Below are 112,754 nucleotides of genomic sequence, written 5' to 3'. Positions count from 1 at the left end.
CGCGTGGCTCGCCATCCAGCGGCCGCGCGATACAGGTGCGCCGTATTCCTCGACGATGGCCTCGAAAAGCGTGTCCTCTCTCGCGACCACGGCTGCGTGCATGCGCATCAGCATCTCGACGCGCTCGGCTTTCGTGGTGCGCGAGAAGGCCGGAAACGCCCGCCGCGCCGCCGCGATGGCATCGCGTGCGTCGCGCTCGTCGGCAAGGCGCACGCGCCCAATCACCTGCTCGGTCGACGGATTGACAAGCTCGAAGCTTTCGGTGCCGTGCGGCGTGACAAAGGCGCCGTCGATGTAGATCTGGTCGATGTTCTGCATGGTCTGTCCCAAAACGTGGTGTATCGATACGAAAGATAGACCTCCACCATTGAACTGACTAGCCGTACAATCGAGGACGACCTGTTCAAGGATTCGGGACAATGAAGACATCGGGGCTGGCCGAGCTGGAGGCTGTTCTGGCCGTCGCGCGCCATCGCAGCTTCCGCGCCGCGGCAAACGAGTTGAGCGTGTCGAAGTCCGCGCTCAGTCATGCGGTTGGCGCACTCGAGGCGCGCATCGGCGTGCGGCTCTTCAATCGAACGACTCGCAGCGTGTCGCTCTCGGAGGCGGGGGCCCAGTTCGTGAGCACGGTCGCGCCCGCGCTCTCGACCATCCACGCCGCGCTCGATCAGGCCGGCAGTTTCCGCGACACGCCGTCGGGCACTTTACGCATCAACACCTCGGTGGGCGCGGCGCGTCAGGCGATGCCGGTTTTCATCGCGTATCTGCAGCGCTATCCCGAGATGAAGGTCGATATCGTCACCGAGGGGCGCCTGATCGACATCGTGGTCGAAGGGTTCGATGCGGGCATCCGACTGATGGAAACCGTGCCGCAGGACATGATTGCCGTGCCGTTCGGCGACCGGCAACGCTTTGCTGTCGTTGGCAGTCCAACGTATTTCGAGCGGCACAAGCCGCCGCGCACGCCTGCGGATCTCACCGCTCATCAGTGCATCCGCAGCCGCATGCCAAGCGGGTCGATCTACCAGTGGGAGTTCGAACGGCACGGCGAAACGATGCGCATCGACGGCGCGGGTGCGATCACGCTGAACGACGCCAGCCTGATGCTGGCCGCGGCGCGCGCGGGCCTCGGCCTCGCGTATTTGAGCGAATGGGATGTCAGGGGAGATCTGGAGGCGGGCACGCTCGTGCGGGTGCTGGAAGACTGGACGCCGCCGTTCGACGGACTCTGCCTCTACTATCCGGGCCGGCGTCATGTTCCGGCCGGGCTGCGCGCATTGATTGAAATGATCCGCGAATATGCCGACGCGAACAGCGCGCGCGCAGCGGGCAAACGCAAACGCCGCGTGCAACCGGCGCGCGGCACGCGGCGCTGACGCCTGCGCAGCCGTTCGCCCAGTTTGTGGATCGTGCATACTATTTCGCAGCAAGGCCTTCCCGCGGCTCCAGTCAATCAACCGAATCCTCACCATGCCCGTCGTCAAGACGCACTATCTGGATCTGCCGGTCGTCCTCGACGCGGCTCAGCGGCTCGAAATCGCGCATCAGCATTTCGACGTTTGCGCGCTGCCCATCCCGCGGCAACTCGAGGCGTGGTGCGAGCGCATGATTGGCGTGGTCGACCTCCTGACGACGCGTGACGAGCGCGGGCAGCCGTTTCGCGCCTCGATCGACCGCTACGCCGTGGGCGAATTCCTGTTTGCCGACTGCTATACCGATCGCATCACGCAAGACCGTACCATCGCGCGGATTTCCCGGGATAACGCGCGCAGCATCGTCTTTCACATCTTCTTTGACAGCGCGCCTGGCTGCGAGCTGGTGTATCCGGGCAAACGGGCGATGCCGCTCGAAGGCGGCATCTTCGCCATCGATCTCGACCAGCCCGTGCAGTTCAGGCGCAAGCCCTGCCGGCACGTCACAATTTTTCTGCCAGGCGCGCTGCTCAGCGACGTGTTTCCGGACCCCTCGGCGCTGCATGGGCGCTCGCTTTCGCCACGCCTGCCCGCCGTGCGGTATCTCGCGGGCCGCGTCCAGGCGTTCGCCGCCCATATCAAGCTCATGGCGCCCGCGCAGGCCTACCGCGAACTGCGCGAGATCGTGCTGCTGATCGCGGACGCGTTCGGCGAGCAGGCGGGGCTCAAGGGCAGCAAGATTGCGCTTGCGCGGGCCATGGCGTTCGACCAGGCGCGCCGCTACGTGCATGCGCACCTGCACGACGATCATCTTTCTCCCGATCGCGTCGTGGCGTCGCTGGGCCTCTCGCGCCCGACGGTCTATCGTCTCTTCCAGCACGATGGAGGGCTTGGAGCCTATATACGGCATGTGCGCCTGCGCGCCGCCGCGGCCGAACTCGTCGCGTGGCCCGGCGTTTCGGTGCAGGACATCGCCTATGCGCACGGCTTCAGGAGTGCGTCGGATTTCACGCGGGCATTTCGGCGTGCTTATGGTCTCGCGCCACAGGACATGCGGCTTTAAGCACGCCTTATACGGTTCCGGATGACGCCGGCGTTAGCCGGGCCTGGCCGGGTCAGTGTCGAACGAGTTCGAAGACCACGATTTCGTAGCCGGGATCGGCGTGCTGGTTCGCCACTTTTTGCGCTTCCTCATACGAAAGAAACGACGTGGCCTCTTCAATCGCCGGTGCCATGCCAATGTCTCCGTCCTCGGCGGTGCAGAGGAATTGGGCACCGGTCTTCACGACGTAGACGGTCGTCATGTCTGCCTCCATGGTTGGCTGGAGCACTTCCAGTCTAGTCCGTCGCGCGTCAAAGGAAAGCCGGGCGACAGATGCCAGGCCTTTCTGCGTGAACCCCCGTCATTACCCGAATACGACACAGGGCGACAAGGGATTCGCAGCCATTTTCAGTAAAGCATTTGAAAGAAAAATATCCGAGATTCTCGTTGACTCGGTTTGCTAATCATCACTAGAATTCGCCTGTTTTCACGAAAGGGGCATATGCCTTGGACAGTTGCAGTAGTCGATCTTCGAAAAGTTTTTCTGCCTGACCGGCCCGACGCCCGCTTTGATTCTTCCTTAGCCGCCGTCCTGCCAGCAGGCAGACGGTGCGCGCCGCAGTAGATTTCGCAGTTCCTCCCTCGCGCATCTCTTTGATTGACCGCCGTCCGTGACGCGTGCGTGGTTTCGCGCATTCGTCCAGACGATCTGGCGCGTCGAGCTATTGGCTCATCGCGCCGCTCATTCACGCCGTTTTCGCGCACCGAATGTCGCGCGAGCCTGGCGTGCGGTTAAACACGTCCGTCAAACGCTGATCGGACGCTAACGACAAAGGAGCACACGATGCCCGACCCTGAGCCTTGTTCTTGTACGACACGCCACGCGTTCTCGCTGAACGCCATTCGCTTCGCCTGACACCCACGCTGCACACGTTCCTCCCACACGCCCGAGCACCTCGGCCCGTGTGAACTGAAACGAAGGCAGGCCTGGTCGAAGGCACCCCGTTTCAAGCTCCTGGAGGAATTCCCATGCGCTTCGCTCTGCTCGTTTCGCAACTCCCGCACGTCGAAGAAGCTCGCCCGCACTACAACGGCCTGCTCTCGCTCGACGCCCGTCCGCATGCTTCGTCCCGCGTGGTCGCTGCCATCCGGATGGTGCTGCACAAGCTCGCTCACTGACATCGCCTGGCGTTGCCGCTGGCGTGCCCGCCGCACGCCAGCGAGCGGCAACGCTGCGCCAGCTTCTCGAGCTGCACCTTCAAGCATCACCCATAAGGAAAAATTATGTCTGCTACCCCTGCAAACATCGGGTCGCGCCGCACCGCCGTGCTCGATGACGCCCACGTCGGCGATATCCAGGGCGCCTTCGGCACGATCGCCCACCACGACACCGCCCCGCGCAACAACTGGATGGCGCGCCTGCGCACGCTGCTCGCGATCCTCGGTCCCGGCCTCATCGTCATGGTCGGCGATAACGACGCCGGCGCTTTCGGCACGTACACGCAGGCGGGCCAGAACTACGGCACGACGCTGCTCTGGACGCTCGCCCTCCTGATCCCGGTGCTCTATGTGAATCAGGAAATGGTGCTGCGTCTCGGTGCCGTGACCGGCGTTGGCCATGCCCGCCTCATCTTCGAACGCTTCGGCAAGTTCTGGGGCGCCTTCAGCGTCATCGACCTGTTCCTGCTCAATGCGCTCACGATCGTCACCGAGTTCATCGGCATTACATTCGCGCTCGACTTTCTCGGCGTTTCGAAGGTTCTCGGCGTTTGTATCGCCGCAGTCCTGACGATGGCCGCGGTCAGTACCGGCAACTTCCGGCGCTTCGAACGCTTCGCGATCGTCCTGTGCCTGCTGAGCCTGCTGCTGATCCCGGTGCTCGTCTCGATCCACCCGCCGGTCCACGTCATCGCGCGCGACTTCTTCGTGCCGAACTGGCCGAAGGATTCGAAGCTCTCCGATGTGATGCTGCTCGTGATCGGCATCGTCGGCACGACCGTCGCACCGTGGCAGCTGTTCTTCCAGCAGAGCTATGTGATCGACAAGCGCATCACGCCGCGCTTCATGAAGTACGAAAAGGCCGACCTCTGGATTGGCATCGCCTTCGTGATCATTGGCGCCGTGGCAATGATGGCTTTCTGCGCCGCGCTGTTCGCGGGCCGTCCCGAGTTCGGCAACTTCACCGATGCGGGCGGCGTGATCGCGGGTCTGCATAAGTACGTTGGCGAGACGTCGGCGACGATCTTCGCCGTCGCGCTGCTCGATGCATCGATCATCGGCGCCGCTGCCGTTTCGCTCTCGACGGCCTACGCGATTGGCGACGTGTTCAACGTCAAGCACTCGCTGCACCGTAGCGTGCTCGATGCGAAGGGCTTTTATCTCGTGTACTTCGGCATCATCGCGCTGGCTGCCGCCCTCGTGCTGATGCCGGGCAGCCCGCTCGGCCTCCTGACCGAAGCCGTGCAGACGCTCGCTGGCGTGCTGCTGCCGAGCGCAACCGTGTTCCTGCTGCTGCTGTGCAACGACAAGGCTGTGCTGGGTCCGTGGGTGAACTCGAAGAAGCTGAACGTGTTCACGGGTGCCGTCATTGCCGTCCTCGTCGTCCTGTCGATCATCCTGACTGCCGCCACCGTGTGGCCGGATATCAGCGGCGCGACGATCGTCGAGATTCTGGTGGGCGGTTGCGGCGTTGCCGTGGCGGTCTATGCCGCGGTGGAGCTCTCGCGCAAGTCGCGCGGCACGGCGGCCGCCAATGACCTGTCGGCGCTGAACAAGGCCGCCCGCAACGAGCTGCGCAACACGTGGCGCATGCCGCCGCTCGAAGACCTGCCGGCGCCGCAGCACCTGACGCTGTCGACGCGCGTGTGGATGGGCGTGCTGCGCGGCTATCTCGTCGTCGCGGTGGGGCTCGTCATCGTGAAGGTCGTGCAGATGGCCATTCACTAAGGGTAACTGAACGAATCGGGCAGCTCAGGTCTGCCCTTTTTTCACCGAGGCAAGCTCACAGCATTGCCGTCGCTTCGATCTCGATCTTGAAGCCGAAGTGGAGCGGCCCGGTCGGCACGATTGCACGTGCCGGCCGCGCATCGCCCGCCCAGCCCGCGTAGAGCTGATTGAAGCTCGGCCAATGCTCGATATCGGCGAGATAGACGCGAACCTGCACCAGTTGCGCGATGCTGCTGCCCGCACCTTCCAGCGCTGCCTTCAGATTCGCCAGCACTTGACCGGCTTGCACCTCGAACGATGCGTCCGTGAGCTTTCGGCCCTGCGCGTCGATCGGCAACTGGCCCGACACGAATACCAGGCCGTTTGCGATCGCCACATGGCTATAGTGCCCGCCTGGGGTCGCGAGATTCGAGGGATTTTCCAGGCGCGGCAATCGCGTGCCCGATTCATTACCAGCCATGAAAGCGGCTCCATAGGGTAGTTTCGCCATCTGCGGATAGCGCGTGATACTCCGGGAACTGCGCCCCCGTCGCGCAGGCGTGATTGGGCAGGATGCGCAGTTTCATGCCGATCGGAAAGCGTGCCTCGAGACTCTCTGTCTCCCGAGCTTCACCCACGGGCGACAAAATACCGTGCTCCTGGTTGGCGCCGCTCAAAACCCAGTCGGTCAAGAGCGAGCCATCGAGCTTGCACGGCAGACCATATCCACAATCTTGCGTCTGTTTCGAGGTTCCGCGGTCGCGGCTCATTGCCATCCAGCCCGCGTCCACGATCACCCAGTTCTTCTCCGGCTGATGGCCTATGACCGTGGTGAGCACGCTCAAAGCGATGTCATCGGTCGAGCAGATGCCGACATTGTGCATCACGAGATCGAAGAAGACATAGACGCCCGCGCGCACTTCGGACACGCCATCCAGCTTCGCGGCAGATAATGCGGTGGGCGTCGAGCCTGCGCTCACCACATCGCAAGGGTAACCCGCGTCACGCAGCCGTTGCGCCGCGCGCACGCAGCCTGAGCGTTCCTGCTCGGCGAGCGCAGATAGCGCATCAGGCGTATGAAGCTCGTAGCTGGATCCGGCATGGGTCATCACGCCACCGAGCTTGACGCCGCCGTCGTGCAGAATGCGCCCGACCTCGAGCAACGCATCGTGCTCCGGTGCGATCCCTGAACGATGCCCATCCGTGTCCACCTCGATCCAGACTTCGAAGGTCTCGCGCTGCCCGGCGCAAAACTTCGCGACTTCTTCGGCTGCGCGTGCGTTGTCGACGACCAGCTTCAGGTCACAACCGCGTTGCCTGAGCGCCATCGCTCGTGGAAGCTTCGATGGCGCGATACTGACCGCATAAAGAATATCTGTCACACCAGCCGCGAAGAACGCTTCGGCTTCTTTCAGCGTGGATACCGTGATGCCGTTCGCGCCGGCCGCCAATTGCGCGCGCACGACTTCCAGGCATTTGGTCGTTTTCACGTGCGGGCGGAACCTCACGCCGAGTGCGTTCATGCGCGACTGCATGCGCGCAATATTTCGGTTCATGCGCGGGACATCGACCAGCGCCGCCGGGGTATCGAGTTCATCGAGTTTCATGATTTCAGGCCGGCAGGTTGTCGTGCGCCGAGTCGCCAAAACGGCTGCACCAGGGCACCAGCGCGTCCAGCGTGGGCGCTTCGATTTCAGGACGCGGCGCACCTTCCGCCAATGACAGGCCGATCCTGTTGTGCCAATAAGTCTGCAAGCCGACTGCTGCGGTGCCGAACATGTCGTAGCTCGATCCGGCGACGAAAGCGGAGTCCGACGGCGACACACCCAGTCTGTCGAGCGCGAGGCGATAGGGGGCAGGGTCCGGCTTGTATGCGCCGGCTTCTTCGGCGGTGACCACGGCATCCCATTTGACGGGAATGATTTCTGCCGCCTGACGGCCAAGCCGTATCGAGCAGTTGGTCACGATGGCGAGCTTGCAATGCGATTGAAGTTGCTGCAATACCTCGACCGTACCGCTCCACGGGGTCAGTTGAAGCCACTGGGCTTCAAGCGCGAGTGCGGCGGATTCGGGCAGGCCCACGTGGCTCGCGGACTGCCTGACCAGCTGTTCGTAAGCGACATATCGCCCGCACCCGTAGGTCAGACGCAAGTACTCGGCGCGCCACGCACGGCCCGCTTGCTCCGAGCCCGCGGCACGATTCCAGAGTGTCCATGAATCGAGCAGCGCGGTCAGGAGATCGAAGAGGACTGCCTTCGGGTAGGCGCTTGAGACAGGTGGGTGGCTCATGAGCGAGGTCTCCTTGCGGTTCGTTCATGGCATTGAGTATAGAGTTCGCTCAGGCGCCGAAGATTCAGTCAAACAAAATCATTTATTCGTAAAAAATGAATCTTCCGAGAGGCGCGGTTTAGCTTCGCCACGGCGGCTGCGGCCGGAACTGCGCCTGCAGATATTGCATGAATTGCCGGGTGCGAGCGGGCAATCCGGCGCGATTGTGGGTGAGCGCGATCACGTCGGCGTCGTTGGCTTTCCACGCCGGAAGCAGCCGCACGAGACTGCCCTTCGCGATATCGTCCGCGACATCCCATTCCGAGCGGAGAATGACGCCGCGGCCCTCGCATGCCCAGCGGCGAATCACCTCGCCATCGTTGCAGCTCAACTTTGAAGACACCCGGACGCTGCGCGCCGTACGGCCCTTGCGGAACTGCCAAAGCGATGCGTCTTCGTTGTTCTCGCGCAGCACGATACAGGGCAGATGCGCGAGATCGTCGGGGGTTTCCAGGTTCGGAACGCGCTTCAGCAAGGCCGGGGACGCACAGACGAAGCGTGCATTGGGTGCAATCGCATAGCCAATCAAATTCGACGCCGGCAGTTCGCCGATATGGACCACGACGTCATAGCGGTCGGCCGACTCGGTCAAGGGTTGATCGGTGAGCGTGAGCTCGATGTCGACGTCGGGATGGTCATGCTGAAAGCCGGAAACGACGGAAGCCAGATAGCGCCGTCCGAAACCGAGTGGCGCACGCACCCTCACGGTGCCAACGAGCCCGCCCCGGCGTGACTGCAAATCCTCGAACAGCGTGTCGAACTGTTGCACCAGATGGGCGCCACGTTGGCACAGCAGCAGGCCTTCCTCAGTGAATCGCAAGCGGCGGGCCGTGCGGTCGACGAGGCGGGTATCGAGCCGCTTTTCGATCTGCTGCAGTCGCTGCGTGACCGCAGGCGGCGACAGCCCAAGCCTTCTCGCTGCCGCAACGAGGCTGCCTGCTTCTTGTATGGTCAGCAGGAAGCGAATGTCATTGGAATCGTTCATGTCGATATCGTCGGTACTGCACCGGTGTCGTAAGCCTGGATACGCAACGGGTGGGCCGTAGAAAAACGGCCGCCCGGCGTCACGGACACCCCGATTCTCGACGCTCAGTTGGCGCTGTGCAAGGATCTGGTGAGCATGTATCGATCGCCCAGGAGAAACGCGGCGTGATCAACGCAACTGTTCCTCGATCGTCTTCGTCAACGGCGACTCGACATCGCCTGTGTGCTTCGTCTGCACGGGCTCGATCAGCACGACCCAGCATTCGTTTTCAGCAACCGGATTGTGCAGCGTGCCTCGTGGCACCACGTGCATCGAACCCGCTGGTAGCTCGACGACGCGCCCGCCTTCGTATTCGATCCTCAGATGTCCGCGCACGACAAAGAACAGTTCGTCCTCCTGTGCATGGTCGTGCCAGACGAGCTGTCCGCGCACTTTTGCGATCTTCACGTATTGATCGTTGACCTGCGCGACGACTTTCGGCGACCAGTATTCCGCCACGTCGCCGAACGCGGCGTCGAGGTCGAATGATTCGGCAAGTGGATGGGCTGACACGATTACCTCCAGGTCGGGATGATGGAGGCGGCGAGCAGCGCACCCATCACAAGATTGAGGATGCGCCAATGGCGCGGCGTGCGGAAAAGCCGTGCGAGCAGCATGCCAAGCGCACACCACAGTGCGAGCGAGATGCAAGCGGCCAAACCAAACGCGGTGCCGAGCAACAGCGCGAGCCGGTTCGGACTGCTCGCGAGCAAGGCGAAGGATGCCGCGGCGCCCACCGTCATCGCCCAGCTTTTCGGGTTGAGCCACAGGAGCAGGAAACCGCTCACGAGCGTGACGGGGCGCGCGGGCCCGTTGCCGGCGTTCGGCGGACCACTACGCGCAATGCGCCAGGCGAGCCAAAGCAGGTACGCGGAACCGAGGGCCTTGACGGTCGTCTGCAGCACGGGCATGGCAAGCAGCAGCCTGCCGAGCCCCAGCGCCGCAACGGCAGCGAGCGACGCAAGCGCGAGCGCGATGCCGAGCATCAGCGGAATCGAGCGCGCAAAGCCGAAACGCCCGCCTGACGCGGTTGCGAGCATGGTGGCGCCCCCAGGCGTGACGGTCGCGACAGCGACGAACAGAAAAAGTGGCAGAGTCGAGTGCATCGGGACAGGTCCGAATGAGGGTGCCCTTGCACTGTACGGATTGCCTCTGCATCAGAAAAGGCAATAATATTGATGCAATTCATTACGCCGCTTAATGTGTCAATGAGCCGAAATCTCGACCTCGATCTGCTCCGCACCTTTGTTACCGTCGCGGAGAGCGGCAGCGTGACGGTCGCCGCGAATCTGCTGCACATGACGCAAGGTGCCGCGAGTCAGCAGATCAAGCGCCTTGAAGATCGTCTGGACTGCCCACTGTTCGTGCGCAAGGCGCGCAAGCTGGAGCTGTCGCGCCACGGCGAGCAACTGCTCGTCAAGGCGCGGCAGATGCTGCGGCTGAACGACGAAATCTGGGCCGACATGACCGCTCAGTCGCTGCATGGCAGCCTGCGCGTGGGCGTGCCTTACGATCTCGTGACACCGCTCGCGCCCGCGATGAAGGCATTCGCCGATGCGCATCCGCACGTGGAAATATCCCTCGTCTGCGCGACTTCGCCGGAACTTAGCGAAGCGGTGAAGGGCGGACGCGTGGACGTGGCGCTGGTGGAATCCGTCGCGAGCGAAGCCGAAGGCGAAGTGATCCGCATCGAGCCATTGGTGTGGGTGACGGGTCGCGGCAGCGATGCGTGGCGCAAGCGGCCGTTGCCACTGTCGATGGTGGACGAACGCTGCACGTTCCGTCCGGTGGTGCTCGGCGCGCTGGCGGACGAGGACATTGCGTGGCGCACGGTGTTCGAGAGCGGCAACATCGAGGCGACCGCCGCAACGGTGCGCGCGGGCCTCGCGATCACGGCCTGGCTCGTCTCGACGGTGCCGCCCGACCTCGAAACGATCGCGCCGCATGCGGCCGGCTTGCCTGCCTTGCCGCCGTTTGCGATCTGCCTGCGCTTGCCCTCGACGGCGCAGCCGGCGGCGCTGGAATTTGCGCGCTGCATACGCGAATCGATGTCGAACAAGGCAGCGGTCCCACACGCCCGCCTCGTGATCAACGCGTGACGCAGGGGTTTGATGGAGTGCGGTAGCTAGCGTGCGGAACCGGTACGCTCAAAAGCCGCGATGCTTCGCACGCCGGAACGTTTCCGATGGCAACTCGCCGAACTGCTCGCGGTACTCGTTCGAAAAATTGCCAAAGTGCCAGAAGCCCCAGCGCGTCGCCGCTTCGCTCACCGATGAAGCGTCGCGCAATTCGCGGCGCACGTGATCGAGGCGCACCGCGCGGACGTACGCCGATGGATTCACCCCGAGCGTGTCTTCGAATGCATATTGCAGCGTGCGGCGGCTTGCGCGCAAACGCGCGCAAAGCTCGGCAACGGACAGCGGACAATCGGGCGACGCCTCAACGAGCTCGCGCACGGTCCGCACGAGCTGCCAGTGGCGCACGGTGCGCGCGTCGGGCGTGCCCTGCGCTTCGGCGTTGGGCATGCCCTGCAGCACTTCCGCCACCCCGAAGATCGCCGACTTCTCGAATGCCGCCACCACACCGGGGTCGTCGAGCAGCGTGGGCGTTGCCGCCACCGTATCGAGCATCTGTCTGAGCACCGCACGCAACTCATCCAGCCTGCAGGGATCGACGTTCAGCACGCCGGGCCTCGTGCCGATGAACGGCGCCAGTTCATCCAGTTGCGAACGGACCAGGCTGCTCGTGACCGCCTGAGGGTCGATCTCCAGATTGACGATCACGTGCTTGTCGGGCGAAAGAAATTCGAAGCCGCCGTCGCCGGAAAACACGTGCACACCGTCGCGGTGGCTCGTCTGTCCGCACAGCAGCGCATGGCCTTCGAGCTGGAACGGGATGCCGATGGCGAGCTTCGACTGCGCGACATGGCCGCGCTGATACACGGTGCGATTCAGCCGCTCGACCAGCACGTGCACGCCGCCCGCGGCGATCGAGCTGACCGAGCCGTCGAATGCACCTCGCGAAATCTGGCAATAGCTTTGATTCCAGGCATCGAGCAGCATCGCCTGCTCGTCGATGTTTCTGCAGCGGCGGATTTCGACGGCGGCGCGGGTCTGAAAGTTCGGCTGCATGGCGTCCTCCGGTTCAGGTTGCGCGCCCCGAAAGCCGCGTGCCGTGCAGTGTAAGCGAAATAAATTGTGACCGTGATGTGACGCGGTTTCGTCAAAAAAACGCCGGATGGTCCGGTGCGTAATGGATTCGTCAGGGAAGGGCGTTTACGCGATTTTTATATTTTTTGCCGATTTTGGATAGTCGACGCCACCCGCACGCCCTAGCTTAGGCACACCGGAAACGCAAACGAGGTGACGCATGAGCAAATCGGCGGCAGGCAAGCTGGAAGGCAAGATCGCAATCGTTTCAGGTGGCGCGACAGGCGCAGGCGGCGCGGCCTCGCTGCTGTTCGCGCGCGAAGGCGCGCGGGTTGCCGTGGTCGACATCAACACGGACGCGGGCGAAGAGGTGGTCCACCGGATCCGCGCGGCGGGCGGCGAGGCCGAGCTGTTCGCGGCCGATGTCTCCAAGCGTGACGCGGTCGATGCCGCCGTGGCCAGTATCGCCGCGCGCTTCGGCCGGATAGACGTGCTCTTCAATCATGCGGGCAGCATCGTCGTGAAGCCCTTCGTCGAGACCACCGACGACGACTACGACTGGCTGATGAACGTGAACGTCAAGAGCATGTTCATGATGACGCGCGCGGTGCTGCCCCACATGCTCGAAGCGGGCGGCGGCTCGATCGTGTGCACGGCGTCGATCTCGTCGCTCGCGGCGACGCCGCTCGAGGTGCTGTACTGCACGACGAAAGGCGCATGCGCGATGTTCGCGCGCGCGATCGCCGTCGAATACCGCGATCGCGGGATTCGCTGCAACGCGGTGTGCCCGGGATTCATCGATACGCCGCACGGCCGGCGCGAAATCGCCGCGCTCGCGAAGCATGGCTTCGACGCGAGCGAAGCGGCCTTGTCGGTGCAGCAAGGACGCCTGTGCCAGCCCGACGAAGTGGCGAAGGCCGCGCTCTTTCTCGCGAGCGACGACGCCAGCTTCGTGAACGGCGCACATCTGTACGTCGACAACTGCTTCACGGCTGCGTGAGCCCCGTCTCCCGTCGAGCCGTCACGCGATATTTCCGCAATGCCACTACTCTGAAAAAGGATCGTCTCATGGACATCGACTCGGCCGCGCCGTCGCGGGAGCCCATCGACAGCGACGTCAAACTGCTACACAAGATGGGCTATGCGCAGGAACTCTCACGCCGCATGGGAGCGTTTTCAAATTTCGCCGTGTCGTTCTCGCTGATCTGCATCCTGTCGGGCGGCATTACATCGTTCCAATTGGGCCTTTCCGCGGCGGGCGGCGCATCGATCGGCATCGGCTGGCCGCTCGGGTCGCTGTTCGCACTCGTCGTCGCCGCGGCGATGGCGCAGATCGCGTCCTCCTTTCCCACGGCGGGCGGCCTTTATCACTGGAGCTCGATACTCGGCGGCAAGACCTGGGGCTGGCTCACTGCGTGGTTCAATCTGCTCGGTCTCGTGTTCGTCGTCGCGGCGATCAACTACGGCACCTATGATCCGTTCTTCCGCACCCTCATCGCGCCGATGTTCGGCGTGAAGCCCGACTCGCTCGGCTGGTGGGATCAGACCATCTTCCTCGCAGTGATCACGGCGTCGCAGGCGTTCCTCAATCATCGCGGCATCCGCATCACGAGCCGGATCACCGACTTGTCGGGCTATCTGATCTTCGTGGTCACCGTCGTGCTGGTCGTGGCGCTGCTCGTGTACTCGCCGGTCAAAGTCGATCTGTCGCGGCTCTACACCTTTACCAACTTCACCGGCATCGACGGCGGGCAGTGGCCGAAGCAGACCATGGCGATGGCATTCCTGTCCGGCCTCCTGCTCACGGCGTACACGATTACAGGGTTCGATGCGTCGGCGCACACGTCGGAGGAGACCCATCAGGCGGCGCGCAACGTGCCACGCGGCATCATCGGCTCGGTGTTCTGGTCGACGACCTTCGGCTATGTGATGGTCTGCGCGTTCGTGCTCGTGATGCCGGATCTCACCGCCGGGGTGAAGCAGGGCACCGGCTTCTTCGAAGCGATCCTGGCGCCCATTCCCGCGCCGCTGCGCATCGTGATCGAATTGCTGATGTTCTTCATCAACTACGTGTGCGGCCTCGCGGCGGTGACATCGACTTCGCGGATGATGTACGCATTCGCACGCGACGGCGGCCTGCCGGGATCGAAGTGGCTGCGCAAGGTGAACGCCACGCATCGCACACCGGGATTCGCGATCTGGGTCTCGGCGGTGCTCGCGATTGCGATCACGCTCTACGGCGATGCGTTCTCCGTGCTGAGCGCGGGCAGCGCGGTGTTCCTGTTCATTTCGTACGCGATGCCCACTGCGGCCGGTATCTTCGCCGAAGGGCGCAGCTGGACCGAGAAGGGGCCGTTCCAGCTTGGTCTGCTGTCCAAACCGTTCGCGGTGGCGGCCGTGTTCGGCGCACTGGTGCTCGCCTACGTGGGGATTCAGCCGCCGAACCAGAAAGTGGTCTACGTGATCGTGGGCTTGCTCGCCGTGCTGCTGGCGATCTGGTACGGCGCCGGCGTGCGCAAGAGCTTCGGCGGGCCGCCGATCGGCAAGCCAACGGCCGCGCGCGAGCGCGAGCTGGCCGGCATCGAAGGACAGCTCGGCGAGAGCTGAGAAGACGGCGAACCCGGCGCGATACCGGGTTCAAAGTTCAAACAAATGCGTTCAGCGGCAGGTGCAGCATCAGGCGCATCAGCTCTGATTGTCGATCCGTATTCGTCTTACGATAAATAGACTGCAACTGCTTGCGCACGGTTTCATACTGGGTGCCGAGCCGAAAGGCGATTTCCTTGGGCGAAAGCCCTTCACCGAGCAAACGGCATACGCGGATTTCGGCGGGCGTCAGATTGAATGCCGCACTGAGCAATTCGGAGTCGACAGGCAGTGCCGAATCCGGGTGGTAGAACAGCAACAAGACGAGGGGCCGCAAGCCGAACGCACCGCTAACTTTGGGCGGCACGAGCAAGGTGAAGAACGCGTAGAGCGATTCAACGGCGTGGCCATCTCTGCGGCGGGTGGTCATCGCAATCGATCGATATGTCGAGACTTCTTCCGGGGTCTCGACCTCACCGCGCGCAAGCCCCTCCAGCCGCGCGCACTCATCCTGAAACTGCGCCTGGTACTCGGCCGGCAGGCGTAGCTTTCCCTCGGCGATGTTGGCGAGCGACGTAGCGGTGAGCAGGCGCGTTGCGGCTTCGTTGGCCAGAACCACGCTACTGTCGGTCGTCAAAAGCATCACGGGTTGCCTGAGCTTGTTGACGAGCGCATGGCCCACCAGGGCCTTGGTAGAGAACGTGTAGTTCTGGATCTGCATGCGCACAGCGCGAGTCAGGTGCGGAAGGAGCTTGTCGAGAAAGCGGACTTCCGGCACGCCTAAAGGATTTTCTCCAACACCCCGCAGCACCGAAAAAATCACGCAGACGTTCTCGTCGTCCACCAGCTTGCAGCCTGAGACATAGCGCCGGCCAATGGGAATCAAAAAATCCTGGTAGAACGGATCGTGCGAGACGAACTCTTCATTAAACACTTCGTGGCAATGAATCCAGTCTCCCGGTTCCTTTTGCAGCATTAAGGCTAATCGAGGATCGATGCTGCCGTATTTCTGGATATAAGCCAATTCGCCTTCAACGGGGAGATTAAAGCCATCGCTATAGGAAAGCGATCCATGCTTTTTATCGAGGGCGAGCATATGGATGACGTTCGCGTCGATAGCCTCGCCGAGCGCCGTAAAGAGGGCAGGCCAGCCAGACGGTTCCGCAACGGCTTCATAGAGCAAATGAATGACTTCTTCGTAGCGCTCATTCGACAGATCCATCCGAAAACCTCTTCTTGTTCAATGCGGTTTGCTGTCGAAAGGCATCTTCGCACGCCGGGTGCACGAACGGTAGACGTTCAGACCATGCCTCATTTATCAGGTGCGAAAACACCATACTTCAATTGCGGTATTGCCGGTCCATTGCGCTCCGAATAGCCTCTCTCGTGAGGCTGCGGACCGGGGAGACCACCTCGCAAAACGTCCTGCCTCACACGAAGTTAAACAGTCATAAACCTGACATATCGCTAACGAAGAGACTTTTTGGGTTCGCCCAATTCGAAGTCCTGCGGGGGATGCAACGATGAACAATGAAAAGATCAGAGCGCGGCAAATCGACTTTAAGCCCACGTTGATTGCCAGCGCAATTGCGCTGTCGTTTTTGACGGCGTGTGGCGGCGGCAGCAGCAATTCCTCGACGCCGCCGGTCGCGGCGCCCCAGATTCAGGGGACAGTCGCCAGCGGGAATCCGGTAGCGAATGCCGCCATCACGGCTACCGATGTCAACGGCAAAACCGCCACTGCCACCGCCGACGGCAATGGCAATTACACGCTCGTCACGAGCGGACTGACTGCCCCGATTGCCGTGGTTGCCTCCGATCCGAGCGGCCAGGCCAATACGATGATCTCCGTGCTCGCCAGCCTGCCAGCGGCTGGGGCAAGCTCGACCGCCAATGTCACGACGTTGACCACGGCATTGACCGCGCTGCTGACGCCGGATGGCAACCCGATGGATTTTGTGACGGCTGGCGCCGCAACGACATTGAGCAGCGGCGTGACGAAAACGAGCGTGCAGGGCGCGACGACTACGCTCGACACCTATCTGTCGAATCTGCTTGGCGCAGTGGGCTTGCCGGCGAATTACGACCCCATTGGCACCACGTTCACGGCGAACCATACCGGCGCAGATGCGCTGATCGATATCGTGACGATCGTGCCCGAAGGCGCGGCAACCTATCTCGTCTACAAGACGCCGAGTAGCGCCGCTTCGCAGAGCGCTGCGTATCTGACGCTCAATAGCACATCGACGCCGGCTAACACACCGGTCGCGCCGACGGTCAGCGCCAGTGCCATCACCAACCTCAATTCGCTGGAAACGTACCTCGGCACGCTACCTGCCGCGCTGAAATCGTGCGGCGCAGCGGGCGGAACGGGATCGGCATGCAGCAGCGGCTTGATCGATGCCAGCTATGAGGACAACGGCTTCAAGAACATCACCCAGTACGATCCCGATCTGGCTTCGTCGAGTCTCAACCTCAGCGGTTCGGTGCCGTATGTCGTCTCGGCTAACGCTGCGGGAACCAGCGCGCTGATCGGCGTTCCTTATGGCTTGTCCAGCGCGAACGGCAGCTCCGGACAGTACACGCTCTATACGACGGTGCAGCAGACCCCGTCCGGCACGTGGGACATCATCGGCAATCAGCTTCCTTACAATTTGTCAGTGGCGACGCGCACGACGTATCGAGACTTCTACGACTCGTTCGCCAACAGCAACGGCAGCAACGACACGAGCTTCTTCGACGCGGGCGTCACGCTCAATATTGCGTGGAACAGCAGCAGTCCGATCGCTTATGCGCACGTGACCGGGCCCGGCCTGCCGTCGGCCGGACTGTGGCTCGAACCCTCGACCGTCGCGGGCACGAATTACCTGTCTATTGCAAGCAAGCAGCCGTCGTCGCAACCGGGTGGCACGCCCACCACCAGTAGCAACACGAGCGAATACCGATGGGACTGGGCCACGCAATCCGGCGCGACATTCACCCCGCCAATCAAGGGTTTCTGGGCCACCAGCCAACTGGACGTCGCTTCGCTCCCGCCGGCTGCCGTTTATGAATTTACGCTGTACAACGCGAGCGGCAGTGCGATTGGCACGTATAGCGTCACGAATCCGAACCGCTTCGCGGACGCCTCGCTGGCGTTGGATACCTTCAAGCAAGGATCGTGGCCGACCTTGGGCAGTGACGTGGTCACCAACTTCCTCTCGGCTGGCGGCTCGCAGGCTGGCGCGCAAACCTCGGTCAGCGTGGATTTCACGCCGCCCCCCACGGTGGCCGCGAACCTGACTCAACTGACCATGACTGGAGTCAGCGTGCAGACGGAAGATCAGAATGGCTGCGGCTATCAGCAAACCGTGCCGGTCACGCCCGGAGCGACCGCTGTCACGTTGACGGCGTCAGGAACCGGAACTTGCGGCGCAAGCCCGGTTACCAACGCCTTCCTCGCGATCAACAACGCTTCCGATGCAGCGTATCGAATCGTGCAGTTGAGGAGCAAGAATGCTCAGGGGGTCCTGTTTTACCTGAATGCAACTTATCGCAGCTCGGCCACTGCACCGAACGCCTCCTGACGAGCAAGTCGTATCACTGAACGGGCGTCGTGATTGGCGCCCAGTTCAGTGTTGGCACGTGGCATCGTGCTGGCGAACACCTTGCCCGGTGCCCTGACTATCCGGAAACGCTTCAACTGTAACCGGCCAGCGCCGGCGAGCGAATTAACGAGAACGTCGTCAACTGGAGTCACGACATGCTGGCCCGTTCTCTTACTGCCCTTTGCGCCGGCGCTGCTGCGCTGCTCGCCTCACATGCGTACGCCGCCGCGCCGCGTCCGGTCGTCGTCGAATTGTTTACATCGGAGGGCTGTTCCTCGTGCCCGCCGGCCGACCGCTTTCTGTCCGAGCTGAGCGACACGCGCACCGATGTGCTGCCGCTGGCGTTTCACGTCACCTACTGGAACCAGCTCGGCTGGAAAGATCCGTTCTCGTTCGATGCCGCCGATGCGCGTCAGGCTCAGTACGCCCAGCGGTTTCGCGACTTCGCGTATACGCCGGAGATGGTCGTCGACGGCAAAGCCGAAATGGTGGGCTCGAATCGCACTGCGGCCAGCGCCGCCATCGATCATGCGAAGTCCATGGGCGTGACGGCGGCCACGGTGAACGCCACACGCGAAGGCGGCCGCGTTTCGGTGTCGATCGGCCCGGGCAGCGGAAGCGCGCGCGTGCTGCTGGTCGCCTACGACGCGCGTCACGTCACGCCAATCGGGCGCGGCGAGAATGCGGGGCATACGCTTACTGAATCGAACGTCGTCCGCAGCCTGGCAACCATCGGCCAGTGGTCCGGCACAGCGTTAACGTTGCATGCCGACGCTGGCGCCGGCGAGCATCTGGCGGTCCTGCTCGAAGCCGATGATGGCGCCATCGTCGGCGCCGCGCGCGTTGCGGATGCGAGTGCAGGGTCCGCGCACTGAGCGATGGGGTGTTGCACGCGAATGGAATCGACGTAGCGACTGCGACTGCGCATGCGCTTCGCTCAATGAATTGCGATTGCGCACGGCTCATCGGTTCGAATTCAGCGTTGCCTGGAAAAACTGCACGACAGCGGCGTTGAATTGCTCATGGAACGCGGCGCGGTCGAAGTCCGGCAGGCTGTTGCAGATTTCCGGCATCTTGCGGGACAGGCGGGCGTCGCAGGGTGGCAGGAAGTCGTAATGGCCCGCGTGGGCGACGACGTGATACTCAGGCGGCTGGGGCAGGCTGGCACGCACCGCTTCGTCATAATAGGGATCGGGCTGATGACGATCGTCGGCGGCTCGCCAGAGCTGGCTTGGGACGTGCACGCTGCTTAGCCCTGCGCTGCCGAAGGCGAAGCCGAACGCGGGCGCGGCGGCCACCACGGCCTTGATGCGCGGGTCGTGAACCCAGACGCTGTCGGGAACGTTCGCGCCGAAACGCGGATCGACGCCCGCCTGCTTCAGGTCCTTGCACAGGTCATGCTCGGGGTGGGCCTCGCAATACGGGGTGATCTTCGAAAGATCGGGGGTCCCGCCCGCGGCCACGAGTACGGTAAAGCCGCCGTTGGAAAAGCCGAACGCGCCGACGCGGGCCGCATCGATCCGCCCGTGCCCATGCCACTCGTCGAGCATGTAGTCCACCAGCCGGTGAAGCTGGGCAGGGCGGCGCCACAGTTCCAGGACGTGGCTTTGGTCGTCGAATGTGTCGCCGTTGTGACTGACTGCCGCCGCCACAAAGCCCGCGTGCGCCAGGGCGAGCGCCATATCGTAGTGGCCGCCGTACCATCCACCGCCGCCATGCGAGATGACAACCAGCGGCAGGCGATGGCCTGCGATCAGCGCGCCCGGCGCCACCGTCTGACTGAAACTGCCCAAGGCGTGCGGCGTCGCCGCTGCGTTAGTGGGATACCAGATCCCGGCCGTGAGCGGCGGCCCCTCGCCATCGGCCATCTTGACCGCCTCGAAACCGACATCGGCGGCGAGGGCCGGCGTGACAAGCAGGGCAAAAAGCGTGGCGATGATGGCCACCCACCTCACAGTCACCTCCTTGCTTTTTCTTTCTTTGCGTCGCGGGGAATCAATCCGCGTTCACTTTGACCGCCACATCCACCTGATGCGCGCCGCCACCCAGTATCACGCCGCGAAGCAGCGACACGTCGCTATAGTCGCGGCCGATGGCGAGCGTCGCGTGGCCTTGGTCGGCGAGCACGTCGTTGGTCGGATCGAGATCGAACCAGCCGGCAGACGTTTCCGACGGCACATAGAGCGACACCCACGCATGCGAGGCGTCCGCGCCGATCATCGGCAGCGCACCGTCGGGCGGATCGTTGCGCAGATAGCCGCTCACATAGCGTGCGGCGAGCCCGATCGAGCGCAGGCAGCCGATCATCACCTGGGCGAAGTCCTGGCACACGCCGTGGCGCAGTTCGAAGGCGCGCGCGGCAGGCGTGTCGAACGCCGTTGCCGAGGGACGGTAAGCGAAATCGGCGTGGATGCGATGCATCAGGTCGATCGCGCCCGCCAGAACGGGCGTGCCGGGCGCGAAGCTCTCTAGCGCATAGGCGCGCAACTCCGGCAGCAAGGCGATATTCGGCGAGGCGAAGCAAAATTCGGACTCCGCATGAAAGTCGCCGCCCACCGTGTAGCGCAGCATGCGCGTCACGTCTTCCCAGGCCGGCGTTGCGGCGATGTCGAGCGTAGCGTAGCGCGGCGCGAGCAGCACGCTCGTCTCGCTCGTCATCTGCAGGTAGTCGTGCGGCGCGTCGTACGAGAAGTAGAGGACCTCGTTGCCGAAGGCGTCGCAGCGGCTCGTCTGATACGACGGCGCGGGCTCGATGTGTTCGCGGTGTGCGAGCACGCGCTGCCACGGCAGCGCGAGCGGGCGGATCGTCGCGAGATGCTGCGCGGTCTCGACCAGCGTCGAATAGCGATAGGTCGTGCGATGCGTGACCGTGAGGCGCGTGCCGCTCATGACCAGACCTGCGCGGCGAACGGCACGGCGTGGCTGAACCAGCGCGCGCTGATCTCGTTCGAGGTCGCGGCCATGCGTTCGGCGAGGCCGTCGCACAGTGCGGTGAGCGCGGGGTAGCGGCCGTCGTCGCCGGGCTCGCACAGCGTCTCCAGCGTGGGCAGTGCCTCGATGGGCGCGAGTTGCGAGGCGAACGGCTCGCGCTTCGGTCCGCCCGCGGCCTCGGCGATCTCGTCGAGCCGCGCGCGCAGCCGCGCGTAGACGCCATAGAGGCCGCGTGGATTGGTCGGGTCGGTCACGATCAGGTCGAGCAGGGCGGGCACCTCGAGGCGCCCCGGATACAGCGTGCGATAGGTGAGCGTGCTGTCGAACAGCTGCAGCAGCACGTCGAAGCCCGCGGGCGTCGCGAGCGTGCGTTCCTGGGCGGCGATGCGCAGCATCGTGCCCATCGCGGCGACGCGTTCGATATGGCGTCCCGCGAACAGCAGACGCCACGCCTGGTCGCGTGTCATGCGGTCGCCCTGGCAGCCGCTGATGGCGCTCAGTTGCGTGGCGAGCGCGTCGAGCGCGCCCATCAGCGCCATGCGGTCGTATGGCGTGGGGCGCCTGAATTCGATGGCGGCGCCTCGCCGCGGCGGCGTCGGCGCCGGCACGAGTGAAAGCGCCTCCAGCGCGTCGCGGAAGTCGTTGCGCGAGGCCAGCACGGTGCGCCAATGGTCGCTCGAAAGCCGGCCGCGTATTTCGCCGCAGGCGTAGGCCTGGCTCGCGAGGGTCCGGCCGATTCCCGTTGCGCCCGCCTGCTCGTGCAAATTGGCCACGAGGGCGCGCTCGAAGCCGTCGAGGCCGCGCCGCGACTCACCGCCCGTGGATGGCACGAGGCCATGCGCGGCGGCCAGTTCGACGAAGGTGCCGAACAGCTCTTCGGCGTCGCTGCCTTCGAGCGAGCCGAGAATCAGCCGGCACAGCCGCACGCCGTTTTCGGCGCGCTCGCCGTAACGTCCCGCCCAGAACAGGTTTTCCGCGGCGCGGCTCGGCACGCGGCGGCGTTCGCGGCGCAGGTCGCCGGGCTTGATCGGGCTCGGCAGGAGCGTAAAGGTGGAGCCCGGCTGGCTCGACAGCACCCAGGTATCGACGCTGCTGCCGCCCTCCTGCATCGATACGGATTCCTGATGTTCGGCGGCCAGCCGCGTAAAGCCGCCGGGCAGCACGCGCCAGCCGCATTCCTGATCGGCGATGGCGTAGACACGCAGCACGGCGGGCCGCGTGCCCAGCATGCCGGCGCCGTTTTCGTAGCGCGGCGTGTAGCTGTAGCGCAGCGGCTGCTGGATCGTGAAGGCGTCGGGCAGTTGCCCGATCCGTTCGCTCCAGTCGGCGAGCTTCTGCACGCCGGCGGCCAGCCCCGGCGGCGCGGACGCTGCGCGCGCGCCGCCGGGCCAGGTGGGCACGAGCAGGGCCTCGGGAATGTGCGCGAGCGCGTCTTGCCAGGCCGCGTCTTCGCCGCACCACCAGGTGGCGACGCCCGGCAACGCGAGCGGCTCGCCGAGCAGCGCCTGCGCAATGCCGGGCATGAAGCCGTGCAGCGCGGGCGATTCGACGAATCCCGCGCCGGGCACGTTCGAGACCATGACGTTGCCGGCCCGCATGACCTGCAGCAGCCCCGGCACGCCGATGGTCGAGTCGGCGCGCAGTTCGACCGGGTCGCAGAAGGTGTCGTCGAGGCGGCGCAGCACGGCGTGAACGCGCTCGAGCCCGCCCAGCGTTTTCAGGTACAGCATGTCCTCGCGCACCGTGAGGTCCTTGCCTTCGACGAGCGTGAGGCCGAGGTAGCGCGCGAGGAACACGTGCTCGAAATAGGTCTCGCTGAAAGGCCCCGGCGTGAGCAGCACGATATGCGGGGACGCGCCGCTCACGCCGCGCTCGTCCGCGCTCATGATCGCGCGCGCGGCAGCGGCGAGCGTGGCGATGAGCTGCGAGTAGGTGGGGGCGACGCGGTGGACCCGCATGGTGCGAAACGGCTCGGCAAACAGGCTCGAGACGATGAGCCGGTTTTCGAGCAGATAGCCGAGTCCCGAAGGCGCTTCCGTGCGGTGCGACACGACGGTCCACTGGCCTTCGGGCGAGCGCGCGAGGTCGAGGGCGACGATCTGCAGGTACTGGCGGTCAGGCGGCACGAAGCCTTTCACGGGGCGCAGATAGCCGGGATGGCCGAACACCAGCGCGGGCGGCAGCAGGCCGCGGGCGAGCAGCGTCTGCGGCCCGTAGATATCGGCGACGATCTCGTTGAGCAGGCGCGCGCGCTGTGCCACGCCCCGCTCGATCTGCGCCCATTCGCTTTCCCCGATGATGAGCGGCAGCACGTCGAGCGCCCACGGGCGAGGGCCGCCGCGGTCCGCGTAGACGTTGTAGGTGATGTCGTTTTCCCGCACCTGGCGCGCGACCGATGCCGCGGCGGCGTCGAAGCCCGCCACGCCAGGCTCGCCGAGCAGCCCGAAAAACTGCCGCCACGGCTCGCGCAGCTCGCCGTCTGCCGAGCGCAGTTCGTCCCAGTGTCCGGCGCGCACCGGCAGCGTGCGCAGCGGCTCGAGGGCCAGCGCGTCGCTGGCGGCGGAGTCGAACGGCAGGGTCGATTGAGTCGGCAAGATCGTGGGTCGTGACGGCGCGCCACGCTCGCGAGGCGCGCCTTCGGTTAGGGTTGTTGACGGATTATCGGCCGGAATCAGCCGCGGCGCAGATCCAGTGTGAACGGAAATTCGAGGCTGCGCCCGGCGGGCGCCACGTCCACCGGCCCGGGGGTGTGCCCGGTGGTGAAGAAGCGCGCGCGCCGCCGGCTTTCGGCCTCGTAGGCATTGACCGGAAACGTCTGATAATGGCGGCCGCCCGGGTGCGCAACATGATACTGGCATCCGCCGATCGCGCGGCCGCTCCAGGTGTCGACGATATCGATCGTGAGCGGAGCGTGCACGCCGATGGTCGGATGCAGCGCGGACGGCTGCTGCCACGCGCGAAAGCGCACGCCCGCCACGCTCTCGCTCACGCGCCCGGTGGGCTGCAGCGGCAGCGCGAGGCCGTTTACGCTGACGATATGGCGGTTCTCGTTGATGCCGAGCACGCGCACTTCGAGCCGCTCCACCGACGAATCGACATAGCGCACCGTGGTGCCGGCCCCGCCTTCCTCGCCCATCACGTGCCACGGTTCGAGCGCGTGGCGCACCGCGAGCGTGATGCCGCTCGTCTGCAGCTCGCCCACCAGCGGGAAGCGGAACGCGAAGTGCGGGGCGAACCAGGCAAGGTCGAGCGCGAAGCCTGCCGCGGCCGTTTCGGCGAGCACGTCGTCGAAATCCATCTGCACGAAGGTCGAGAGCATGAAGCGGTCGTGCAGCTCGGTGCCCCAGCGCGTGAGGCGCTGCGTGTACGGCGTCTGCCAGAAGCGCGCCACGAGCGCGCGCAGCAGCAGTTGCTGCGCGAGGCTCATGCGCGCGTGCGGCGGCATTTCGAAGCCGCGCAGCTCCAGCAGGCCGAGGCGGCCAGTCGGGCCGTCGGGCGAGTAGAGCTTGTCGATGCAGAACTCGGCGCGGTGCGTGTTGCCGGTCACGTCGATGAGGATGTTGCGCAACGCGCGGTCGATGAGCCAGGGCGGCACGCGCTCGCCGCCGTTGGCGGCCGCGGCGTAGCCATGCAGCAGGTCGACCTGGCGCTGGATTTCCGCAAAGGCGATCTCCAGTTCGTAGACCTGATCGTTGCGCGCTTCGTCCACGCGCGGCGCCTGGCTCGTCGGGCCGATGAACAGGCCCGAAAACAGGTACGAAAGCGACGGATGGTTGTGCCAGTAGGCGAGCAGGCTCGCGAGCAGGTCGGGGCGGCGCAGGAACGGGCTGTCGGCGGGCGTGGCGCCGCCGAGCACGAAGTGATTGCCGCCGCCGGTGCCGGTGTGGCGCCCGTCGAGCATGAACTTCTCGGTGGAGAGCAAGGTTTCGTGCGCGGCCTGGTAGAGGAATTCGGTGCGCTCGACCAGCTCGTCCCAGTTCGACGACGGGTGGATGTTCACCTCGATCACGCCGGGGTCGGGCGTGACCTGGAGCACTTTCAGGCGCGGGTCGCGCGGCGGCGGGTAGCCCTCGATCACCACGGGCAGCGCGAGCTCGGCGGCGGTGGCTTCGACGGCGGCGAGCAGCTCGAGGTAGTCGTCGAGCTCGACGAGAGGCGGCATGAAGACGTGCAACTGGCCCTGCGCGCGGCCATAGGTTGCGGCTTCGGCTTTGGGCCCCGCGGCGCGCGCGGGGTCGCGCGCTTCGACGCACAGCGCTGTGCGGTGGATCCACGCGGCGGATTCTCCGCGTTCGGGGTAGCGGCTGGCGTCGGCCGCGTTGCCGTTTCTGCCGCTTCCCGCGCCTTCGGCGTATCCAGCGAGGCGCGCGCCTTCCCCGTGCTGAGATCGCGCGGCGGCGTCAAAGCCGCTCTCGTACTGCATGCGCAGCGCCGCGGCGCTGCGCAGCGGCACTGGCGCGGCAAACGGGTCGCGCGCGTGCTGCCACGGGTAGTCGCCCTCCGCCACCCAAGGCAGCGAATCGAGCGGTAGCCGATAGCCCATCGGCGAGTCGCCGGGAATCAGGTACATGCGATCGTCGCGGAAGAACCACGGGCCGCTCACCCAGCGCGGGCCCTGCAAGGCGGGCTGGGACGGGGCAGCGCGCGCCGCATCGGGGGCATCGGCGCGCTCGCACGCGAGCGGCAGGACGTAGCCCGTCACGGCGTCGAGACCCGTGTCGAACAGACGGCGCAGCCGCATGCGCTCGAGCTCGTCTTCGAGGCGCGAGTCGAACGGATCGACGTTCACGGGCAGGCGGCGCTCGCGCCACAGGTAATACCAGGTGTCCTCGTAGGCAGGCTGCACATGCTGCGGATCGACCGTGAGCTTGGCAGCGAGGTGCGAGATGAAGCGCTGCGCGTCATCGGCCGTGTGGTGAGCGGGCGAACGCTCGTCGGCGAACAGCGCGGGATCGCGCCAGCACGGCTCGCCGTCGGCACGCCAGTAGAGCGAGAGCGCCCAGCGCGGCAGCTGCTCGCCCGGATACCATTTGCCCTGGCCGATATGCAGAAAGCCCAGCGCGCCATACTGCGCGCGCAGCTTGTCCATCAGCGCGATGGCGTAGCGGCGCTTGGTTGGGCCGAGCGCATCGGTGTTCCATTCGGGCGCGTCGCGGTCGCCCGCCGCCACGAAGGTCGGCTCGCCGCCCATCGTGAGCCGCACGTCCTGGCCGGCGAGCGCGGCGTCCACCTGGACGCCCATCGCGTGCATGTCGGCCCATTGCGCCTCGGTGTAGGGCTTCGTCACGCGCGGCGCTTCCAGCACGCGCGAAATCGACATCGAATGCGAGAACTCGACTTCGCATTCGTCGAGCGCGCCCGAGATCGGCGCGGCGCTGCCGGGCTCCGGCGTGCAGGCCACAGGGATATGGCCTTCGCCCGCGAGCAGCCCCGAGGTCGGGTCGAGCCCGATCCAGCCCGCGCCCGGCAGGTAGACCTCGCACCAGGCATGCAGGTCGGTGAAATCGGCCTCGGCGCCTTGCGGCCCGTCGATCGCCTTGACGTCGGGCGTGAGCTGCAGCAGATAGCCCGAGACGAAGCGCGCGGCAAGGCCGAGCTGGCGCAGCGTCTGCACGAGGAGCCAGCCCGTGTCGCGGCATGAGCCGGAGGCATTTTCCAGCGTTTCCTCGGGCGTCTGCACGCCCGGCTCCATGCGGATCAGGTAGCCAATCTCGCGTTGCAGGCGCTGGTTCAGATCGACGAGGAAATCGATGGTCACGCGCGGTGTGCGGTCGATCGATTCGACGAACGCGGCGAAGCGCGGCGTCGGCTCGCTGCGCGCCAGATACGGCGCGAGCTCGGCGGCCAGTTCGGGCGCGTAGGTGAACGGAAAGCGCTCGGCGCTCGGCTCCAGAAAGAAGTCGAACGGGTTGTAGACCGCCATTTCCGCGACCAGATCGATCGTGACGCTGAACTCGCGCGTGGGCTCGGGAAACGCGAGCCGCGCCTGGTAGTTGGCGAACGGGTCCTGCTGCCAGTTGACGAAATGATCGGCGGGCTCCACGCGCATCGAGTACGAGAGGATGGGCGTGCGGCAGTGCGGCGCCGGGCGCAGGCGCACCACGTGCGGCGCGAGGCGCACGAGCCGGTCATAGCGATACTGCGTGACATGGTTTAACGCGACACGGATGGACACACCCGACTCCTCGATCGACGTGGATGGAACGGCGCGCGGCGCCGCGTGCGTATGATGCGGACGGCGTGAGTGCCGGATGTGACAACTGCGGTGACAAACGTGGTGCAAGCGGCGGTGCCAGCGGCGGCGACAGTGGCGGCGACAGTGGCGGCGACAGTGGCGGCGAAATCGGTTGCGGAATCGGCGGCCCCGCGCGTGCGAGGCATGCGGCGTGCTGCGCGAGGCTGTGCGGCCCGTGTGGCCATCACCGGAATGCGGCAATGAAGACCTTTCACTGCGATCACTGCAATCACCTGGTGTTCTTCGAAAACGAGCGCTGCGAGCGCTGTGAGGCGCGCCTCGGCTACGTGCCGCAGACAGGCGAGATGCACGCGTTCGAGGACGCCGGCGAGGGCCGCTGGCGCAGCCTCAATGCGCAGGGCGCGCTCTATCGCCAGTGCCACAACTACGCGGTCGAAAACGTCTGCAACGGCATGATTCCGGCCGATAGCGCGGATACGCTGTGCCGCGCCTGCCAGTTCACGCGCACGATCCCCGATCTCGCGCGGCCCGAGAACCGCCTTTACTGGTACCGCCTCGAAACGGCCAAGCGGCGCTTGCTCTACACGCTCGGCGCGCTCGGCCTGCCGCTCGTCACGCGCGCCGAAGACCCGGAGCACGGGCTGCAATTCGAGTTCCTCGAAGAGACCGGCGATGGCGAGCGCATCATGACGGGCCACGATCACGGCCTCATCACGATGAACATCGCCGAGGCCGACGATGCGCATCGCGAGCACACGCGTGTCTCGTTGCATGAGCCGTATCGCACCTTGCTGGGGCATTTGCGCCACGAGGTCGGCCATTATTATTTCGACCGCCTCATCGCGCCCGATCCGCCGGGGCGCTGGCTCGAGCCGTTTCGCCGCCGCTTCGGCGACGAGCGCGCCGACTACACGGCGGCGCTCGCCACGCATTACGCCGAAGGCCCCGCGCCCGACTGGGCCGGGCAGCACGTGAGCGCGTATGCGTCGGTGCATCCGTGGGAGGACTGGGCCGAGACATGGGCGCACTACCTGCATATCGTCGACACACTCGACACGGCCACGGCCTGCGGTCTCGCGCTGCTGCCCGACAGTCCCGACGAGCCCACGCTGATCGACCAGACACCGGTGGACGAGGCGAGCTTCGAAAGCCTGATGGCGCGCTGGTTCCCGCTCACCTACGTGCTCAACAGCCTGAACCGCAGCCTCGGCATGCCCGACGGCTATCCGTTCGCGCTGGCTTCGCCTGTCATCGACAAGTTGCGCTTCGTTCATCGCGTGATCTCGGCTTCGTCTTCGCGGCCGTGAAGCGGCCGCCGGCTCAGCGTTCCAGCACCCAGGTGTCCTTGGTGCCGCCGCCCTGCGAGGAATTGACGACGAGCGAGCCCTCGCGCAGCGCGACCCGCGTGAGCCCGCCCGGCACCATGCGCACTTCCTTGCCCGAGAGCACGAACGGGCGCAGGTCGATGTGGCGCGGCGCGACCCCCGCTTCCACCCACGTCGGGCAGGTGGAGAGCGAGAGCGTGGGCTGCGCGATGTACTTGTCCGGGTTCGCGACCAGCGCCGCGCGAAACGCCTCGATCTCGGCGCGCGTGGCAGTGGGGCCGATCAGCATGCCGTAGCCGCCTGCGCCATGCGTTTCCTTCACGACCAGATCGGGCAGATGGTCGAGCACGTATTGCAGATCGTCGGGCTTGCGGCACATCCACGTGGGCACGTTGTTGAGCAGCGGTTCCTCGCCCAGATAGAAGCGCACCATGTCGGGCACATAGGGGTAGATCGACTTGTCGTCGGCCACGCCCGTGCCCACCGCGTTGCACAGCGTGACGTTGCCCTTGCGGTAGACGTTGATGAGGCCCGCCGCGCCGAGCGCCGAGTCGGAACGGAACGCGAGCGGATCGAGAAAGTCGTCGTCCACGCGCCGGTAGATCACGTCTACCCGTTGCGGGCCCTGCGTCGTGCGCATGTAGAGGTAGTCGTTTTCGACGAACAGGTCCTGGCCTTCCACGAGCTCGATGCCCATTTGCTGGGCCAGGAACGCGTGCTCGAAGTAGGCCGAGTTGTACATGCCCGGCGTGAGCAGCACGACCGTCGGGTCGTCGGCGCCGGCGGGCGCCGCGGCGCGCAGCGTGTCGAGCAGCAGGTCGGGGTAGTGGGCGACCGGCGCAATGCGATTGCGCACGAACAGATCGGGAAAGAGCCGCATCATCATCTTGCGGTTTTCCAGCATGTACGAAACGCCGGAGGGCACGCGCAGGTTGTCCTCCAGCACATAGAACTCGCCCTCGCCGGCGCGCACGATGTCGATGCCCGCGATATGCGCATAGATGTCGTGCGCGACGTTCACGCCGTGCATCTCGGGGCGGTACTGCGCGTTGCGCAGGATCTGGTCGGCGGGGACGATACCGCGCTTGACGATCTCCTGCTCGTGATAAATGTCGTGGATGAAGCGGTTGAGCGCGCTGACGCGCTGGCGCAAGCCGCGCTCCAGCGTGTTCCACTCCTGCCGCTGGAAGATGCGCGGGATCACGTCGAAAGGAATCGTGCGCTCGGTGCCCACGCCCATTTCGTCCTTCTCGCCATAGACGGCGAAGGTGATGCCCACGCGCCGGAAGATCGCGTCGGCTTCGGCGCGCTTGTTGAGCATCTGCTGCTCGCTCTGGCCGCGCATCCACGTGAAGAACTCGCGGTAGTGGGCGCGCGGCTCGCCGGCCTGCGCGAACGCCGCGGCTGGCACGCCCCGCACGTCGAATTCCCCGTACTCGAACATCTCGTTGAAGAATGTTTGCGTCATATCCGTTGTTCCGTTCGCTGCTTCCTGGCGCTGTTCTTCGATACTTCGCTATGGGCAAGCTTGCGTGCGTGCGGCAACGGCCGCTACGCCGGTGATCGGGCTGCATCAGGTAACGCAACTTCCATGCCGGTGTTCAGGCCAACGCGCCATTCACGGCCCCGGCCGCGCGCCGCGATGCGCTGCGGCGCTCAGAACTCCATGTCGAGCTCGTCGATGTCGTCGGTTTCCGACTGGGCCGCCGCGATCCATTCGGCGACAAAAGGCTGCTTGAGCACGCGCATGCAATAGTCGCCGATGTCGGGGTCGATTGGCACATCATAGGTGAGCAGACGCGTGACGACGGGCGCATACATCGCGTCGGCCGCGCCGATCTCGCCGAAGAGCCAAGGGCCGCCATACTTCTGCAGACATTCGCGCCAGATGGTCACGATGCGCTCGATGTCGTCCTGCGCGCGCGACCAGACGCGAAAATTCGGAAAGTGGCCGCGCAGGTTCATGGGCAGGGCGGAGCGCAATGCGCTGAAGCCCGAATGCATTTCCCCGCAGACCGAGCGACAGTGCGCGCGCGCCGTGCGTTCCGCGGGCAACAGTTGCGCCTGCGGGCGGATCTCATTGAGGTATTCACAGATTGCAAGCGTGTCCCAGACTACGATACCTTCGTGGCGCAGGCAGGGCACGAGAATCGAAGGCGAGAGCAGCAGCAGCTCGGCGCGCGTGGCCGCGTCGTCGAGCGGCACCGTCACCGTGTCGAATTCGAGTCCGGCGAGTCTGGCGAGCAGCCAGCCGCGCATGGACCACGACGAATAGTTTCGGCTGCTGATCGTCAAGGTCGTATTCGTCTGACTCATGAGGAGCTCCAGAACGGTAAGGACACGGAAGCGTTGCGATGCTCAGGCAGCGATGCGCAGTGCCTCGTGCACCGAACGCGCGCATGGCGGCCGCATGCACCGCTCGCGCCGCGGGCTGCACCGTTTTGCGGCATGCGGGACGGCAGAGGCAACGCTTTGCGCGAAGCGCTCGCGCCATGCTGCCATAACGCGCCGCGATGGGCTGTCGCGAGTGCTCGCGCGCATGTAGCGCCCTGCCTGAAACGTGCAAGCACTGTGCCAGTGGACGGCGCTGGCATACGTATTGCCTGTGACACTTCGCGTTCAAGAGAGTCGGGAGCTGGACCCATGAACCTGCTTGCCTATTCCACCTACCAGGCGCTCGCGGACCTGATGAAGCTCTGGCGTTCCGCCGCGTCTTTCTCGCGCGTGGCGGTCGCGACGTGGCCCGGGCTCGCGGGCGGATTCGACGCGCGCTATCTCGATGCCTGGTGGGAGCAGATCGAGCTGGCCGGGCTCTCGCACGCGCGGCCGCCGTTCGGCATCGACTTCGTGGAGGTGGACGGCGTGCGCACGCTGGTGAGCGAAGACATCGTCAAGCGCACGCCCTTTGCCTCGCTGCTCCACTTTCGCAAGGACCTCGCGACGCCGCAGCCGCGTGTGCTGCTGATCGCGCCCATGTCGGGACACTTCGCGACGCTGCTGCGCGGCACCGTGCGCACCATGCTCGCCGATCACGACGTCTATATCACCGACTGGCACAACCCGCGCGACGTGCCCTTGGCGGCGGGCCGCTTCGGCTTCGAGGAATACGTCGAGCACATCATGTCGTTCATTCGGCGCATTGGCCCCGACGCGCATCTGGTGGCGATTTGCCAGCCGACCGTTGCGGCGCTCGCAGCCGTCTCGCTGATGGCCGCCGACAACGAGCCCGCGCAGCCCGCGAGCATGACGCTGATGGCGGGGCCGATCGATTGCCGGGTGAATCCCACCAAGGTCAACGACCTCGCCAACAGTCAGCCGATCGAATGGTTCGAGCGCAATCTCATCAGCGCGGTGCCGGGCGGATTTCCCGGCGCGCATCGCCGCGTGTATCCGGGCTTCGTGCAGCTCAGTGCGTTCATGTCGATGAACCTCGAACGGCATGTCGCCTCGTTCGCGGAGATGCGCCACGAGCGCTCGAAGGGAGACCCCACCAAAGCCGACGCGCTCAACACGTTCTATCGCGAGTACTTCGCCACGTCCGATCTCACGGCGGAGTTCTATCTGGAAACGGTCCGAACGGTGTTTCAGCAATACGAGCTGCCGCTAGGCAAGCTCAAGGTGGGCGAGCGCATCGTGGAGCCGCACGCGATCCGACACACCGCGCTGCTCACCATCGAAGGCGAGAAGGACGATATCTGCTCGGTTGGCCAGACGGTTGCCGCCCATGACCTGTGCTCGGGGCTGCGCCCTTATATGAAGACGCATCATGTGCAGACGGGCGTGGGCCACTACGGCGTCTTCAATGGCCACCGCTGGGACTCGCAGATTTATCCGCTGGTGCGCTCGACCATTCACGACCATGAGCCGCGCGCGCGGCGCACCGCGGCGCCGGAGGCCGTGCACGGCGATCAGGTGACCCTGCGCGCGCTGCTCGAAGCCGAGGCGCATGCGGCAACGGCGATCAGCCGCGCCGCCGCAACGCAGCCCAAATAGTGCGCGCGTCTGATTTGCGCGGCGCGGCTTCGCTACGCCGCGCCAACCGCGCGCCTGCTTCAGCGCGGCGTCACACCATGGGGCTCGCTTGCCAGGACGTGGGAGCCGGCACGGCGCACGGCGCGTCCACGTCGATCGACTTGAAATCGGCGGGGCTCACGATTTCGAGGTACTCCATGTCAGGCGAGTAGTCGAAAAGATAGTGAGCGATGCCCGGCGCCTGATGCACGCAGTCGCCCGCCTCGACGAGGGTTTCGGTCTCGCCGTACATGAAACGCGCCCAGCCCTTGAGCATGAAGACGATATGGAAATCCGCCTCATGGCGGTGCCAGCCCGTGCCCAACTCCGGCGCAAGATTTGCCCTGACAAGCTGCGCGAGCACCTTGCCGTGCGTGGCCTCGGCGATCCCCAGATCGCGATAGACAAAGAAGTCGCGCAGCCCACCGCCCATGAATGCCGTGTCCTGCGGCTTGACGTGCGAAAAGCCAGTGGTGAGTCCGGTTTGCATGACAGGTCTCCCGAGCGCAAAGGTTGAAGGGGCATCTGGCTTGGCAAGCAGGATGTGTTCCAGGGAGAAATCGCATCGGCTGTCAAATTTTCACTCTTTTAATGAGTTTCAGCGAATGCTGAAACAGGTCAATTCAGTGAAATCGGCTTGACTATTTCATCAGAAATGCTATTTTCAGCGAATGATGAAAATGCCGAATTCAGTGAAAATTGAGCAGCAAGCTGCCGACGCGCTCCGCGGCCTCCTGGAGGAGGTGCCAGCCGTCGAGTCCCTCGAGGTGCAAAACGTTGCACAAGAAGGCGACCGCCCGGTCGACTTGATTGCTCACATTGAACTCTTTGGCCATCGGCACACCTTGGTCGCCGAGGTGAAATCCAGCAGTCAGCCCCGGCATGTGCGGCCGGCGCTGCTGCAGCTGCGAGACTACGTCGAGCGTCAGGCAGAGCCCGTCACGCCTGTGTTCATCGCGCCCTGGCTCTCGGCCGAGGCCCAGTCCTTGTGCCGCGAGTACGACGTTGCTTTCCTCGACCTCGAAGGCAATGCTCGACTGGCGTTTGGCACCCTCTTCATCTCGCGCCAGGTGGCGAGCAAGCCTGCTACGGAGCGGCGTGAGCTCCGCTCGTTGTTCAAGCCCAAGTCCGCACAGGTACTGCGCCGGATGCTGCGGGACCCTGAGCGCGCATGGCGCGTCGTCGATTTGGCCGAGGCAGCGCAGGTCAGCCTTGGCCATGTGAGCAACGTGCGCGCGGCCCTGTTGGACAGGGAATGGGCCACATTGTCCAGCGACGGGGTATTGCTGTCGGATCCCAACGCATTGCTGGATGCCTGGCGCGACGCCTATGAATCCCCGCCCGGAGAACGTCAATCGTTCTACACAACGCTGCATGGCAAGGCGCTCGAGGAGGCCGTGCGCGCATCGGCGCCCGATTCAGCCAGGACCTGGCTGACGGCGCTGGCGTCCTTTTCCGCGGCTCAATGGCTGGCGCCGTATGGCCGCACCGGTACCCAATATTTCTATGCTGACGAGTCCGGTCTCGATCGCCTCTGCGATGCCCTGAAGCTGTCTCCGGCCAGCAAGGGTGAGAACGTAGTCGTGACCCTGCTCGACGATCCGGGCCTGTTCCTCGATTCGGTGGAGCCCGCGCCCGGTGTCGTTTGTACCAGCCCCGTTCAGACTTACCTGGACCTCTCCCATGCCGGAGAGCGAGGACGGGAGGCTGCCGATCATCTCCGGGACGAAAGACTGCAATGGCCAACATGACCCCAGGCGAGGCGCAATACGCCAGCGACTACGACGACCGAACGACTGCCGCGGTCAAGACCGTCCTGATCGAGATCGGACAGATTCTTGGGAGTTTCAAGGGAAAGTTCGCCGTCGTAGGCGGGGCCGTGCCCTGGCTGCTGCTGGGCAATAACGAGGACATGCGTCATGTCGGAACACTGGACGTGGACCTCGGTCTGGACACCGAGGCGCTGGGCGAGGGGGAGTACGCCACCCTGGTTGAGGCACTGCTGGGCCATGGCTATGCGCAGAGCAAAGCGCTCCGGCGTTTCCAGCTCGTACGCCAGGTCAAGACCGATGACGGTGGCGCGCCCATTGATGTGATCATCGATTTCCTGATGCCGAGAGATGCGGAAATCGTCAGGAACATGCCGCCTCTCGTCAGCGAGTTTGCTGTGCAGCGCGCCGATGGCGCCGATCTCGCCGTCCGCTTTTATCAGATGGTTGCGATCAGCGGCCCCATGCCCAATGGCGGGACGAACCGTGTGGAAGTGGCCGTCTGTTCGATCCCGGCCTTGCTGGCCATGAAGGGCCATGCCATCCACGGGCGCTACAAGCAGAAGGACGCCTACGACATTTATTACTGCATCCGGAATTATCCCGGCGGTCCGCAAGCGTTGGCCGAGGCGTGCCGGCCGCTACTCGAGGTCGCCAGTGGCGCCGCTGGCTATGGGCACATCGCGAGCAAATTCGATGCGGTCGAGGGATTTGGTCCGACCTGTGTGCGCCATTTCGTCGAGGATACCCAAGTCCTGGGCGAACGCAGTCCGGAGCAATGGCAACGGGACGCTTTCGGGCAAGTCGACGCGTGGCTGCGCGCGTTGGGGCTCAGGGAGTGAGCGCGACGGGTTGGCCGAGTCCCGCCAACGCCCGTCCGCGTTCACCAGGGCGTGCCAAACGCACCCTCGATCGCCTCACTGAGAGCCAACGTTATCGCGCACTGTCTCGTCTGCCACCGCCGCCGCGGGCAGCCCGCCAAACTGCAGCGCCGCGAGCTGGGCATAAAGCGGCGAACTTTGCAGCAGCTCCGTATGCCGGCCTTGCGCGACAATGCGGCCCTGATCCAGCACCACAATGCGGTCGGCTTGTTGCACGGTCGCAAGGCGATGCGCGATGACGAGGGTAGTGCGGTTCTGCGCGGCATTGTCCAGCGCCGTTTGCACGAGCCGCTCGCTCGCTGCGTCGAGCGCGCTGGTGGCCTCGTCGAGCAGCAGGATGGGCGGGTCCTTGAGAATCGCCCGCGCGATCGCAATGCGCTGACGCTGCCCGCCCGAAAGCCGCACGCCGCGTTCGCCCAGAAACGTGTCGTAGCCTTCCGGCAAGGCCTCGATAAAGCCGGCCGCGGCGGCCATTTCGGCGGCGCGTTGCACCTGCGCGAGGGTGGCGTCGGGCAGGCCGTAGCGGATGTTATCGAGTACGCTGCCCGAGAAGATCACCGACTCCTGCAGCACGACGCCAATCGCCTGGCGCAACGCCGCGAACGAGACATCCCGCGTTGGCACGCCGTTGATCAGGATGCTGCCGGACTGCGGATCGTAAAAGCGCAGCAGCAGCTGAAACAGCGTGGTCTTGCCCGCGCCGGACGGCCCGACCAGCGCGACATGCTCCCCGGGGCGCACATCGAGCGAAAACCCCGAGAGCGTGGCGATGCCGGGCCGCGACGGATACGAGAAGCTGACGTTCTCAAAGCGGATGCCCTCGCCGCGAGCGGGCAGCGGCACGGTGGTCTGCGCTTCGGCCACGGGCGAGCGCGCGGCCAGCAATTGCAATATCCGCTCGGTGGCGCCGGCGGCGCGCTGCAAATCGCCCCATACCTCCGCCACGGCTCCCACGGCGCCCGCCGTGAATACCGCATAGAGAATGAACTGGGACAGTTGGCCCGCCGTCATGTGGCCGGCCAGCACCGCCTGCGCGCCGAGCCAGAGCACGAACACGATGGCGGCGAACACGAACACGATCACCACGGCCGTCAACGCGGCGCGTGCGCGGATTCGCGTGAGCGCGGTCTCGAAGGCCGCTTCCACTGCGCCGCCGAAGCGCCGCGTCTCGAAGGCCTCCTGCGTGTACGACTGCACGGTCGGCATCGCGTTGAGCACTTCGCCGGCGAGCGCGCTGGCGTTCGCAACCTTGTCCTGGCTCGCGCGCGAAAGCCGCCGCACACGCCGCCCGAAGATGACGATCGGGGCGACCACGACAACTAGCGTCGCGATGATGTAGCCGGACAGCACCGGGCTCGTGGTGACCAGCATGGCCACGCCCCCGACCATCAGCAGCGCATTGCGCAAGCCGAGCGACAGGCTCGTGCCGACCACGGTCTGGATCAGCGTCGTGTCGGTGGTGATGCGGGAGAGCACCTCGCCTGTCTGCGTGGTCTCGAAGAACTGCGGGCTCATCTGCATCACGTGGTCATAGACGGCGCGCCGCAGATCGGCCGTCACCCGCTCGCCGAGCCACGAAACCCAATAGAAGCGCAGCGCCGTGGCGCCGGCGAGGATCAGCGAGACGACGAATAGCGCGATGAAATAGCGGTCGATGTGCGTGCGCTCGCCGCTGGCGAAGCCACGGTCGATCAGGTATTTGAACGCTACCGGCAGCGCGAGAGTCGCGCTGGCCGAGGTCACGAGCGCGAGGAAAGCGAGCGCCCAGCGCCCCGCATAGGGGCGCAGGAAGGGGAGGAGGGCGAAGAGCGGGGCGACGCGTGACGGGCTGGCGGCGGCATCGGGCATGGGGTGTTCCGGGCGAATCGAAGAAAGAGGATTATCTCAGTCCGCGCATGGGCGGGGGTGTCAGGCGCTAGAGCAGATTATCGTCCTCCGATGACGCTACGCCATCGCGCGGTCGCTTGCCTTCGAGCCGCGCGGCGGCCTCCAGCAAATGGGCGCCGGCGGGCGTGAGCACCGGGCGGCGCCAGGCACCCGAGCGCGGCTCCAGAGAAATGAGCTGGCAATCCAGCAGGGTATCGAGTTCGAAGCGCGCCATGTCGATCTGATCGGGTGCGCTATGGACCAGCATCAGCGTGGCCAGTTCATGCGGGCTCAGCATGTTCATGTTTCCGGCTCCATGTGAAACGGCGGTTTGCGGTCGGCGGTGGCGTTTCGGGTCATATGCCGCTTCCCCCGCTCTGGCGTGAAGCCGAGGTCGAGCCATTGCGGAACTGCTCGCGCTCCTGCTGCGTCATGGCCTGCCACTGCTGCCAGTGCCTGCGCCGGTGGCAGCCGCCATGCCCGCGGAAACCGCCGAACAGGATGCGGCAGAGCACCAGCAGACCGACCGCACGCGGATAGTCGATTGCATGGGCATTGACAATGAGAGCAGGGAGGATCCAGTTCCATAGCCCCATGACGATCCAGCCCAGTAGCGCGATGCTCAGCAAAATCAGCAGGGCTTTGGCAAAGAATTTGCGGCGAAACATCATTCAGTTCTCCTTCGGTTCAAATTTCCAGGCCGTCGTAAGACGAGCGCAGGCGCTCACGCAAATGCAGCACCGCATATCGCTTGCGCGCCAGCAGCGTGTTGACGCCGACGCCGGTGGCGGCCGCCATTTCCTTGAAGCTGCGCCCATCCAGTTCATGGGCGATAAAGACCTCACGCTGGTTCGCGGGCAGTTCGTCGAGCGCGGCACGCAGCGTGTCGAGTAGCGCCGCGCGAGCGTAAGCGGCCTCGGGTCCGGCATCGGCTGAGGGCAGTGCGAGATCCAGCCGGTATTCGTCGTCCTCCTGCGCGGCGTCGGGCAGTGGCGTTTCCTTCTTCTTGCGGAAGCGGTCGATGATGCGGTTTCTCGCGACACGAAACAGCCACGCGCCAACCTGCTCGATGGGCTCTGGCAGCCGCCACGCCTCGACCAGCTCCTCGAAAACGTCCTGGAGAATGTCGTCGGCTTCGTCTTGATCGATGACCCGGCGGCGGATGAAATTGCGCAGCCTCGGGCGCTCGCGGGCGACGGCGTCGGCGATTTCGCGGTCCTGCTCGGTCAGCGGTTTTGGGGTGTGCGGCGGTTCCATACCGGTGTTGACGATCCGGGAAGGAAAATATTGTGTCGCGCGCACCGCAAAGCGCGCTTATTTCATGGCGGGGCGGAAGGCTTTCGTAAGTATCGTATGCGGCGCCGCAGCGTTGGCACGGACGTTGACGCCGGGACCCGAGCCATGTTTAATGGCTGTCTTACTTACGTATGGCTTGGAGTGCTCCATGACCGTTACGAATCGGCAATCGGGAACGAACGTTCACGAAGTGGCGGACGGGATCTATCGCATCAACACCCCCGTTCAGATTGTGGGCGCGCAGGGCTTCTCGTTTAACCAATACCTCATACTCGACGATCAGCCGCTGCTGTTCCACACGGGGCCGCGCAGGATGTTCCCGCTGGTGCGTGAAGCGGCCGCAAGCGTATTGCCGATCGAGAAGCTACGCTATATCGCCTTTTCTCATGTCGAGGCCGACGAGTGCGGCTCGCTCAACGAATGGCTGGCGGCCGCACCGCAGTCTTCGCCGCTGTGCGGCGCGGTGGCCGCCCTCGTATCGATCGAGGATCTCGCAGACAGGGCGCCCAGGGCACTCGCCGACGGCGAAGCTATTTCGTTAGGATCACGTATCGTTCGCTGGCTCGATACGCCACACCTTCCGCACGCCTGGGAATGCGGAGTCCTTTTTGAAGAGAGCACCGGCACGTTGTTGTGCGGCGATCTCCTTACCCAACCCGGAGCGGACCTGCCGGCGCTGACGGAGTCGGACATTCTGGGCCCCAGCGAGGCATTCCGGCACGCGATGGACTACTACTCCCACACCCGACACGCTGGTCCGCTGCTCGATAAACTGATTGCCACCGCGCCGACCACGCTTGCGTGCATGCACGGCAGCGCATGGCGCGGAGATGGCGCGAAGTTGTTGCGCGAGCTTGCTGGAGCGCTCTCGGGCGCTTAGGCGATTGGCAACGCCCGCCAACGTCGTCAATATGCGAATGTTCGAAGACATTGCGGGCTGGCCAGCATCGCTGATACGTTGCTGGTCATTTTGTTGGCGGGCGCGCAGGCGCTAGAATCTCCCTTTTCGCCGCCCGCCTGGCAGGACCCTCGATGATCAAAAAGGTCGACGCGCCGTTTCAGCAGATCAAAGCCCTCGTTCGCAAGCGCATTCAAACCGGCGACTGGAAGATCGGGGAGCGCATTCCTTCCGAGCTTGATCTCGCCGCCGAGCTTGGCGTCGCACGGATGACCGTGAATCGGGCGCTGCGCGAGTTGACCGACGAAGGCGCGTTGCAACGCATCCTCGGTGTCGGGACCTTCGTTGCCGAGGAAAAGCCGCAATCGAATCTGTTGATGATCGCGCACGTACGGGACGAGATCCACGCGCGCGGGCATCAATATCGCTGCCACGTCATCAGCCAGACGCGCGGGCTCGCGTCGTCCGAGGTCGCGGCTGCGTTTGGCCTGGAGCTCAACGCGCCCGTGTTCCACGTGGTTTGCGTGCATGAGGAGAACGGCCGGCCGATTCAGCTCGAGGAGCGCTATGTGAATCCGACGGCCGCGCCGAATTTCATCGACCAGGACTTCCAGGCCGAGCCCCCGTCCGAGTATCTGTACAACAACGTCTCGCATTACGAGCTCGAGATCGAGCATGTCGTCGACGCGACGATGCCGACTGCCGAGCAGGCGAAACTGCTCGACATGCGCGCCGACGAACCGTGCCTGACGCTCACGCGCCGGACATGGACCAACGGGCTGCCCGTCACGTTCGTGCGCTTCGTGCACCCGGGCAACCGCTATCGGCTCGGCTCGCGCTTCAAGCCCGGCGCAACACGACATCAAATCTGATTCGTAGCGGATTTATCGCCGGCAAGAAAAACGGGCGGCGGCCCATCGGTCCGCCGCCCGCCCGTTGCGCCGCGTTTTCAGAGCGCGTTCACCTGGCCCTCGCTTTCCGACCACAGCACCGGAAACAGCGGATGCTCGAGCGGCACGCCCTCTGGCAACGCTTCGGCGAGGCCGGGGAAATCGGGCGACGTTTTCCAGCGACGCGGCGCATGGCGGATGTCGTCGCCGACGAAGCGGATCGAGAACGCGCGCCGCCGATTGCGTGTGCCGCCCGACGCATGCAGCGTCAGCATGCGGAAGCACACCATGTCGCCCGGCTCCAGCGCCCAATGGCGGATCGGGAATGCATCGCGATTGGCTTCGATGTCCGGAAGATCAGCAAGGCTGCCTTCGGGGAACCACTTCGCCTCTTTGTCCATGAAGGTGCGCGGCATTAGCCACGGGCCGCGATGCGAGCCCGCGACGAATTCGAGCGTCGATTCGAGCGGGACCGGATCGACCGGAATCCACATGCTGACGTTGTCGTCGCCCTCGATGTTGTAGTAAGGCTGGTCCTGATGCCATGGCGTGCGCTGCTGCGTGCCCGGCTCTTTCACGAGAAGGTGGTCGTGATGCAGGCGGACCGTATCGACACCCATCAGCGCGGCCGCGACCGAAGGTGCGGGCGAGCGCGCAATGAACTCGCGATACGCGGCGTTGTGCTCCCAGTTGCAGAAGTCCTCGAAGAACCAGCCCGGATCTTCGGGCCGGCTCGCAACCTTCGAGCGCGCGCTCGGGTGCGCGAGATTGCTGTCGATGCCGGCCTTGAGCGCCTCGATTTCGTCCGCCGAAAAAATGCCCTTGATGCACACGGCACCTTCGGTGCGGAACGCGTGGATGAGCTCGGGCGTGACCGCCTTCTCGACACGTTCACGAATATTCATGGTCATAGTTGCCTTTCCGGTGATTGAATTCATTGCGTTGCGCCGTAAATGTCGAAGTCGAAATATTTCGCCGCAATCTTCTGGTAGGTGCCGTTCGCGCGAATCGCAGCGATTGCGCCGTTCAGGCGATTCTTCAAGTCGGTATCGCCTTTGCGCAGCCCCATTGCGACGCCATGGCCGGTGATGCGCGGATCGGTGACGTCGCCGCCGGCAAATGCGTAGCCCTTGCCGCGCGGGGTGTCCAGGAATGCGTAGCCGGCCTGCGTCTTGTCCTGGAAGGTGGCGTCGAGGCGGCCGTTGACGAGGTCGGCGTAAACCTGATCCTGGTTCTGGTACGTCACGATCGTGACGCCCTTCGGTGCCCATTCGGCCTTCGCGTAGGCTTCCTGGGTCGTGCCCTGGTCGATGCCGATACGCTTGCCGACCAGCGACGCAACGGTCGGCTGCAGCCTGGACCCCACCGGCGCGACGAGCGCACCCGGCGACGAATAGAGCTTGTTCGAGAAGTCGATCTGCTTCAGACGGTCGTCGGTGGCGGTCATGGCCGACATGATCACGTCAAACTTCTTCGCATGCAGCGCGGGAATCATGCCGTCGAAGCCCTGCTCGACCCACACGCATTTCGCGTGAAGCTGTGCGCAGATTGCGTTGCGCAGGTCGATGTCGAAGCCGGCGATCGAACCGTCCGGCTGCTTCGCCTCGAACGGCGGATAGGTGGGGTCGATGCCCCAGCGGATCGTTGAGGTATCCTCAGCAAACGAAACGAGCGGTGCTGCGGCAAGCGAGACTACGAGAAACTTGACGATCCGGTTCATGACTTGTTCCCCTGAATGGGTCGGCGCGACGGGCCAAGGTCCGCGCGGCCGACTGGATGAACTGCGGTAATTGGCGCCGTTGTTGTGCGAGTGGCTTCGCGTTCTCGATGAAGCTGTGACGCAGTCTAGACCACCTAGATTGGCGCGTGCAAGCGAGAACGGTGCGATGAGCTCGAAAGGAGACCCGGAGCGAGCGCTCGGGCGTTAAGAAAGTCGCCATGATCGGCGATAAATGGCTTGAATTATGAGCAATTGTCTTGAAAACGATTCGAGAGGCGAAGGCTTAGGTATTTCCCCTGGCAGGCGCGTGTGGGCCTGGATAAAGGGTTTACACCGATAGGGAGTGCTCTAAATATGTCTATACAACTTGTTGAGCCAGGGAATAGGATCCATACCGCAAAATATGCAGAATTAAGCAGTAGTGCTATCCAGATCGATCGATATTCGATGCGCTGGTCTGGCTCGCGTTTACGGCGGTGCAGGCGGTGTCACGCCGCCATTCTGCGCGTAACATGGGACGTGTTTTCGCAAATTATGGGAGGCGCCATGAAAGCGGTCTGTCCGCTGCACGGGCCAACGACCATCATCGGCACGAATGCGTACGGGTTTCCGGTTTATGCGTGCTGCCGCGACGACGTGCCCAATGTCATGCCCCCGGACGCATGCACGAGAGAGCCAACGCCGCGCGGATCCGAGCCGCCCCGGCCAATCCCGCAGCCCAAGACGCGAAAGGAATGACGCTGACGATCGCCTTGCCGTCTGTTTCCGCCCCTCAATTCATTGGCGAAACCATGATTTTCTGGCGGAATCGAGCGGTCATTTCGTATGGCCGCTCAAGCGCGAGAAATATTCACCATGCATTTTCTCACGCGTATATGTGACCGCCGACAAATCACCGTCACGGCGGCGATCGTTGTTGCGGAAAAAGACAAAGCGCTATTTATGCGCGCGTGCAGCCCGGTATTTCCATAAGGGATAGTGCTCATCGCAACTGCGTCGTATGCTGATGCAAACTAGCTTTTATCCTCCCGTAGAAGCCGTTCGTTATACAACCCAGAAATGTTTGGAGGAGTTATGGCACAGCGCATTGCCTATGTAACTGGTGGAATGGGTGGCATTGGAACCGCAATCTGCCAGCGGCTGCACAGTGACGGCTTTACGGTCGTCGCCGGTTGCGGCCCGAATTCACCACGCCGCGCAAAATGGATCGAGGATCAAAAAGGGCTTGGTTTCAATTTTATCGCTTCTGAGGGTAATGTCGCCGATTGGGAATCTACAGCCAAGGCTTTCGAAAAAGTGACATCGGAGGTCGGCGAAATTGACGTGCTCGTCAACAATGCTGGAATTACGCGAGACGTGGTATTTCGCAAGATGACCCATGAAGAATGGGTTGCCGTGATCGACACCAATCTCACCAGTCTCTTTAACGTGACCAAGCAAGTCATCGACGGCATGGTCAATCGCGGATGGGGGCGCATCATCAACATCTCGTCGGTCAACGGCCAGAAGGGCCAGTTTGGTCAGACGAATTATTCGACAGCCAAAGCCGGTATTCACGGCTTCACGATGGCGCTAGCCCAGGAGGTTGCTACAAAGGGTGTAACGGTCAATACCGTTTCGCCTGGATACATTGGCACAGACATGGTGCGTGCCGTGAAACCCGAAGTGCTGGAGAAAATCGTCGCCAGCATTCCGGTCCGGCGTCTCGGCGAACCGCACGAGATCGCCTCAATCTGCGCATGGCTGGCTTCCGCCGAAGCGGGATTCGCGACCGGCGCTGACTTCTCGCTTAACGGCGGCCTTCACATGAGCTGAGTCGCATTCTTCGTGTGCAGCCGGGCTCGCACCCGGCAAGATCCCTGCCTGGCGGATTACGCCGTGCAGGGATTTTTCATTTTCGGCCAGGCATCGCAATGCGCTCGATATCGACCGCGCGGATCGCGGTTGCGATTCCGGCGATGCGCCAGTTTCAAGGTCTTTCGTTCAAGACCGCGAATACGAGTCCTGACCCGGCGAATGGCCCTGCGTATGGCGCCGATGATGCGGCTTGTGCTTCGGTTTCGATTTGGGCTTCGCTGCCGCATGGGGCGGCGTAGAACTCGCGTGCTCGCGTTGCGGCGTGCTCTGGCCTTCGCCAAAGCCGGACTGGCCTTCGCCGAAGTGATACGTTTGCGAGGTTTGCGCATAACCCGTGGCGGACAGCGACAACGCCATCAGCAACAGGCATTTCGAAAGCTTCATTCGTGCTCCTTTTCCTTGTGTTGAAGGTTCTTGCGATTCAAATTTCCGGCGTGCTCCGCCGCGGCTTTCCTCATTGACCATCGGCTTTGCCCGCGACGATTGCCGACGCCGCCTTCAGGCATTCGATGAAACGCAGCGCGGCCGGCGTCAGCAACGCATTCCGCCGCATCACAATGGCGACCGTCAATGGCGGCAGCGGCTCGACGAGATTCAACGCGATGATCCCGCGCGGCCTGTGCTCGACATCGACGAGCGGACGGGCGAACACGCCGAGCACGTCGGTCTGCGACACGAGCCCGAGCGTTGCGGCAAACGACGGGCAACGGATCACCCGTTTCGGCACATCGATCCCCAACGGAATAAAGATCGAGCGGATCAGATCCTTGCCGTCTTCTCCGTATTGCGGCACGCACCATTGGGCGTCGCCTAGCTCGCGCAGCGAGCGGGCGCTCGCCAGCCGGTGCCGGTCTCTCGCCACGACCACGAACACCGTGCGGAACAACGGGATGCTCGAAAATTCGCCGGTGTCCGGCAACGCGTCCGGCAGCCGGTGCGTGACGATGAAATCGAGCGTGCCATCACGCAGCCGGGCGAGATCGGTTGCGCTCAGCGCGTCGTCGAGGCTCACGGTCGCGCCGGGCAGACTGCGCGTGAAGGCATCGAACGCGCGAGGCAGGATCGTCATCGCAACGGTCGGGCTGACCGCAAGCGACACCGACCCGGTCGTGCCCAGCCGCAATTGCTCGATCTCGTCGCGCGTGCGCTGCATCTCCTCGACGATCAGCCGCGCGCGAATGGCAAAGGCACTGCCGTACTCGGTCAGCGCAATGCCCTTGACGCTGCGCGTGACGAGCGGCGCACCCAGATCGAGCTCGAGCTCGCGCACGATGCTGCTGACCGCCGGCTGCGTGACGCCGAGCGCTCTCGCTGCCCCGCGAATGGTGCGGTGCTCGGCGACAGCGAGAAAGGCGTGGAGTTGCTTGAGTTTCATGAACCGCTGGCGATGCAGGAGGGCGGGATCGTGGGGGGAACGCTGCATGAAAAGCGAAATTTATCATGCGCAAAAAACTTTTGAATTTTCCTTATCGTTCCGGGTAGCTATGCTCGGTGCTTTTCAGGAGCGACCACGATGATCCTCGTTAATCAGCAACGGCTCTGGGATTCGCTGATGGACATGGCCACGATAGGAGCGACCGCGCACGGCGGCAGTTGCCGGCTCGCGTTGACCGATGAGGACGTGCAGGGCCGGCGCCTGTTCATCCGCTGGTGCGAAGAAGCCGGCTGCGAAATCCGCATCGATCCGATCGGCAACGTGTTCGCGCGCCGGCCAGGCACGCAACCGGGCGCGCCGGCCGTGATGTGCGGCAGCCATCTCGACACGCAGCCGCTCGGCGGCCGCTTCGACGGCGTCTACGGCGTGCTCGCCGGCCTCGAGGCCATTCGTGCGATCAATGAGGCCGGCGTCGCCACGCGCCATCCGCTCGAGGTCGTGGCCTGGACCAATGAAGAGGGCTCGCGCTTTACGCCCGGCATGATGGGCTCCGCGGTGTATGCCGGCAAACTCGATCTCGACTACGCCCGCGAGCGGCCGTGCATGCACACGGGCGTGCTGCTCGGGCAGGAGCTCGAGCGCAGCGGCTTTGCCGGCCCCGAGCGCGAGCGGCAGATGCCGAAAGCCTATTTCGAGGCGCATATCGAGCAAGGCCCGGTGCTGGAGCATGCCGGCCTGCCGATCGGTGTCGTGACCGGTGTGCAGGGCATCTACGAACTCGACGTCACGGTGACCGGCTTCGAATCGCATGCGGGCACGACGCCGATGAGCGTGCGCAAGGACGCGATGGGCGCGGCGGCCGCGATGATCGCCGCGATCGTGGAGCACGGCCACGCCTTCGACGCCGATGCGCGCGTGACCGTTGGCCATATCGCGTGCCAGCCGAACTCGCCGAGCACGATACCCGGCAAGGTCCGATTCAGCGTCGACGTGCGCCATCCATCGCAGCCGGCGCTGCAACGGCTCGTTGCTGACATCGAGGCGATCTGTCTGCGGCGCACCGCGCTGCGAGGCGCGAGCGTAGAGGTGCAGACGGTGGCCGAGTACGAGCCGGTGGTGTTCGACGCACAGTGCGTCGCGCGCGTGCGGGAGGCGACGGCCGCCGCCGGCTATCCGTACCTGGAGATGTGCAGCGGCGCGGGCCACGACGCCGTGAACCTCTCGTACGTCGCGCCCGCCGCGATGGTGTTCGTGCCTTGCAAGGCCGGACTCAGCCACAACGAGGCCGAAGACGCCGACCCGGTGCACCTCGCTCAAGGCGCGTCGGTGCTGGCGAATCTGCTGGTCGATTGCGCGCGCTAGCGGTGTGGGCCGTGCAGCGGCTTGCGCGGCATGGGCGCTGCGCTAGCCGGCGGCCGGCCGGCGCCGCAGGCTACCTGGCCTGAGGGCTTGATGCTCAGGACGGGCGCGGCGCTGTCTCGTCGACCGAGCCTATTGTTGCCAGCACGAACTGATAGACGTCCTCGAGCGCGGAGACGATACGCGTGCCCGGCGGCACGCCCTCGAAGGCGTCGGGTGGGCCGATGCAAATCAGCGGCTTTGTAAAGCGCGTCGCCAGCCGGATTTCGTCGAGGGTCCCCTGGTTCCCGGGCAGCGCCACGACCACGTCGCTCGTGAGCACGTTCACGTAATTCCGGTTCAACGCGTCGTCTGGCGCGTCGGCCAGCTTGCGCGGCAGTGGTGTGAGGATCGGCAAGTCGATATACGGATTGGGGTAGCCCTGCAGAGGCACAAAACCGCGCACCGGATGCGCCTCGCTGGGCATGATCCCGATCGATCGCCCCTTGCGGCCGTGCGTAGTCGAGAACGCGCGCGCAGTCGAAAGCATGACGCCAAGCCCCGCGCCCGTCAGCAAATCGAAGCCTTGTTCAGCGATCCATTCGCCGAGCGGCGTCGAAAGCGCTTCCCATTCGACCTTGCCCGAACCCATCACTCCAACGATTGCCACCGAGCTTTCCTCCTCTGATTCACGCTTGCGAGACGCGCTATCGGGCAGCTTGATCGCTGACCGCACCAACGCGCTGCGGCGATTCTCGACGATTCAGCGAGTGATGTCGAACGCCCGGGTGCGCGCAACGAGCGCCGCGGCCAATGGGGCGAAGTGTTGCAACTAACGGTCGAACATCGCAGTTTCATTCGACGTCTGATCGGCGCCGGGACGGCATGCGCGTGGCACCTCGTCTTACAGGAAAAAACCCGTCCTGACGCCTAAACTGATCTATGAGACTAACGCCGCTAATGCGGTGGTTGATCCGGAGCCGGCGGACGCGAGCACGGTGTCGCGCCGGACGATGCGCGAGTGATCGAGGTGAACATCATGACAAGGCGCGGATTGTGCCGGCTGCTGTTCGTACTGGTGGCGCTGTTCATGAGCGTCGCGGCTAGCGCTGGCAGAGGAGGAGGCGGCTGGTATCACGGCGGCGGTGGCGGCTATGGCGGCGGCTGGGGTGGCGTGAGCCACGGCAGCAGTTGGAGCGGTGGCGGCTACGGCGGCGTGAACCACGGCAGCAGCTGGAGCGGCGGCGGGTGGAACGGCGGCTATCACGGCAGCGGCTGGTATCACGGCAGCTATTACCACGGTGGCTACTACCATGGCGGCTACTATCACGGCTGGTATGGCTGCTGCGGGTCCGTGAGCATCGGCTTTTACTTCGGTCCAGGCTTCGTCTACGGCTATCCGTTCTATCCGTATTACTACCCGCCGTACTACGCCAGCATCTACTACCCATACGTGTCAGGCGATCTGCTGCAACCGGCCGAATACGTCGAGCAGGGGCAGGCTCAGGGGCAGACGGGCGTCCCCGATATGGATGACCAGGGCGGCGGCGCGCCGCAACTCGCCTTCTGGTACTACTGCGCGAGTTCGCATGGCTATTACCCGTACGTCCGGTCTTGCTCCAGCGGCTGGCAGAAGGTGCCAGCGCGGCCACCCGACAGTTGAGCGAAGGGTGTGAGTCCGGAAAGCGAGCCGAAGGCTTCACGCAAGAGTGCTCGTAAATCGTTGCGGGGCCGTTCAATCGGCCCCGTCGGCGGCCTGCCGTTGCGTTCTTGTGCAAGAAACCGCTTGACGCGGCGCCGACTACCGCGTACCTTCGTGCACCAAAGTCTCCAAAATGCTCGATTGCTCATCTTTTGCCGCTATCCGCGGCTCTTGTTGACCTCTCCTCTTTTTGATCTTTTAGTCGCCCTTTTCGCAAGGGCGTGCAACTTTATTCGTCTGTTTAAGGAATTACGAGTGGAAACCGGTACTGTCAAGTGGTTCAACGATACCAAGGGCTTTGGCTTCATTACGCCGGACAAGGGTGGCGACGACCTGTTCGCACACTTCTCGGAAGTGCGTGGCACGGGCTTCAAGACGCTTGCTGAAGGCCAGAAGGTCAGCTACGAAACGAAGCGCGGCCCGAAGGGTCTGCAGGCTTCGAACATCACGCCGCAGTAACGCTATCGGATCGCGCCGGCCCGTTGGGGCGGCGCGATTCTCTCGCCTTGCGTGGCGCTCGTTTGCCACGCATGCCAGCGATCTTTTCTTGCTTTCCTGTTCCCGCCGCGCCTGCAGCTTGAAGGTGTGGTGTCTATAGCTCGCCCAGTCTTCGCGCTTGCTGCTCGATATCAGGTTCCCGCCAACCGGCAGCGAATCCGATGTGCTCATCGACAGCGTCGCTCTAGCGCAATCTTCGGGAAGTCTGCAGCCCTGGCGGATCGCCGGGTTTCGACGCCCTGAGCGCCGTTGCTTGCTGGTCCAGGTTCGCACAGATCCTTTTCCGGCGTCTGTATGTAATGCGCCGGTCAACTCTCAACATCACCATACGCGTAAGCGATGCAGTAATCGGCGATGCTCGCCGACGTTTTGCATTTGACGCGACACCACGCTCTCTGGAGGCATCGATTTGGCAAAAGAAGAACTGCTGGAACTCGACGGAGTCGTCGACGAAGTGCTGCCGGACAGCAAATACCGCGTCACGCTCGAAAATGGCGTGATCGTGAATGCGTATGCCTCGGGCCGCATGCGCAAGAATCACATTCGCATTCTTGCCGGTGACCGGGTCACGCTGGAACTGTCGGTCTACGATCTGACGAAAGGGCGCATCAACTTCCGCCACAAAGACGAGCGTGCGCCTACTGGCCAGCCGCGACCGGCTATGCGCCGCCGTTAAGCGCGCCGCGAGCCCACACTCAATCGGTCCCGCGAGGCGGCGTTTTGTGCCGTGCGAGGAACCGGTCGAGTTGGCCCGCAAACGCCTTGCTGTCGCGCGCGCTGAAAGGCGCCGGGCCACCGGTATCAATACCCGCATTGCGCAGTTGATCCATGACGTCGCGCATCGTCAGACGCTCCTGGATATTTTCACGCGTGAACCAGTTGCCACGCGGATCGAGCGCATGCGCGCCCCGCTCCAGTACTGCCGCGGCAAGCGGTATGTCCGCGGTGATCACCAGATCGCCTGACGCGACGAGCTCGACGACGCGGGCATCGGCCGCGTCGAAGCCGGCCGGCACCTGGATCGACTTGATAAAGGGTGACGGCGGCGTGCGCAAATATTGATTGGCCACCAGCGTCACCGTGATTTCGGCACGCTTGGCGGCCCGAAACAAGATGTCCTTGATGACGACAGGACAGGCGTCGGCGTCGACCAGCACTTGCATGAAGGCAATTCCAGCACATTAAAACGCGATCATATACCAAGGTTCGCATTGGTCTTGCTGTGGCCTGGCGTGACGCCATCGAGCGCCACCTCGACGCAAAAGTCATGGATGGCCGTCACCATCTGCTTTAGCCCGGGCTGCTCGAGCGGGTAGTGTCCCGCGTTCTCCAGCATCGTCACCTTGACGGGCACACGCTTGATTCGCCGCAGGAACAATTGGCTCAGATGCAAGGGTGTCCAGCGATCCTGCGCGGGCTGCGTGAGCAAGACAGGACACACATCGAAATCCTCGGGCTCCACGACAGGCCGATAGCCCGTGTAGCTGGCCAGAAAACGCATGGTCACCCACTTTCCCGCCGAGGTCTTGTCCGCCATGCAGGCCTTTAGCGCGGCCGGGTTGTTCACGAGCGTGTGCATCTTGCTCGCCGCCGCCATCGGCATGCGCAGCCCCGCGAGTGGAGTGCGCGCGGTGAGCGCCGCGAGCGGGCCCCCCACGCGGCTCATGAAGCGGTTGTACGCCGTCTCGTCGCGTACCTGCTGGATCCGTTGATCGAGGAACGTCATCCCGACGATGCCCTTGACCTTGCCGTTCTTCGCCGCGACGTGATACGTCTCCATGCCGCCCGCGCTCAGTCCGTAGAGCACGATGGGGCGGTTGTCCCGCGCCAGTTCCGCGTCGATGAGGTCGCTGCCGGCCTGCACCCAGTCGTCGTAGAGGATGGGCTTGCCGCGGCGAACCTGGGTCAGGCCGTATTCCGGCATGTCGATCGCGATGGTTTCGAAGCCTCGGCGGGCAAGCGGCGCGCCGAGGATCGTCGACATCTGCCGGCCGTTCGTCCCCACCCCGTGGAAAAGAATCACCTTCAGCGGCGCACGCGCATTGCGATAGCAATCGAGGTGGACGCGGTGACCGTTCCATGACCACCATTCTTCTTGCGGCACCTGCGCCGGGCTTAACTGAAAGTCGACGGGGAGAAAGCTTTGAATCTGTCTCCAGCTTTCTTGCTGCGCATAGGTCGTCATTCGAAATCTCTCTTTGGTGCAAAGGCGGTGAGCATGGGCGCGCCGGTGGCGTGGTCGTGGGATGAGTGGCGTTGATCGGCGACACCCCAGGCAACGCCCGCGTGTTGCGCCGCAAATTCCGCGAGCGTGCACAACGCGGCTCGCGCCGAGCGCAAATAGAACGCCTGCAACTGGAACACGTGCCATCGCCCTGTGTGGACTTCCAGCGTGCAGCGCACGCCGCATGCGTTCGCGTGCTCGGCCAGCCGCAGCGAATCGGATAGCAGCACTTCCTGATCGCCCACCTGGATCAACATGGGCGGCAGGTCGCGCAGATTGGTGTCGAGCGGTCCGTGCGAGGCGGCGGGTTTTTCCCCGTGATACCAGCGCAGGCCTTGCTCCAGCCAGCCGCGCCGGATCATCGGATCGGCGTTGGCACGCGTCGAGAGCGTGGCGCCGCTTAGCGTCGCGTCGGTGACCGGCGAGATCAGCATGAGCGCGGCCGGCATGCGCTCGCCGCGGCCGCGCAGCGCGATCGCAAGGCTCAACGCGAGCGCGCCGCCCGCCGAATCGCCGGCCACGACGATGCGCTCCGGCGCATGGCCTTGCGCGCGCAACGCCGCATACGCGGCCAGCGCGTCGTCGAGCGCCGCCGGGTGGGGGTGTTCGGGCGCAAGCCGGTAGTCGGGCACCCAGACCTCCATGCCCGATTCGCGGGCTAGCCGCGTCGTCACGCTGCGGTGCGTGCCGGGGCTGCCGAGGCAGAACGCGCCGCCGTGCAGGTAGAGGATCGCGCCGCCGGTGTCGCCGCGTCTGGGCGCGACGACTTCGGTGGGGACGCCGCCCGCCGGCCTGCGATAGCGAATCACGCCGCCCACGCCGGGCATCAGCGGCGACATGAGCCCGACGACGCGCCGCTGCACGCTGGCGCCGAACGGCGGGCCGATCAGCGAGCGGAAGCCGACCCGCAAGAAACTGCGCAGGAAGGCCGCATTGAGTGCTTCCAGTGTGCCGGCGGGCTCGGCGATCGTGACGCCGCCCGCCTGCCCGGCAACGCCCGGCAACACGGTGCTCAGCCGGTAGGCGGCGAGCCCGGAAAAGCGCGTGAGCCAGCGGTAGGTGAGCGTGAAGCCCGGCCAGTTGGTGCTGTTGTGTCCCGACGCATCGACATACCAGCTCTTGCAGCTGCTCCATACCGAGCCCGCGAGGCGCTGCTGGACGCGCTCGTTGAAGCGCCGGTAGCGGCGCGGGTCGACGTCGATCGCGCTCGCGCCGGCGCGCCGCATCGCGCGCACGCAGCGCATGACATGCGCGATCTGGCTTTCGAGCATATAGACGATCGAGTTGTGGCCGAGGTTCGTGTTCGGGCCATAGAGCGTGAAGAAGTTAGGAAAGCCAGGCACCGTGAGGCCGAGCCAGGCCTGCGCGCCGCGCCGCCACGCATCGTTCAGGTCGCGGCCGTTACGGCCCGTGATACGCATCGGCGAGAGAAACTCGGTCGCCGCAAATCCGGTCCCGTAGACGATCGCGTCCACGGCGTGATGCGTGCCGTCCACGGTTTCGATACCGCGCTCGGTCACGCGCCGGACGCCTTGCGTGACGAGTTCGACGTTGTGCTTGCTCAGTGCGGTCAGATAGTCGCTCGACAACAGGATGCGCTTGCAGCCGATCGGGTAGTCGGGCGTGAGCCGCTCGCGCAGCGCCGCGTCGGGCACCTGTTGCGCGAGCAGCTTGCGGAACGGGCGGCCCACCGCGAATTTCATGATTCCGCTCAGGCGCGTGAGCGCGACCGCGCGCGATTCGTAGCGCACATAGATTGCCGCGCGATGGAGTTTCACCGTCCACGGCAATTCGCGGAACAGTGCGCGTTGCCACGGCCGGTACGCGCGGTCGGGGCGCGGCATCAGGTAGGCGGGCGAGCGCTGGAACACCGTGAGCGACCGCACGGTATCGGCGATTGCGGGCACGAACTGGATTGCGGACGCGCCGGTGCCGACTACCGCGACGCGCTTGCCGGCGAGCGGATACTCGTGATCCCAGTGGGCCGAATGGAACGCGCGGCCGCGGAACGTCTCCATGCCGGGCAGCTTCGGCAACGCCGGCCGACTCAACTGGCCCGTGCCGCTGATCAATAACTGCGCGCTCAGCGTCGAGCCGTCCTTCAACGTCACGCGCCATAACGCGTGAGGCTCGTCGTAGCGCGCATGCGCGACTTCCGCCTGAAAGCGCAGATGCGGCGCCAGTCCATACTTGGCCGCGCAACGGCGCAGGTACGCGTAAATCTCCGGCTGCCGTGCGAACGTTCGCGACCACTCGGGATTCGGTTCGAAGGAGAACGAATAAAGATGCGAGGGCACGTCGCACGCGGCGCCGGGATAGCTGTTGTCCCGCCAGACGCCGCCAACGTCATGCGAGCGCTCCAGAATCACGAAGTCTTCGATGCCGGCGCGCTTGAGCGCGATGGCCATGCCGATGCCGGCAAAGCCCGCACCGATGACGATGGCGCTCAGCGGCCTGGCGCTCGCTTCGAGTGCGGTGGATTCAGGCGATTGCATGGCGAGCCTCTACAGTGCGTGCTTGTGGTGCGTAGTTGGCGTGCGGTTCAACGTGCGGTTCCGCTTGTGCATCGTTATGCGGTTGCGCGGCCACGCGGCTGACGCCGCGTATCAGATCGACCGCTTTCTCGGCGATCATGATCGTCGGCGCATTGGTGTTGCCGCCGATCAGCGTCGGCATCACGGAAGCATCGACGATGCGCAGTCCCTGCACGCCGCGCACGCGCAATTGCGGATCGACGACGGCGAGCGCGTCGTGCCCCATCCGGCATGTGCCCACCGGGTGATAGACGGTGTCGGTGCGTTGGCGCAGCACGTCGCGGATCTGGTCGTCGGTGTTCACGTGCGCCGTGAACATGTCGCGCGTGATCCACCGCGCGAGCGCGGGGGCCTGCATCAGGCGGCGCGTGAGCTTGAAGCCGGCGACCATGTCTTCGAGATCGCGCGCATCGGCGAAGAAGGCCGGGTCGATGCGCGGCGCGTCGAGCGGATTGGCGCTGCGCAGCGTGACGGAACCGCGGCTGCGCGGGCGCAGCAGGCACACGTGGCACGACAGCCCATGACCGAGGTGGAAGCGGCGCGCGTGATCGTCCACGAGCGCGACGACGAAATGCAGCTGGATGTCCGGCGCGTCCAACTCGGGACGCGTCTTCAGGAAGCCGCCGCCTTCCGCGAAGTTCGACGTCAGCATGCCGCGCCGTTCGCGGCGAAAGCGCGCCAGTTCGAGCAACATGCGCAATCCGCCGCGCAGTGAGACGCCCATGGTGTCCGTGCTGCGCGCGCGGTAGCCGAAGATGAAGTCGGGATGATCCTGCAAATTGCGGCCGACGCCGGGCAGATCGAGCCGCGCATGGATGCCGAGGCGTTCGAGCTCGCGTGCCGGACCGATGCCCGAGAGCATGAGCAGTTGCGGCGTCTGCAGCGCACCCGCTGCGAGCACGACCTCGCGCCGGACGCGCAGCGTGCGGACCTCGCCGTGCTGCTTCACCTCCACGCCCACCGCGCGTGTGCCGTCGAACACGATGCGCAGCACTTGCGCGTGGGTCTCGACCGTGAGATTGTCGCGCCGGCCAAGATGCGGCAGCAGATACGCGCGCGCGGCGCTCCAGCGTTCGCCGTGCTTCTGCGTGACCTGATAGATGCCGATGCCTTCCTGCTGCGCGCCGTTGAAATCGTCGGTCAGCGGCAGTCCCGCCTGAAGCGCCGCTTCGCGGTAGCGCGCGTGAAACGGATTGCCGGTGCGCAGGTCGCTGACCCACAGCGGACCGTCGCGTCCGTGCCAGGCGTCGTCGAATCGTTCGTTATGCTCACTGAGCCTGAAGTACGGCAGCACGTCGTCCCACGCCCAGCCTTCATTGCCGAGCGCGGCCCAGCCGTCGTAGTCGCTGCGGTGGCCGCGGATGTAGACCATCGCGTTGATCGCCGACGAGCCGCCGAGCGTCTTGCCGCGCGGCTGGTACCCCGTGCGTCCGCCCAGTCCCGCTTGCGGCGCGGTGTCGAACGCCCAGTTGTTGATGCGGGTTGGCATCATCGCCACCGCGCCCGTTGGCGTGTTGACGAGCGTGCCGTCGCCGCGTCCGCCGGCTTCGAGCGCGCAGACGGTGAGGTTCGGGTCTTCGCTCAGGCGTCCCGCGATCACGCAGCCGCCCGAGCCGCCGCCCACGACGATGTAGTCGAAAACTTGGCTCATGGAATCGCCTCAGGAAGTGCGGGGTTCAGGCGATGCGTTGGGGCTCATTGGCATAGGTCTCCTCCGTGCTTTCGATGGAGTCGTTCGAACGACGACTGACTGGCACCGATAGTGCGTGCTGCATGGGAAAACACCAATGCTGCGATGGGACAATTGTTTTAGTATTTGGGCCAAACGGACGGATTGAGGGTTTCTCCGCATGAGCTTCTGGGATTTCACCCGGAGTCCGGCCAGCGCCCGGCTGCTGGTCGATTTCGGCGACGAGCGCGGCCTGGCGCAAGCGAAGCTGCTCGCGGGCACGGGCTTGTCGGCCGCGCAGATCGACGATCCGAACACCGAGGTGACGGCGGCCCAGGAGCTGCGGCTCTACGACAACCTGCTGCGGCTGCTCGGCTATCCGCCCGGACTCGGCCTCGAGCTTGGCGGGCGCTACCACTTCTCGACGTACGGCGTGTGGGGCTACGGCCTGATTGCGAGTGCCACGGGGCGCGATGCGCTCGCGCTGGCCTTGCGCTTCCTGCCGCTCACCCATGCGTTCAGCGTGATCACGTACCGGGAGACCGGCGATTGCTGCATGCTGAATTTCGGCGCGCCGGAGTTGCCGGACGTGCTGAGCCGGTACTGCGTGGAACGCGACATGGCGGCGGCGGCCGTATTGCTGCGCGAGGTTGGGGCAACGGATTTCGCGCTGACGAGCTTCACGCTGCAAGCGAGCAAGCCACGCGAGAGGCCCGAGGCACGGCTCGACGTTCAGCATCTGCTCGGCGTCGAGCCGGTTTACGGGGCGCGCTCGAACTGCCTTACATTCGAGCGCGCGTGGCTAGACTTCAAGCTGCCGCAAGCCAACGCCACCACCGCGGCCATGTGCGAGCAGATGTGCAAGCAGTTGGTGGAGGCACGGCGCGCGCGCGTGGGCACATCGGCCATGATCCGCCATTATCTGAGCGCGGCGTGGGGCGGCGTGCCGCTTTCGCTCGAAGAGATGGCGCGCATGATGAACACGAGCGCCCGCACGCTCAAGCGCAGGCTGCAGGAGGAAGGCACGACGTTCCGCACCTTGCTCGACGAATCGCGCATCGCGATGGCCGAAACGCTATTGGGCGACGCGCAGTTGACGCTCACGGAGATTGCGGACCGGCTCGGCTACAGCGACCTCTCGAGTTTCTCGCAGGCGTTCAAGCGATGGCATGGCGTGGCGCCGCAAATTTATCGCGCAGGCATGACGCAAGGGCGCAATGAGGCCCGGCAGTAGGGTGGCAATGATTTATGCAGGATACCGAATAGATTCATGGAGACGACCCCGATGAAAGACGATCTTGGCAAAATGGCAGTGGACCTCGAACGCCTGCTCAAGCTGCGCAGCCTGCCGTTCGGGATGATGCTGTGCGAACGGCGCGAGGACATGGAGGCGATTCATCGCATTCGCCGCCCGAAGGCGATCCACACGCTCGACCAGATCGTCGGCCAGGCCGCCCGCCTTGGTTTCACGATCGGTGTAACGGCCGAGGATCTGGTCGGATCGCAATGCCGGTCGGTCGTGGGTCTCGGCAACGCCAAGGATGCCGAATGGCGCTCGGGCCAGCAAATGGCGGGCGTCTGGTATGCGACGCTCGAAGATTCCGCCGCCCATCAAGCGGCCATGGACTGCGTGCCCGACGGAAAGTACGAGGCGCTGGTGGTGTCGCCGCTTGCGGCCGGCCGTATCGACCCGACCATCGCGCTGTTCTACGCAACGCCCGGCGCCATGATTTACTTCATCAACGGCTTGCAATGGTCGGGCTACAAGCGGTTCGACTGGAGCGTGGTGGGAGAATCGTCCTGCGCGGATTCCTGGGGCAGGGCGCTGAAGACCGGTCAGCCGAGCCTTTCGATCCCCTGCTTTGCGGAGCGCCGCTATGGTGGCGTGCTCGACGACGAGATGCTGATGGCACTTCCCCCCGCGATGCTGGCACAGGCCATCGCGGGCATGGAGGCGCTGGCGAAGAACGGCCTTCGGTATCCGTTTGCGCAGTATGGGATCCAGCAGGACGTTCGGGCCGGCATGGAAGTGAGCTACGCAAAGAAATAGGATGAGGGCGCATCAGGCCTTGAAGCGCCAGTATGTGCCTAGCTTGACGTTGATGGCCCTCAGCCTTCAATGGCGGGCTCCCGGCCACCGCTCCTGCCAGCAGCGCAAGCCGAACAGCGGGGCGATGCCATACGCATGATCGAGCAGGTCCGATTGAAGGTTTTCGTAGGGCTCCCAGCGCGTTTCATCCAGATACAGAAAGATCTCCAGCGCGAGTACGGCCTGGCGCGACTGCACCTGGCGGATCACGAGCGGCATGTCGCGGCGGACCGCTGGATGGTCGCGCAAATGCGCAGTCAGGTAGAGCCGGTAAAGGCCGAGATTCGTGCGCCGCTGGGTGTCCTCGGGTGCAAATGCCTCGAGCGGCCTGTGGATGTCGTTGCGCAGCCGCACGAGCAGGGCTTCGTCGGGAAAGCGCACGGTGTCGGCATCGAAATGAATCGCGTGCTTGACGCGCCGGCTGCCCGACTCGGTCATGCCGCGCCAGTTCTTCATGCTATTCGTTAGCAGAACGTAGGTAGGGAGCATGACGATCGAGTTGTCGAAGTTCTGCACCTTGATCGTGTTCAGCGCAATGTCGATCACGGTGCCGTCAGCGATGAAGCCAGGCACTTCGATCCAGTCGCCTACCCGCACCATGTCGTAGACGGTGAGCTGAATGCTGGCGACGAAGCCGAGCAGCGAGTCGCGGAAGATGATGATCAGCAGCGCCGTCATCGCACTGAGGCCGGTGAGGAAGTAGGCGGGCGAGCGCTCCATCAGCACGGAGATCACCGCAATCAGCGCGATCACATAGAGCACGATGGTGGCGATCTGCAGGAAGCTCTTGATCGGCCGCTCGCTGGCGGAGGGGAAGTGGCTATAGCGCTCGCCGACGCTGTCGAGGAGCGCGAGCGCGGCGCGCAGGAGCGTGTACACCATGTAGCAGGCCGCGAGCAGGGCCAGCGGATGCCCGAGCGCCGAAATGAGCGGAAACGTGAGGCCGGTCAGCAGCGGCGCGGCCGCATAGACGATGATCGCGGGCACGAGCGGCGCGAGCCGGTGGAACACCCGGTGGCGCTCGGCGGCGCGCAGCCACTTGCGTTGCTCGTGGCGCGCGAGACGGCCGACGATCGACAGCATGATCGCGCGCGTGGCGAAGTAGCAGATCGTGCTCGCCAGCAGTATCGCGAGCAGGAGGGCGGCGACGAGCAGGACCGCAACGAGCGTGCTGTCGGTGTAGACGTGGAAGTGATGCCAGTCCGGCCCGCCTTCGAAACGCAGCGCCTTGTCGAACATCGATCCCTCCAGTGCCGGCCACCCCGGCTCGACGGGCATGTCCGGTCTGGCGATTGGATCGGCTCTGCGCTGCAGCGCGGGCGCGGCGTCAGTAGCCGCCACGAAGCGCGGCGCCGCGGCGGGTGCGCCCGTGGAGGGCGTCCCGTGCGAGCGCAACCGGACCGGTCGGCAAGCGTATCGCACGAACGCTATTGTAGCGGCGTCACCGGTAGTTATAGGCGTCCGTGCTCTTCGCGCATGTCACGTTTGGGCGCGTCTGACGAGGCGCTCGACGAACCAGTCGCATGCGAGCGCGGTGCGCGCCGCGCTGTGGTTGTAGATCGTGTGCTCGCCGTCGGGCCAGACCTCGAGGGTGGCGTCGCCGGAAGTGGCGGCATCGAGGAACGGCTGCTGATCCTCCAGACAAATGAGCGGATCCGCGCCGCCGTGCAGCACGAGCAGCGGGCAGGCGATACGCTCGCGCTCCGGCACGAACCGCAGACGATCGAAATTCGCCGCGATCGCATCGGGGGCGGTGTTGCCGAGCATGGCGGCGGCTTGCTCGACGAACGTGCGGAACGGCAGCAGCGACGGCGCAGCGAGCGCGCCGTTCACGCAGCACGCCGCGATGCGTGGGTCGGCCGCCGCGGTGGAGGCGGCCCATAGCCCGCCAATGCTGTTTCCCCAGATGCCGACCGGGCCCAGCGATGCGTCGTCCGCAACGTAATCGACGAAGCGCCGGTACGCGGCGGTCACGTCGACGTCGACGAAGATCCGCTGTTCGAGCCGGGTCTCGCCCTGGCCTGGACCTTCGGCGAGCAGCGTGGCGATCCCGCGCGCCGCGAACGCGCGCGCGATCGGCCAGTAGGCGAAGCCCCAGCCGCTCTGCCCGCCGAAGACGATGACCGTGCCGCGCACGGTGCTCGCGCCGGGCCGCACGAGCCAGCCTATCAGGTGCGCGCCGGCGAACGGCAAGGCCACGCGCTCGATGCGCTGCTCCGACCAGCCGGCGAGACGCTGCGCCGCCTCGGTCAGGCGCGCGTAGAGCTGGCGCTTGCGCGGGACGTCGTCGTTGAACGCCATCTGGGCGAATAGCAGGTCGGCGATGCCCATGGCCTGCGCATCGGCCGCCGTCTTCAGATGCCCGGCGGCGGCGGCTTGCGCTGCCCGCGCGAACTGCGCGTCGGCCAATGCCTCGGCTGCGGTGTCCCACGCCTCGCCGGCCGACGTGCGGGCGTGCAGCGCCGTTGCGTCCGCGTAGTCCATGCCGCAGTCGAGCAGCCGGGTGAGCGGCATCGCGCGCTGCAGCGCATGTGTGAAAGGCGACAGTTCCGTCGTCATGGAGAGCTCCTCACTCACGAAATGCGTGCGCCGGACGCGCTTTCCGCCGCCTTGCCCGCGACGGCTTCGTCGCGCCAGTGGAGCTTGTCGCGCAGATCGTCGACGAGTGCGCCCAGGTCGCGCTGCCCGGTGACCGAGCCGAACACGAGAAAGTCAGGACGACTGATGTAAGCCTGCATCCCATACGCGTCCATGAACGCGCGTTGATCGCCGTCGAGATCGACGATGGCGTCACGTGCGGCCGCATCGTCCGAGAGCACCGCGAAGCGGCAGCCGAGCCGCTCGAGGAAGGCGAGCTGGCGCGCGTCGAGATGGTGCGCCGGATGCTCGCGCGCGACGAGCTGGAACCCGTAGCCGACGACGTCGTCGAGCCGGCCCTCGGCCGCGCCGCGTCGCACGCGCCCCTGCGGTGCGGGGACGCCGGTTGAGGGCAGCAGCGTGCCGTCCGCTTCGCAATGCACGATACCGTGCTCGACCTTCGGAAACGGCGGCATGGGCGGCACCTTGCCGGCGCGGAAAGCCGCATCGCGCTCGGCGACCTTGTGCGGATCGTCTTCGTTGACGACCTTGCCGAGGAACAGCGACATCTGCGTGATCGCGTTCACGTGCGGCCGGCGCTCGGCCTCGTAGGTGTCGAGCAAGGCCGGCGCCGCGCGGCCGCTCAAGACCAGATCGAGCTTCCACGCGAGGTTGATGCCGTCGCGCATGCCCGAGCAGGCCCCCTGGCCCATATAAGGCATCATCGTATGCGCCGCGTCGCCCGCGAGCAGCACGCGCTGCTCGCGCCAGTGCGAGGCCATGCGGGTTTCGAAGGTGTAGACGACGTGGCGCAGCATCGTCAGGTCGTCCGGCCCGAGGCCGTAACGCTCCTTGAGCCAGCGCCAGCCGGCGTCTTCTGCTTCCCAATCGGGCGTTGCCTCGTCGGGCAGCACGCGCAATTCGAAGCGCGTGCGCTGCGTGCCGATCGGCATGTGCATATACGCGCGCGCCGGATCGCAGAAGATCGTCGTGCGCGAGTACGCTTCGCCCAGATCGCGCTTGTTCTCCGAATCGAGGTTCAGCCAGCGCTCGTTATGGCCGTAATCGCTGCGTTCGATGCCGAGCGTGCGGCGCACGAAACTGTTCGCGCCGTCCGCACCAATCGCGTACTGGACGTGGAAGGTGCGCGGCGCTTCGGTCCATTGCGCATCCTGCGCGCAGCGCCGCGGATGGGCGGACAGCGTCACGCCATCGCCGTCCTGCTTGAGCATTTCGACTTCCCAGCCGCGCAGGACCGTGACGCCCTTGTAGCCGCTCGCACGCGCTTCGATCGCGTCCTCGATGTCGGGCTGATAGATCGAGATGTGAGCGGGGTAGCCGCAGGCGCGGCCCGTCCAGTTCAGTTCGAGCAGCAGATCGCCCTGGGCGTCGCGATAGTGATAGGTATCGACAGGCTTCGCGTTGCGCAACGCCTGCTCGACGTGACTGCTCGCCTGCACGATGCGGGCCGTTTCGCCGTCGATGTGCGTGAGGCGCGGAAGACCGTACGGGGTGGGCCAACGCTCGATGACCACGACCCGGTAGCCGGCACGGCCGAGCATCGAAGCCGCGACGAGCCCGGTCGGACCATAGCCGACCACCGCAACGTCGTAGTGCTCCGCGGCGCGTTCGCCACCCTGATTCAATTCGGTCGTCATGCTGTGTCTCCTGGTTGATCCTGGTTATTCTCGCCCTGCCTGTTGCGCAGGGCGCATTTCAATCGTTCAACGGTTTTTCAACGCGTGGTGGGCGGCACGCCGTCGAACGCGTCCTGCAGCAGCGCGCGCAATGCCTGCCGCTCGATCGGCCGGGGATTCCAGTACGGATTCGCGGCGGCGATGTCGGCGGCGCGGTCGAGGTCGGCTTCGTTCAGGCCGAGTGTCTTCAGCGCGAGCGGAGCGCCGTTCTGGCGCGCGAGCTCATAGATGCCGCGCGCGGCGTCATCGGTGCCGATTGCGCGGGCGATGCGGCGCATCGCATCGGATGCGTGGGCCGCGTTGTAGGCGAGCGCGTGCGGCAGCACGACGGTATGCGTCTGCGCGTGCGGGAGATTGAAGCTGCCGCCGAGCGTGTGGCACAGCTTGTGATGGAGCGCCATGCCAACGTTGCCGAGCACCGTGCCGCACAGCCAGGCGCCATACAGCGCGTAGCTGCGCGCGGCGAGATCCGTCGCGTCGCGACGCACGCCCGGCAAGCCCTGCGCGAGCGCGCGTATGCCTTCTTCGGCGATCAGGCTCATCACCGGGTTGGCGTCGTTCGCGTAGAGCCCCTCGGCCGCGTGGGCGATGGCATTGATGCCGCTCGTCACCGACAAGTCGACGGGCAGCGTGAGCGTCAGATCGGGATCGTAGATCACCGTCTTCGGCAAGACGCGCGCGTCGGTGCCGGTGCGCTTGAGGCCGGCTTCGGTGAGGCCGTAGATCGGCGTCATTTCGCTGCCGGCATAGGTGGTGGGGATCGCGAGTATGGGCAGACTGCTTTCGAGCGCGATCGCCTTGCCGAGCCCGACCGTGGAGCCGCCGCCCACGGCAATCGCGCAATCGGCGCCGCAGCTTTTGGCGTACGCGAGCGCGTCGCGCGCCACCTCGACCGGCACGTGCATCGTGGCACGATCGTAGATCCCGGCGGCACGGCTCCCGAGGCGCTCGGCGACGGTTTGCGCGAGTGCGCGTTGCTCCGGTGTGCTGAGCACCAGCGCCCGCTTCGCGCCCAGCTCGAGGACTTCTCGCTCGAGGTGGCGCAGGCTGCCCGCCCCGAAGATCACGCGTGCGGGACGCGCCTTGTAAACGAATTCCATACTGGCTTGCATCACTTCTCCGTTACGCCACGACTTTCTTGCCCGATACCTTCCACATGACGATGTCGCGGATCATCTCCCCGGCCCCTTCGGGTTCAGCACGAAGTCGTAGTCGAGCGTGTAAAACGGCACGTCCATCTGCGAGCCATCGGGCGCCGTGCCCGAAGGTTGCTGGACCCACTGCGCCACCAGCGTCGAACGTACGCCGAAAACCGCATCGGAGTCGAGATAGCGGTCGCCGTCGCGGAACACGTGGGTGATCAGCGTTTCGTAGCCCGGCGCCTCGATCATGAAATGCAGATGCGCGGGCCGCCACGGGTGCCGGCCGAGGGCGTCGAGCATCGCGCCGACCGGGCCGTCGTGCGGAATCGGATACGGCTCGGCGAGTATCGAGCGGAACGCGAAGCGTCCGTTGGCGTCGGTGCGCAGCTTGCCGCGTGCGCGATGCGCGTGCGTGCCATCGTCTTCGGGGACCAACTGCACGTCGTAGTGGCCGTCTTCATCGGCTTGCCAGACTTCGAGCAGGGCGTTGGCGAGCGGCTGGCCGTCGAGCGCGCGCACATATCCGCTGACAAAACAAGGCTCGCCGCGCGCACCGTTCGCGATGTCGTCGAACTGGGCGTACTCCGGGCTTCCCTCCACATAGAAAGGACCGAACACCGTTGCTTCGGTGCAGCCCGCCGGCTTCGCGTGGTTCTGCGCGGTGACGAGCGTCGAAAGGCCGAGCACGTCCGAGAGCAGGATGAACTCCTGGCGCTTGTCGTCGGTGATATGGCCCACGGCGGTCAGAAACGCGATCGCCGCCTGCCACTCGGCTTCGGTCAGCTTGGTCTCGCGGGCGAACGAATGGAGGTGCTGCACGAGGCTCGTCATTACTGTCCGCAGCCGTGAGTCACCACATCCGCCTAGCGACGCAATCACTGCCTGGGTGATCGTGTCCTCGTTGAGGTTGCGCATTTCGGTTGTCTCCGGGTGTTGTTTCGTGGATCGTTGCGGTAAGATTAATTCCGTCTTTCGTCGGAAAAAAGACGCGTTTTTGGAGTTTTGTTCTCCGCTGAGCGGCGAAATCGAGTTTATGGACAAGTGGACCCAGATCGAGTTTTTCATTCAGGTGGCTGAGCTTGGCAGCCTCTCGAAGGCCGCCGAGCGCCTCGGCATGTCCAGCGCCGCGGCTAGCCGCTGCCTGAATGCACTGGAGGACCGCCTGAGCGCGCGGCTCGTGGAGCGCACCACGCGGCGCCTGTGGCTGACGGACGCCGGCCACGAGTATCACCGCCGTTGTGTCGCCATCATGGGCGAGATGGCCGAAGCGGACGCCGCCGTCAACGAAGCGTCCGTCAACCCGACCGGCACGCTGCGGGTGACGGCCTCGGTCTCGTTCGCGTCGATTTATATTGCCCCCGCGCTGCCCGAATTTCACAAGCGCTATCCGAACCTCAACGTGCAGATCATTGCGGCGAACCGCTACCCCGATTTCATCGAGGCCGGCATCGACGTGGCGATCCGCACCCGTGAGTACGAAGCGGATTCCAGCATCACGGTGCGCAAGCTCGCCGAGACGCGGCGGGTGCTGGCGGCGTCGCCGGGCTACCTGGCGAGGCGCGGCACGCCCGCAACGCCGGATGCGCTCTGCGAGCACGATCTGCTCGTGTACAACCTCGCCAACGATCCGTACATGCTCCATTTCCGGCGCGGGGAACAGACGGAATCGGTTGCCATCAAGAGCCTGCTCGACGCGAACGAGGGGCAAGTGATCCGCGCGGCGGCGCTCGGCGGCCTCGGCATCCTGATCCAGCCGCTCTACATCATTCATGACGATATCGTCGCGGGCCGGCTCGTTCCCGTTCTGTCCGAGTGGTTGCTGCCGGCGCTCACCATCAATATCGCGTACCAGTGCCGCCGCCATCAGCCGGCGAAGATTCGCGCGTTCACCGACTTTCTGGTCGAGCGCTTCGAGCGCCTAGGGCTGCCGCGAAAATTGAGTGAGATCGCGCCATAACGGCGCGCGGGCGCGCATTCCTCGGATCGTGCGTTCATCGGATCGAGTCATCTGGCGCACGATAAGATTCGGAATGCAGATCAAATCGTCTCATCGCGTCGCCATGCATGACACTTGAGTCACACGTAGCTCCCTCGCGGAACGCTTCGCAGCAGATTCCTCCTCCGCACGAAGAACTCTTCTTCCCGTCAGGTCTTTTTCGCCAGCGGTGCTCGCTCTACATTGCGTCTGCCTCGAATGCGCTCACACGGCATCGACGCAATGGGTTCGCCGGACATTGGCATCCGGCAGACCGTCACATCTATCAGAACCAACGACTAGACGGCTTGGAGACGCAATGACTTCTTTTTTCACGCGCTTGATCAGCGCGGGCTTGATCGCGTGCGCCATCGCGATTCCGGCACGAGCAACCGAGAACGGCCAGATCAGCTACCCCTTCGGCGTCAATACCGTGCTCAATGGCATGCTGCCGCCGCCCGGCAATACGCAATACTTCAATTACTCGGAATACTATTCGGCGAACAAATTTGCGGGCGGTAACGGCGGCAACGCCGTGCCCGGCTTCCATTTGAGCGTCGTGGCGGAAGTGCCCCGGTTCGTGCACACGTGGGGAGAGACCTTAGGACCCTTTACGATATCGAGCAGCGCGATCGTGCCGCTCGTGCACCTGCATCTCTCGACGCCGGGCGGCACCGGCAACCGGACGTCGCTCGGCGACGTGATTCTGGAGCCGCTGATGCTGGGCTACGCCAATCAGTCGAAGACCTTGTTCGCGTTCGTTTCGCCTTCGTTTGCCGTGCCGAGTGGCGCTTATTCAGTCAACCGGATTGCCAATACCGGACTGAACACATATGCGTTCCTGCCTTATATGAGCGTGACGTGGTTTCCGCATCCCGATTGGGAAATCTCGACGACCACGTTGCTGGAAATGAACTCGCCGAATCACGCGACGCAATATCATTCGGGTGCGGTAGCGACGCTTGATTATATGATCGGCTATTCAGTTAACGCGCGCTTCCAGCTCGGCGTGCAAGGCACGTTTCTCAGGCAGTTCACGGACGACACACAAAACGGCGTCAAGGTAGGCGCCGATGGCTTCCGCGGCCAGTCTGTCGCGATCGGGCCGCAATTGCGCTATATGTGGGGGCCCGCTTCGGGGATCGTCATCAAGTACCAGCGCGAATTCGCCGTGCGCAATCGCCCGGAGGGCAACAAGCTCTGGGTTCAGTTCAGCTTCCCCGTGTAGACGGACGAGCGTGCCGGCCTCAGGCTTGAATGGCCATGCCCCGGTTTTGCAGCGCTTGCCGATACGTATTGGGCGCGGCGCCAAACGCATCGCGAAAGCGATGGCTGAAGTGGCTGGCATTCGCATAGCCGCACGCCGCCGCAATATGCGCGAGCGGCAGGTCGCTCGTGCGCAACAGCATGCGCGCCCGTTCGAGCCGCTGGGCCGCAATCCACGCATGCGGCGGCATGCCGAACGACGTGCGGAACATGCGCGCGAGGTGGTATTCGGAGAGGCAGGCGACCTCGGCCAGCGCGCCAAGCGTCAATGGCTCGCCTAGATGGGCGTCGATATAGTCGCGCAACCGCCGCCGCGTGGCCACCGAAAGGCCGCCCTTGAGGGCCGCGCCGGGGCGGCGTACGCCCTGGCTGCGCAGCAGCAGGCTCATCACTTCGTGGGCAGTTTCGTTGCTGCGCAGCAGGCCTTCAGGGTGGGTCCAGTCTTCGTTGGCGAGCGACTGGCAAAGCGCGGCGATGTGTTCGTCCTCGAAATACGTGCGGTCGGCCAGCGTGAGCCCGCGCGGCTCCTGGTCGAGCTCGCGCACGGCGCGTTGCGTGAAGTGCTCGGGCAGGAAATAGAGGTGCATGAAATGCATGTGCCCGCGCACCCACCAGCGCGATTCATGATCGCCGGGCAGCGCGCAGAGCCGGCTTGGCGCGCCGTAAATGCCTGGCAGCTTCTGCCGCTCCGTGCGGTAGCCGCCGTCGAGATAGCACGACAGCGTGTGATGACCCGGCTGCTCGTAGACGGTCTCGGCCTCGCGCGTCTCGCGTGTCCACACGGCCGCCGCGAGCTGATCGCCAAGCCAGGTAAAGCGCTCCAGCGTCGCGTTGGCGGCGCTCAGCGTGCGGCACACCGAATGCAGCCCGAACGGCGTGTTGGCGAGGTCGAGCGCGGCGGGAGACTCCAGGGCGTCCATGGTTCGGAGGGCGGGCAGACGGGCGGTGAGGGGTAGGGGGAGCGGCGTGATCACAGTATACGCTTTGACCCCGCGCATTGCCCCGCTTGCGCGGCCCGGCGGCAAGAAAAGCGCAATCCTGGACAAGTGGATGCCGCCGCCGCGCGCAATAGTGGAAGCATCGACTATCGGCCATCTCTAGCCATGAATCTCTTTCTTTACGCGCTAACCGTGCTGATCTGGGGCACCACCTGGATCGCTATCAAGTGGCAGCTCGGCGTCGTGCCTGCGCCCGTCTCCATCGCCTGGCGCTTTGGGATCGCGGCGCTCCTGATGTTCGCGCTGCTGGGCCTCATGCGCCGGCCCATCTGGCCGCCGCGAGCGGCATGGCGCTACCTCGTGGCCCAGGGGCTGGCGCTTTTCTGCCTCAATTTCCTGTGCTTTTACTACGCCGAGAACATCGTGCCGAGCGGCCTCGTTGCCGTGGTGTTCTCGACCGCGCCGCTGCTCAACTCGATCAACGGGCGTCTCTTCATGGGCCGGCCGCTGCAGGGCACGGCGGTGGGCGGGGCCATGCTGGGCCTCATTGGCATCGTGTGCCTGTTCCTCCAGCAGATGGCCGGCCATATCGGCGATCAGACCGTCTGGCTCGGGCTTGCCGTGGCGTTTCTCGGCACCCAGTGTTTCTCGGTCGGCAATCTGCTCTCGAGCCGCATGCAATCGATGGGGCTGCACCCGCTGGTCACGAATGGCTGGGCCATGCTGATCGGCACGGCGGTGCTGGTGGCCGGCAGTGCGCTGGCCGGCCTGCCGTTCGGGATCGACATGGACGCGCGCTACCTCGGGGCGCTGGCCTGGCTCGCGGTGGCGGGCTCGGTGGTGGGCTTCACGGCGTATCTGATGCTGGTCGGGCGCATCGGTCCCGAGCGGGCCGCCTATTGCACGGTCTTGTTCCCGATCGTGGCGCTCGCGGTATCGACCGTCTTCGAAGGCTACCGCTGGTCATGGCTGACCGTGGTGGGCCTGTTGCTGGTGCTCTCGGGCAATCTCGTCGCTTTCGATCTGACGCGGCGCGTGTTCGTGCGGCGCGCGCCGGCTGCCTGAACATTCGCGCAGGCTGGGCGCTTCGTTTATCAACACGCAATGGCCGTGGCCACGTACTTCGGCGAACCGCGCTCGTTATATTCAATCGACGGACAAGCGCGCCCCGATCCTGGCAGCGGCGGCGCGAAGATCCTCCAGATGGCGCGCGGCCATTTCCTCCACCTTGAAGAGGCGCTCGAACCATACGATGTTCACGCACCCGGCAACCGAGCCATCGGGCGCCGCAATGGGCACGGCGAGCGCGGACAAGCCGTCGTTGTACTGCGTGCGCGACTGGTCGTACGAGCCGCCAAAGTTGCGTTCGCGCGCACCATAGCCGAGACGGCGCGTTTCATTGAGCAATTGCCGCACATAGCGCCGATCGTGCGCGCGCTCGTCGCCGGGACGCTGGCCCAGACGCAGGGCTTCGAGCAAGGACTCGCGTTCTTCGTCAGGGCAGAACGCGAGATACGCGCGCCCGACAGCCGAGCGCAGCATGTTGATCTCATAGCCGAGCTTGTCGCGGTTGACGACGAAGTACGAGCGCGTGCGGTTCGACTCGCATAGCGCCATCGTCGTGCCGCGCCGCACGGCGAGGTCCGATGGCCAGAGAATGCGGCTCTGCAACTGGTCCAGCTCCGTGACCGCGCATTCGATCAGATGGTCCACCCGATCGAGGCGGCGCGCACGCGCCTGCAGCGTGTAGCTCGGGCGAAAAAGCCCATCGGCCAGCCGCTGCCAGATCAGCCCCTGGCGCTCTAACGTCAGAAGAATGCGCAGCAAGGTGGCCTTCGGAATGCCTGTGTGCATATGCAGGTCGTGCAGGCTCGCCGCCTGAAGCTCCTGCAGGGTCTTGAGCGTGACGAGGCCGCGTTCGAGGGCGTCGATGGTCTTGACTTTGGGGGACCACATGGCTGAATCCATTGCGTTTCACTGAGTGAAATCTTCTCAGAAATCGCTGGGTCGCGCACCAGGGCTGTTCTACGCTTGCCTTCATCAAAAGGAGATGAGCGATGGAGACAGTCAAGAATATCTTGTTCGTCATGTGCGACCAGTTGCGTTGGGACTATCTGTCCTGCTACGGGCATCCGACGCTGCAAACACCCCATATCGATGCACTCGCGCGGCGCGGCGTGCGCTTCGAGCGCGCGTACGTGCAAAGTCCCGTTTGCGGGCCGTCGCGCATGTCGTACTACACGGGCCGCTACGTGGCGAGCCACCGCGCGTACTGGAACTTCGTGCCGCTGCCCGTTGGCGAACTGACGCTTGGCGATTACCTGCGCACGCGCGGCATGCGCGTCGCGCTGGCGGGCAAGACCCACATGGTCGCCGACAAGGCAGGCATGCAGCGGCTCGGCATGAACCCGGAGTCGCCGGACGCGGTGCTGGTGGAGCAGTGCGGCTTCGAGCCGTTCGATCGCGACGACGGCATCCATCCGGGCCTGTTCGGCGCACGCGTGGAAACGCCGTATTGCGATTACCTGCGCAGCAACGGCTATGAGGGCGACAATCCCTGGCATGACTATGCAAATTCGGCCGAAGGCGAGAACGGGGAGATCCTGAGCGGCTGGAAGATGCGCCACGCGGCAAAGCCCGCGCGCATCAGCGAGGAGCATTCGGAAACGCCGTACATGATCGACCGCGCGATGGCCTTCATCCGCGAGCAGGGCGACGCGCCCTGGTGCCTGCATCTGAGTCTGATCAAGCCGCATTGGCCGTACATGGCGCCGGTGCCCTACAACGACATGTACGGTCCCGAGGACGTCAAGCCCGCCGTGCGGACGCTCGACGAACGCGAGCGCCCGCACCCGGTCTTCGGCGCGTTCATGAAGCACGACGAAAGCGTGAGCTTCACGCGCGACGAAGTGCGCGAGACGGTCATTCCCACCTATATGGGGCTCGTGAAGCAGATCGACGATCATCTCGGCCGCCTGTTCGCGTTCCTGCGCGAAACCGGCCGCGAGCAAGACACGATGATCGTGTTCACGAGCGACCACGGCGACTACCTGGGCGACCACTGGCTCGGCGAGAAGGAGCTCTTTCACGATGCATCGTCGCGCGTGCCGCTCATCGTCTATGACCCGCGCCCTGAAGCCGACGCCACGCGCGGCACGGTGGAGCGGCGGCTCGTGGAGGCAATCGACCTGCTGCCCACCTTCCTCGAAGCGGCTGGCGTAGAGGTCCCCGGCCATATCGTGGAGGGGCGCTCGCTGCAGCCGTTGCTGCACGGCGCGCGTGACGTGCCGTGGCGCGATGCCGTCTTCAGCGAGTTCGATTATTCGTTCCGTTCGCGCACGCGCACGCTGCTTGGCCGCGATCTCGACGGCTGCCGTTGCTTCATGGTGTTCGACGGCCGCTGGAAATACATTCACTATGATGGCTTCGCGCCGCAACTGTTCGATCTCGCGGCCGATCCCGACGAGTTGAACGACCTGGGCCGCGACGCACAACATGCGAGCGTGCGCGCCGAACTGCACGAGCGGCTGTTCGACTGGCTGCGCCACCGTACCTTGCGGCAGACGGCGCCCGCGCGCTTCGTCGAGCGCTGGACCGAAATCTCGGAGAAGGGCGGCATTGTGCTCGGCGACTGGTAGCGGCGCAAAGCGGCAAGAAGGGGCGCCGGCCCCCCGCAGTGCTCAGGCCGGCCAATCAATTCTTATAGCAGGAGACACCATGTACCGCCTCATCGCAGCCCCTCTCGTGGCGCTGGCGATGGCGTTACCGGCCATGGCGCACGCCGCCACGACGCTGGTCGTCAACGCCTTTCTGCCGCCGCAACATATCTTCAACGTCGAGGTCATGAAGCCGTGGGCCGAAGAGGTCGAGCGCGCCACGCAGGGGCGCGTCAAGATCGTCTTTCCGCCCACCAGCATCGGCTCGCCGCAGCAGCAGTGGGACGTCGTGCGCAAGCGCATCGTGGACGGCGCATACATCTTCAACGGCCTCATCCAGAATAAGGCGAGCCTCGTGCAGCTCGCGCATCTGCCGCTCGGCTCCGCTTCTTCCGAGGGCATGTCGGTCGCGCTCTGGCGCACCAACGAGAAATACTTCGCAAAGGCAGGCCAATATCGCGACGTCCATCTGCTTGCGCTCGTCGTGTTTCCGGCGGGCGAGATCTACAGCCTCAAGCAGCCCGTCACGTCGCTTCAGGCGATACGCGGCGTGAAATACTGGGCACTGCCAGGCGTTGCCTCGACGCTGATGGATCGTGGCGGCGCAGGCGTGGTCGCCACGCCCGCCGCGAAGATGAGCGAGCTGGTGGCGGGCGGCACCGTGGACGGCTTCGCCGGCATTCCGGAGATGGATGCCGCGCGCTTCAACGTGGTCCGCTATGCGCGCTTCGAGACGAGCATACCCGGCGGCATCACCGCGCCAAGCTTCTCGCTCTTCGTGAACAAGCAGGTGTGGGCGTCGATCGCGCCGGCCGACCGTGCGGCCATCACGGCGCTCTCGGGCGAAGCGTTCGCGCACCGGATGGCCGTGATCGACGCGGCGAACGAGCAGGCGCGCGAGCACGCCGTGGCGAACGGACTCAAGCTGATCGATCCGCCACCTGCGTTCGTCGCGGCGCTGCGGGCGCTGGCGCAGCCGATGGACGCGCAATGGATTGCGCAGGCGGATCAACTGAATGTGGACGGCGCGGCAGCACTCGCTTACTACCGTGACGAAGCAAAGCAGGAGGCAAGATGAGCCACGCGAATCTTTCCGCGGCATTGCATCCGCCTGGAGTGCTCGCCGACGGCGCAAGTGGCCGCCGCGAGCGCCTTGCCACACGCTGGCTGCGGCGCGCGCTCGGCGCAGTCGTGGCGCTCGTGCTGCTCGCGATCATGGGTCTCACATTCTGCGACGTGTTCATGCGCTACTGGTTCGCCGCGCCGATACGCGGCGCATCCGAGATCGTGCGCTTCGGCATGGCGATCCTGATTTTCTCGGCGTTTCCGCTCGTCACGCAGGGGCAGCAGCACATTACGGTGAATCTGCTGCAAGGGCGCTTCGGACGCGTGGGCAGCTGGCTGCAACACCTGTTCGTGCTGCTCGTGAGCGTGGCGGCAGTCGGCATCATGACCTGGCAGCTCGCCAGCGACGGCGCCGACCTCGCCCGCAACCGCATCACCACGACCGTGCTCGAGTGGCCGCTCGCGCCGCTCAGTGACTACATGAGCGCGCTCTCCGGCGTCACGCTGCTCGTGCTGCTCGCGCTCACGCTCGACCATCTCGCCGCGCTCGCCCGCAAGGAATCGCCATGACACTCGCCCTTTCCGGCTTCGCTGCCGTCCTGCTGTTCGCGTTCGTGGGCGTGCCGCTCGGCTTCGCGATGCTCAGCATCGGCGTGGGCTGCTTCGCGCTGATCCGTGGCTGGGAGCCCGCGCTCGCCATGGCCGGCATGACGATCGCCGACCTCGCGGCCAACGAGAACCTCTCGGTGCTGCCCATGTTCATCCTGATGGGCACCTTCATCTACAAGGCGGATCTTGCCGAGGAGCTCTACGACGCGGCCAACGCGTGGATCGGCCACTTCAAGGGCGGACTCGCGCATGCCACGGTGCTGGCCTGCGCGGGCTTCGCGTCCATGTCGGGCAGCTCGATCGCCACGGCCGCCACCATGACCAAGGTCGCGATGCCGCCGATGCGCCGCCACCGCTATGCGGACAGTCTCGCCGCCGGCTGTGTGAGTTCGGGCGGCACGCTGGGTGCGCTGATTCCGCCGAGCTTTCCGCTGCTCATCTACGGTGTCCTGACCGATCAGGATATCGGCAAGCTCTTCATCGCGGGCATCGGCCCCGGTCTCCTGCTGGGCGCGCTGTTCCTGCTCTCGATCTGGTGGACCGTGCGCCGCGACCCGGCCAAAGGCCCGCGAGGCGAGCGCGTGGACTGGCGCACGCGCTTCGTCAAGCTCGGCAAGATCTGGGGCGTGCTCGCACTGTTCCTGATCGTGGTGGGCGGCCTGTACGGCGGCGTTTTCACGGCGACCGAGGCATCGAGCGTGGGCGCGACGGGCGCGCTCGTGTTCGCGGGCCTGCGCCGCAAGCTCAGCTGGGCGCTGCTGTTCGACTCGCTGGTGGAGGCGGGCAAGACGACCGCGATGATCTTCGCGATTGCCTTTGGCGGCATGGTGTTCGCGAACTTCATCACCCTCTCGGGCCTCACCGCCACACTGGTTGCCTGGATCCACGCGCTCCATTTGCCGCTGCTCGGTGTCATCGCCGTCATCACCTGCATCTATATCGTGCTCGGCTCGCTCATGGAAGCGCTCGCGATGATGCTGCTCACCATTCCGGTATTCGCCGCGGTCGTACAGCCGCTTGGCGCGGACATGATCTGGTTCGGCATCTACGTGGCGATGATGATGGAGATCGGCATGATTCATCCGCCCGTGGGCATGAACGTGTTCATGGTGAAGACGATGCTGCCCGATTTGTCGATTCGCACTATTTTTAAGGGCACACTGCCGTTTCTTTGCGCGAATATCGTTGCGCTCGTCGTGGTGATTCTCGTGCCGGGTATCGCACTGGAACTGGTCAAGCTCATGCGCTGAAGCGCCCGGTTGTTGCCGTGCCGGCGCGCGCCCGCGCACGCTGATGCAATGCCTCGTGCGGCATCAGCGTGCGCCAGCGCTTCATCATTTGCGCTCAGCCGTTTTGCGCGTGCTTCGCAGCTTCCTCGATCACGGCCGCCACTTCCTTGGGCCGCGATTCGTAGACGGAGTGACTCGCGCCTTCAAGCACGGTCGTATGGCTGTGCGCACGCTCGTAGTACCAACGCTCGAGATCCGGATTGATGATCTTGTCCGCGGCGGCAACGATGCCCCAGCTCGGCTTGGTCTTCCACGCGGCGGCGTCCATGGGCGTGGAAAAGACGCTCGCAGCAGTCAGGATCTGCGACTGCGATTCGAACTGCGCCTGCTTCGCCGGCAGATCGGCCGCGAAGTCCGAGGCGAAATCGTCCGGGTTCAGGAACGTGTAGCCGTCCGCCGTCTTTTGAACGGCGCCGGCTTGTTTCGCCGTATAGCTCGGCGTTTTCTTGCCGAGCGCGGCCTCGTCCTCGCCGACATCCGGTGCGTGCGCGGCGACGTACACGAGCCCGACGACCTTCGGGTCGACGCCGGCCTCGGTGATCACCGAGCCGCCATAGCTGTGGGCGACGAGGATCGTCGGGCCGTCCTGCATATCGATTACGCGCTTCGTGGCGGCGACGTCGTCGGCGAGGGCGGTCAGGGGCTCTTGCACGATCGTGACGTGATAGCCGTCGTGGGTCAGCCTGTCGTAGACGGGCTTCCAGCCCGAGCCATCGACCCACGCGCCGTGTACGAGCACGATGTTCTTGACGGGAGCCGCTGGGGCGGGGGCTTGCTGGGCAAATGCGTGTGTGCAGGTCAGAGCGGTAGCGGACACTGCAACGACAGCGGCGATGGTGGAACGAATGCTCATGTGAAACTCCGGGGAATGTAGGGGGGTATTCGGGGCAACCTGCCGGGTCCAGTCGTGATTTGGACCGCATCAAATAAGATAAGGAATACGATGTATTAGGCCGGGAAGATTGCCCATGAAACGTATTGGGTGATCAGCTACCAGAATACAGGTTGCAGTAGCTCACAGGGCCGACACACATCGATGCCGTACCTGCACCTGCGCCGGTCTGGGATTGCCCGAGCGCGACACCGCCGTAGGCTTGTGCCTGCTCGTTCTGCTGCGATGCCACCTTCGCTTCGGCTGCCTGGATGGCGTCGGGATAGTGGGCGTCGTCGCCTGACGACTGGTTGTATCCAGCTTGTTCCCCGTTCACGAGATCCGCGTAGACTTGAGCGCGCGTGAGGGATACATCCGTCCCGGCGTGTGCTGCGGCGGCGATGCCCATCGTCATGGCGGCGATGGTGCAGGAGATGATACGGGGCAAGGTCATGCTCATGATGGTGTCCTTATCGAAAGCGTCGGGTCAAAGATTCGGGTCGCTACGTAAAGGTAAACACCGGAGGCCAGAGATTATTCCACCTCGAATCGAAATCATGTCATGCGCCATTCGTGTTGCGCGATCGTGCCGCGGACGCAAAAAAAGCGCGTACCTCAAAGGCGTCAGACTTGAGGTACGCGCGGCCTGGCGAGGTTGGTCGGTGCGAGTTCGATACTTTCGGGCCGGCGATACTACCGCCCATGCTTGAACGCGAGGCGGTACCGGTGCAGCAGCGGCTCGGTATAACCGGACGGTTGTACACGGCCTTGTAGTGCGAGCGCGCGGGCAGCCTGGTACGCGTGCGACCCGGCAGTGTTAACCGCCATTGGGCGATAGCGGGGGTCCCCGGCGTTTTGGCGATCGACTACGCTGGCCATCCGCTGGAACGTATCCTCCACGAGCGCCTGCGTGATCACGCCGTGTCGCAGCCAGTTCGCAATGTGCTGGCTCGAGATGCGCAATGTTGCGCGGTCCTCCATCAAGCCGACGTTATGGACGTCCGGCACTTTGGAGCAGCCCACGCCATGATTGACCCATCGCACTACGTAACCCAGAATGCCTTGGGCGTTGTTCTCGACTTCGTAGCGGATTTCCTCGTCGGACCACTCCGCCTTTTCGACGACCGGGATGCTCAGCAGGTCGTCGAGTAGCTTGTCCCGCTCGGTGGCGTAGTCGATTTTCTCCAACTCTCGTTGCACCGCCTGCACATCGATCTCATGGTAATGCAGTGCATGAAGCGTCGCTGCGGTGGGGGAAGGCACCCAGGCCGTACTCGCCCCGGCGCGCAGTTGTTCAGCCTTCTGTGCAAGCATGGCGTGCATCAGGTGAGGCATGGCCCACATGCCCTTGCCGATCTGGGCGCGACCGCGCAGCCCCGCGGCGAGGCCGGCGAGCACGTTGTTGCGCTCGTAGGCGCTGATCCATGCCGTCGACTTCATATCGCCTTTGCGCAACATGGGACCCGCCTCCATGGCGGTGTGAATTTCGTCGCCCGTGCGGTCGAGAAACCCCGTGTTGATAAAGGCCACACGTGCGCTTGCAGCAGCGATGCAGGCGGAGAGGTTCGCACTCGTGCGCCGCTCATCGTCCATGAGGCCCATTTTGATGGTATGGCGCGGCAGCGCGTAGAGATCTTCTACGCGGTCGAAGAGGGTATTGGCAAATGTGACCTCGCTGGGGCCATGCATCTTCGGCTTCACGATATAAATCGCGCCAACGCGTGAATTCTGCCTCGTGTTCTGATCGTGCAACGCGCAGAGCGTGGTTACGACGGCATCGAGGATGTTCTCGGGAATCTCGTTGCCTTTGCGATCGAGCACGGCGCCGATCGTCATCAGGTGACCGACGTTACGCACGAGGAGCAGCGAGCGCCCCGGCAACGTGAGCGTGTATCCGGTGGGCGTGCGCCATGAGCGATCGTCGTTCATGCGGCGAGTGAGCGGCGCATCGTTCTTCGTGAACGTTTCGGTCAGCGTGCCTTGCATGAGGCCGAGCCAGTTACGGTAGAGCGCCACTTTGTCTTTGGCGTCCACGGCAGCGACGGAGTCTTCACAATCGACGATGGCCGTCACCGCGGACTCGATCACGATGTCCTTCACACGGGCGGTATCCATGCGGCCGATCGCGCTCTGGGCATCGATCTGGATCTCGACATGCAGCCCGTTGTGCTTCAGGAGAATGGCTGCAGGCGCGGCGGGATCGCCCTGATATCCGACGAATTGCTGAGGATGCTTGAGTATCGTTTCGCCCATGGCGGTCCGTGCGACCAGCCCGAAGTTGCGTATCGCGTAGCCGGTTGCGTCTCGATGCGACCCGGTCGCGAGTGGTGCGACGCGGTCGAGAAAGGCCCGCACGTAGGCGATCACGCGCGCGCCGCGTACGGCGTTATAGGCGGCGCTGCGCCGGCGGGGCTCGTCTCCGTCCTCGGGGAGGGCGTCGGTTCCGTAGAGCGCGTTGTAGAGGCTGCCCCAGCGGGCGTTTGCCGCGTTCAGTGCATAGCGGGCGTTCGACAGCGGTACAACCAACTGCGGACCCGACTGATGCGAGATCTCGTGATCGACGTTGCGTGTGGTGACCGTTACCCGAGCGGGCGCTGGGACCAGATAGCCAATCTCCTCCAGAAACGTGCGATAGAGGCTCAGGTCGCGGATCGGACCCGGATGCCCACGATGCCATTCGTCGAGGGCGTCTTGAAGACGGCCGCGCTCGGCGAGCAGCGTGCGGTTTTGCGGCGCCAGATCGTGAATGAGGGTGGCAAAGCCTTGCCAAAACGCGGTGCGCTCGATGCCGGTATCGGGTAACGCTTCTTCCTCGATGAAGCGGACGAGCGCATTCGCGACGCGCAGGCCCGCGCGTTCTATCATGTCGTTCATGGTGTCGTCGCTTCGTTCTACGAATGGGGGCCGCCGCACGCTGTCAATTGCTCATAGACAGCGTGCGAAAGATCGAGCAGCGCTTTGCGGTCGATTCCGCCCGATATGGCATAGCCGAAGCTTCCGTCGACCCAGTAGAACACGTTGACGGACCCGTCCTGATACAACTTGAACGCGGTGATGTTCGACGCAATCTTCCGGTGAGAGATGTTCAGTGTGACGCGTTCGCCGAGTGCGTTGTGATACATGAATTGCGCAATGGGTCCGTCGTCGCCCGGTAGTAGCCGGCCGCCCATGAGTTCATAGCCGGCGTGGGTGAGAACGGGCGGATGAACGTCGGTGCCGAGCCGGCTCGATAGCCACGTGACGAGCTCCTGTTCGCGATCGACGCCAACCTCGACCGGGCGGCTCACCATCGGCGCGTAGGTCACGTAGGCAATTGCCGATTGACGCGCAAGCGCCTCCTCGCCGCTGAACGACGCGCGCGTGATTGGCGTGGCGTCGTTGCCGCCCAGTGCCACGGCGCGTCCTGATGGACTCAGCATGGCGCCGGCGCCAATCCCGATGCCGACCACGAGCGTGGCGGCCAAACCCGCGAAGCGCGGCCAGTTCGCCGCTTCGAGCCAACGGCCGCGTGCGGCATGCGTCGTCTCAAGCGAAGGAATCAGGCGCTCCGGTAGCGGCTCATGCAGCACTCGATCGTAGCGGTTGTGCAGCAGGTCGTTCAGCGAGAAGTACGCGCTCACGCGCCCGGCGAGATGCGCGTCCGTTTCCACGCGGCAATCGATTTCCTCGCGACGCTCGCCTTCCAGCATGCCGTCGACATAGGCGTGTATTTCGTCCTCGGTGATTGGCACGGCTTTTCTGTTCATCCCACCACCTTCAGGTTGGCACCGCGTTGTTCACCGGCCATCAGCGCGCGAAGGCGTTCACGGCCGCGTGACAGTCGAGACATCACCGTGCCGAGAGGGACATCCAGTGCCACGGCCACCTCTGCGTAGCTGAGCTCCTCGAGCCCGACGAGCAGCACGACCTGACGTTGCTCGATCGAGAGCCGTTGCAATGCGTAGTCGAGATCGCGGATCTCCAGCGAGCGGCCCTGGCCACCCTGAACGGCGAATAACGCTTCCGGTATTGAATCGTCGTCGACGGACAGGGCCGGGGTGCGGGCAGCAGGGCGTCTTGCCTGGTTGGCGAAGACGTTGTGCATGATGGCGAACAGCCATGCGCGCAGGTCCGTGCCCGCCTGAAACTGTTCGGTGTGCCGCAGCGCGCGCTCGAGGGTGTCCTGTACAAGGTCGTCCGCGAGCTCGCGATTGTGGATCAAGGCACGTGCATAGCGACGTAATCGCGGTACGTGTTCGACAAGTTGTTCGCGAATGTTCATCGCCTATCCTTTGTTGCCCGGCTAGCTGAATTCGCAGGCGCGTTCCGCGCCCGGATCAGCTGATCGACCGGTTCAGTTGCCCACCTGCAATCCCTCCCGATGCCGGCCCTTCGGGCGAGACCAGCTTGGCGCGGCCATACAGCATGGTCCACGTCACCAGGATGGCATCGGACACGATGCTCCAGATCGGGTTCAGGAAGAGATACGATTTGGTCACCGCGAACTCCGCAATCAGCAGACTGCCGCCCGCCTTGATGAATAGCGCGAAGACCCACACCCATGTCATGAACCGGTACACGCGCATCGCGTGGGGCTGCGAGGCGACCGCATCGAAGCTCGCGCGCTTCCTGGGATCGTTGCCCGTCGAGAGCTGCCGGGACATGGAGAGCACAAGGGGCTGGCCCAGCATCAGCGAGCCCAGGAAGAAGAGGGCGAGGATCGGGTTCTCGAAGGCTCTGCCGATCAGCGCACCCTTCTCGGAGTGAGCGAGGACAAGCGCCATCATGTCCACCACGACGTTCTCCGCCGCAAAAAGACCCAGAAAGTCGATGGCCTTGAGCTTGAAGACGCTATAGGCCAGGGCGATCGCCGGCGGCAATCCGGACAGACCGAGCGCCCACAGACTGCCGGCGGGGAAGTGCGGTTCCGCCAGGCGGTAGATAATCGACGGCGCAACCATGCTGATCAGTGCGCTGCGAAACAGCGCCATGTGGGCGACGCGGTGCGTCGCGGTCTCCAGTTGATCCGATGAAGCCTGGCCCATGTGAACTCCTTGCTTGCGTAATTGATTGGTCTGGTACCCGACGATTGCCTGGGGTTCGGTAATCGTCGCGGCGAATTCCGTAACGAGAATGTGGCTCAACGCAGCGCGGCGGTCACGACGATCTCGATCAGCGTGCCGGGGCCGAGATCGGCGACTCCGATAGCGGCGCGTGTTGGCTGGTCCGCGCCGTTGAACCAGGCCGCCCACGCTTCGTTCAATTCGCCGATCTGGCTCATGTCCGTGGTATAGATCATTGCGTTGAGCATGAGGGTGCGGTCGCTGCCGAAATGCTTGAGCCACTTCGCAACCTTGTCGAGCGCCTGGGTGGTCTGCGCCCCCATGCCGGCGCTTTTGTCTTCGGCTGTTGCACCGCAAAGATAGACCGTGTTGCCATGATGGACCGCACCGTGGAGAAGCGGGGTGCCATGAAATCGTTGAATCATCTTACGTTCCTGAGTGTGTAACGGGCCGTTGCTCAAGTCGCGTAGCTTCGATCGATCTTGTCGAGCTTGCGCATCAGTGCAGGCCAGACGAATTGGCCTGGACTCCTGCCGGTTTGAACGCGCGCGCCTTCGCGCCCCCGTTCGAGCACTTCGGGCGGGATGTATTCGAGTTCCCCCATTGCCTGGGCGGCCATCTGGATCTGACAAGCGGTCTCGAAGGTATACATCGCGAGAAACGCGTCGCTAATCGTCGGGCCGACGGTCAGCAAGCCGTGATTGCGCAGGCAGAAGTACGTCGCGCGGCCGAGATCGGCCTGCAGGCGCGGCTTCTCGTCGGGGCGAAACGCGACTCCCTCGTAATCGTGATAGGCAAGCGAGTCCAGGATGAACGTGCTCTGCTGCGAAATAGGCAGCAAGCCGCTCTTTTGCGTTGAGACGGCGACGCCTGCTCGCGTATGCGTGTGCAGGACACACTGCACGTCGGGGCGGGCCTCGTGGACTGCGCTATGGATCGTGAATCCCGCGGGATTGACAGGATAGGCAGACTCGCTGAGCTTGTTGCACTGGTCGTCAATCTTGATCAGCGAAGACGCCGTAATCTCGTCGAACATGAGCCCATAGGGGTTGATGAGGAAGTGATGCGCCTCGCCCGGAATGCGCGCCGTGATGTGCGTAAACACCAGGTCGGTCCATCCGTAAAGTGCCACCAGCCGATAGCACGCAGCGAGATCGACACGCAGCTTCCATTCCGCATCCGAAATGTCGTGGTGCTGAGAAGAAGAATTCATTTTTGCTCCGTTGAATGGCGACGTTCGTTTTCGCTATTCGTAGTGCTAATTAATAAGGTCAGAATCGTCAATGCAAAAGCAGGGAACTGCGTTAGAGGCTCGCGCTCCGGGTAGAGACGGGCCACACGGCCTCAACCGCACCCTTGCGCACGCACACGATCGTGTGATGAAGATTCACCGTCGGGTCGCAGTGCGACGGCGCGAGCTTGATTTGCGTGCCCAGCGGCAATTGCAAGCCGGGAGGCAGCAGAAGCGTGCCGTGCTCATCGGAGGCCGCTACGAGCCGGATCTCGTTGCGGCCGTGCACAGTCGGCATGCCTTTTTCAAGCGTGTACGATTTCAGGCCAGCATCCACGACCGCTCGCCCGGGCGCCGCGGCGCTCATGACAGTGGAAAGAACGAACAGGCTTTGCTCGAACTCCGCGTAGGGTTCGCCATTCTCGCCCTTGATCGCGGCATATTCGCCGTCCATGAAGATGTACGAGCCGCATTGGAGTTCGTTCCACAACTGCGACTCGCCTTCGAACCGGAAGGTGCCGGTTCCGCCGCCGCCCACTACCTGGCATGTGAGGCCAGCCTTCTCGATTGCCTCGATGCTCTGGCGTACCAGGGCAGCCGCGTGATCGATGGCTTCCTTGCGTTCGGCGTAAATGTCCAGATGCTGGGCTTTCCCCTCGTAGGCCTGAAGCCCCAAGAACCTCAGCCCGGGAGTTTCATCGATCAGGACGGCGAGCGCCGCCGCCGCTTCACCGGGGGCGACCCCGCAGCGCCACATGCCCATGTCGATCTCAACCAGTGCACCGAGTTCGACATCGAGCTCTTGAGCGGCTTCCGAGGCGGCCTGAACTTGCTCGGGCGCGTCGAAGCACAGTGACACGGTAGCGGTTTTCGCAAGCGCCGCGAGGCGGCGAAGCTTGCGGCTGTCGAGCACCTCGTTGCTGACGAGGACGTCGCGCACGCCTGCGGCCACCAGGGCTTCGGCCTCGCCGACTTTCTGGCAACAGAGCCCCACGGCGCCCTTTTCGACCTGTCGTCTGGCGATGTCCGCGCAACGGTGCGTTTTGGCGTGCGGCCGCAGACGAATGCCGGCACGTTCGGCATAGTCCGCCATCTTGCTGACGTTGCGTTCGAACGCATCGAGATCGAGGATCAGGGCGGGGGTCTCGATATCTTCGAGCCGACAGCCGACGTGGGCAGGCAAAGAAGTCATGAAAGTTCCGACAAATAGAATGTAAAAGCAGAAGGGCAGCGGGACGGTAATTAAGCGGATATTGATTACACCCCTCGCGAGGCGCGTAGCGATTGCCGCTTTTGACTGTCCGGACGGGCTCTGTGGCTGGCCGACGCCGCTTGCGCGTGTTCGTTACCCAGTTGAAAGCCTGCCGGTGCATCTAATTACTGTACCGTCTGGACTGTACGGTAAAATAACCGGCATGTAAACCACCAGAATTTCCCGAATACGTCTATGGAAAACACGACTGCCAGGAAGCGCGGACGACCCAGCGCGCGCCACAAGATCATCGGTGCCGCGCTCGAAGTGATAAAGGACGTGGGCGTGCCAGCCCTAACGCTCGATGCCGTCGCCGAGCGGGCGGGCGTGAGCAAGGGCGGCTTGCTCTACCACTTCCCGTTCAAGGAGGAGTTGCTCACGGCCGTCAACGAGTTCATTGTCGAGAGCCTTTTCGCGGCGCGCGAAGCGGAGGCCGCGCGCCTGCCCGAAGGGCCGGGCCGTGCGTTGCGGGCTTATGTGCTCGCGTCCGTCAATAACAAGGCGGGTAACGACGAGGTGGCGAGCCGCTTGTTGGCCGCGGGTCCCGTGCTCAAGACTTCGGCGGACCCGATTCGCCAATATTGGCAAGAGCGCTTTCGGCAGCTGACCACCGACATTGGGTTCGATGGGGCTGCGCTGGTCCATGTCGCGACGGAAGGACTCTGGTTCATGGAGATGCTGGGTCTCTCGCCCTTCTCCGATGAAGAGCGTGCACGTGTGGTCGAGTTGATTTTCAACGTGATCGATCAGAGCGCGCCGGCAGCAGCGGCGGACACCAAGGGCGCGAAATCGGCGCCCGCTCGATCGCGAGCCCGCCGGGTGAAATAAGCACCGGTGTTTGCGTTGTCAGTCCAACGTGACAGGCAGGGCGCGGTGGAAACAATGAGCCGGTGATGCGCAATCGCATCACCGCTCCAAGGCTTGTGTCTCCCACGCAAAGCACCTCAGGATAGTCATTGCAGGTTTCACTTTTGCGCAAGGAAGACGCTTGGGCAAGGCCATAAAAAATCAATTTCGCTCGCGAAAAGTAGCAATTTTTGCGTGGCTTCTACGCTGCTGGCTCGCCTCTTTGGGGCCCTTGCTTGACAAGGTTTTAATACCTTTTATGCTGCATACTGCACGGGTAGGCGTGAATATTCGCAGGAAGGAATTCAGCCTTATACAGTGAGATCCAGCGGCGCAAACGGAGTCTTCGCATTGCAGCTTGAAGCGCAAGATTGACTTGTGCCGCACGCTCTCATTGAGCGGAAAGTGTCTGAAATGGCGATGTAAAATTAGTCATGCAAATCAATAGACAACTTGCTCAGACGCTCGAAGATGTGCGCAGAATCGGCAAAGCGGCGCGGGTGAAGGAGGCGGCGCTGGAACGGGAAAAGCCGAATTTCTACGAAATTTGCGACCGGGGTAAGGGCTGTAATTCGTTGATACCTTTTCATGGAGTTCTTAATGTCGCTCGACGTCGACCGGTTGCGCGCGGAAACGCCCGGTGTTGCCCATTGTCTTCACTTCAACAACGCTGGAGCGGGGCTAATGCCGCTTCCCGTGCTCGACGTCATGACGACGTATCTGCGCCGGGAAGCGGAGATTGGCGGCTATGAGGCCGCTTTCGAGGCGGGTGCCGAGCTTGATGCGACCTATGACAGCGTGGCCCGTCTGATCGGCGCGCAACGCGACGAGATCGCGTTGACCGAAAACGCCACGGTCGCGTGGCAAATGGCTTTTTACTCGCTGCCGTTGCAGGCGGGCGATCGCATACTGACCACCCGGGCCGAGTATGCGGCGAACTTCGTTGCCTTCCTGCAGGTTGCGCAGCGCACGGGTGCGCTGATCGAGGTCGTTCCCGACGATAGCAACGGGGTTGTCGATCTTGAAGCGCTGGAGGGCATGATAAACGACCGCGTGAAGCTGATCGCGATCACGTGGGTCCCCAGTAATGGCGGGCTGATCAATCCCGTTGTAGACATCGGCCGGATCGCCAAGGCACACGGCATCCGGTATCTCGTCGACGCCTGCCAGGCGGTGGGCCAGTTGCCGGTCGACGTGTCCGAGATCGGTTGCGACATGCTTTCCGCCACTGGCCGGAAGTTTCTCCGCGGGCCGCGCGGGACCGGATTTCTCTACGTGCGGCGTGAAGCGCTGGCTGAACTCGTGCCGCCGATGATCGATCACTCTGCCGCGCCGTGGGTTGAGCCCAATCGCTTCGAGTTGCGCGAGGACGCGCGGCGGTTCGAAACGTGGGAAAGCAACTACGCGGCAAGGCTTGGGTTGAAAGTCGCGGTCGACTATGCCATGGCGGTGGGTTTGGAGGCGATCCGCGCGCGCTGCCGGCAGCTTTCGGGCGAACTGAGGGCCGCCCTCGGGGAAATTCCGGGTGTGCGCCTCTACGACCTTGGACAGGATCCGGCTGCGATTGTGTCGTTCGCCGTGGGAAATCACGATCCGCTCGTGGTCAACCGTCGGTTGTTCGACACGCGCATCAACGTCACGACATCGAGGCCGTCCGTGACGTTGCTGGACTCTCTGGCTCGTGGGTTGCCGACGCTGCTGCGCGCGTCGCCTCATTACTACAACACCTCGTCGGAAGTGACGGCCTTCGCTGAAGCGATTCGGCAGATCGCTGCGCAGTGATTTCGTTTCGTGCGGCACGGGTCGATCGTGGGCTCGTTGCCGTCAAGTTTTTATGGTGGTGAATGAAAGGGCACGCGCAAAACAGCCGAATTGCAGGCTGAAGGTGAGAAGATTTCTCGATCGCGGTGGCGACAACAATTTTGCACTGCTGACGCGTTTCCTATACTGATGCTACCGGTTATTCAGGCCTGTCTTCATGCAAGAGCCCATCTTGCTTTTGATCAGGCCAAGGATCACGAAGAGGATGGGTTGTATGGAAAGTTGGGACAACAAGGTCGTAGTAGTCGGTGCGGGCGTTGTCGGAATGGCGACAGCCCTGTTCTTGTTGCGAGGCGGCAAGCAGGTGACGGTCATCGATCCATTTCCACCAGCGGGCGGATGCTCGTTCGGCAATTCCGGCATGATCAGCGCGAACAACGCCGCGCCAATTGCCATGCCTGGCATGCTGCCCCGGGTCCCGGGCTGGCTTCTTGACCCGTTAGGGCCCCTGGTTTTACGCAAGCGCTATCTGCTGCATCTCATGCCGTGGCTCGCGAAGTGGATTCGGGCTGGGAACATCAACCGTGTGCTCGAAATATCCGATGCCATGCACGCCCTGAACAAGGATGCGCACGGTTACTGGAAGGAACTGGTGGGCGCGCAGCGCTACGGCGAACTGGTCCGGCGCAATGGCCAGGTTCATCTGGCGGCAACGAACGACATGCCGTCGCGCAACGCGGCCGTCGAGCGAGCAATCCGCGAGCGTCACGGCTTCGAGGCTGAGCTGCTCGGGCCGGAAGAAATCCGCAAGATGTTTCCCGGAATCGCATCCGACGTTACCAAAGGGGTCCTTATTCCCGGCAACGGCTTCACGACCAATCCACGGCGGCTCGTCGGGTCGATTGGCGAGGCGTTTCTACAGGAAGGCGGCCAGTTGATTTCCGAAAAGGTCCAGAAGCTCATTCCACGCGAGGGCCGCATCATGGTGATGAGCAATACGTCCAACTATGAGGTGGCCGATGTCGTGGTGGCGGCCGGCGCCTGGTCCGCGGACCTCCTTGCGCCGCTGGGCATCACGGTTCCCCTCGAAGGCGAGCGCGGCTATCACGCGATGCTTCCCGACGCGAACATCGACTTGCAGTACACGCTCTCGTTCAGGTCGAGGGGCTTTGGCATGACGCCAATGGAAACCGGCATCCGTGTGGCGGGTACGATCGAGTTCACGTTTCGGGACGCGCCGCCCGATGAGACGCTGGCGCAGCGCTTCATTCCGAAGGCGAAGTTATTGTTCCCGGATCTGACGCACGGCGAGCCCAGGCTGTGGATGGGCGTGCGTCCCTCGCTGCCGGACAGTCTGCCGCTCGTGGGCCCGGTCGAGCGTATTCCAGGCCTCCATCTCGCGTTCGGCAACTCGCATTTCGGCATGACCGGTGGCCCGGCGACCGCGCGGCTCGCGGCCGATCTCGTGCTGCGTGCCAAGCCCACCATCGACGCTGTGCCTTATCGGCTTAGTCGCTTCGGCTAACCTGGGTGTGGACGTGGAGACGTCTGCACATGGGTAGTGCGATTCAGCAGGAAGTGGCCCTGAAGGGCCTTTGATACCACTTTGCGGCCGGGCGCCTTGTCACCCGGCCGCAAGTGTCGTGAGCGCGATTAGAACCGCGTACGCAGGCCGACCATCGTGCCGATGCTGCTGGACTTGCCGCCGAACGTGCCCATGGGGCTGTTGGGGTCGTTGACCGAGGCGCCAGAAAGGTGGCTGTAGTCAGCCTCGAGGTACACGTCGGTGCGCTTCGAGAGATAGTAGTCGGCGATGCCGTAGATCGAGCCCGACTTGCCGCTCTTTCCCGGCGCAACGTTGGTCGTCCAGTCGAACAGCCCGGCCAAAGTCAGAAGCAGGGTGGGCCGCACCGTGTACGTTCCGCCGAGTTGCACAAGATGGTCGGTACGCGGGGTAGACTGCGTTCCCGGACCGGCAGCCGTATAGTAGTTGCCAATCATGCTCGTGTTGGCCAGCGCCAGCCCGCTATTGCTGGGCGAGGGCGTGAAGCCCGCGTCGCGGCGCGTTTCGAAGTAGTACGTATCGATGACGGCCTTATTGAACTGGTAGCTCAGACCTACGCCACCGGCGTCCATCGCGTGCTCGTGCGCGTCCAGCGATTGCTGTCCGAAGATGCCGGCCTTCAGCGGGCCGTTTCCAAAAATGAGGTTGCCGGCCGTTGTGGAGCCTTCGACGGCGGAGCCCGCCTGATTGCCGAACGAACGCTGGAGCTTGATGGCGGCGGGGCCGAATGTGTTCGCGTACGTCACCGTATTGTCGTAGCGAGCGCCAATGAGCGCGGCTTCCCACTCGTTCGGCCCCACGTTGCCCACGCTGATCGGGTCGAACTGGGCAACGAACTCGAAGGCGATGCCGTATTGGCGGCCCATTCTCACCGTGCCGTACAGCGGGTTGGAAAGACCGACCCACGCGAAACGGCCAAACAATTGCCCCTGTTGCCCGGACGTACCGTTTGTCAAGCTGAAGCCGCTTTCGAGGCCGAAGATCGCCGACGTGCCCGCACCCAGATCCTCCTGACCGGAAACCCCCCAGCGGCTACCCGTAACCGCGCCATCAGACAGGAACCAGTTGTTTGCCGAGCCCGTCTTCGTCGCCTGATTGGTCTGAAACCGGATGCCGGTATCGGCGATACCGTAAAGGATGACACTCGATTGTGCGTGAGCGTATTGCGTGGCCAACCCGAAGGCAAGCATGGCTAAAAGTCTGGTCTTCCGCATCAATGCTCCTGTGTGGTCAAAATCTATTCGAAAAAGCTGATCGGGCTTCAAGCTGGTGCCTCGTCGTGTCGTGCTTTGAAGCAGACTGGGCCCATCCATGCATCTGCGCCAGGTGCCATCGTAAAGATCCGCACCACTTGACAAAAAAACCAGGAGGGCCGATTTCGAGCAAATTTCTCGATCCGGGGCGCAAAAATGATTGTTTTTAGCGGTTGATTTAGGTGATAGGGCTTGCGCCTTCACGACGATGGATCGGAAAGGAAAACTATTAATATTGGATTCCTAAGTATTTTCCCGGAACAAATGACTCGACAAGCTTTCCGATCCGAAAGCTTGCAGGGAGAGCGCTCGATGGGTGATGCAGCCGCCTGTGCGGCTGCGCGACTGGCAGGAGAACGCCGCAAGCGCGGCGCGGGTCTATTCTTCGCGTCCGAGCGGTATCGCCATCGACACCTTGACGCGCTGCATCGAAACGGTGGTTCTGAACCGCTTGACGTTACCCGGTTCGAAGAACAGTTTGCGTGTCAGCGCCTCATACTCGGACATATCCTTCACCGACATGATCAGCACGAAGTCCGCTTCGCCCGTGACGTAATAGCATTGCTGGACCTGGGGGCATCGAGAGAAGCGCTGCTTGGCCGCTTCGAGATGTTCCATCGCTTCGCTTTCGACGGAAACCTCGACGATGATCGTCAGGCGGTTGCCCATCTCCTCCGGGCGCAAAACGCTGACGTCTTGCCAGATTACCCCTTCCGTGCGCAGTCGTTGCAACCGGCGAGCGACGGCCGGTGTCGAGAGGTTGACGGCTTCCGCAATCTCCCTGTTCGTCACAAGATTGTTTTCCTGAACGATGTTCAGGATCTTCAAATCGAAAGCGTCAAGCCGGGTGGCCATCGTGTCGCCTTTGTTCATGTTTGCCATCCAGCGGTTGTGCTGTGTCGTTCCGCGATGGCGCACGGTTATTTTGACGGAATCGCCAGAGGAAAGGCGATGAGTAGTTGCCCCATTTTGCCTCAAGGGTTGCGCGGCCGGTTCCGGGCGAGCCGTCGGCATCGTCAGTCTTTCAATCACCTTAAAAAGCTTGCCGGTGGCTCGTTGCGCAGTACGAGGACATGGAACCGGCAATCAGAATGATCGTTATCGGCATGGCAAGTGAGAAAAATGCGCTCAAGTGAGGTTCGATCGGATTATTGAAGGCGCATCCCTCACCCTAGGATAGCCCCGCATCAGTAGTGAAACCTGGCGATGACGCCAGGGAGCCTGGCAACTGCGTCGCATGCCTCACTCGAATGGTCGGGTGAGGCCACTTCATCCAGGGAAAATCGGGGAGATGTGCAATGTCGAAGAACGGTTTCTTTGTTCTCCTTACGTCTACGGCCATGCTCATGACGGCGGCGACGCATGTCATGGCGCAGGACCCGCAGGCATCGGCAAGTGGGGCGGTGCCGTCGTCGGAGGCGCCGAGTACGAAAGCCCAGCGCAAACAGGCGCGCAAGGAAGCACGCAAGCAGGCGCGCGCCAAAACGAGTGCTGAAATGAAATCGTTGCAAGGCGCCGGATATCAGCCGATGCAGACCCCGACCGATTATCCGCAGAATCTGCTGAACGCCGAGAAAAAGGCGGGAGCAGCCAAGGCAGCAAGCCAGTGACGTGCCTGCATCGCGTGACAGGCGCGGATTGTTCTCCGCGCCAACCAGCGGGCATTGGCCGTAGAGGCGCGTAGAGGAAGAGCTTTCATGTTGACGAGTAGCAGTGTTAGCGCTAGCGGACCTCGTGATCGAGCGGCGACTACGCAGCCTGGCCTTCCCCAGGGCGGCGAGACCGCAAAGTAACCCAACACGGAGACGAGGCATGCCCAGCGCAATGTCGCCCCACTGGCCCGCGCATCTGTCGAGCAAGTTGACGGTTCCCGCGACCAATCTGTTTTACAACGCCGAAGTGTCTGCCGCGAGGTTTCCGGACAAACCTTTTCTCAGCTTCTACGGCAAGGCAGTCACATTCGCGCAATTCAAGGATCAGGCTGTGCATATGGCCGGATTCCTGCAGCGGCGCTGCGGCATTGCTGCTGGCGAGCGCGTGATCATTTTCATGCAGAACTGCCCGCAATGGGCCATCGCGTTTTATGCGGCCTTGCGTGCCAACGCGGTTGTGGTTCCGGTCAATCCGATGAACACGACGGAGGAGTTGCGCCATTACATCGAAGACAGCGGCGCGCGTGCCATCTTTGTCGCCCAGGAGCTGTTCCCGCGCTTGCAGCCGCTGTTGAACGAAGGGGTTCTCGCGCCGGAGCAATGCATCGTCGTGACCTATAGCGATTACCTGTCTGACGAGCCGGAGACCGTTCCGCCCGAGTTCGTGCTCGCACCTCGACACCGCGTGGATTCCCGGGTGCCAGCGTGGTCGGATGCACTGGCCGCTCGCTTGTCGCCCGGCGCGCTCCTCGCCGGACCGAATGACCTTTGCGTCATTCCGTATACGTCGGGCACCACCGGCAAGCCGAAGGGCTGTATGCACACCCACTACAGCGTGATGTGCACGGCGGTTGGCGGGGCTCAGTGGTTTGCCAGCAGCCAGGACGTCGTTCAACTCGCGGTTCTGCCGTTGTTTCATGTGACCGGTATGCAGGGCGGCATGAATGCGCCGCTGTATAACGGCGCGACGGTCGTGATGCTGGCGCGCTGGGACCGCGATGCGGCGGCAAGCGCTATCGAGCGCCATCGGATCGCCGGGTGGCACGCAATGTCGACGATGGTGGTGGACTTCCTCTCCAACCCTCGGCTTGGCGATTACGACATTTCAAGCCTGCGCTGGATGCGCGGCGGTGGCGCTGCGATGCCCGAAGCGCTCGCGAACAAGCTCAAGGAGAAACTCGGGGTTGGCTATATCGAAGGCTACGGGATGTCTGAAACCATTGCCGCGACGCACTTCAATCCCGCACACCGGCCCAAACCGCAGTGCCTTGGCATTCCGGTATTCGACGTGGATGCCCGCATCGTCGATCCCGCAACACTCGTTGAAATACCGCGCGGCGAGACGGGTGAAATTGTCATATGCGCGCCACAGGTCATGCAGGGGTATTGGCGCAATCCCGAGGCCACCCGAGAGGTGTTCGTAGAAATCGATGGGCGGTGGTTTCTGCGCACGGGCGATCTTGGCCGCGTGGACGAAGAGGGCTATTACTTCATGACCGATCGCCTGAAACGAATGATCAACGTATCAGGCTATAAGGTGTGGCCCGCCGAAGTGGAGGCGCAACTGTATCACCATCCGCTCATTCAGGAAGCCTGCGTGATCGCGACTCGCGATAGCCGCCGCGGCGAGACGGTCAAGGCGCTTGTCGTGCTCGACGCGCGACGTAGCGAAGAAGTCAGAGCCGAAGACATCATAGATTGGGCGCGCACGTGCATGGCGTCGTACAAGGTGCCGCGCATCGTCGAGTTTGTGGGCTCGCTGCCGAAATCGGCGAGTGGCAAAGTTCTCTGGCGTCAGCTTCAGGATGCTGAGACGTCACGCGAATCGACCCACGCCGATGATTCGGTATCCAGAGCATAACTGTTAATACGTTTGGCCGCTCGATATTGTGGAATAGACATACCAGCGGCACATAAAATGGAGTTCGCAATGAGCACTTCGATGTACCCCGACACGCTGCTCCTGATCGACAACGAGTGGTGCGCCGCTGCAAGCGGCAAAACGCTCGACGTTCTCAATCCCGCTTCGGGGCTGCCCATTGGCAAAGTCGCGCATGCCGGAACCGCCGATCTGGACCGGGCGCTGGCCGCGGCACAGCGTGGGTTTGAGGCGTGGCGCAAGGTGCCGGCCAACGAGCGTGCGGCCATCATGCGCCGCGCCGCGGCGCTCGTGCGCGAACGTGCGACCGAGATCGCACGCTTGATGACCCTCGAACAGGGCAAGCCGTTCAAGGAGGCTTGCATGGAGGTGGTGTTTTCGGCCGACATTATCGAGTGGTTCGCGGATGAAGGCCGGCGCGTCTATGGGCGGCTGGTACCCCCGCGTATTCCCGCTGCGCAGCAGCTCGTCGTCAAGGAGCCCGTTGGGCCCGTTGCTGCGTTCACGCCCTGGAACTTCCCTGTCAACCAGGTCGTGCGCAAGCTCGCTGCGGCGCTGGCGTGCGGCTGTTCTTTCCTCGTGAAGGCGCCGGAGGAAACCCCTGCGTCGCCCGCGGGCTTGCTCAAGGCCTTCGTCGATGCGGGCGTGCCGCCTGGCACCGTGGGGCTTGTATTCGGCGACCCGGCCGAAATTTCGAGCTACCTGATCGCGCATCCGGTAATCCGCAAAGTGACCTTTACCGGATCGACGCCGGTTGGCAAGCAATTGGCGGCGCTCGCCGGAACGCACATGAAGCGCGCCACGATGGAGCTGGGCGGTCATGCACCGGTGATCATCGCCGAGGATGCCGATCTGGGTGTCGCCCTCAGATCGGCAGGCGGGGCGAAGTTCATGAACGCCGGGCAGGTCTGCATTTCGCCTACGCGCTTTCTGGTCCATAACAGTTTGCGGGAGGCGTTCACCGCGGCGCTCGTCAAGCATGCGGAAAGCCTCCAAGTGGGCGACGGGCTCGCCGAAGGGACAACGCTCGGCCCGCTCGCCAACGCGCGGCGGTTGAGCGCGATGGCCAGCATGATCGACAACGCTCGTGCGGCCGGCGCGCGTGTGGCCACCGGCGGCGAGCGTGTGGGCAGGGAAGGCAACTTCTTCGCGCCGACCGTGCTTGCGGACGTTCCCATCCATGCCGACGTGTTCAACGCGGAGCCGTTCGGGCCGATTGCTGCGATCCGCGGCTTCGACACGCTCGAAGAAGCGATCGCCGAGGCGAACCGCTTGCCGTACGGGCTCGCGGGCTACGCGTTCACCCAGTCCATTCGCAACGTGCGCATGCTCACGCAACAGCTCGAGGTGGGCATGCTATGGGTCAACCAGCCGTCCACGCCGTGGCCGGAGCTTCCTTTTGGCGGTGTCAAGGATTCCGGATATGGCTCCGAAGGCGGTCCGGAAGCATTGGAGTCGTACCTCGCGACCAAGACAGTGTCGGTCATGGCGGCGTAATTCGATAGTGATTCAACTGCGTTAAAAGTCAGGAATACTCATGGGAATTTTGGTATTGACGGATCCTTTGCCGTCTGAGATTTACGCAGCGGCGCTAAGGGAGATTGCCGGCGATGTCCCCGTCTGGACGGCATCGGATCAACCGGATCCGGACCGCGTCGAGGCGATACTCGCATGGAAACTCGGCGCGGGGGTGTTGTCGCGCTATCCGAATCTACGGGTACTCGCCAGTATCGGAGCGGGCGCGGATGGCCTGCTCGGCATTCCCGATCTCCCGGCCGATGTGGTGATTACGCGCGCCGTCGATCCGGGGCAGGCCATCGAAATCGCACAGTATGTAGTGGCGTCGGTGCTCTATTTCACGCGGGATCTCGCGACCTATGTGCGTCAGCAGGCTGTCGCCGCGTTTCGGCGCCTGCCTGTTCGTAGTGCGGAGCGATGCCGTGTCGGTGTCCTCGGGATGGGTAATGTCGGACAAGCCATCGCGCGTGCGTTCCTGCCGCTTGGCTACCCGGTCAGTGGCTGGAATCGCAGTCCGCGCGCGGTGAGTGGCGTGAACGTGGTGAGTGGCGCCCAGGCCTTGCCGGAGTTCATGGCAAGCGTCGACATTCTGGTTTGCGCGCTTCCGTTGACGCCGTCGACGCGAGGGATACTTGATCGCCGCAACCTTGGCGCACTGCCCAAAGGCGCAATCGTGCTCAACGTCGGGCGCGGTCAGCATCTGGTCGAAGACGACCTTCGTGCCCTCCTCGACGAGGGCCACCTCGGCGGGGCAGTGCTGGATGTGTTCTCGGAGGAGCCGCCCGCACCGGAGAGCTGGTTCTGGAAACACGAGAAGGTATTGGCTACGCCCCACATCGCGTCCACGTCTTCGTTGCCGCTCGTCGCCGGGCAATGCCTCGACGCGCTGCACCGCACGCGTCAAGGCTTGACGCAGCCGAACGCGGTAGATCGGGAGCTTGGATACTGAGGCATCTGTTTTCGAAAGCGAAGTGATCGACGCCGGATTCGGTAGTATGAAGTGTGATATTCGCGCGGCGTCGGCTCACTTTGCGGCATATTTTGCGAGCTTCGTTTTCCGGTACCAGAAGCCGATCACGGTGAGGAAAAAGTAAGACGCGTATTGAATCAGTTGCGATGCGAGCGGCGCCCAATGCTTGTCGGGCCAGCGCCAGACCAGAGCAATACGCACCATGTTCTCGCAGATCAATCCGACGCCCCATACGGTTGTCAAGATCCGGATGTGCCCCTGCAGCTCTGGCATGGTGTCCCACAGCGTTTCGAATCGAGTCGCACTGTCGCGGCTTCTGCGGGCCATGCTTGAACGGGCCCGGTAAAACGATATGGGGCGCGCCCGGGCAAGCGAGAGAAGAAAGCAGCAGCCGATCAAGCCGGACAGGATGGGTTCTTCGAGCATGCGCTTGCGCGATTCTCCCGTGAGCGCAATCGTGACGAGCGAAGTGGTGATGCCAATCAGCGTTTGCGTCGTCAGTGCATCGAGATGGCCCAGTTTCATCAGACTAAGCGTCATCCAGGCGGCCAGTGGAATGGCCGAAGCGACCAGCGCCCATGCGAGTCCAAAGCGTGGAAGCGTCAGCCAATACGCCAGCCATGGCAACACGCAATTCATCAGGAGCGCGGATAAGTAACGGCTCTTGCTCTTCATCCGGTTACCATCTTGCGGCTGGGTTTGCTTTCTGGTGCATTTGGCTCGGCGCGGGAATGATACGGCAACGTTCAATACGGATTCCTTATTAGCTTGTATGGCCTTCGACCTTTACGGCATGAGGTCGTCAAGGATCGGGTGGGGTTGCCATGCAGCGGCGATACGAAGCGATCGCGAGGCAGTTTACTCGTATTTTTTGTTACTGTACAGTCTGGACGGTATAGTAATTGTAAATCGCGGGCGCGCGCTGGAGCTGGCTGAACGCCAATCGTCTGAACCGGCTCCCGACAGGCTCGGCAAAGGAGAGGAAATGGGTAGGGAAGACAGGCAAAAACAGGGAATGTCGTGTGAACGGCTGGAGCGGATCGGGCATTTCGTCGACGACAACTATATCGCCCCCGGCAAGCTCGCTGGCGCGCTTACCCAGGTGTGGCGGCGCGGCGAGCTCGCACTGAGTTCGGTGCTGGGTCTTGCCGACCGCGAGCGCCAGGTCCCGCTGGCCGAGGATTCGATTTTCCGCATCTACTCGATGACCAAGCCCGTCACGTCGGTGGCGGTCATGATGCTGGTCGAGGAGTGCAAGATCGCGCTGGACGACCCCGTCAGCAAGTACATTGCGGCATGGGAAAAACTGGGCGTGTACGCCGGCGGCTTCATGGAAAGCTTCCAGACGCGTTCGCCCGCGCGCCCGATGCTCGTGGTCGATCTGCTGCGGCATACCTCGGGCCTGACGTACGCGTTTCAGCAGAACACCAATGTCGACGCAGCCTATCGCAAGCTGAAGGTGGGCGAGCTTCCGCCAGAGGGCACGCTGGAGGAGATGATCGAGAAGCTCGCTACGTTGCCGCTCGAATTCTCACCGGGCGAAGCGTGGAACTATTCCGTCTCCACCGATGTGCTCGGCTATCTCGTCGGCAAGGTCAGTGGCATGCCGTTCGAGGTCTTTCTCAAGGAACGGATCTTCGATCCGTTGGGGATGGCCGATACGGCCTTCCACGTGCCTGAGGAGAAGGTATCGCGCTTCTGTGCCTGCTATGCCGCCGGTCCGCTCGCTTCGAAGGCTGCATCGGAGCAAGGGCTGACGCTGATGGACGATGCGCGTACGAGCCGCTATCTCAGGCAGCCCGCCTTCGTCTCGGGCGGCGCTGGTCTCGTCTCGACCGCCGCCGATTACATGCGGTTTGCGCGGATGCTGCTTCAAGGCGGTGAGCTGGATGGCGTGCGGCTGCTGAGCCCCAAGACACTGGCGCTGATGACGGCCAACCATCTTCCCGGCGGCCTCGACCTGCCGCGTGTGTCGCGCTCGATGTACACCGAGGCCACTTACGAAGGCGTCGGCTTCGGCCTTGGCTTCGGCACCACCATGGCGCCTGCGGCCACGCTGCTTCCCGGCAGCGCGGGTGACTTCTTCTGGGGCGGGGCGGCCAGCACGTTCTTCTGGGTCGATCCGCGCGAGGACTTGATCGTGCTGTTCCTCACCCAGCTGCTGCCGTCGAGTGCCTACGCGCTGCGTCGTCAACTACGCACGCTGGTATACAGCGCGATCACCGAGTCTGGAGCCTGAGGTCCGCAGCCTGGCGTGGCCGATGCTGCAACGTACGACGTCAATCAAGCCGTCGGCAGCGCCTGAGTGAGCGTGGAGACGAAGCGCGCCGTGCGCGCATCGCGCGGGCGTGCGAAGAGATCTTGCGAGGGGCCGGCTTCGACGATCGCGCCATCCTTGAGGAAGACCGCGTCGTGCGCGACCGAAGCGGCCAGCCGCAAGTCATGCGTCGCCATCAACATGGTGGTGCCTTCTTCGGCAAGCTGTCTCAGCACGTCGACGACTTCGGCGGAGAGCTCGGGATCGAGCGCCGAGGTCGGCTCGTCGCACAGCAACACCTGAGGCGAGGGCGCGAGCGCGCGTGCAATCGCCACACGCTGCTGCTGACCGCCCGATAGCGTGGAGGGCCACGCGTGCGCCTTCTGCGCGATGCCGACTTTCGCAAGGAGCGCGCTTGCGCGCTCGCGGGCGCGCGCCTTGTCCCATTTCAGCACCGTGACGAGTCCTTCCATCACGTTCTCGATCACGCTCAGATGCGGGAACAACTGGAAGTTCTGGAACACCATGCCCGTATGCCGACGCACGGAAGCAATCTCGGCATGCGGGAGCCGGCGTTCGCGGCCGAACTCGACACGTGCGCTGCCCACGCTCAGCACGCCCGCGTCGGGCGTTTCAAGCAGATTGATACAGCGTAGCAGCGTGCTCTTGCCGCTGCCGGACGGACCGATCAGTGCGGTGACGCTGCCGGATTTCAGCGTGAGGTCGATATCCGCGAGCACCCGATGCTCGCCGAACGACTTGTGGACTTTCTCGATACGGATCATCAGCGCCCCGCCGAAAACAATGCATGGCGGCCAAAGCGCGCCTCGAGCCGCCCTTGTGCCTGCGAGAGCACGGAGCTGAACACGAGGTAGAGCAGTGCAGCCTCGGTATAGAGAATCAGCGGCTCGTAAGTCACAGCGGCAATGCGCTGCGCAGCCTGGAAGATTTCCGGCACGGTCAGCACCGCCGCGAGCGACGTGTCCTTCACGAGCGCAATGAACGAGTTCGATAGCGCGGGCACGGCCACGCGCAGCGCTTGCGGCAGGATCGCGCGGCGCAACGCCTGTGCGCGTGTCATGTTCATCGAATAGGCCGCTTCCCACTGGCCGCGCGGAATCGATTCGATCACGCCCCGGATCACTTCCGCGTTATAGGCGCCTACGTTGAGAGAAAAGCCGATAATAGCTGCCGTCAACGGATCGAGCACGATGCCGATGTTCGGCAGTCCGTAGAAGATCACGAACAACTGCACGAGCAGCGGCGAGCCGCGAAAGAGCCAGATATAAAAACGCACAGCGCCGACCGCCCAGCGTGGCCCGAACAGCCGCACGAGCGCCGCGCCGAACGCGAGCACCATGCCGATTGCGAATGAAGCCAGGGTGAGCGGGACGGTGAAAACCAGTCCCGCCTCGAGCAATGGCCACAACGATTGCGCCATCAAATGCAGCCATGCCGGCATCGTTCAATCCGCCTTATTGCGAAACGTCTTTGCCGAAATACTTCTGTGAAATCCGCGCATAGGTGCCGTCGGCCTTGATCTGCGCGAGTGCCTTGTCGATGGCCGCGAGCAGCTCCGGGCTGCCCTTGCGGATCAGCACGCCCGACTGATCGTCGGCGGACGAGGTGTCGGTGAACGCGACTTTGAGCTTGGCGTCGGGCTTGTGCTTCTGGAAGTCGAGGAACGAGAGCGAGTCGTTGACGGTGGCGTCCACCCGGCCCGAGGTCAGCAGATCGATCGACTCGTTGAAGCCCTGCACCGGCACGACATCGGCACCGTGCGCCGCGGCGAGCTTGCCGAAGTTGCTGGTGAGCGTATTGGCCGACTTCTTGCCCTTCAGGTCGTCGAACGAATGGATCGTGGTGTTATCCGAGCGCACGATCAGCACGGCATGCGTGGCGATATAGGGCGTCGAGAAGTCGTACTTCTCCTTGCGTGCGTCCGTGATCGACACCTCGTTGATGACCGCGTCGTAGCGGTTGACGTCGAGGCCGGCGATCAGGCCGTCCCACTTGCCCTCGACGAACTGTGGCTTGACGCCGAGCCGTTGTGCGATCGCCGTGGCGATGTCGACATCGAAGCCGGTCAGTTTGCCCGATGCATCGTGGTAGGTGAATGGTGCGTAAGTGCCTTCGGTGCCGACACGAAACACGCCGGATGCTTTGACTTGCGTGAGTTCGTCGGCGGCGAGGGCCGGTGCAGTGGCGGCGACCGAGAGGAGCGCGGCGAAGAGAGCGGAGCGAATGGCTTTCATGATTGAAAAGTTCTGATGTGAGAGGTCGGGTAGCGTCGGCGTCAAAGTGAGTGACCGATTCTACGAGGCGCGTGCGTGGCCGCAAAACAGCCACATTCGCTATGCATATGCACTGGCGGAATATCGCGACACAGGCTTGTTCCTGCACAGCGCCGGCCGGGCTCATCTGCAATGGCTTTCGGGCTGATGCCATTGCATCTGATGCGGATGCTCATTTGGATAGCATTTTTAATTGGTTGGAAGCGCGCGGCCTTGCTCGCATAGTCGAATCATGATGGCTAAAGGCGGCAACCCGTGAAAGGTTCGGATGCATGCCGCCAACACGACATGGAGGCACTGATGACAGTGGAACTGCAGGAAAAGCCGCTGCACGCGGATCTCGAAGCGGCGCGCGGCAATGCGCAGGCGGCCGGGCTGCCGTATGCGGGAAGCGTGACGCCGCAGCAGGCGTGGGCGCTCCACCAGGCGGGCGAGGCCGTGCTCGTGGATGTGCGCACCGGCGAGGAGCGCAAGTTCGTCGGCCACGTGCCGGACACCTTGCATGTCGCCTGGGCGACCGGAACGAGCCTCACGCGCAATCCGCGCTTCGTTCGCGAGCTGGAGGCCAAGGCGGGCAAGGGCGCCGCGCTCGTGCTGCTGTGCCGCAGCGGCAACCGCTCGGCGCAGGCCGCGGAGGCGGCCGCCAAGGCGGGCTTTGCGCAGGTGTTCAACGTCACCGAAGGCTTCGAAGGCGATCTCGATGAGGCGGGGCATCGCGGCTTGCGCAACGGCTGGCGCTTTCATGGCTTGCCATGGGTGCAGGACTAGCAAGACCTGCTCACCCGTGCGCCGGATCATTCATACGGACAACGAAGAGAGAACTGGCGTGACTGTATTTCATGTGGCTGAGATCGTCGACGCGCTGCAGGGCGTGCGACAGCAATGGCGCGAATTGCAGCGGCGCGCGCTGGAGCCCGGCGGGCGCGACCTGCCGGCGCGCGAGGCGCTGGCCGAAGTCATCGAAACGCTCAAGGGCATGCTGTTTCCCATGCGGCTCGGGCCGCCGGATCTGCGCCAGGAGAGCGAGAACTTCTACGTGGGCCATGCGCTCGACGCGGCGCTGCACGCCTTGCTTGCACAGGCGCGGCTCGAGCTGCGCTACAAGGCACGGCATGTGGAGAGCGATCCCGATGAGATCGAGGCGCGCGCGCTGGCTGCCGTGCGCGCATTCGCCCAGCGCTTGCCCGCTATCCGCGCGCTGCTCGACACCGACGTGCTTGCGGCATTCAACGGCGACCCCGCTGCCGGCAGCGGGGACGAGGTGCTGCTCTGCTACCCGGGCGTGCTCGCCATCACGCATCACCGGCTGGCGCATGAGCTGTATCAGCTAGGGCTGCCGCTGCTCGCACGCATCATCTCGGAGCTCGCGCACGCGGCCACCGGCATCGACATTCATCCGGGCGCGCAGATCGGCAGCGCGTTCTTCATCGATCACGGCACCGGCGTCGTGATCGGAGAAACGGCGATCATCGGCGAGCGGGTTCGCGTGTACCAGGCCGTGACACTCGGCGCCAAGCGCTTTCCGCGCGATGCCGCCGGCAATCTCGAGAAGGGCCTCGCGCGACACCCGATCGTCGAGGACGAGGTGGTCATCTACGCGGGCGCGACGATACTCGGGCGCGTCACGCTGGGCCGCGGCGCCGTCATTGGCGGCAACGTCTGGTTGACCGAGGGCGTGCCGCCGGGCGCGCACGTGACACAGGCCATCTCGCGCCACGAAACGCGCGCGCCGCTTGCGGGCCGGCCCGTCGAGGATGGCGTGCCCGCATCGTTTGCGATCGCAGCGGGCGCAGCACGATGAGCGCCATCGTCCACGACTTCGGCGCAGCCGTAAGGCGTTTGCGCGAGGCGCATGCATGGTCGCAGGAGCGGCTCGCCGAGCATGCCGGGCTGAACCGCACCTATGTCGGCGAAATCGAGCGTGGCGCGGCCATCGCATCGATCGTCACCGTGGAAAAGCTCGCGCATGCGCTGGGTGTGAGCATTGGCGAACTGCTTGTGGGCGGGGCGATCGGCGTTGCGAACGCAGCGGCGTTGCCGGGTAGTCCGCTGCACCCCTGAGTGCCGCTATTCATTCATTTGTTTCCGAGCCGGATGGCATTGCGCGAGCGCCGCTCGATGCCGTTCGACTGCATTTGATGTCGCTTGACGCCTATAGCCGGTTGAACCGCGCAATCGGGCTTCCCATAATCTGCTGTCTTCATAAGCAATGCAGTTTTCGTTATAAGTAACCGGAGCCCTCATTCATGTCCACGACTCTGAGCGGCCAGACCGCGCTTGGCGATAACGCCGCGCGGCAACTGGCGAATGCCACCAAGACCGTCCCGCAGCTTTCGACGATCACGCCGCGCTGGCTCACCCACTTGCTGCAATGGGTGCCGGTCGAAGCCGGTATCTATCGTTTGAACCGCGTTAAGGACCCCGAAGCAGTGCGTGCTGCCTGCACGGCGCGCGAAGACGAAGGCACGCTGCCCACGACGTTCGTGCCTTATGAGGAGCAGCCGCGCGAGTACTTCCTCAACGCGGTGAGCACGGTGCTCGACGTCCATACGCGCATCTCCGATCTCTACAGCAGTCCGCACGACCAGATCAAGGAGCAACTGCGCCTCACGATCGAGACGATCAAGGAGTTGCAGGAAAGCCAGCTCATCAACAATCCCGACTACGGCCTGCTGGCCAACGTCGAGGAAGAGCAGCGCATTTTCCCGCTCACGGGCGCGCCCACGCCCGACGATCTCGACGAGCTGCTCACGAAGGTCTGGAAGGAACCCGCGTTCTTCCTCACGCATCCGCTCGCGATTGCCGCGTTTGGCCGCGAATGCACGCGCCGCGGCGTGCCGCCGCCGACGGTCAGCCTGTTCGGCTCGCAGTTCATCACGTGGCGCGGCATTCCGCTGATTCCGTCCGACAAGGTGCCGGTCGCCGACGGCAAGACCAAGATCCTGCTGCTGCGCGTGGGCGACAAGCGCCAGGGCGTGGTGGGCCTCTACCAGCCGGGCGTGGCGGGCGAGCAGGGGCCGGGTCTCTCGGTGCGCTTCATGGGGATCAACAATCAGGCGATCGCGTCGTATCTGATCTCGCTGTATTGCTCGCTCGCGGTCCATTCGCCGGATGCGCTGGCTGTCCTCGATGACGTGGAGATCGGCAAGTACCATGACTACCCTGACACCTACCGTTAATCCGGCGGCGCTGCCGCAAGCGGGCGCCCACGCACCGCTGCCTGGTGGACTGCCGGACCCCGCGACGCTCGCGCGCCTCGCCAATGAGTTCTTCAGCACGCTGCCGGGCAGCGCGGGCGCGCCCGGCGTGGCGGCCGGCAGCGGCGCGGTGGGCGGCGTGCCGTCGGCGTTGCCGGCGGCCGCGCCGATACTCGCCTCGCTCAGCAATCCCGCGCCGGCCGGCTCGCCGCTCGCGGGGCCTGGCGGCACGGGCACCGGCGTGCCGGGCCTGGCGGCGCCGCAAGGCAAGGTGCCGGGGGCCAATCTCGCGCCTGGCGCGCCTACGCATGTGCTCGCGCTCGGCAACCGCGCGCCCGCGCTGGCGCCGCACGCTGCCGCCGCGAACGGGCTGCCGGACAACGCGGTGGCGATCGCGCCCGCGCTGGAGCCGCGCGTGGGCGGCGCGTTGCTGGGCGTGCCGCAGGCCTATGCGGCGGCTGAACCCGCCGGGCCGCTGCCCGCCGCCGCGCCCAGTGCCGGGGCCAGCGAGCGCTCACCGTTCTATTTCACGGACTCGGCGGGGCACGGCTGGCAGCGCGAGGCGCAGGAGATCGTGGTGCCGGCGCATGGCCTCGCCGCGCCCGAGACATTCGGACTGCCAGGCGACGACGCGCTGCGCGCACTGCTCACGCTCAACCGGCCGGAGCACGGTGCGCACGATGGCCCCGCGCGCTACTTTCTGGCCGGGCGTAACGACACCGCTACCAACGCGCCGGGCACCTCCGCAGGACGCGCGCACGATGCCGACGCGCTGCGTGGCGCGCATCCGCCCTTCGACGTCAACGCCGTGCGCCGCGACTTTCCGATCCTGCAGGAGCGCGTGAACGGCAAGCCGCTCGTCTGGTTCGACAACGCCGCCACGACGCACAAGCCGCAGGCCGTGATCGACCGGCTCGCGTACTTCTACGCGCACGAGAACTCGAACATTCACCGTGCCGCGCACGCTCTGGCCGCGCGCGCAACTGATGCCTACGAGCATGCGCGCAAGACCGTGCAGCGCTTCATCGGGGCTTCGTCGCCCGAGGAGATCGTGTTCGTACGCGGCACGACCGAGGCGATCAACCTGATCGCGAAGTCGTGGGGCGTGCAGAACGTCGGCGAAGGCGACGAGATCGTCGTCTCGCATCTCGAGCACCACGCGAACATCGTGCCGTGGCAGCAACTCGCGGCGCTCAAGGGGGCGAAGCTGCGCGTGATTCCCGTCGACGACTCGGGCCAGGTCCTGCTCGACGAGTATCGCAAGCTGCTCAACGCGCGCACGAAGATCGTCTCGGTGACGCAGGTCTCGAACGCGCTCGGCACCGTGGTGCCGGTGCAGGAGATCGTGGAACTCGCGCATCGCGCGGGCGCGAAGGCGCTCGTCGACGGCGCCCAGTCGATCTCGCACATGCGTGTGGATGTGCAGGCGCTCGACGCCGACTTCTTCGTGTTCTCGGGCCACAAGATCTACGGGCCGACCGGCATCGGCGTCGTATACGGCAAGCGCGAGCTGCTCGAAGTCATGCCGCCGTGGCAGGGCGGCGGCAACATGATCCAGGACGTCACGTTCGAGAAGACCGTGTTCCATGGAGCGCCCGCGCGCTTCGAAGCCGGCACCGGCAATATCGCCGATGCCGTGGGGCTGGGCGCGGCGCTCGACTACGTGAGCCGGATCGGCATCGAGAACATCGCACGCTACGAGCACGACTTGCTTGCGTATGCAACGAGTGTGCTCGCGCCGGTGCCGGGCGTACGCCTCGTGGGGACGGCGCGCGACAAGGCGAGCGTGCTCTCGTTCGTGCTGAAGGGCTATACGACCGAGGAGGTGGGGCAGGCGTTGAGCCGCGAAGGCATCGCCGTGCGCGCGGGGCATCATTGCGCGCAGCCGATCTTGCGGCGCTTCGGCCTCGAGGCGACCGTGCGGCCTTCGCTCGCGTTCTACAACACCTGCGCGGAAGTCGACGCGCTGGTGTCGGTCGTGCGCGGGCTGGCGCCGCGCCAGTAGAGCCAACGCGGGGCGGCGGCGCCCCGCGTTGCCTTCGCCCGGGGAATCGCGGGGCGGCTATTGCCCCGATGGCCTTGGCACCTGTGGGAGGTGGGCCCCGGAAGTGTCACGTCTGCGAGGGCAAACTGTCCGCAGTCGCAAGATAAAGGCGGGTCATGAGTTTCCACTCGCGTAGCAACGCATCGTTGAGGAGATCGTCGCCGTAAAGAATGGCCCGATGTAAAAGGGCCTCTCCGGATGATTCAATGACAAAAGCCGCGAGCCGCAGGTCCGGTCTGGGTATCGGCTCCCCGCATTGGCGAAGCGCGCTTTCGAGAAGTTCAGCAATAGCGAGAGAAACACGTCGCAGGTGCTGTGTCTTGCTCACCTTGCCCATCTGATCGAGAAGAACGCGATGCAGGGCAAGATCTTTTGCATACGCGTCCACACTTGTATCGATCCATGCGTCGACCAATGACGCTATCCCCTTGCCCTCCACTTCCTTGAACGCTCTGGCGTAAGTGTCAAGCAGGTTGTCGCAATGGCGTTTGATCAACTTCGCGACAAGCGCTTCCTTGCTGGTGAAGTATTCATACAGCGAACCAACACTGACCCCCGCTGCTTCGGCAATGCGCGTCGTGCTCGTGGCATCGAATCCATCTCTTATCAAAAGCTGTTGAGCGGCCTCGAGAATGGCGTCAACAGTCATCTGCGACCGTCCTTGCCTTGGTCTGCGGCGCACGGCGATCTGCGCGTTCGCGCCAAATTTCCGACCTTTGACTGGCACCTCTTTCTCCTCGGCAACGATGTTCGCGACAGCCACCACCAGCGTGGCCTGCGCGCTATCGATTCTAGCCTTATGTACGTGCCCTGAAACTTCGGGACGAGGGATATCCGAGTAGATGCCAGGCAAGTCACGCCGGCGCCCGGGAATAAAGGCGTTGTGGCGGCCCGAGCTCAGGGTGCCGAAATCCGAATAGAGGCACTGAAGTGCGCCACCTATGATGGGGACGTAATCAAGTTGCAGCCAGAAGAGCGATATGCTGCATCGCGTTAAATTACATTCAGCTTTCGCCTGATGCAAGGACAGACGGAGACATAAGTCATATGGAACATGCCGCTTCACAAAACCTGGCGTACTGGCCCGCAGATCAAAGCGAGCCTTTCCTGGAAATCAGCATTGGGGACGCGCTCACGAATGCGGCAGAGCGCTGGGAAAACGAAGTCGCGCTGGTTGAGGGTGTCAGCCGGACCGACAGGCGTCGCTGGACTTATGGCGAGCTGCTAACGCAATCGCGTAGAGTGGCGGGCGCACTGCTGAGCCGCTTTCGCCCGGGCGAGCACGTTGCGGTGTGGGCATCGAACAGCCCGGAGTGGGTGCAGATCGAACTCGGTGCCGCACTCGCGGGCATTACGCTTGTCACCGTGAACCCGGCGTATCTCGCTTCGGAACTCAAGTACGTCCTCAAGCAATCACAGACCTGCGGAATTATCGTAGAACCCGAGTATCGCGGAAGAAAACTCGCGGCTGTCGTGGAGGAAGTCAAACCCGAATTGCCACTCTTGCGAGAAATTATCTCGCTGGAGAGTTGGGGAGATTTTGTCAATAGCTCGTCGGAATCCGCCACGCTACCACGCGTGGAACCTGGCGCTATAGCCCAAATTCAATACACATCTGGCACCACGGGCTTTCCCAAAGGCGCGCTGCTCACCCATCGAGGATTGGCCAACAACGGGCGAATCTATGCGCAAGTGATCGGTGCGCGCAAAGGCGACGTATGGGTCAACCCGATGCCCCTGTTTCATACCGCCGGGTGCGGTCTCGTGACGTTGGGGGCATTGCAGACGGGAGGCACTCACGTTCTTCCGCCGGCTTTCGATCCGGCGTTGATGCTGGAGTTGATTCAATCCGAACGCGGCACATTGATGTCCGCAGTGCCGACGATGATCGTTCGTATTCTCGACCATCCGGAACTGGCAAGCTTCGACCTGAGTTCATGGAGACTCGCAACGCTCGGCGGCGCGCCTGTGCCGCCGGCGCTGGTACAGCGGATCGAGAATACCCTTCGCATCAAGGCAGGTATTGGATTCGGGCAAACGGAAGCCTCGCCCTATATCACTCATACGCGCGAAAACGAATCTCGAACGGGGTGGGCGTTGACGGTCGGGCGGCCCATGCCACAGGTCGAAGTCAAAGTGGCCAATCCACAAAGCGGCGAAACGGTGCCGTTCGGCACGGTGGGTGAAATCTGGACTCGCGGAAGTTGCGTCACCAAGGGTTACTTCGATAACGCGGAAGCAACGCGACAGGCGCTGACTGGCGACGGATGGCTGCGGACGGGCGATTTGGGCTCGATGGCAAGCGACGGTTATCTCACCATTCAGGGAAGAATGAAGGAGATGATTATTCGCGGTGGCGAAAACGTCTATCCGCGCGAGATCGAAGAAGTGTTGCTTAGCCATCCTGCCGTTGTAGCGGCTTGTGTGGTCGGATTGCCCGACGCCGAATGGGGTGAAATCATTGCCGCCTTCGTCCAGCTCAAAGCCGGGCGAGCCGAAGGAGAGAGCGAGCTCACAAGCTTTTGCCGCACGCGTCTCGCGTCATACAAGACGCCAAGGGTCTGGCGCTTCGTGGATCAGTTCCCCCAGACTGCATCGGGAAAAGTCCAGAAATATGTTCTGCGTGAGCAACTTCTCAAAGAGGCTCGTACAGACAAATCGCTGGACGGCGGCTCGTAATTTCGCTCAATTTTCCCAACGATAGTATGGATTCGATCGAATTCTATTTTGATTTCGTCTCGCCCTACGCGTATCTCGCATCGAATGCGATTGAGGCTTTGGCAGACCGTCACGGTAAGAAACTTCATTGGCTACCATTCCGGCTTGGCGTTGCAGTGGTCAAGGTCATGGGCTTGAAGCCGCTGCTTGATACGCCGCTCAAAGGTCCTTATGCCCGTCATGACGCATCGCGGATGGCAAAAGTATTGGGACTACCGCTTACCGATGATTTCTCGATGTTTGACCCTGTACCTGCTCAGCAGTTGATGTACACGCAACCGCTTGAACAGCGACCGGTACTGGCGAAAGCACTGTTGCGTGCACGTTGGGCCGAGGGGCGTCGCCTCGGTGACATGGATATTTTGTTCGATGTTGCCCGGAAAGCCGTGGGCCTGGACGAGCAACAGTTCCGGGAAACCATTGAATCGAAACAATCACGTAGTGCTGTCAACGAGGCGACCCGCGCTGCGGTTTCCCGCGGCGTGTTTGGTTCTCCAACATTCGCAGCAGGAAACGAACTCTTTTGGGGCGGAGACCGCATTTGGCTACTCGATCAGTACCTTGCCGCTGGCGCGCAGTATGTGCCGGCTGCGGTCACGCCGCTCACCCCGAAGATTGACGGTAATGAAACTCAAAGGACATGAGGCACCAGCATGAAGACACGTATCACCGAGCTTTTCGGAATTCAATATCCTATCGTGCAGGGAGGGATGCATTACGTTGGCCTCGCAGAACTTGCCTCTGCGGTTTCCAACGCCGGTGGCTTGGGCATTATCACCGCCCTGACACAAAAGACGCCTGAGCTGCTTGCAAAGGAAATTGCACGGTGCAGGGATATGACCGATCGACCGTTTGGTGTGAACCTCACGTTCCTTCCGACGTTCTCGGCTCCTCCGTACCCTGAATACATCGATGCGATCAAACAGGGTGGCGTGCGCATCGTCGAAACGGCCGGCCGCAATCCTGAGCCCTACATGGCCAGCCTCAAAGACGCGGGCATCAAGGTGTTTCACAAGTGCACGTCGATACGGCACGCCCTCAAGGCGCAGCAGATAGGATGTGATGCGGTCACTGTGGATGGCTTCGAATGCGGGGGCCATCCTGGCGAGGACGATATTCCGAATATGATTTTGCTGCCACGTGCTGCAGAAGAGTTAGCGATTCCCACGATTGCTTCAGGGGGGATGGCTAACGGGCGCAGTCTGGTGGCTGCACTTGCGCTGGGCTCTGAAGGCATCAGCATGGGCACCCGGTTTGTTGCTACGCAAGAAGCACCGGTTCATGAGAATGTAAAAAGGGCAATTGTCAACGCAACCGAGCTGGACACGCGACTGATCATGCGTGGCCTGAGAAATACTGAGCGCGTGCTCAACAACGCAGGTGTGGAACGTCTTCTGGAGATCGAGCGCGAGAAGGGCAATGATCTTCGTATCGATGACATCATCGACCAGGTGGCCGGTGTTTATCCAAAAGTCATGCGCGATGGCTTGCTGGATTCCGGCGCGTGGAGCTGCGGCATGGTTGCTGGATTGATTCACGATGTTCCCACCGTGAAGGCGCTCATCGACGATATTATCGGCGAGGCCAGGACACTGATCGGGGCAAGACTCCGATCGATGCTCGGTGCCACGAACGGACAGGGCTAGCAGCAAAACGCAGCACTCATTGCTGCAGGCTGCCGCTCGACCCTGTCGAGGCTGCAATCGTTCCGTTTCCGGATAACCCACAATCTCGCTGGTATTTTGCCTGCAGCCGCTGTTGCGCGGATTGCAGGTCGTACGGGTAGTCGTTGGCGTCGCCGCTTGCCGGGCTATAGCCGACCGACTCGAGTTCACGGAGTTCGTTTTGCAGTTGCTGGTGGCTCGGTGGCTGCGCCGATCGAACGAACGGGTAATCGCGGCATTGCGCGGCTGTCAGCTTCGACGATGCAAATGCGGGACACGCGACGACGGATAGAAGGGCCAGGATTGCGGTGCGTTGCAGGGTCTTCACGATGGCGACACTCCAGATTTTCGATGCTCTCGAGGTTACGCCGTCGCACTGCATGAAACCGAATCATGCTCATGAAGCTTTTTTTATCCGGTTCGCTCACTGAAAGAACGTCTCGCCGTCTGGCATGGCTGGACTCGCTCAGCATCAGCTGAGCGAGTTAACTGATAAGGATCACTACGCTTGAGCGTCAGGCGCCCTGGCCGCCCGTGCGTCGCCGGCCGCCGGCCGTCTTCGGGGTCATCTCCGTCACACCTGCCGGCTGCGACGTGTCCGGCCGACGCATCGTCGACTCCCGGACCACGAGCCGTGGCTCCAGCATCGCGTATTCGTCGTCGTGGCTGCCGTTGAGCGCCGCGATGAGCTTGGTCATCGCGAGCTCGCCCATCTTCTCACTCTGGAGATCCACCGTGGTCAGCGCGGGCGACGCGTATTCGGCGTACGACACGTTGTCGAAGCCGACGACCGACAAATCTTGCGGCAGCCGAAAGCCGAGTTCGCGCGCTTCCTTCATGAAGCCGAGTGCGATCAGGTCGTTGTAGCAGATGACGGCATCAGGCTGCGAAGAGCCGAGCAGGATCGCCGAGCACGCGCGCTCGCCGGCTATGGCCGAAGGCGCTTCGGCGTCGTGGACGTCCAGTTGCAGCCCGGCTTTCTGAAGGCAGTCGGCGATGCCGCGCCTGCGTTCGTCGTTCCAGCGCGACTTGGCGAAGCCGAGATACGCGATGCGCCGGTGGCCGAGATTCAGGAGATGGCGGGCGAGCATGGAGGCGGCGAGATGGCCGTCGGTGCCGACACTCGCGATCGGAAACTGCTGACTACGCCCAAACAGCACAACTGGCTTGCTCAGCTCGAGCAGCCACTGCACCGCGTCGTCCGGCATTCGCGAGCTGATGATCATCCCGTCGACGCGCTGCGCGAGCGCTTCGATCAGCGGCCGCTCGCGTTCCTGGCTTTCCTCGGTATCGACGAGCAGCAGCGTGTAGTCGTGCTGCAGCGCGACCCGGTTCGCGCCCTTGACGATGTTCGTGAAGTGCGGATTGCGGATGTCGAGGATCGCGAGGCCGATCGTGCGCGTCTTGCCGGTGATCATCGAGCGGGCGAGGGGGTTCGACCGGTAGCCGAGCGCGTCGATCGCCGCCTTCAGCTTCGCTTCGACCGATCCGGAAAAGCGCTGCGTGCCGTTGATGTACTTCGACACGGTGGAGACGGCGACACCCGCGGCGGCGGCGACATCGCGGATGGTGGGCTGGGTTTTCGGCATCGATGAGGAGGGTAGCGTTTTCCTTCGGTTTTCGATGATATAGGGAACAGGGTGGTGCGTAAACCGGGGAGCGAATTGACCGCGAGCGATACGGGGAAGCGCCGGAGGCGGCGCTGAGCGGCCTTCGACCGCCCGAGCCATCAGAATCGCGGCTTCTTTCTTTCCCAGTCCGGTTTGAATTTGCGCATCTGCGCGGCATCGTCTCGTCCGCTCAATCCGCACCGTAAATACTGCTGGTGCATCTCGGCAAGGGCCTTGGGGTCGAGATCGACACCCATCCCGGGCAGATTCTGGACCGCGACGCTGCCATCGCGGATCGGCACGCGCCCACCCTGCAGAAGGTCTTCCGTGAACCACGGATAATGCGTGTCGCAGGCATAAGTCAGGTTCGGTATGGCCGCCGCGACATGCGTCATCGTCATGAGGCTGATACCAAGATGGCAGTTCGAATGCATCGATAGTTCGATATCAAACATCTCGCACATGCTTGCCAGTTGCTGTGTCGCTCTGAGCCCGCCCCAGTAATGGTGGTCCCCGAGAATGACTTGAACGCCGTTGACCGCGAGGTTCCTGCGGAATTCGTCGAAGTCCGTGACGACCATGTTGGTCGCCATGGGAAGTCCTGTCGCGAGGTGCAGGTCCGCCATCCCGCCAAGGCCGGGTGTCGGATCCTCGTAGTACTCGAGATCGCCGTCGAGCAGCTCCGCCATGCGGCGAGCGGTGTCCTGCGACCAGGCGGCGTTCGTGTCGAGGCGTATCGGATGAGCCGGGAACCGCTTCCTCAGTGCCTTGATACAGGCAACGTCTTCCTGCGGTGTGAGAACGCCCGCCTTGACCTTGATGCTGCGGAATCCGTAGAGATCGATCATCCGTTGGGCTTCGGCCACTAGCTGATCAACAGTCAGAACTTCTCCCCATGGATCGTATTCGGCGTATTCCGGATCGACATGGCGCACGTACTGCGCGCTGTACTTGAAGAACAGGTAGGCGGAAAAGGGCACCTGCTGGCGTACCGCTCCTCCCAGCAACTCGCACAACGGAATCCCCAGGCAGCGTGCCTGCAGGTCGAGAAACGCGGCTTCGAACGCGCCGAAAATCTTCGCGTCGGTCGGGTTTCCGTTCCACGAGCCCGGCATGAAGCGGAATGCCTCGGCACCGGAGGGCGGAGTGCCGGACTGCGTGATGCGCCTCAATGCGTTGACGTCGAACGGACTCAATCCCACCAGACTTTCCCGGACCGAATTCAGGCGGTCGAGCACCATCCGGTCGGCAAAGGTCTCGCCAAGACCGACGAGGCCGTTGTCCGCCTCGACCTCGATGATCGAGCGGACGGTATAAGGACTGTGCAACCCGCCGCTGTTCAGCAGTGGCGGGTTGCAAACCGCCACCGGCGTGACGCGCACCCGAGCGATTTTCATTGGATTTTTCCTTGTCAAAGAACCTGATTGCGCCGTGTCGCCTCAGGCGAGCGTCGCGTTCGACATGATTTCGAGCGCGCGCACGAGGCCCGAGTGATCCCACATCTTGCCGCCGTGCGCCGCGCAGACGCTGAACAGTTGCTGTGCGCTCGCGGTGTGAGGCAGCGCGAGGCCGAGCTTGCGCGCGCCGTCGAGCGCGAGATTCAGGTCCTTCTGATGCAGTTCGATGCGAAAGCCCGGGTCGAACGTGCGTTTCGTCATCCGCTCGCCATGCACTTCGAGGATCCGCGATGCCGCAAAGCCGCCCATCAGCGCGCGGCGCACGCGCTCCGGATCTGCGCCCGAGCGCGACGCGAACAGCAGCGCTTCCGCGACCGCCTCGATATTCAACGCGACGATGATCTGGTTGGCGACCTTGCAGGTCTGGCCCGCGCCGTTGTCGCCGACGAGTGTGATGTTCTTGCCCATCAGCTCGAACAGCGGCTTCGCGCGCTCGAACGCGCTTTCCGGGCCGCCGACCATGATCGTCAGCGTTGCCTCGCGCGCACCGACTTCACCGCCGGACACTGGTGCGTCCAGGTAGTCGCAACCGAGCTTGTTGATGTCCTTCGCGAATGCCTGCGTGTCGAGCGGCGAGATCGAGCTCATGTCGATCACGAGCTTGCCGGCGGTGAGGCCCTTCGCGACGCCGTCGTCGGCGAACAGCACGTTGCGGACGTCCGGTGTGTCCGGGACCATCGAGATGATCACGTCGGCGGCGCGCGCGACCGCGGCCGAGTTCTCGACGACGGTCGCGCTCGCGCGCAGATCGTCGGGAACCGTATACGCGCCATTCACGAAAAGCGCGTGCCCGCCTTTGATGAGGTTGCGCGCCATGTGCGCGCCCATGATGCCGAGGCCGATGAAACCGATGTTAGCCATGTTGGGCTGCTCCTTTGAGTGGGTGGGCTGGGAGTGTCAGAGGTGTCGCGCGCCGCGGACAATGTGGGGGGCGTGGAAGGAAATCGTTTTCCAAAATAATAGTTCAAAGGCATCGCGAAGTAAATTCATTCCATCTGGCTCGTCACACCGGATCCGTCCTCTCGCGACAGCTGCGCGAACATCGGGCAAGTCAGCATGACAATGACCACTGTTGCGACAAAACCCAGGGCGATATCGCGTTGATCCGGGTGCGGACTACCTCGGAGCATTGACACGATCTGCACGGTTGCCGCGACCGATGCCACGCCGAACGCCTTCATGAACTTCTGCGAGGTTCCCTGGAACGAAGTCGCAGCCGACATCTTCGACTCGGGTACATCGGCAAAGGCAATGGCGCCCGTGGTCGCGAAATTGAGCGACCGCGACACACCGCCCATCAGCAGCAGAAAGAAGATGCCCACGCGCGACCAGTCCTTTGACATGAGCGCACACAGGCTGAGCACCACCGCGAACGAACAGCTTGCCGTTGTCAGCACACTGCGCACCGGATAGCGCCTGAGTGCGAATGCCGCCATCGGCCGCATGCAGAATGATCCAATCGAGCTTGCAAACGTCATCATGCTGCTGCTCAGGACGCTGTATCGGAACGCGACTTGCAGCATGAGCGGAACGAGAAACAACATCGCATCCGACGCCGCGATAAAGCATCCCCCCGCGATCGAGGCGACCTTGAAGGTGGGAATATCCAGAAGGGAAAAATCCACCGCAGGATGTGGCGTGCGCCTGCAATGCCGCCAGGCGAGCCAGCACAGAACCGCACCAAGCGACAGCACGAGAATGGGCATGACCGGATGCGTCGCACCCCGGTCAACCGAATCGAATCCGATCATGGATATCGCCAGCGCAGCAGCGACCAGCACGCTGCCTGTCAAGTCGAGTCGTTTCGACGGCGTGCATTGCGTCTCCGGAAGAAAACGCCATGCGCAAACGAGGCCGAGGATTCCAATAGGTAGATTGATCCAGAACGTCCAGCGCCACGACCACTCACTGGTCAGGAAGCCACCCAATGGTGGCCCGAGGATGGGGCCGAGCAGGGCGGGCATCGTCAACCATGTCGACGCGGCCAGCATGTCCTCGCGATCGATACCGCGAAACAGGATCAGTCGCCCGACCGGAACCATCATCGCGCCTCCCGCCCCCTGGAGAATCCGGAACGAGATCAGTTCAGGCAAGCCACGGATCAATGCACAGCCCGCAGAGGCCAGCGTGAACGTGATGATCGCCAATAGGAAGACGCGTTTTGCACCGAATCGATCTGCAACCCATCCGCTTATCGGCGTGAATACGGTCAGCGCAACGAGATACGCGATGATCACGCTGCTTAGATGGAGTGCACTGATGCCGAGATCTCGCGCGATCGACGGGATGGCGATCGTGACGATCGTCCCGTCGATGTTCTGCATGAACAACGCGACCG

103 protein-coding genes (2 of these 103 cut by a window edge) are annotated in these 112,754 nt (G+C 63.8%); 45 read left to right on the top strand and 58 right to left on the bottom strand.

The features are described from left to right. Nucleotides 1-318, bottom strand: partial view of an aldehyde dehydrogenase family protein gene (locus tag E1956_RS40910; RefSeq protein WP_134758972.1) — the 5' portion only. 1,104 nt of this gene lie to the left of the window's left edge; only the first 318 of its 1,422 coding nucleotides appear in the window; the start codon lies at nucleotides 316-318; its stop codon lies off the left edge, out of view. A 101-nt stretch (nucleotides 319-419) separates the two neighbouring features. Here E1956_RS40910 and E1956_RS40905 point away from each other — a divergent pair, with 101 nt between their 5' ends. Both E1956_RS40905 and E1956_RS40900 read left to right on the top strand, forming a co-directional pair. After that, nucleotides 420-1,376, top strand: coding sequence for a LysR family transcriptional regulator (locus tag E1956_RS40905; protein WP_134758971.1), 957 nt, complete (start codon nucleotides 420-422; stop codon nucleotides 1,374-1,376). 94 nt (nucleotides 1,377-1,470) lie between these two features. Continuing rightward, nucleotides 1,471-2,475, top strand: coding sequence for an AraC family transcriptional regulator (locus tag E1956_RS40900; protein ID WP_167760277.1), 1,005 nt, complete (start codon nucleotides 1,471-1,473; stop codon nucleotides 2,473-2,475). A gap of 52 nt (nucleotides 2,476-2,527) precedes the next feature. Here the strand turns inward: E1956_RS40900 and E1956_RS40895 are convergent, their stop codons facing one another. Further along, nucleotides 2,528-2,716, bottom strand: coding sequence for a hypothetical protein (locus E1956_RS40895; protein WP_028216459.1), 189 nt, complete (start codon nucleotides 2,714-2,716; stop codon nucleotides 2,528-2,530). A 767-nt stretch (nucleotides 2,717-3,483) separates the two neighbouring features. Between E1956_RS40895 and E1956_RS46450 the strand changes: the two genes are divergently transcribed. Then, entirely contained in the window at nucleotides 3,484-3,633 is a 150-nt protein-coding gene (locus E1956_RS46450; protein ID WP_167760276.1) for a hypothetical protein, read from the top strand. A gap of 105 nt (nucleotides 3,634-3,738) precedes the next feature. Continuing rightward, nucleotides 3,739-5,400, top strand: coding sequence for an NRAMP family divalent metal transporter (locus tag E1956_RS40885; RefSeq protein ID WP_134758968.1), 1,662 nt, complete (start codon nucleotides 3,739-3,741; stop codon nucleotides 5,398-5,400). 55 nt (nucleotides 5,401-5,455) lie between these two features. Here E1956_RS40885 and E1956_RS40880 read toward each other — a convergent pair whose 3' ends face one another. From E1956_RS40880 to E1956_RS40850, 6 genes are all read right to left on the bottom strand, one after another. Continuing rightward, complete coding sequence (locus E1956_RS40880) at nucleotides 5,456-5,860, bottom strand: RidA family protein (protein ID WP_134758967.1); 405 nt, start codon at nucleotides 5,858-5,860, stop codon at nucleotides 5,456-5,458. Further along, complete coding sequence (locus E1956_RS40875) at nucleotides 5,850-6,986, bottom strand: DSD1 family PLP-dependent enzyme (RefSeq protein ID WP_134759734.1); 1,137 nt, start codon at nucleotides 6,984-6,986, stop codon at nucleotides 5,850-5,852. Before E1956_RS40875 ends, E1956_RS40880 begins: the two co-directional genes overlap by 11 nt. Nucleotides 6,987-6,990: 4 nt before the next feature. After that, the gene (locus E1956_RS40870) at nucleotides 6,991-7,668 is read right to left on the bottom strand and encodes an HAD-IA family hydrolase (protein ID WP_134758966.1); all 678 of its coding nucleotides are present in this window, start codon (nucleotides 7,666-7,668) and stop codon (nucleotides 6,991-6,993) included. 118 nt (nucleotides 7,669-7,786) lie between these two features. Continuing rightward, a complete protein-coding gene (locus E1956_RS40865) occupies nucleotides 7,787-8,692 on the bottom strand; it encodes a LysR family transcriptional regulator (RefSeq protein WP_134758965.1) in 906 nt (301 codons plus the stop codon). A gap of 168 nt (nucleotides 8,693-8,860) precedes the next feature. Next, entirely contained in the window at nucleotides 8,861-9,244 is a 384-nt protein-coding gene (locus E1956_RS40855) for a cupin domain-containing protein (RefSeq protein ID WP_134758964.1), read from the bottom strand. Nucleotides 9,245-9,246: 2 nt separating this feature from the next. Beyond that, entirely contained in the window at nucleotides 9,247-9,837 is a 591-nt protein-coding gene (locus E1956_RS40850) for a LysE family translocator (RefSeq protein ID WP_134758963.1), read from the bottom strand. A 102-nt stretch (nucleotides 9,838-9,939) separates the two neighbouring features. Between E1956_RS40850 and E1956_RS40845 the strand changes: the two genes are divergently transcribed. Further along, entirely contained in the window at nucleotides 9,940-10,830 is an 891-nt protein-coding gene (locus E1956_RS40845; RefSeq protein WP_134758962.1) for a LysR substrate-binding domain-containing protein, read from the top strand. Nucleotides 10,831-10,878: 48 nt separating this feature from the next. Here E1956_RS40845 and E1956_RS40840 read toward each other — a convergent pair whose 3' ends face one another. Continuing rightward, nucleotides 10,879-11,862: a helix-turn-helix domain-containing protein gene (locus E1956_RS40840; protein ID WP_134758961.1), complete on the bottom strand. Its 984-nt coding sequence runs from the start codon at nucleotides 11,860-11,862 to the stop codon at nucleotides 10,879-10,881. A 238-nt stretch (nucleotides 11,863-12,100) separates the two neighbouring features. Between E1956_RS40840 and E1956_RS40835 the strand changes: the two genes are divergently transcribed. Next, entirely contained in the window at nucleotides 12,101-12,880 is a 780-nt protein-coding gene (locus E1956_RS40835) for an SDR family NAD(P)-dependent oxidoreductase (RefSeq protein WP_134758960.1), read from the top strand. A gap of 68 nt (nucleotides 12,881-12,948) precedes the next feature. Then, nucleotides 12,949-14,487, top strand: a complete 1,539-nt coding sequence (locus E1956_RS40830) for an amino acid permease (protein WP_134758959.1) — start codon at nucleotides 12,949-12,951, stop codon at nucleotides 14,485-14,487. 37 nt (nucleotides 14,488-14,524) lie between these two features. On the opposite strand, the gene E1956_RS40825 is transcribed toward E1956_RS40830, so the two are convergent. Beyond that, nucleotides 14,525-15,688 carry a helix-turn-helix transcriptional regulator gene (locus tag E1956_RS40825; protein ID WP_134758958.1) on the bottom strand — a complete coding sequence of 388 codons (1,164 nt, stop codon included), beginning with the start codon at nucleotides 15,686-15,688 and terminating at the stop codon, nucleotides 14,525-14,527. A gap of 301 nt (nucleotides 15,689-15,989) precedes the next feature. On the opposite strand from E1956_RS40825, the gene E1956_RS40820 reads away from it, so the two are divergent. Continuing rightward, nucleotides 15,990-18,032: a carboxypeptidase-like regulatory domain-containing protein gene (locus tag E1956_RS40820; RefSeq protein ID WP_134758957.1), complete on the top strand. Its 2,043-nt coding sequence runs from the start codon at nucleotides 15,990-15,992 to the stop codon at nucleotides 18,030-18,032. Between the two features lie 176 nt (nucleotides 18,033-18,208). Then, complete coding sequence (locus E1956_RS40815; RefSeq protein ID WP_134758956.1) at nucleotides 18,209-18,928, top strand: DUF1223 domain-containing protein; 720 nt, start codon at nucleotides 18,209-18,211, stop codon at nucleotides 18,926-18,928. A gap of 87 nt (nucleotides 18,929-19,015) precedes the next feature. On the opposite strand, the gene E1956_RS40810 is transcribed toward E1956_RS40815, so the two are convergent. The 4 genes from E1956_RS40810 to E1956_RS40795 all read right to left on the bottom strand — a co-directional run bounded on the left by E1956_RS40810 (nucleotide 19,016) and on the right by E1956_RS40795 (nucleotide 27,159). Then, entirely contained in the window at nucleotides 19,016-19,999 is a 984-nt protein-coding gene (locus tag E1956_RS40810) for an alpha/beta hydrolase family protein (RefSeq protein ID WP_232072256.1), read from the bottom strand. A gap of 49 nt (nucleotides 20,000-20,048) precedes the next feature. Then, nucleotides 20,049-20,942: a transglutaminase family protein gene (locus E1956_RS40805; RefSeq protein WP_197732996.1), complete on the bottom strand. Its 894-nt coding sequence runs from the start codon at nucleotides 20,940-20,942 to the stop codon at nucleotides 20,049-20,051. Continuing rightward, entirely contained in the window at nucleotides 20,939-23,578 is a 2,640-nt protein-coding gene (locus E1956_RS40800; RefSeq protein ID WP_134758955.1) for a circularly permuted type 2 ATP-grasp protein, read from the bottom strand. The genes E1956_RS40805 and E1956_RS40800 overlap by 4 nt, the downstream gene beginning before the upstream one ends. A gap of 77 nt (nucleotides 23,579-23,655) precedes the next feature. Then, nucleotides 23,656-27,159, bottom strand: coding sequence for a transglutaminase family protein (locus tag E1956_RS40795; protein ID WP_134758954.1), 3,504 nt, complete (start codon nucleotides 27,157-27,159; stop codon nucleotides 23,656-23,658). Nucleotides 27,160-27,419: 260 nt separating this feature from the next. Between E1956_RS40795 and E1956_RS40790 the strand changes: the two genes are divergently transcribed. After that, on the top strand, nucleotides 27,420-28,487 hold the full coding sequence (locus E1956_RS40790) for a zinc-binding metallopeptidase family protein (RefSeq protein ID WP_134758953.1): 1,068 nt from the start codon (nucleotides 27,420-27,422) through the stop codon (nucleotides 28,485-28,487). A gap of 13 nt (nucleotides 28,488-28,500) precedes the next feature. Here the strand turns inward: E1956_RS40790 and E1956_RS40785 are convergent, their stop codons facing one another. Both E1956_RS40785 and E1956_RS40780 read right to left on the bottom strand, forming a co-directional pair. Next, on the bottom strand, nucleotides 28,501-29,973 hold the full coding sequence (locus E1956_RS40785; RefSeq protein WP_134758952.1) for a circularly permuted type 2 ATP-grasp protein: 1,473 nt from the start codon (nucleotides 29,971-29,973) through the stop codon (nucleotides 28,501-28,503). Between the two features lie 188 nt (nucleotides 29,974-30,161). Further along, nucleotides 30,162-30,821 (bottom strand): glutathione S-transferase family protein, encoded by a 660-nt coding sequence (locus E1956_RS40780; RefSeq protein ID WP_028216480.1) that lies wholly within the window; start codon nucleotides 30,819-30,821, stop codon nucleotides 30,162-30,164. A 327-nt stretch (nucleotides 30,822-31,148) separates the two neighbouring features. Between E1956_RS40780 and E1956_RS40775 the strand changes: the two genes are divergently transcribed. Beyond that, complete coding sequence (locus E1956_RS40775) at nucleotides 31,149-32,498, top strand: polyhydroxyalkanoate depolymerase (protein WP_134758951.1); 1,350 nt, start codon at nucleotides 31,149-31,151, stop codon at nucleotides 32,496-32,498. Between the two features lie 70 nt (nucleotides 32,499-32,568). Here the strand turns inward: E1956_RS40775 and E1956_RS40770 are convergent, their stop codons facing one another. Next, nucleotides 32,569-33,006, bottom strand: a complete 438-nt coding sequence (locus tag E1956_RS40770) for a cupin domain-containing protein (RefSeq protein WP_134758950.1) — start codon at nucleotides 33,004-33,006, stop codon at nucleotides 32,569-32,571. 181 nt (nucleotides 33,007-33,187) lie between these two features. Between E1956_RS40770 and E1956_RS40765 the strand changes: the two genes are divergently transcribed. Together E1956_RS40765 and E1956_RS40760 are read left to right on the top strand one after the other, a co-directional pair. Next, a complete protein-coding gene (locus tag E1956_RS40765; protein WP_134758949.1) occupies nucleotides 33,188-34,267 on the top strand; it encodes a type IV toxin-antitoxin system AbiEi family antitoxin in 1,080 nt (359 codons plus the stop codon). Beyond that, nucleotides 34,255-35,127 (top strand): nucleotidyl transferase AbiEii/AbiGii toxin family protein, encoded by an 873-nt coding sequence (locus E1956_RS40760; RefSeq protein WP_134758948.1) that lies wholly within the window; start codon nucleotides 34,255-34,257, stop codon nucleotides 35,125-35,127. The genes E1956_RS40765 and E1956_RS40760 overlap by 13 nt, the downstream gene beginning before the upstream one ends. Before the next feature lie 75 nt (nucleotides 35,128-35,202). Here the strand turns inward: E1956_RS40760 and E1956_RS40755 are convergent, their stop codons facing one another. The 4 genes from E1956_RS40755 to E1956_RS40740 form a co-directional block, all read right to left on the bottom strand. Next, nucleotides 35,203-37,014 carry an ABC transporter transmembrane domain-containing protein gene (locus E1956_RS40755; RefSeq protein WP_134758947.1) on the bottom strand — a complete coding sequence of 604 codons (1,812 nt, stop codon included), beginning with the start codon at nucleotides 37,012-37,014 and terminating at the stop codon, nucleotides 35,203-35,205. 67 nt (nucleotides 37,015-37,081) lie between these two features. Further along, entirely contained in the window at nucleotides 37,082-37,336 is a 255-nt protein-coding gene (locus tag E1956_RS40750) for a hypothetical protein (RefSeq protein WP_232072254.1), read from the bottom strand. 52 nt (nucleotides 37,337-37,388) lie between these two features. Beyond that, nucleotides 37,389-37,703: a hypothetical protein gene (locus tag E1956_RS40745; protein WP_134758946.1), complete on the bottom strand. Its 315-nt coding sequence runs from the start codon at nucleotides 37,701-37,703 to the stop codon at nucleotides 37,389-37,391. 16 nt (nucleotides 37,704-37,719) lie between these two features. Next, on the bottom strand, nucleotides 37,720-38,289 hold the full coding sequence (locus E1956_RS40740; protein WP_134758945.1) for an RNA polymerase sigma factor: 570 nt from the start codon (nucleotides 38,287-38,289) through the stop codon (nucleotides 37,720-37,722). A 187-nt stretch (nucleotides 38,290-38,476) separates the two neighbouring features. On the opposite strand from E1956_RS40740, the gene E1956_RS40735 reads away from it, so the two are divergent. Both E1956_RS40735 and hutC read left to right on the top strand, forming a co-directional pair. After that, nucleotides 38,477-39,208: an oxygen-binding di-iron domain-containing protein gene (locus tag E1956_RS40735; RefSeq protein ID WP_134758944.1), complete on the top strand. Its 732-nt coding sequence runs from the start codon at nucleotides 38,477-38,479 to the stop codon at nucleotides 39,206-39,208. Nucleotides 39,209-39,360: 152 nt separating this feature from the next. After that, nucleotides 39,361-40,098 carry a histidine utilization repressor gene (gene hutC / locus E1956_RS40730; RefSeq protein ID WP_134758943.1) on the top strand — a complete coding sequence of 246 codons (738 nt, stop codon included), beginning with the start codon at nucleotides 39,361-39,363 and terminating at the stop codon, nucleotides 40,096-40,098. A gap of 77 nt (nucleotides 40,099-40,175) precedes the next feature. Here the strand turns inward: hutC and E1956_RS40725 are convergent, their stop codons facing one another. Both E1956_RS40725 and E1956_RS40720 read right to left on the bottom strand, forming a co-directional pair. After that, nucleotides 40,176-41,027, bottom strand: coding sequence for a phytanoyl-CoA dioxygenase family protein (locus E1956_RS40725; protein WP_134758942.1), 852 nt, complete (start codon nucleotides 41,025-41,027; stop codon nucleotides 40,176-40,178). A gap of 23 nt (nucleotides 41,028-41,050) precedes the next feature. Further along, nucleotides 41,051-41,836, bottom strand: coding sequence for an ABC transporter substrate-binding protein (locus E1956_RS40720; protein ID WP_134758941.1), 786 nt, complete (start codon nucleotides 41,834-41,836; stop codon nucleotides 41,051-41,053). A gap of 1,074 nt (nucleotides 41,837-42,910) precedes the next feature. Here E1956_RS40720 and E1956_RS40710 point away from each other — a divergent pair. Continuing rightward, nucleotides 42,911-43,651, top strand: a complete 741-nt coding sequence (locus E1956_RS40710; protein ID WP_134758939.1) for a 3-ketoacyl-ACP reductase — start codon at nucleotides 42,911-42,913, stop codon at nucleotides 43,649-43,651. 168 nt (nucleotides 43,652-43,819) lie between these two features. On the opposite strand, the gene E1956_RS40705 is transcribed toward E1956_RS40710, so the two are convergent. Both E1956_RS40705 and E1956_RS40700 read right to left on the bottom strand, forming a co-directional pair. Beyond that, the gene (locus tag E1956_RS40705) at nucleotides 43,820-44,077 is read right to left on the bottom strand and encodes a hypothetical protein (protein WP_134758938.1); all 258 of its coding nucleotides are present in this window, start codon (nucleotides 44,075-44,077) and stop codon (nucleotides 43,820-43,822) included. A 70-nt stretch (nucleotides 44,078-44,147) separates the two neighbouring features. Next, nucleotides 44,148-45,068, bottom strand: a complete 921-nt coding sequence (locus E1956_RS40700) for a LysR family transcriptional regulator (protein WP_134758937.1) — start codon at nucleotides 45,066-45,068, stop codon at nucleotides 44,148-44,150. 138 nt (nucleotides 45,069-45,206) lie between these two features. On the opposite strand from E1956_RS40700, the gene E1956_RS40695 reads away from it, so the two are divergent. Next, nucleotides 45,207-46,430: a Zn-dependent hydrolase gene (locus E1956_RS40695; RefSeq protein ID WP_134758936.1), complete on the top strand. Its 1,224-nt coding sequence runs from the start codon at nucleotides 45,207-45,209 to the stop codon at nucleotides 46,428-46,430. Nucleotides 46,431-46,524: 94 nt separating this feature from the next. Here E1956_RS40695 and E1956_RS40690 read toward each other — a convergent pair whose 3' ends face one another. Then, nucleotides 46,525-47,076, bottom strand: coding sequence for an SLOG cluster 4 domain-containing protein (locus E1956_RS40690; RefSeq protein WP_134758935.1), 552 nt, complete (start codon nucleotides 47,074-47,076; stop codon nucleotides 46,525-46,527). Between the two features lie 369 nt (nucleotides 47,077-47,445). Between E1956_RS40690 and E1956_RS40685 the strand changes: the two genes are divergently transcribed. The 3 genes from E1956_RS40685 to infA all read left to right on the top strand — a co-directional run bounded on the left by E1956_RS40685 (nucleotide 47,446) and on the right by infA (nucleotide 49,282). Beyond that, complete coding sequence (locus E1956_RS40685; protein ID WP_134758934.1) at nucleotides 47,446-48,069, top strand: hypothetical protein; 624 nt, start codon at nucleotides 47,446-47,448, stop codon at nucleotides 48,067-48,069. Between the two features lie 294 nt (nucleotides 48,070-48,363). Further along, the gene (locus tag E1956_RS40680; RefSeq protein ID WP_028216504.1) at nucleotides 48,364-48,567 is read left to right on the top strand and encodes a cold-shock protein; all 204 of its coding nucleotides are present in this window, start codon (nucleotides 48,364-48,366) and stop codon (nucleotides 48,565-48,567) included. Nucleotides 48,568-49,015: 448 nt separating this feature from the next. Continuing rightward, nucleotides 49,016-49,282, top strand: a complete 267-nt coding sequence (infA, locus tag E1956_RS40675) for a translation initiation factor IF-1 (protein WP_028216505.1) — start codon at nucleotides 49,016-49,018, stop codon at nucleotides 49,280-49,282. A gap of 19 nt (nucleotides 49,283-49,301) precedes the next feature. Here the strand turns inward: infA and E1956_RS40670 are convergent, their stop codons facing one another. Genes E1956_RS40670 through E1956_RS40655 form a run of 4 tightly spaced genes read right to left on the bottom strand, consistent with a single transcriptional unit; the run spans nucleotide 49,302 to nucleotide 55,015 of the window. Then, complete coding sequence (locus E1956_RS40670; protein WP_133198335.1) at nucleotides 49,302-49,769, bottom strand: YaiI/YqxD family protein; 468 nt, start codon at nucleotides 49,767-49,769, stop codon at nucleotides 49,302-49,304. A gap of 29 nt (nucleotides 49,770-49,798) precedes the next feature. Then, a complete protein-coding gene (locus E1956_RS40665; protein WP_134758933.1) occupies nucleotides 49,799-50,791 on the bottom strand; it encodes an alpha/beta hydrolase in 993 nt (330 codons plus the stop codon). After that, nucleotides 50,788-53,325: a flavin-containing monooxygenase gene (locus E1956_RS40660; protein ID WP_134758932.1), complete on the bottom strand. Its 2,538-nt coding sequence runs from the start codon at nucleotides 53,323-53,325 to the stop codon at nucleotides 50,788-50,790. Before E1956_RS40660 ends, E1956_RS40665 begins: the two co-directional genes overlap by 4 nt. After that, nucleotides 53,312-55,015, bottom strand: coding sequence for a GMC family oxidoreductase (locus E1956_RS40655; protein ID WP_134758931.1), 1,704 nt, complete (start codon nucleotides 55,013-55,015; stop codon nucleotides 53,312-53,314). The genes E1956_RS40660 and E1956_RS40655 overlap by 14 nt, the downstream gene beginning before the upstream one ends. Before the next feature lie 199 nt (nucleotides 55,016-55,214). Here E1956_RS40655 and E1956_RS40650 point away from each other — a divergent pair, with 199 nt between their 5' ends. Together E1956_RS40650 and E1956_RS40645 are read left to right on the top strand one after the other, a co-directional pair. After that, nucleotides 55,215-56,267 (top strand): AraC family transcriptional regulator, encoded by a 1,053-nt coding sequence (locus E1956_RS40650; RefSeq protein ID WP_134758930.1) that lies wholly within the window; start codon nucleotides 55,215-55,217, stop codon nucleotides 56,265-56,267. A 51-nt stretch (nucleotides 56,268-56,318) separates the two neighbouring features. Continuing rightward, entirely contained in the window at nucleotides 56,319-57,083 is a 765-nt protein-coding gene (locus E1956_RS40645; RefSeq protein WP_134758929.1) for a DUF169 domain-containing protein, read from the top strand. Between the two features lie 66 nt (nucleotides 57,084-57,149). Here E1956_RS40645 and E1956_RS40640 read toward each other — a convergent pair whose 3' ends face one another. The 5 genes from E1956_RS40640 to E1956_RS40620 form a co-directional block, all read right to left on the bottom strand. Further along, complete coding sequence (locus E1956_RS40640; protein ID WP_232072252.1) at nucleotides 57,150-58,463, bottom strand: mechanosensitive ion channel family protein; 1,314 nt, start codon at nucleotides 58,461-58,463, stop codon at nucleotides 57,150-57,152. Between the two features lie 138 nt (nucleotides 58,464-58,601). After that, entirely contained in the window at nucleotides 58,602-59,681 is a 1,080-nt protein-coding gene (locus E1956_RS40635; RefSeq protein ID WP_134758928.1) for an alpha/beta hydrolase family protein, read from the bottom strand. A 14-nt stretch (nucleotides 59,682-59,695) separates the two neighbouring features. Beyond that, nucleotides 59,696-61,357 carry a bifunctional 3-(3-hydroxy-phenyl)propionate/3-hydroxycinnamic acid hydroxylase MhpA gene (gene mhpA / locus E1956_RS40630; protein WP_134758927.1) on the bottom strand — a complete coding sequence of 554 codons (1,662 nt, stop codon included), beginning with the start codon at nucleotides 61,355-61,357 and terminating at the stop codon, nucleotides 59,696-59,698. A 77-nt stretch (nucleotides 61,358-61,434) separates the two neighbouring features. Continuing rightward, the gene (locus tag E1956_RS40625; RefSeq protein WP_134759725.1) at nucleotides 61,435-62,496 is read right to left on the bottom strand and encodes a maleylacetate reductase; all 1,062 of its coding nucleotides are present in this window, start codon (nucleotides 62,494-62,496) and stop codon (nucleotides 61,435-61,437) included. 72 nt (nucleotides 62,497-62,568) lie between these two features. Then, nucleotides 62,569-63,453 carry an intradiol ring-cleavage dioxygenase gene (locus E1956_RS40620; RefSeq protein ID WP_134758926.1) on the bottom strand — a complete coding sequence of 295 codons (885 nt, stop codon included), beginning with the start codon at nucleotides 63,451-63,453 and terminating at the stop codon, nucleotides 62,569-62,571. 118 nt (nucleotides 63,454-63,571) lie between these two features. On the opposite strand from E1956_RS40620, the gene E1956_RS40615 reads away from it, so the two are divergent. Together E1956_RS40615 and E1956_RS40610 are read left to right on the top strand one after the other, a co-directional pair. After that, a complete protein-coding gene (locus tag E1956_RS40615; protein WP_134758925.1) occupies nucleotides 63,572-64,495 on the top strand; it encodes a LysR family transcriptional regulator in 924 nt (307 codons plus the stop codon). A 337-nt stretch (nucleotides 64,496-64,832) separates the two neighbouring features. Beyond that, on the top strand, nucleotides 64,833-65,741 hold the full coding sequence (locus E1956_RS40610; RefSeq protein ID WP_134758924.1) for a SphA family protein: 909 nt from the start codon (nucleotides 64,833-64,835) through the stop codon (nucleotides 65,739-65,741). A 19-nt stretch (nucleotides 65,742-65,760) separates the two neighbouring features. Here the strand turns inward: E1956_RS40610 and E1956_RS40605 are convergent, their stop codons facing one another. Continuing rightward, on the bottom strand, nucleotides 65,761-66,699 hold the full coding sequence (locus tag E1956_RS40605) for a helix-turn-helix domain-containing protein (RefSeq protein ID WP_134758923.1): 939 nt from the start codon (nucleotides 66,697-66,699) through the stop codon (nucleotides 65,761-65,763). A 183-nt stretch (nucleotides 66,700-66,882) separates the two neighbouring features. On the opposite strand from E1956_RS40605, the gene E1956_RS40600 reads away from it, so the two are divergent. Further along, nucleotides 66,883-67,782, top strand: coding sequence for a DMT family transporter (locus tag E1956_RS40600; protein WP_134758922.1), 900 nt, complete (start codon nucleotides 66,883-66,885; stop codon nucleotides 67,780-67,782). Between the two features lie 81 nt (nucleotides 67,783-67,863). Here the strand turns inward: E1956_RS40600 and E1956_RS40595 are convergent, their stop codons facing one another. Next, a complete protein-coding gene (locus E1956_RS40595) occupies nucleotides 67,864-68,673 on the bottom strand; it encodes an IclR family transcriptional regulator domain-containing protein (RefSeq protein WP_167760275.1) in 810 nt (269 codons plus the stop codon). A 101-nt stretch (nucleotides 68,674-68,774) separates the two neighbouring features. Between E1956_RS40595 and E1956_RS40590 the strand changes: the two genes are divergently transcribed. The 4 genes from E1956_RS40590 to E1956_RS40575 all read left to right on the top strand — a co-directional run bounded on the left by E1956_RS40590 (nucleotide 68,775) and on the right by E1956_RS40575 (nucleotide 73,297). Next, nucleotides 68,775-70,355 (top strand): alkaline phosphatase family protein, encoded by a 1,581-nt coding sequence (locus E1956_RS40590; protein WP_134758920.1) that lies wholly within the window; start codon nucleotides 68,775-68,777, stop codon nucleotides 70,353-70,355. Between the two features lie 79 nt (nucleotides 70,356-70,434). After that, complete coding sequence (gene dctP, locus E1956_RS40585; RefSeq protein WP_134758919.1) at nucleotides 70,435-71,451, top strand: TRAP transporter substrate-binding protein DctP; 1,017 nt, start codon at nucleotides 70,435-70,437, stop codon at nucleotides 71,449-71,451. Continuing rightward, complete coding sequence (locus tag E1956_RS40580; protein ID WP_134758918.1) at nucleotides 71,448-72,008, top strand: TRAP transporter small permease; 561 nt, start codon at nucleotides 71,448-71,450, stop codon at nucleotides 72,006-72,008. The genes dctP and E1956_RS40580 overlap by 4 nt, the downstream gene beginning before the upstream one ends. Continuing rightward, complete coding sequence (locus tag E1956_RS40575) at nucleotides 72,005-73,297, top strand: TRAP transporter large permease (RefSeq protein ID WP_134758917.1); 1,293 nt, start codon at nucleotides 72,005-72,007, stop codon at nucleotides 73,295-73,297. The genes E1956_RS40580 and E1956_RS40575 overlap by 4 nt, the downstream gene beginning before the upstream one ends. Nucleotides 73,298-73,391: 94 nt before the next feature. Here E1956_RS40575 and E1956_RS40570 read toward each other — a convergent pair whose 3' ends face one another. From E1956_RS40570 to E1956_RS40530, 9 genes are all read right to left on the bottom strand, one after another. Further along, nucleotides 73,392-74,189, bottom strand: coding sequence for an alpha/beta hydrolase (locus E1956_RS40570; protein ID WP_134758916.1), 798 nt, complete (start codon nucleotides 74,187-74,189; stop codon nucleotides 73,392-73,394). Nucleotides 74,190-74,322: 133 nt separating this feature from the next. After that, nucleotides 74,323-74,667 (bottom strand): DUF4148 domain-containing protein, encoded by a 345-nt coding sequence (locus E1956_RS40565; protein ID WP_134758915.1) that lies wholly within the window; start codon nucleotides 74,665-74,667, stop codon nucleotides 74,323-74,325. 233 nt (nucleotides 74,668-74,900) lie between these two features. Continuing rightward, a complete protein-coding gene (locus tag E1956_RS40560) occupies nucleotides 74,901-77,072 on the bottom strand; it encodes a malate synthase G (protein WP_134759723.1) in 2,172 nt (723 codons plus the stop codon). A 26-nt stretch (nucleotides 77,073-77,098) separates the two neighbouring features. Then, nucleotides 77,099-77,953: an anti-sigma factor family protein gene (locus E1956_RS40555; protein ID WP_134758914.1), complete on the bottom strand. Its 855-nt coding sequence runs from the start codon at nucleotides 77,951-77,953 to the stop codon at nucleotides 77,099-77,101. Continuing rightward, nucleotides 77,950-78,468, bottom strand: a complete 519-nt coding sequence (locus tag E1956_RS40550) for an RNA polymerase sigma factor (protein WP_134758913.1) — start codon at nucleotides 78,466-78,468, stop codon at nucleotides 77,950-77,952. Before E1956_RS40550 ends, E1956_RS40555 begins: the two co-directional genes overlap by 4 nt. Before the next feature lie 55 nt (nucleotides 78,469-78,523). Next, nucleotides 78,524-79,330: a VC0807 family protein gene (locus E1956_RS40545; protein ID WP_134758912.1), complete on the bottom strand. Its 807-nt coding sequence runs from the start codon at nucleotides 79,328-79,330 to the stop codon at nucleotides 78,524-78,526. Continuing rightward, nucleotides 79,327-79,674, bottom strand: coding sequence for a RidA family protein (locus tag E1956_RS40540; RefSeq protein ID WP_134758911.1), 348 nt, complete (start codon nucleotides 79,672-79,674; stop codon nucleotides 79,327-79,329). Before E1956_RS40540 ends, E1956_RS40545 begins: the two co-directional genes overlap by 4 nt. Nucleotides 79,675-79,706: 32 nt before the next feature. Next, nucleotides 79,707-80,462, bottom strand: a complete 756-nt coding sequence (locus tag E1956_RS40535) for a class II aldolase/adducin family protein (protein WP_134758910.1) — start codon at nucleotides 80,460-80,462, stop codon at nucleotides 79,707-79,709. A 91-nt stretch (nucleotides 80,463-80,553) separates the two neighbouring features. Then, entirely contained in the window at nucleotides 80,554-81,672 is a 1,119-nt protein-coding gene (locus tag E1956_RS40530; RefSeq protein ID WP_134758909.1) for a DSD1 family PLP-dependent enzyme, read from the bottom strand. A gap of 255 nt (nucleotides 81,673-81,927) precedes the next feature. Here E1956_RS40530 and E1956_RS40525 point away from each other — a divergent pair, with 255 nt between their 5' ends. From E1956_RS40525 to E1956_RS40515, 3 genes are all read left to right on the top strand, one after another. Continuing rightward, nucleotides 81,928-82,560, top strand: coding sequence for a TetR/AcrR family transcriptional regulator (locus E1956_RS40525; protein ID WP_134758908.1), 633 nt, complete (start codon nucleotides 81,928-81,930; stop codon nucleotides 82,558-82,560). A 618-nt stretch (nucleotides 82,561-83,178) separates the two neighbouring features. Next, the gene (locus tag E1956_RS40520; RefSeq protein ID WP_134758907.1) at nucleotides 83,179-84,360 is read left to right on the top strand and encodes an aminotransferase class V-fold PLP-dependent enzyme; all 1,182 of its coding nucleotides are present in this window, start codon (nucleotides 83,179-83,181) and stop codon (nucleotides 84,358-84,360) included. Nucleotides 84,361-84,613: 253 nt separating this feature from the next. Beyond that, nucleotides 84,614-85,864, top strand: coding sequence for an NAD(P)/FAD-dependent oxidoreductase (locus E1956_RS40515; protein WP_167760274.1), 1,251 nt, complete (start codon nucleotides 84,614-84,616; stop codon nucleotides 85,862-85,864). A 128-nt stretch (nucleotides 85,865-85,992) separates the two neighbouring features. On the opposite strand, the gene E1956_RS40510 is transcribed toward E1956_RS40515, so the two are convergent. Next, nucleotides 85,993-87,117, bottom strand: a complete 1,125-nt coding sequence (locus E1956_RS40510) for a porin (protein ID WP_232072250.1) — start codon at nucleotides 87,115-87,117, stop codon at nucleotides 85,993-85,995. A gap of 417 nt (nucleotides 87,118-87,534) precedes the next feature. Continuing rightward, the gene (locus tag E1956_RS40505; protein WP_134758905.1) at nucleotides 87,535-88,029 is read right to left on the bottom strand and encodes an Lrp/AsnC family transcriptional regulator; all 495 of its coding nucleotides are present in this window, start codon (nucleotides 88,027-88,029) and stop codon (nucleotides 87,535-87,537) included. Between the two features lie 425 nt (nucleotides 88,030-88,454). On the opposite strand from E1956_RS40505, the gene E1956_RS40500 reads away from it, so the two are divergent. The 4 genes from E1956_RS40500 (at nucleotide 88,455) to E1956_RS40485 (ending at nucleotide 93,154) form a co-directional block, all read left to right on the top strand. Beyond that, a complete protein-coding gene (locus E1956_RS40500; protein ID WP_134758904.1) occupies nucleotides 88,455-88,766 on the top strand; it encodes a DUF4148 domain-containing protein in 312 nt (103 codons plus the stop codon). Between the two features lie 202 nt (nucleotides 88,767-88,968). Then, nucleotides 88,969-90,669 carry a long-chain fatty acid--CoA ligase gene (locus E1956_RS40495; RefSeq protein WP_134759720.1) on the top strand — a complete coding sequence of 567 codons (1,701 nt, stop codon included), beginning with the start codon at nucleotides 88,969-88,971 and terminating at the stop codon, nucleotides 90,667-90,669. A gap of 69 nt (nucleotides 90,670-90,738) precedes the next feature. After that, nucleotides 90,739-92,184, top strand: a complete 1,446-nt coding sequence (locus E1956_RS40490; protein ID WP_134758903.1) for an NAD-dependent succinate-semialdehyde dehydrogenase — start codon at nucleotides 90,739-90,741, stop codon at nucleotides 92,182-92,184. Nucleotides 92,185-92,224: 40 nt separating this feature from the next. Beyond that, complete coding sequence (locus E1956_RS40485) at nucleotides 92,225-93,154, top strand: 2-hydroxyacid dehydrogenase (protein WP_134758902.1); 930 nt, start codon at nucleotides 92,225-92,227, stop codon at nucleotides 93,152-93,154. A gap of 75 nt (nucleotides 93,155-93,229) precedes the next feature. On the opposite strand, the gene E1956_RS40480 is transcribed toward E1956_RS40485, so the two are convergent. Beyond that, on the bottom strand, nucleotides 93,230-93,850 hold the full coding sequence (locus E1956_RS40480) for a VC0807 family protein (RefSeq protein ID WP_134758901.1): 621 nt from the start codon (nucleotides 93,848-93,850) through the stop codon (nucleotides 93,230-93,232). A 340-nt stretch (nucleotides 93,851-94,190) separates the two neighbouring features. On the opposite strand from E1956_RS40480, the gene E1956_RS40475 reads away from it, so the two are divergent. After that, entirely contained in the window at nucleotides 94,191-95,414 is a 1,224-nt protein-coding gene (locus E1956_RS40475; protein ID WP_418789347.1) for a serine hydrolase domain-containing protein, read from the top strand. A 44-nt stretch (nucleotides 95,415-95,458) separates the two neighbouring features. On the opposite strand, the gene E1956_RS40470 is transcribed toward E1956_RS40475, so the two are convergent. Genes E1956_RS40470 through E1956_RS40460 form a run of 3 tightly spaced genes read right to left on the bottom strand, consistent with a single transcriptional unit; the run spans nucleotide 95,459 to nucleotide 97,687 of the window. After that, nucleotides 95,459-96,217, bottom strand: a complete 759-nt coding sequence (locus E1956_RS40470; RefSeq protein WP_134758900.1) for an amino acid ABC transporter ATP-binding protein — start codon at nucleotides 96,215-96,217, stop codon at nucleotides 95,459-95,461. Then, the gene (locus E1956_RS40465; protein WP_134758899.1) at nucleotides 96,217-96,894 is read right to left on the bottom strand and encodes an amino acid ABC transporter permease; all 678 of its coding nucleotides are present in this window, start codon (nucleotides 96,892-96,894) and stop codon (nucleotides 96,217-96,219) included. Before E1956_RS40465 ends, E1956_RS40470 begins: the two co-directional genes overlap by 1 nt. Before the next feature lie 13 nt (nucleotides 96,895-96,907). Further along, nucleotides 96,908-97,687 carry an amino acid ABC transporter substrate-binding protein gene (locus E1956_RS40460; RefSeq protein WP_134758898.1) on the bottom strand — a complete coding sequence of 260 codons (780 nt, stop codon included), beginning with the start codon at nucleotides 97,685-97,687 and terminating at the stop codon, nucleotides 96,908-96,910. A gap of 339 nt (nucleotides 97,688-98,026) precedes the next feature. Between E1956_RS40460 and E1956_RS40455 the strand changes: the two genes are divergently transcribed. The 5 genes from E1956_RS40455 (at nucleotide 98,027) to E1956_RS40435 (ending at nucleotide 102,928) form a co-directional block, all read left to right on the top strand. Then, the gene (locus tag E1956_RS40455; protein ID WP_134758897.1) at nucleotides 98,027-98,494 is read left to right on the top strand and encodes a rhodanese-like domain-containing protein; all 468 of its coding nucleotides are present in this window, start codon (nucleotides 98,027-98,029) and stop codon (nucleotides 98,492-98,494) included. 58 nt (nucleotides 98,495-98,552) lie between these two features. Next, complete coding sequence (epsC, locus tag E1956_RS40450; RefSeq protein ID WP_134758896.1) at nucleotides 98,553-99,527, top strand: serine O-acetyltransferase EpsC; 975 nt, start codon at nucleotides 98,553-98,555, stop codon at nucleotides 99,525-99,527. Continuing rightward, entirely contained in the window at nucleotides 99,524-99,787 is a 264-nt protein-coding gene (locus E1956_RS40445; protein ID WP_134758895.1) for a helix-turn-helix domain-containing protein, read from the top strand. Before epsC ends, E1956_RS40445 begins: the two co-directional genes overlap by 4 nt. Nucleotides 99,788-99,972: 185 nt before the next feature. After that, nucleotides 99,973-100,905, top strand: coding sequence for a family 2A encapsulin nanocompartment shell protein (locus E1956_RS40440; protein WP_035529349.1), 933 nt, complete (start codon nucleotides 99,973-99,975; stop codon nucleotides 100,903-100,905). Next, nucleotides 100,880-102,928 carry a family 2A encapsulin nanocompartment cargo protein cysteine desulfurase gene (locus E1956_RS40435; protein ID WP_134758894.1) on the top strand — a complete coding sequence of 683 codons (2,049 nt, stop codon included), beginning with the start codon at nucleotides 100,880-100,882 and terminating at the stop codon, nucleotides 102,926-102,928. The genes E1956_RS40440 and E1956_RS40435 overlap by 26 nt, the downstream gene beginning before the upstream one ends. A gap of 106 nt (nucleotides 102,929-103,034) precedes the next feature. Here the strand turns inward: E1956_RS40435 and E1956_RS40430 are convergent, their stop codons facing one another. Next, on the bottom strand, nucleotides 103,035-103,991 hold the full coding sequence (locus E1956_RS40430) for a TetR/AcrR family transcriptional regulator (RefSeq protein ID WP_134758893.1): 957 nt from the start codon (nucleotides 103,989-103,991) through the stop codon (nucleotides 103,035-103,037). 23 nt (nucleotides 103,992-104,014) lie between these two features. On the opposite strand from E1956_RS40430, the gene E1956_RS40425 reads away from it, so the two are divergent. From E1956_RS40425 to E1956_RS40415, 3 genes are read left to right on the top strand one after another with little or no spacing between them, the layout of a single operon-like run. After that, complete coding sequence (locus E1956_RS40425; protein WP_134758892.1) at nucleotides 104,015-105,646, top strand: AMP-binding protein; 1,632 nt, start codon at nucleotides 104,015-104,017, stop codon at nucleotides 105,644-105,646. A gap of 26 nt (nucleotides 105,647-105,672) precedes the next feature. Then, nucleotides 105,673-106,329 (top strand): 2-hydroxychromene-2-carboxylate isomerase, encoded by a 657-nt coding sequence (locus E1956_RS40420; protein WP_134758891.1) that lies wholly within the window; start codon nucleotides 105,673-105,675, stop codon nucleotides 106,327-106,329. Between the two features lie 9 nt (nucleotides 106,330-106,338). Beyond that, nucleotides 106,339-107,331, top strand: a complete 993-nt coding sequence (locus E1956_RS40415; RefSeq protein WP_134758890.1) for an NAD(P)H-dependent flavin oxidoreductase — start codon at nucleotides 106,339-106,341, stop codon at nucleotides 107,329-107,331. 16 nt (nucleotides 107,332-107,347) lie between these two features. On the opposite strand, the gene E1956_RS40410 is transcribed toward E1956_RS40415, so the two are convergent. The 5 genes from E1956_RS40410 to E1956_RS40390 form a co-directional block, all read right to left on the bottom strand. Beyond that, nucleotides 107,348-107,677 carry a DUF4148 domain-containing protein gene (locus E1956_RS40410; RefSeq protein WP_232072248.1) on the bottom strand — a complete coding sequence of 110 codons (330 nt, stop codon included), beginning with the start codon at nucleotides 107,675-107,677 and terminating at the stop codon, nucleotides 107,348-107,350. Between the two features lie 187 nt (nucleotides 107,678-107,864). Continuing rightward, the gene (locus E1956_RS40405; protein WP_134758888.1) at nucleotides 107,865-108,938 is read right to left on the bottom strand and encodes a LacI family DNA-binding transcriptional regulator; all 1,074 of its coding nucleotides are present in this window, start codon (nucleotides 108,936-108,938) and stop codon (nucleotides 107,865-107,867) included. 140 nt (nucleotides 108,939-109,078) lie between these two features. After that, complete coding sequence (locus tag E1956_RS40400; protein ID WP_134758887.1) at nucleotides 109,079-110,356, bottom strand: enolase C-terminal domain-like protein; 1,278 nt, start codon at nucleotides 110,354-110,356, stop codon at nucleotides 109,079-109,081. 42 nt (nucleotides 110,357-110,398) lie between these two features. Beyond that, complete coding sequence (locus E1956_RS40395; RefSeq protein ID WP_134758886.1) at nucleotides 110,399-111,277, bottom strand: 2-hydroxy-3-oxopropionate reductase; 879 nt, start codon at nucleotides 111,275-111,277, stop codon at nucleotides 110,399-110,401. Between the two features lie 125 nt (nucleotides 111,278-111,402). Beyond that, nucleotides 111,403-112,754, bottom strand: partial view of an MFS transporter gene (locus E1956_RS40390; protein WP_134758885.1) — the 3' portion only. 46 nt of this gene lie beyond the right edge of the window; only the last 1,352 of its 1,398 coding nucleotides appear in the window; its start codon lies off the right edge, out of view; it ends in the stop codon at nucleotides 111,403-111,405.

The sequence above is a fragment of the Paraburkholderia pallida genome (assembly GCF_004524855.1).
GTDB lineage: Bacteria > Pseudomonadota > Gammaproteobacteria > Burkholderiales > Burkholderiaceae > Paraburkholderia > Paraburkholderia oxyphila.
Note: the sequence above shows the minus strand (reverse complement) of the source record. Positions and strands in the feature narration are given on the sequence as shown.

What these genes read in the sequence shown, in the direction of transcription:
- E1956_RS40905 (WP_134758971.1), top strand. Translation starts at nt 420, where the DNA reads ATGAAGACATCGGGGCTGGCCGAGCTGGAGGCTGTTCTGGCCGTCGCG.
- E1956_RS40900 (WP_167760277.1), top strand. Translation starts at nt 1,471, where the DNA reads ATGCCCGTCGTCAAGACGCACTATCTGGATCTGCCGGTCGTCCTCGAC.
- E1956_RS40895 (WP_028216459.1), bottom strand. Translation starts at nt 2,716, where the DNA reads ATGACGACCGTCTACGTCGTGAAGACCGGTGCCCAATTCCTCTGCACC.
- E1956_RS46450 (WP_167760276.1), top strand. Translation starts at nt 3,484, where the DNA reads ATGCGCTTCGCTCTGCTCGTTTCGCAACTCCCGCACGTCGAAGAAGCT.
- E1956_RS40885 (WP_134758968.1), top strand. Translation starts at nt 3,739, where the DNA reads ATGTCTGCTACCCCTGCAAACATCGGGTCGCGCCGCACCGCCGTGCTC.
- E1956_RS40880 (WP_134758967.1), bottom strand. Translation starts at nt 5,860, where the DNA reads ATGGCTGGTAATGAATCGGGCACGCGATTGCCGCGCCTGGAAAATCCC.
- E1956_RS40875 (WP_134759734.1), bottom strand. Translation starts at nt 6,986, where the DNA reads ATGAAACTCGATGAACTCGATACCCCGGCGGCGCTGGTCGATGTCCCG.
- E1956_RS40870 (WP_134758966.1), bottom strand. Translation starts at nt 7,668, where the DNA reads ATGAGCCACCCACCTGTCTCAAGCGCCTACCCGAAGGCAGTCCTCTTC.
- E1956_RS40865 (WP_134758965.1), bottom strand. Translation starts at nt 8,692, where the DNA reads ATGAACGATTCCAATGACATTCGCTTCCTGCTGACCATACAAGAAGCA.
- E1956_RS40850 (WP_134758963.1), bottom strand. Translation starts at nt 9,837, where the DNA reads ATGCACTCGACTCTGCCACTTTTTCTGTTCGTCGCTGTCGCGACCGTC.
- E1956_RS40845 (WP_134758962.1), top strand. Translation starts at nt 9,940, where the DNA reads ATGAGCCGAAATCTCGACCTCGATCTGCTCCGCACCTTTGTTACCGTC.
- E1956_RS40840 (WP_134758961.1), bottom strand. Translation starts at nt 11,862, where the DNA reads ATGCAGCCGAACTTTCAGACCCGCGCCGCCGTCGAAATCCGCCGCTGC.
- E1956_RS40835 (WP_134758960.1), top strand. Translation starts at nt 12,101, where the DNA reads ATGAGCAAATCGGCGGCAGGCAAGCTGGAAGGCAAGATCGCAATCGTT.
- E1956_RS40830 (WP_134758959.1), top strand. Translation starts at nt 12,949, where the DNA reads ATGGACATCGACTCGGCCGCGCCGTCGCGGGAGCCCATCGACAGCGAC.
- E1956_RS40825 (WP_134758958.1), bottom strand. Translation starts at nt 15,688, where the DNA reads ATGGATCTGTCGAATGAGCGCTACGAAGAAGTCATTCATTTGCTCTAT.
- E1956_RS40820 (WP_134758957.1), top strand. Translation starts at nt 15,990, where the DNA reads ATGAACAATGAAAAGATCAGAGCGCGGCAAATCGACTTTAAGCCCACG.
- E1956_RS40815 (WP_134758956.1), top strand. Translation starts at nt 18,209, where the DNA reads ATGCTGGCCCGTTCTCTTACTGCCCTTTGCGCCGGCGCTGCTGCGCTG.
- E1956_RS40805 (WP_197732996.1), bottom strand. Translation starts at nt 20,942, where the DNA reads ATGAGCGGCACGCGCCTCACGGTCACGCATCGCACGACCTATCGCTAT.
- E1956_RS40790 (WP_134758953.1), top strand. Translation starts at nt 27,420, where the DNA reads ATGAAGACCTTTCACTGCGATCACTGCAATCACCTGGTGTTCTTCGAA.
- E1956_RS40785 (WP_134758952.1), bottom strand. Translation starts at nt 29,973, where the DNA reads ATGACGCAAACATTCTTCAACGAGATGTTCGAGTACGGGGAATTCGAC.
- E1956_RS40780 (WP_028216480.1), bottom strand. Translation starts at nt 30,821, where the DNA reads ATGAGTCAGACGAATACGACCTTGACGATCAGCAGCCGAAACTATTCG.
- E1956_RS40775 (WP_134758951.1), top strand. Translation starts at nt 31,149, where the DNA reads ATGAACCTGCTTGCCTATTCCACCTACCAGGCGCTCGCGGACCTGATG.
- E1956_RS40770 (WP_134758950.1), bottom strand. Translation starts at nt 33,006, where the DNA reads ATGCAAACCGGACTCACCACTGGCTTTTCGCACGTCAAGCCGCAGGAC.
- E1956_RS40765 (WP_134758949.1), top strand. Translation starts at nt 33,188, where the DNA reads ATGATGAAAATGCCGAATTCAGTGAAAATTGAGCAGCAAGCTGCCGAC.
- E1956_RS40760 (WP_134758948.1), top strand. Translation starts at nt 34,255, where the DNA reads ATGGCCAACATGACCCCAGGCGAGGCGCAATACGCCAGCGACTACGAC.
- E1956_RS40755 (WP_134758947.1), bottom strand. Translation starts at nt 37,014, where the DNA reads ATGCCCGATGCCGCCGCCAGCCCGTCACGCGTCGCCCCGCTCTTCGCC.
- E1956_RS40750 (WP_232072254.1), bottom strand. Translation starts at nt 37,336, where the DNA reads ATGAACATGCTGAGCCCGCATGAACTGGCCACGCTGATGCTGGTCCAT.
- E1956_RS40745 (WP_134758946.1), bottom strand. Translation starts at nt 37,703, where the DNA reads ATGATGTTTCGCCGCAAATTCTTTGCCAAAGCCCTGCTGATTTTGCTG.
- E1956_RS40740 (WP_134758945.1), bottom strand. Translation starts at nt 38,289, where the DNA reads ATGGAACCGCCGCACACCCCAAAACCGCTGACCGAGCAGGACCGCGAA.
- E1956_RS40735 (WP_134758944.1), top strand. Translation starts at nt 38,477, where the DNA reads ATGACCGTTACGAATCGGCAATCGGGAACGAACGTTCACGAAGTGGCG.
- hutC (WP_134758943.1), top strand. Translation starts at nt 39,361, where the DNA reads ATGATCAAAAAGGTCGACGCGCCGTTTCAGCAGATCAAAGCCCTCGTT.
- E1956_RS40725 (WP_134758942.1), bottom strand. Translation starts at nt 41,027, where the DNA reads ATGACCATGAATATTCGTGAACGTGTCGAGAAGGCGGTCACGCCCGAG.
- E1956_RS40720 (WP_134758941.1), bottom strand. Translation starts at nt 41,836, where the DNA reads ATGAACCGGATCGTCAAGTTTCTCGTAGTCTCGCTTGCCGCAGCACCG.
- E1956_RS40710 (WP_134758939.1), top strand. Translation starts at nt 42,911, where the DNA reads ATGGCACAGCGCATTGCCTATGTAACTGGTGGAATGGGTGGCATTGGA.
- E1956_RS40705 (WP_134758938.1), bottom strand. Translation starts at nt 44,077, where the DNA reads ATGAAGCTTTCGAAATGCCTGTTGCTGATGGCGTTGTCGCTGTCCGCC.
- E1956_RS40700 (WP_134758937.1), bottom strand. Translation starts at nt 45,068, where the DNA reads ATGAAACTCAAGCAACTCCACGCCTTTCTCGCTGTCGCCGAGCACCGC.
- E1956_RS40695 (WP_134758936.1), top strand. Translation starts at nt 45,207, where the DNA reads ATGATCCTCGTTAATCAGCAACGGCTCTGGGATTCGCTGATGGACATG.
- E1956_RS40685 (WP_134758934.1), top strand. Translation starts at nt 47,446, where the DNA reads ATGACAAGGCGCGGATTGTGCCGGCTGCTGTTCGTACTGGTGGCGCTG.
- E1956_RS40670 (WP_133198335.1), bottom strand. Translation starts at nt 49,769, where the DNA reads ATGCAAGTGCTGGTCGACGCCGACGCCTGTCCTGTCGTCATCAAGGAC.
- E1956_RS40665 (WP_134758933.1), bottom strand. Translation starts at nt 50,791, where the DNA reads ATGACGACCTATGCGCAGCAAGAAAGCTGGAGACAGATTCAAAGCTTT.
- E1956_RS40660 (WP_134758932.1), bottom strand. Translation starts at nt 53,325, where the DNA reads ATGCAATCGCCTGAATCCACCGCACTCGAAGCGAGCGCCAGGCCGCTG.
- E1956_RS40655 (WP_134758931.1), bottom strand. Translation starts at nt 55,015, where the DNA reads ATGAGCCAAGTTTTCGACTACATCGTCGTGGGCGGCGGCTCGGGCGGC.
- E1956_RS40650 (WP_134758930.1), top strand. Translation starts at nt 55,215, where the DNA reads ATGAGCTTCTGGGATTTCACCCGGAGTCCGGCCAGCGCCCGGCTGCTG.
- E1956_RS40645 (WP_134758929.1), top strand. Translation starts at nt 56,319, where the DNA reads ATGAAAGACGATCTTGGCAAAATGGCAGTGGACCTCGAACGCCTGCTC.
- E1956_RS40635 (WP_134758928.1), bottom strand. Translation starts at nt 59,681, where the DNA reads ATGACGACGGAACTGTCGCCTTTCACACATGCGCTGCAGCGCGCGATG.
- mhpA (WP_134758927.1), bottom strand. Translation starts at nt 61,357, where the DNA reads ATGACGACCGAATTGAATCAGGGTGGCGAACGCGCCGCGGAGCACTAC.
- E1956_RS40625 (WP_134759725.1), bottom strand. Translation starts at nt 62,496, where the DNA reads ATGGAATTCGTTTACAAGGCGCGTCCCGCACGCGTGATCTTCGGGGCG.
- E1956_RS40620 (WP_134758926.1), bottom strand. Translation starts at nt 63,453, where the DNA reads ATGCGCAACCTCAACGAGGACACGATCACCCAGGCAGTGATTGCGTCG.
- E1956_RS40615 (WP_134758925.1), top strand. Translation starts at nt 63,572, where the DNA reads ATGGACAAGTGGACCCAGATCGAGTTTTTCATTCAGGTGGCTGAGCTT.
- E1956_RS40610 (WP_134758924.1), top strand. Translation starts at nt 64,833, where the DNA reads ATGACTTCTTTTTTCACGCGCTTGATCAGCGCGGGCTTGATCGCGTGC.
- E1956_RS40605 (WP_134758923.1), bottom strand. Translation starts at nt 66,699, where the DNA reads ATGGACGCCCTGGAGTCTCCCGCCGCGCTCGACCTCGCCAACACGCCG.
- E1956_RS40600 (WP_134758922.1), top strand. Translation starts at nt 66,883, where the DNA reads ATGAATCTCTTTCTTTACGCGCTAACCGTGCTGATCTGGGGCACCACC.
- E1956_RS40595 (WP_167760275.1), bottom strand. Translation starts at nt 68,673, where the DNA reads ATGTGGTCCCCCAAAGTCAAGACCATCGACGCCCTCGAACGCGGCCTC.
- E1956_RS40590 (WP_134758920.1), top strand. Translation starts at nt 68,775, where the DNA reads ATGGAGACAGTCAAGAATATCTTGTTCGTCATGTGCGACCAGTTGCGT.
- dctP (WP_134758919.1), top strand. Translation starts at nt 70,435, where the DNA reads ATGTACCGCCTCATCGCAGCCCCTCTCGTGGCGCTGGCGATGGCGTTA.
- E1956_RS40580 (WP_134758918.1), top strand. Translation starts at nt 71,448, where the DNA reads ATGAGCCACGCGAATCTTTCCGCGGCATTGCATCCGCCTGGAGTGCTC.
- E1956_RS40575 (WP_134758917.1), top strand. Translation starts at nt 72,005, where the DNA reads ATGACACTCGCCCTTTCCGGCTTCGCTGCCGTCCTGCTGTTCGCGTTC.
- E1956_RS40570 (WP_134758916.1), bottom strand. Translation starts at nt 74,189, where the DNA reads ATGAGCATTCGTTCCACCATCGCCGCTGTCGTTGCAGTGTCCGCTACC.
- E1956_RS40565 (WP_134758915.1), bottom strand. Translation starts at nt 74,667, where the DNA reads ATGAGCATGACCTTGCCCCGTATCATCTCCTGCACCATCGCCGCCATG.
- E1956_RS40560 (WP_134759723.1), bottom strand. Translation starts at nt 77,072, where the DNA reads ATGATAGAACGCGCGGGCCTGCGCGTCGCGAATGCGCTCGTCCGCTTC.
- E1956_RS40555 (WP_134758914.1), bottom strand. Translation starts at nt 77,953, where the DNA reads ATGAACAGAAAAGCCGTGCCAATCACCGAGGACGAAATACACGCCTAT.
- E1956_RS40550 (WP_134758913.1), bottom strand. Translation starts at nt 78,468, where the DNA reads ATGAACATTCGCGAACAACTTGTCGAACACGTACCGCGATTACGTCGC.
- E1956_RS40540 (WP_134758911.1), bottom strand. Translation starts at nt 79,674, where the DNA reads ATGATTCAACGATTTCATGGCACCCCGCTTCTCCACGGTGCGGTCCAT.
- E1956_RS40535 (WP_134758910.1), bottom strand. Translation starts at nt 80,462, where the DNA reads ATGAATTCTTCTTCTCAGCACCACGACATTTCGGATGCGGAATGGAAG.
- E1956_RS40530 (WP_134758909.1), bottom strand. Translation starts at nt 81,672, where the DNA reads ATGACTTCTTTGCCTGCCCACGTCGGCTGTCGGCTCGAAGATATCGAG.
- E1956_RS40525 (WP_134758908.1), top strand. Translation starts at nt 81,928, where the DNA reads ATGGAAAACACGACTGCCAGGAAGCGCGGACGACCCAGCGCGCGCCAC.
- E1956_RS40520 (WP_134758907.1), top strand. Translation starts at nt 83,179, where the DNA reads ATGTCGCTCGACGTCGACCGGTTGCGCGCGGAAACGCCCGGTGTTGCC.
- E1956_RS40515 (WP_167760274.1), top strand. Translation starts at nt 84,614, where the DNA reads ATGGAAAGTTGGGACAACAAGGTCGTAGTAGTCGGTGCGGGCGTTGTC.
- E1956_RS40510 (WP_232072250.1), bottom strand. Translation starts at nt 87,117, where the DNA reads ATGCGGAAGACCAGACTTTTAGCCATGCTTGCCTTCGGGTTGGCCACG.
- E1956_RS40505 (WP_134758905.1), bottom strand. Translation starts at nt 88,029, where the DNA reads ATGAACAAAGGCGACACGATGGCCACCCGGCTTGACGCTTTCGATTTG.
- E1956_RS40500 (WP_134758904.1), top strand. Translation starts at nt 88,455, where the DNA reads ATGTCGAAGAACGGTTTCTTTGTTCTCCTTACGTCTACGGCCATGCTC.
- E1956_RS40495 (WP_134759720.1), top strand. Translation starts at nt 88,969, where the DNA reads ATGCCCAGCGCAATGTCGCCCCACTGGCCCGCGCATCTGTCGAGCAAG.
- E1956_RS40490 (WP_134758903.1), top strand. Translation starts at nt 90,739, where the DNA reads ATGAGCACTTCGATGTACCCCGACACGCTGCTCCTGATCGACAACGAG.
- E1956_RS40485 (WP_134758902.1), top strand. Translation starts at nt 92,225, where the DNA reads ATGGGAATTTTGGTATTGACGGATCCTTTGCCGTCTGAGATTTACGCA.
- E1956_RS40480 (WP_134758901.1), bottom strand. Translation starts at nt 93,850, where the DNA reads ATGAAGAGCAAGAGCCGTTACTTATCCGCGCTCCTGATGAATTGCGTG.
- E1956_RS40475 (WP_418789347.1), top strand. Translation starts at nt 94,191, where the DNA reads ATGTCGTGTGAACGGCTGGAGCGGATCGGGCATTTCGTCGACGACAAC.
- E1956_RS40470 (WP_134758900.1), bottom strand. Translation starts at nt 96,217, where the DNA reads ATGATCCGTATCGAGAAAGTCCACAAGTCGTTCGGCGAGCATCGGGTG.
- E1956_RS40465 (WP_134758899.1), bottom strand. Translation starts at nt 96,894, where the DNA reads ATGCCGGCATGGCTGCATTTGATGGCGCAATCGTTGTGGCCATTGCTC.
- E1956_RS40460 (WP_134758898.1), bottom strand. Translation starts at nt 97,687, where the DNA reads ATGAAAGCCATTCGCTCCGCTCTCTTCGCCGCGCTCCTCTCGGTCGCC.
- E1956_RS40455 (WP_134758897.1), top strand. Translation starts at nt 98,027, where the DNA reads ATGACAGTGGAACTGCAGGAAAAGCCGCTGCACGCGGATCTCGAAGCG.
- E1956_RS40445 (WP_134758895.1), top strand. Translation starts at nt 99,524, where the DNA reads ATGAGCGCCATCGTCCACGACTTCGGCGCAGCCGTAAGGCGTTTGCGC.
- E1956_RS40440 (WP_035529349.1), top strand. Translation starts at nt 99,973, where the DNA reads ATGTCCACGACTCTGAGCGGCCAGACCGCGCTTGGCGATAACGCCGCG.
- E1956_RS40435 (WP_134758894.1), top strand. Translation starts at nt 100,880, where the DNA reads ATGACTACCCTGACACCTACCGTTAATCCGGCGGCGCTGCCGCAAGCG.
- E1956_RS40425 (WP_134758892.1), top strand. Translation starts at nt 104,015, where the DNA reads ATGGAACATGCCGCTTCACAAAACCTGGCGTACTGGCCCGCAGATCAA.
- E1956_RS40420 (WP_134758891.1), top strand. Translation starts at nt 105,673, where the DNA reads ATGGATTCGATCGAATTCTATTTTGATTTCGTCTCGCCCTACGCGTAT.
- E1956_RS40415 (WP_134758890.1), top strand. Translation starts at nt 106,339, where the DNA reads ATGAAGACACGTATCACCGAGCTTTTCGGAATTCAATATCCTATCGTG.
- E1956_RS40405 (WP_134758888.1), bottom strand. Translation starts at nt 108,938, where the DNA reads ATGCCGAAAACCCAGCCCACCATCCGCGATGTCGCCGCCGCCGCGGGT.
- E1956_RS40400 (WP_134758887.1), bottom strand. Translation starts at nt 110,356, where the DNA reads ATGAAAATCGCTCGGGTGCGCGTCACGCCGGTGGCGGTTTGCAACCCG.
- E1956_RS40395 (WP_134758886.1), bottom strand. Translation starts at nt 111,277, where the DNA reads ATGGCTAACATCGGTTTCATCGGCCTCGGCATCATGGGCGCGCACATG.